Genomic DNA, 114,234 nt, shown 5'->3' on the forward strand with positions numbered 1-114,234 from the left:
GTGACGCAGGCGTCCGAGGCACGCTCGCACGACCGCTTCGGGCCTTGTCGCGCCATCGCGACAAGGGCGCCGGCGAGCCGCGCTGTGCATGCAAAAAACGACAGCTACTTGATGAACGATTTCTGGCAACACTGTTCCGCACTGCTGGAGCGCGAGCTGACGCCCCAGCAGTACGTGACGTGGATCAAACCCTTGGCCCCGGTGGCCTTCGATGCGTCGGCGAACACGCTGTCCATCGCCGCGCCGAACCGCTTCAAGCTGGACTGGGTCAAGAGCCAGTTTTCGGGCCGGATCTCCGATCTGGCCCGGGATTTCTGGAACGCGCCGATCGAAGTCCAGTTCGTCCTCGATCCGAAGGCCGGCATGCGCAGCGCCGCGACGGGCGCCACATCGGCCGCCGCCCCGCGCGCGCCGCTGCAACCGGGCGGCCCGGCCGCCGCGGTGGCTGCGATCGCCGCGAACCTGAGCGCGAATGCCGCCGCTGCGCCCGCCGCGCCGGCCGACGTGCCGATGACGCCGTCGGCGGCCGCCGCGCACCACCTGAACGCCGACGACGCCGACATCGACCTGCCGAGCCTGCCCGCGCACGAGGCGGCTGCCGGCCGCCGCACATGGCGACCGGGCCCCGGTGCGGCCCCCGCCAACGGCGAAGCCGATTCGATGTACGAGCGCTCGAAGCTGAACCCCGTGCTCACGTTCGACAACTTCGTGACCGGTAAGGCGAACCAGTTGGCGCGCGCCGCCGCGATCCAGGTCGCGGACAACCCCGGCATCTCGTACAACCCGCTGTTCCTGTACGGCGGCGTCGGCCTCGGCAAGACCCACCTGATCCACGCGATCGGCAACCAGCTGCTACTCGACAAGGCCGGCGCGCGGATCCGCTACATCCACGCCGAGCAATACGTGTCGGACGTGGTGAAGGCGTACCAGCGCAAGGCGTTCGACGACTTCAAGCGCTACTACCACTCGCTCGACCTGCTGCTGATCGACGATATCCAGTTCTTCTCCGGCAAGTCGCGCACGCAAGAGGAATTCTTCTACGCGTTCGAGGCGCTGGTCGCGAACAAGGCGCAGGTGATCATCACCAGCGACACCTATCCGAAGGAAATCTCGGGCATCGACGATCGCCTGATCTCGCGCTTCGACTCGGGCCTCACCGTCGCGATCGAGCCGCCCGAGCTGGAAATGCGCGTCGCGATCCTGATGCGCAAGGCGCAGTCGGAAGGCGTGAACCTGTCGGAAGACGTCGCGTTCTTCGTCGCGAAGCACCTGCGCTCAAACGTGCGCGAACTCGAGGGCGCGCTGCGCAAGATCCTCGCGTATTCGAAGTTCCACGGCCGCGAGATCTCGATCGAGCTGACCAAGGAAGCGCTGAAGGACCTGCTGACCGTGCAGAACCGGCAGATTTCGGTCGAGAACATCCAGAAGACCGTCGCCGACTTCTACAACATCAAGGTCGCCGACATGTATTCGAAGAAGCGCCCCGCGAACATCGCGCGGCCGCGGCAGATCGCGATGTACCTCGCGAAGGAACTCACGCAGAAGAGCTTGCCGGAAATCGGCGAGCTGTTCGGCGGGCGCGATCACACCACCGTGCTGCACGCCGTGCGCAAGATCGCCGACGAGCGCAGCAAGGACGCGCAGCTCAACCACGAGCTGCACGTGCTGGAACAGACGCTGAAGGGCTGAGCGCGCGGGCGCGCTTGATAATTCCGCCTCCGCCCCAATTTAAGGGGGGCGGTTCGGTTTTGAGGCACAATACTGGTTTGACCGCTCCGGCGGTGGCGGGCCAAGAGCCCGGCCGGCGGGGCGCTGCGTGGCTGCTGCGCTGCAGGCCGTTACTCAACGAAGGAACTCTATGCAACTGGTCAAGACCGAACGAGACACCCTCCTCAGGCCGCTGCAAACGGTCAGCGGCATCGTCGAACGCCGCCATACGTTGCCGATCCTTGCCAACCTGCTGATCACCAAGAACGGCCCGGACGTTTCATTCCTGTCGACCGACCTGGAGCTGCAGATCACCACGCGCGCCGATTTCGGCGTCGGCGGCGACCAGGTGGCCACCACCGTCGCGGCCCGCAAGCTGCTCGACATCCTGCGTGCGATGCCTGACGGCCAGGTCACGCTGTCGCTCGCCGACAAGCGCCTCACCGTTCAATCCGGCAAGAGCCGTTTCGCACTGCAGACGCTGGCGGCCGACGAGTTCCCGACCGTCGCGCAGGCGAAGGATTTCGGCGCCACCCTCACCGTCCCGCAGAAGTCGTTCCGCCAGCTGCTCGGCATGGTGCACTTCGCGATGGCGCAGCAGGACATCCGCTACTACCTGAACGGCATGCTGCTCGTCGTCGACGGCGACCAGCTGATGGCCGTGGCCACCGACGGCCACCGCCTCGCGTTCTCGTCGATGAAGCTCGAAGGCGGCACGTTCGGCCGCCAGGAAGTCATCGTGCCGCGCAAGACGATTCTCGAGCTGCAACGCCTGCTCGAAGACATCGACGACACCGTCACCATCGACATCGCGCAAACCCAGGCCAAGTTCACGTTCGGCCAGGTCGAGCTCGTGTCGAAACTCGTCGAGGGCAAGTTCCCCGACTTCCAGCGCGTGATCCCGAAGGCGCACAAGAACACGTTCGAGATCGGCCGTGAAGAACTGCAGCGTTCGCTGCAACGTGCGGCAATCCTGACCTCGGACAAATTCAAGGGCGTGCGCTGCATCATCGCACCGGGCCAGTTGAAGATCATGTCGACCAACGCCGATCAGGAAGAGGCGCAGGAAGAACTGGAAATCGCCTACCAGGGCGATACCGTCGACATCGGCTTCAACGTCACGTATCTGCTCGACGTGCTCGCGAACCTGAAGGTCGACACCGTACAGGTGAGCCTCGGCGACGCCAGCTCGAGCGCGCTGATCACCGTGCCCGAGAACGACGAGTTCAAGTATGTCGTGATGCCGATGCGCATCTGACGCGCTCGACATCGCGACACACACCAGGGGGCGGCAAGCCCCTTTGGCGTTTTTATGGCGAACCGACAACCCGTCCCTTTGGTGCCCTAACGGCACCTCGGACGGGCCAGGAAACTGGAGCGGCCCGGCGATTTCTCGCTGAAACGCACCGCGCCGCCACGAGAGTGGCCCCGCAGAACCGGAAGATATCCATGAGTGAACAGCACAATTCGCAACCCGATAACAGCAGCTACGGCGCCTCGTCGATCCAGATCCTCGAAGGTCTGGAAGCGGTGCGCAAGCGCCCCGGGATGTACATCGGCGACACGTCGGACGGCACCGGTCTGCATCACCTCGTGTTCGAGGTGCTCGACAACTCGATCGACGAAGCGCTGGCCGGGTACTGCAACGACATCCAGGTGACGATTCACGTCGACAACTCGATTACCGTGACCGACAACGGCCGCGGGATTCCGACCGACGTGAAGATGAACGACAAGCACGAACCGAAGCGCAGCGCCGCCGAGATCGTGATGACCGAGCTGCACGCCGGCGGCAAGTTCGACCAGAACAGCTACAAGGTGTCCGGCGGCCTGCACGGCGTGGGCGTGTCGTGCGTGAACGCGCTGTCGAGCTGGCTGCGCCTCACCGTGCGCCGCAACGGCAAGAAGCATTTCATGGAGTTCCATCGCGGCATCGCGCAGGAGCGCGTGCTCGAGACGGTGGACGGTGTGGAAGTGTCGCCGATGCTGGTGACCGGCGACACCGAGAACCGCGGCACCGAAGTGCACTTCATGGCTGATCCGACCATTTTCGGCACGGTCGAGTATCACTACGACATCCTCGCGAAGCGCATGCGCGAGCTTTCGTTCCTGAACAACGGCGTGCGGATTCGTCTCACCGACCTGCGCTCGGGCAAGGAAGACGATTTCGCGTTCGCCGGCGGTGTGAAGGGCTTCGTCGAGTACATCAACAAGACGAAGACCAACCTGCACCCGACGGTTTTCCACGCGATCGGCGAGAAGGACGGCGTGGGGGTGGAAGTCGCGATGCAGTGGAACGACAGCTACAACGAGAACGTGCTGTGCTTCACGAACAACATTCCGCAGCGCGACGGCGGCACGCACCTGACCGGCCTGCGGGCCGCGATGACGCGCGTCATCAACAAGTACATCACCGACAACGAAATCGCGAAGAAGGCCAAGGTCGAGACGACCGGCGACGACATGCGCGAAGGGCTGTCGTGCGTGCTTTCCGTGAAGGTGCCGGAGCCGAAGTTCAGCTCGCAGACGAAGGACAAGCTGGTTTCGTCCGAAGTGCGGGCGCCGGTTGAGGAAGTCGTGGCCAAGGCGCTGGAAGAGTTCCTGCTGGAAACGCCGATCGACGCGAAGATCATCTGCGGGAAGATCGTCGAAGCCGCGCGTGCGCGCGATGCGGCACGGAAGGCTCGCGAGATGACGCGCCGCAAGGGCGTGCTCGACGGCGTCGGCCTGCCGGGCAAGCTCGCGGACTGCCAGGAGAAAGACCCGGCGAAGTGCGAAATCTACATCGTCGAGGGCGACTCGGCAGGCGGCTCGGCCAAGCAAGGGCGCGACCGCAAGTTCCAGGCGATCCTGCCGCTGCGCGGCAAGGTGCTGAACGTCGAGAAGGCGCGCTACGACAAGCTGCTGTCGTCGGAGCAGATCGTGACGCTGGTCACGGCGCTCGGGTGCGGGATCGGCAAGGACGATTACAACCTCGACAAGCTGCGCTATCACCGCATCATCATCATGACCGACGCGGACGTCGACGGTGCGCACATCCGGACGCTGCTGCTCACGTTCCTCTATCGCCAAATGCCGGACATGATCGAGCGCGGGTACGTGTATATCGCGCAGCCGCCGCTTTACAAGATCAAGGCGGGCAAGGACGAGCGGTATCTGAAGGATGATGTGGAGCTGAACGCGCATATGCTGCGGTTGGCGCTGCAAGGGTCGGAGCTGGTGCCTGGGGAGAATGCGGCGGCGATTTCCGGCGATGCGCTCGGGGAGCTGGCGCGGTCGTATCTGCTGTCGCAGAGCGTGATCGATCGGTTGAGCCGGTTGTATGACCCGGCGGCGCTCGAGGCGATCATGGATGGCGTGTCGATCGATCTTTCCAACGAGGCTTCGACGGAGGCTTCGGCGAAGGCTCTTCACGCTGCGTTGCATGACGAGGCGTTGAAGAACGAAGTGCGCGTGGTGCCTGCGTATGACGCGGTTCGGGAACAGCGGTCGCTGCATGTCGAACGTACCCATCACGGGAATGTGCGGGTTTCGGTTATCGATCAGGAGTTCCAGCACACGGCGGATTATCAACAGCTCGTGGCTACTGCGAATACGTTTACGGGGCTTATTGGGGAAGGGGCGGTTATCAAGCGTGGTGAGCGCAGTATGGCTGTTACCGACTTCAAGAGCGCGATGAAGTGGCTGCTGGCGGATGCCGAGCGGAATGTGTCGAAGCAGCGCTATAAGGGGCTCGGGGAGATGAACCCAGGGCAGCTGTGGGAAACGACGATGGATCCGGCCGTGCGGCGACTGCTGCGCGTGCAGATCGAGGACGCGATTGCTGCGGATGGGATCTTTACTACGCTCATGGGGGATGATGTGGAGCCGCGGCGGGCGTTTATTGAGAGCAATGCGTTGCGGGCGGGGAATATTGACGTTTGATTTGCCTTGTCGACCATAGGGCGCCAGTGTAAGTGTAGCTAGCGCCACTGTCGTGCAATTGAACGGCGAAGCCTAGCGACTGACCTATCATTGAATCGAAGAAGCAACTTCGAAGCGAGACAAAAACTGAAAAAGGCCTTGATGTTCAAGGCCTTTTCCTTTTCGGCAAACACCCAACGAGCTATGTCGGGATATGTGCCGAACGCTATGCAGAGTTTTATGTTTGCATAACCTCTTATCAACGAATTCGAGCCAGAGAAAGCAACTCTTTTAGAGTTACAAGGCGCGTCTGACAGCACTCGACCGGGCTCAATCAGCCTGGAGCCCAATTGCCACATCTCGGAAGCACGCTAGCGCGGCCTCCAAATGCTCAATAATTTCCTGTTGCAGCACATCCGGAGGCGGTAGGTCATCCAGGTTGTCCAGGCTGTTGTCCCTGAGCCAGAAGATGTCCAAGCTCGCCTTGTCCCGAGCGATCAACTCGTCATACTGGTAGAACTTGAAACGCTCTGTCTCTTTCCGCTCATGACGATTATCGGGGTGGTAGCAGGTAATGAAGTCCTGTAGATCATCCCGCTTGAGCGGCCTCGTCTTCAACGTGAAGTGCTTGTTGGTACGCATGTCGTAGAACCACACTCCCTTAGTATGGATACAACCATCCTGGGGTGCATTATCGAAGAACACCACGTTCGCCTTAACGCCCTGCGCATAGAAAATGCCAGTGGGTAGGCGCAGAATTGTGTGTACATCACAGGTCTCCAACAATTTTCGACGAATCTTTTCTCCGGTACCACCCTCGAATAGCACGTTGTCGGGTAGTACCACGGCGGCCTTGCCGTCCACCTTAAGCATACTCACAATGTGCTGCAGAAAGTTGAGTTGCTTGTTCGACGTGGTTTCCCAGAAGTCCGGGCGCTCATAGGTGAGCGCATCACGGTCTTCCTCTCCTTCCTCGTTCGTGATGGTCATACTGCTCTTCTTCCCGAAGGGCGGGTTGGCGAGCACATAGTCCACCTTCATCTCGGGCCCTGCAGTCAGGGCGTCTGAACGATCAATCGAGGGCTCCCCTTCCAATTCGCCGATGTCGTGTAGAAATAAGTTCATCAGACACAAGCGACGCGTGTTAGGCACGATCTCGTTGCCGTGGAAAGTCGCAACGCGCAGGAATTCCTTCTGCCGCTTGCTTAGCTTGGCACCAGGGCGGGTCAACCAATTGTAAGCCCCCAGGAAGAAGCCACCCGTGCCACAGGCCGGGTCGGCAATGGTCTTGCCGGGCACCGGGCGCATGCATTCCACCATCGCCTGGATGACGGGGCGCGGCGTGAAATATTGACCGGCACCACTCTTGGTGTCTTCTGCATTCTTCTGCAGCAACCCCTCATATAGATCACCCTTGGTGTCGGTGTCCATGCCCACCCAGCTTTGCTCATCGATCATCTGCACCAGGCGCGAAAGCTTCGCCGGATCATGGATCTTGTGCTGAGCCTTGAAGAAGATGGCGCCCAACATACCCGTGCCCTGTCCCAGCTTGTGCAGCGTAGCCAGGTAATGCGCTTCCAGAGACTCGCCGGCTTTTTTGCGCAGGCTGGCCCAGTCGTAGCCTTTCGGGATGTGCGTGTTGCGGTTGTAAGGCTCCTGCGCATACTCGTGCGCCATCTTCAGAAACAGCAGGTAGGTGAGCTGTTCCAGGTAATCGCCGTAGCCCACGCCATCATCACGCAGCGTGTGGCAAAAATTCCAGACTTTCTGGATGAGGCCACTTGTGTTCACTTCAGGCCTCTAAAAGTTCTTGTATCCATGGGTGTGCGTCACTGCGCTGCCCGCGCAGCAAAAAGTGCATGTCGCCGCTGTAGGGCGACTCGCGGTCGATCGCGCGGCGCAACCGAGCCGCCATAGCCTTGAAGTCCGCCGCTCGGGCAGCATCATGGGTAGCCAATTCAAACATACGTTTGCCCTCATCCACATCGGCCATCAACTGGACCGCAGCCGCGTGTCGGCGCTTGCAAGTGGGCTCGTAATGAAGGTGATAAATCTCGATGGACGCTTCAGCACGCCGCTTAGCAACGGCATCTGTGCCTGCTGCACATGGTTGACCGTTTTCTTGATGGCATCCCAGCAGACGCCAATCAGAAATTTCGCAAGGGTCTAGCAGCAGCGGTTGCTCCACAGCGACCGCACCGACGGCATAAACACGCTGGGCTTCGTCGACCAAGGGAAACCGGTCAGCCTTCCCACCAGCTGTTCCGTTTTCTAGATCCTTCCTCCGACTGTTGCAGTAGGTGCACGCGTAGCGAAAGTTGCTCTCATCAAAGGCCATCCATCGATAGCCCGCGTGCGGGTTGGCGGCATCGCTGACCTTGCCCTTTGGACGGAAATGATCAACGGCGTTGTCCGAACGGTCTACCGCTGTTTCGCAATACCAGCATTTGCCGTGCAGCAGATTAGCAAGCCCATCTTTGAGTTCGCGCCAAACAGCACTGTAATCGTTCGGATCTGCTCCATTCGCTACGGCTTGCGAAGCCGTTTGTGCACGCTCAAGCCATCCGGCCGGCTTCACCAGCTTTGTACGGTCCACATACCTCAAGACGCTGTCCCCTGCGAAGAGTTTGCTTCGTCAGCCAGTAATTCCGCAATTAGCTGTTTGGCCAAATGTTCTCGCTCAGTGCGAGACATTTGCACCACGTTCTTGGCTAGCTCCTTGGGTTGCTCCGTCTTGAACTGCTGCACAAGCAACTCATTGCGCAAACGCAGATATCGGGAATACTCATCGTCAGGATGGAAGAATCGAAAGCCAAGCCTGTCAAGCTGTGCGTTGAGAACGTCCAACTCCCGCTGCTCGTCTGATGTGAGCTCATCCTTTGCGGCGAACGCTCGCTGAGTCTCCAAAAGCTCCTGGGTCGGCTGGTCGAGTGAAGATGCGATACCAAACATGTCGCTCGTCACAATTGCTGCATAGCCCATACCACGTGGCGCCATTTCTGGATAGCAAGCGACGATCTGACGGAGCCCGTCCTGCTTGTGCATGCGCAGGATCTGCACCTGCTCGCGATCTAGCTCAGCAATGGCCAACGGATTGTGTGTGGTCAGCAGAATGTGGCTTGTTTCTTGCTGCTTTGTGCTGCTGGCAATGAACTTCTTCAGATAAGAGATGTAATCCACGCTCCAACGCGGATTCAAGTGCGTATCTGGTTCATCCAGTAAGAAAAGACTCTCCTCCTCTGCGGTAAAACGCAGTAGACCCAAAACCGTAAGCAGCTGTTGCTCCCCCTCGCTAAGTTCCCGGAAAGTCACGCTACCATCGTTCTTCTTCAGGCGCACCCTAATACGCACCTCTTCGATCAACTCAGAAACGTATGTGCTTTCAAGATCACGGAAAAAATGTGCTGGCAATTGCTCCCCGACTAATCGTCGGAGAGCATCAATGTCCTTAACGAAGAGATACTGAAACTCTGTTGTTTCCTTATTCCAGAGTGTGATTTGCTTGTCTCTCTTGATCCGAATAGGGGCCAAGGCAATACTCTGAAGTCGGTCCAAGAATATTTGAACAACGCCTTTAGCACCCCAAAATCTTTCGTCACCAGCGACATCAACATTCTTTCTCCCACGTCGCTTGCTCCAGCCAGGCTGTTTTAAAACAAATAGAACCGATTCAATGCCTTCATCCGGATCAATCCCCATATCGTTCTCGAGGAGATCGCGAACTTCCGTGGATTGTTTGATCATGAAGGCCAGCAACACAAACTGACTGTGTACCGGCAAGGCATAAAACAGTCGTTTCAAGCCCGGATCTTCTCCGTTCCGGAGCTTGCTGTCGTAGGTTTCCAGGTAGGGGCGGAATACCTCGTGCATACGCGGGCTTTCGCCCGAGTAGTAGCTGAACACATACCGCGGCAGATACTCGGCATCTGAATTCAAAAAGGCCGTGAGCTTGATCGGCTCACCCTGCGGTGCCTCGCCTGCCTCGTCTCCAAAATCCAATGAGTGGCGGACCGTATTATTCTGCTCGATCTGGCGTGCATTAGCGACGTGGATCAGAAAAGCATCTTTCTCACGATCCGGATCGGCATCAATATGGACACGGCGCAAGTTTTCACCCGCCCCCATGCGATAGGCCAGTCGAAAGGCAAAGTCAGGGGTGCGCTTCTTGGCGATCAGGTCGCGGAAGATAATCGCTAACGCCTCCAGCACATTCGACTTACCGGTACCATTCCAACCAATCACTACTGTCACCCAGTGATCTTGATCGAAGTCGATAGTGACGTTCTTTAGGTTCTTGAACTGGTGCGTTGCACTGTCCTTGACACTGCCAATAGTGAGCTTGTCTAGACGCATGCTCAGTCCGCCAGCAGTTTCAGGTTGTCATAGAGCTTGCGACCTTGCGCGTCGACCACTGGCTCAATAGCCAAGCGACCAGCCTTGTCCAGCGCGCGTAGCTCGGCGAAAAGCACTTCGATCTGGTCAGTTAGCGCACCATCGGCTACACCACAGCGCCGAAATGCCTCTTGCGCAGGTAACCAGTCACCCGTTTTTGCGAGCACGTCGATCAGTCGGCTCATCACGGTGGCGATCTCCTTTTTCTGTTTGGTCTTTCGAGCCTTAGGTTGCTTGGCGCGCTCCGCCCTTTCTGCGAGAACGCGTTCCAGTAGCCCATCGACCGGCTCATCGTCTGGGTCTTGCTGCACTAGCTGACCGGTGAAGGCAGCGCGAAGGATGTTTTGGCGTTGGGCGCCCGATTGCTTCATGGCCAAGTCTGTCACCTGTTGCTGGCGGTCCAGGCTTTCCAATTGTGCCTGGATCTGGACAAGCGCCTCTTGCTGCTCCGTAGCTGGTGCAACCGGCACAGGGAACCTCCTGAGGTTGGTCATGTTGATCGACGCGAGGTTAGTGGTCTGCTTACCGGCGTTCTGGAACCACAACTTTCCGAACGTGTTTCCGTGATGCGATATCAACTCCGGCAGTAAGTCAGGCAAGTAGGGCCTCATTCGGAAAACGTGATTCTGGTGAATGCACTGTACAAGCTCGTCACGCCACACCCAGCCTCGCCCCAACTTATCTCTGTCACCACCTTCATTGAACAGGACGTCTCCGCTCTTCAAAGTTAGCTCTTCGATATCGCGCTCAGTCGCAAATATGGTTTTGACTTCGGATAGATCGAGGTAACCACGCTGCACATTCGCAACCCGCAAGTACGGTACCTCGCGAACAAGCACACTGCCACCGCGCTTAGTGCCTTTAGCAACGCCAGACACAATCTCACCTAACATGTCCAAGCTCGCCCATACCCAACCCTCAGGAAGTACCGGCAAGTTGGTGGTATCCGGCTGCACTGGCTCGGGATACTTCATTCGCCAGTCTTTGGGTGGGACTTTACCTTGCTCCTCGAACTTAGCAAGTTGTGTAGCTTCCCATCGGGCCCGACGCTCTGCTAGGACACGTTGCAGCAGTTGGAGACCGGTCTCGGTGAGGGTGCCGAGCTTGCGCTTCGCTTGACGCCAGGGAGCAGTGAGCTCACCTTCAACGGCAGCCTTGAGCAGGGACTGTCGATATTGCTGCAGTTTCTTTTGCGCAGCCTTCAGTTCTTCCACACCGGCATCGAGGTCAGATAGCAGTTCTTCGAGTTTGGCGACGATGCGGGTTTGTTCGGCGCGAGGCGCAACGGGTATAACGAATGCTTTGATGTCTCCGAGGTAGATATTTTTTTGGGTGATGCCAGTACCCAAAAGGCTGAGCTCGTAGCGCTTCGATCGCAGGTAATGAAAAAGATAAAGTGGGTCAAACGCTTGTTCGTCAGGCAACGCACATGCAATGGCCTGATTAGTTGTTGACGGTCGCTTTGTAATACCTAGCTTGCCAATGGAACCGTAAAGAGCAACGAGAACAGTACCTTCTGGCACGAGCTTGGCCGCACTGTTCAGAATACCCGCTTTAGTCAAGCTCTCTGCAGTGCGAAAGACTACACCATCATTCAAGTCGGAGATCGTTATCCACGGAAATTCACCGCCGAAATAGGACGGTTCAGAACGTCGCGGAGTCCCACCACTAATCCATTCACAAAGCTCATCAAGGCGCGCAAGCTTCCAGGCCTTCGGTAGTTCACTCACGCCGTCAACTCCTCATTCATATCATTCATCATCGTGTTCAGCTCTTTGCCGAACAAACCCATCCTTCTGCACGCCCCTTAGTCGGCGAGTTCGACACAATCAAGTCCTGGCGCAGGCACAAGCATGAACTCCCTATGCAGCCCTTCTCAAATCACCACCATTCTGTCCGCTCGTGTCCCAAGGGATACCGCACCATTCTCGGCCTAGCGCGGAGTCCGGATCTCCGTCACAGCGAAACATTCCCCCGCGTCATCCTTTTCCGCTTCGATCGCCCTACCGGATGTGCGATTGATGAACAGCACGTAGTCTTGTCTGGCTAGTATCGATGGAGCATTCGCGCGTGGCTTCACCCCGCCGGCCCGTCGAACCACACCATGTTTTGAATGATAGGGCCGACTTGTTCGCGCCCTTAGTCAATCCGTGACATGCTTCTGTTGCCGGTGGAACTATGCCCCTTTGGTCTATCTGCTCAGGTTGGCCAGTGTTTCGCCAAATCAAATGAAAGCTGTTGGTAATGATGGATCGATAGCAGATATACCGTGCCCTTAATTCGTCCATACAGCAACATGTAGCTCGCCATCATGTATTCGCGCAGTTCGCTACCATCCGCAACAGCGTTCAATTGTTCGGTCAGGCGAGCGACTCCGTTACTCGTCTCGACGGAGCGGACGGAGTGTTTGAGAAAGGGCCAACCCATACTTGAAAAGCGCTCCAGATTGGGGATGATTGTATTCGTCAACTCACCCACCAGCACCTCAAAGGCCTGCGGAACACCGGCTTCTCGCAGAAACACTTCGACTTCCTCAAGATTGCGCTCGAAGTTAGCAGTAAATTTGACTGTATGACGGGCTGTCACGGCTCGAATCAGATCGCTAGTCGGCTGCTCTAGTGGTGCGGCGCAGTCTGACGGAGGAGAGGACTCTGCGAGCCTCTTTGACATGACCTGCGGCCACGTCCGCTACCCCATTGCTGGCACCTGCAATCAACAGTAAGTGAATGCGTTCCCGCTCTAGCTGGTGGTAGTAATCCAGCCGCTGCGCATCGATGATGGCGACGTAGCTTTCGCCGTTCTTTGTAACGATCTTCTCTGCGCCGGCCTTTACCTGGTCTGCCAGTTCAGACAGATTCGCCCTCGCGTGAGACAGCGGGATCACATCACAAGCGGAGATGGACATGGCTTACTCCCTAGGCTGCTAACATGTACAGAATAGTGTACATGATACCGCAATTCTCCTGGTGCCGAGAAGATGGTGGCGATTGGGGACTTGGAGTGACCTCCCCGCGGAGCAGCTGTTCGAGCCTGCCGCGATTCCATATGCAACCACGATTTCGATATTTTTTTGTACGCAAGGAGTCATGACACCAGGTATTTCGGTGCAACGCAGGTTGCCGTAGATACGCATTAAGCTGAGCCATAAATCTCCCGCGTGCCTTCCACATATTCAGTCGGTGACGAATGAGTGTTGATGTCCGCACAGAACTGACCCACTGGGGATGCGGACCAAATCTTGGACTACCTGGAGGTAGTCCATGTATTCATACGAAGACCGCGTTCGGGCGGTCGAGCTGTACCTGAAGCTTGGCAAGCGCATCAAGGCGACAATCCGCCAGTTGGGTTACCCGACGAAGAATTCTCTCAAGGCATGGTGCGAGGAATTCGAGAACAGCGGCGATTTGCAGAAGGAGTATGTTCGCGGAAAGCAGAAGTATTCAGAAGAACAGAAGAACGTAGCACTTGAGCACTACGTCAACCACGGGCGCTGCTTCGCCTTCACCCTCAGGGAATTAGGCTATCCATGTCGCCAGATACTGACGGCGTGGGTTCGCGAGCGCTATCCGGAAACCAGGAGATGCGTGGTTGGCAAGGCAGGTCGACCGGTCGCGTCACTGGCGTCCAGGCAGGCCGCGGTGTACGAACTATGTACACGCGAAGGAAGTGCGCAGGCGTTGGCGCGAAAGCTGGACGTTGACAGGGTGACGTTGTACAACTGGAAGAACCAGTTACTCGGCCGAGAGGCCCCTGCATCCATGAAACGCGACAAGCGATCACCTGCGGAGACGGATCGGGACGAACTGGAGCGGCAGGTCGAAGGGCTCCGACGCGACATTCGCAATTTGCAGCTTGAACACGACCTGTTGAAGAAGGCGAATGAACTCCTAAAAAAAGACCTGGGCGTCGACCTGCCACTCCTGAGCAACCGGGAGAAGACAACGCTGGTTGACGCCCTGAGAGAAGAATACGGCTTGGCTGAGCTGCTTGCGCGGTTGGACCTAGCGCGCAGCTCCTATTTCTACCATCGGTCGCCCATACGGGTTGCCGACAAATATGCAGAAGTCCGTCGTACCGTTGCAGAGATCTTCGAGGACAATCACCGATCCTACGGCTATCGTCGGGTGCAGGCAGCGCTCGGCCGACAACGTGTGTTTCTATCGGAGAAGGTCGTGCGTCGGCTCATGAAACAAGGCGGCCTCCACGCAGCCAGGCCCAGGCGGCGCCGATACCGTTCTTATATCGGGGAAATCAGCCCTGCCCCAGATAACATCATCAATCGCGATTTCCGTGCTGACGCCCCCAACGAAAAGTGGGTGACCGATATCTCCGAGTTCCAGATTCCTGCGGGTAAGGTATATCTGTCGCCCATGATCGACTGCTTTGATGGCATGGTAGTCAGCTGGTCGATCGGCACAAGCCCTGACGCAGAACTCGTGAATACCATGTTAGACGCGGCTATCGAGACCGTGACTGAAGCAGATAAAACGCCGATCGTGCATTCCGATCGCGGTGGCCACTACCGTTGGCCTGGCTGGCTATCGCGGGTTGCAAAGGCTAATCTGATTCGATCCATGTCGCGTAAAGCCTGTTCCCCGGACAACGCAGCCTGTGAGGGATTCTTCGGCAGGCTGAAGACCGAGATGTTCTATCCAGGAGACTGGCGTTCGACGACCATCGCGGAGTTCATTGAGGTACTGAGCGCCTACATTCGCTGGTACAACGAGAAACGGATCAAGGGCTCGCTTGGCTATCTCAGCCCCATCGAGTACCGTGAAAGCCTGGGGCTAACGACGTAAATCAGTCCAAGAAAATAGCCGCATCCCCTTCTGGGGAAATTACGTCCGACGTTGACAAGTACGTCAGATCCGCCTCGAAAAGCTCCTCAATTGCCACCCGCTGCCGCTCGAACAGCTCTCGCGACGCACGCCGGCTCTGGTGCCAATCCATGAAGTCGCCAAACATTCTCTTCAAGTTCGACACATCAACTCCCGCCATTTGTCGACGATCTCGTATCTACCGATCGGCTAGTTCGAAGCCGTGCTGATTTATGAGATGCAATACGAACTAAACTTTCTATTGCGCCAGCGATAGGGAAGATCATTTCGCTCTGGAGCGCAAATACAAAAGGTAAACCGAAGAGAGCAGAGCAGTAAAAGCGCGGGCCGCATGGGCTGCCACCCACACGACCCGCTGACCACAACCAACTCACACCAGGAGTCGGAAGATGGCTAACGCCTATAGTAAGTCACGTCCCAAGAAGCTCAAACAGTATCCCGAGGTTGAGCTAACCCTCGGCAACAAGCCTGACCTTCCCCAGGATGGCCAACCGTACATGCCATGGATGCGCGCCATCGACGCGCATTTCGAGATGTTCGGATTCAAGCCGGGTGATCGCGTCTATCTTCGGTTCAGCTTTGCTTCCCGAAGGGTCATCATCACGCCCGACTACAGCGCGCTGAACTGGCGAGAGCAGCCCTATGGTGCAGCTGCCCAGGAAGAGGATAAGGACGAGGAAGACGCAGCGCTGGCCGCCTTGCGCGGCTCTACTGCCTGGTGATGGCTCGGCGTGAAGCACTTCGGCTCACGCGTTGACGCAAATGGTCTGCGGTGAGGCTGCAGGCAACTTCAACAATCGTCACAACAGACGAGAAGTTGCGTTCCGTCTTCTCCGCATCCTGCGGCATCGCGAGCATCAATGCGTGCAGCACGACATGCAGCCATGCCGAATACGCCGCGCGCATTTCCGCCGCTGAAATGCAAAAACCCCCGCCTTTCGGGCGGGGGTTCTTGGCTTGAGGGAGCCTGACGATTACCTACTTTCACACGGGAATCCGCACTATCATCGGCGTAGAGTCGTTTCACGGTCCTGTTCGGGATGGGAAGGGGTGGGACCGACTCGCTATGGTCATCAGGCAAAGAGGGTTGTTGTGCTGGCTTCGCAGCACAACCAATCTGGGAAGAAGCAGTAATTGAGGTTGTGTGTATCACACACGAGAATCCAACCAGTCCGACGCGCTGTAATCAGCGCGAAACAGACTTGTTATAGGATCAAGCCTTACGGGCAATTAGTATCAGTTAGCTGAACGCATTACTGCGCTTACACACCTGACCTATCAACGTCCTGGTCTCGAACGACCCTTCAAGGGGATCTAGTCCCCAGGGATATCTCATCTTAAGGCGAGTTTCCCGCTTAGATGCTTTCAGCGGTTATCTCTTCCGAACATAGCTACCCGGCGATGCCACTGGCGTGACAACCGGTACACCAGAGGTTCGTCCACTCCGGTCCTCTCGTACTAGGAGCAGCCCCCTTCAAATATCCAACGCCCACGGCAGATAGGGACCAAACTGTCTCACGACGTTTTAAACCCAGCTCACGTACCTCTTTAAATGGCGAACAGCCATACCCTTGGGACCGGCTACAGCCCCAGGATGAGATGAGCCGACATCGAGGTGCCAAACACCGCCGTCGATATGAACTCTTGGGCGGTATCAGCCTGTTATCCCCAGAGTACCTTTTATCCGTTGAGCGATGGCCCTTCCATACAGAACCACCGGATCACTATGACCTGCTTTCGCACCTGCTCGACTTGTCGGTCTCGCAGTTAAGCACGCTTATGCCATTGCACTATCAGCACGATTTCCGACCGTACCTAGCGTACCTTCGTACTCCTCCGTTACGCTTTGGGAGGAGACCGCCCCAGTCAAACTGCCTACCATGCACTGTCCCCGACCCGGATCACGGGCCAAGGTTAGAACCTCAAACAAACCAGGGTGGTATTTCAAGGACGGCTCCACCGAAACTAGCGTTCCGGTTTCATAGCCTCCCACCTATCCTACACAGATCGGTTCAAAGTCCAATGCAAAGCTACAGTAAAGGTTCATGGGGTCTTTCCGTCTAGCCGCGGGTAGATTGCATCATCACAAACACTTCAACTTCGCTGAGTCTCGGGAGGAGACAGTGTGGCCATCGTTACGCCATTCGTGCAGGTCGGAACTTACCCGACAAGGAATTTCGCTACCTTAGGACCGTTATAGTTACGGCCGCCGTTTACCGGGACTTCAATCAAGAGCTTGCACCCCATCATTTAATCTTCCGGCACCGGGCAGGCGTCACACCCTATACGTCCACTTTCGTGTTTGCAGAGTGCTGTGTTTTTATTAAACAGTCGCAGCCACCAGTTTATTGCAACCCCTTCACCCTTTGCGCGCAGGCGCATCAAGCTACAAGGGCGTACCTTATCCCGAAGTTACGGTACCAATTTGCCGAGTTCCTTCTCCCGAGTTCTCTCAAGCGCCTTAGAATACTCATCTCGCCCACCTGTGTCGGTTTGCGGTACGGTCATCGTTAGACTGAAGCTTAGAGGCTTTTCTTGGAACCACTTCCAATTGCTTCGCTCCCTAAGGAGCTCGCGCCACACCCTTGAATTACGCGCCCGGATTTGCCTAAGCGCCTTCTCCAATGCAGCGACCGGGACTTCCAACACCCGGACAACCTTCCGCGATCCGTCCCCCCATCGCATCTAACAATGGTGCAGGAATATTGACCTGCTTCCCATCAGCTACGCATTTCTGCCTCGCCTTAGGGGCCGACTCACCCTACGCCGATGAACGTTGCGTAGGAAACCTTGGGCTTACGGCGAGGGGGCCTTTCACCCCCTTTATCGCTACTCATGTCAGCATTCGCACTTCCGATACCTCCAGCACGCTTTTCAACGCACCTTCGCAGGCTTACGGAACGCTCTCCTACCATGCGTGCAAAGCACGCATCCGCAGCTTCGGTATATAGCTTAGCCCCGTTACATCTTCCGCGCAGGACGACTCGATCAGTGAGCTATTACGCTTTCTTTAAAGGGTGGCTGCTTCTAAGCCAACCTCCTGACTGTTTTAGCCTTCCCACTTCGTTTCCCACTTAGCTATATTTGGGGACCTTAGCTGGCGGTCTGGGTTGTTTCCCTCTTGACACCGGACGTTAGCACCCGATGTCTGTCTCCCGTGATTGCACTCTTCGGTATTCGGAGTTTGCTATGGCGGGGTAATCTGCAATAGACCCCCCAACCATGACAGTGCTCTACCCCCGAAGGTGAGACACGAGGCACTACCTAAATAGTTTTCGGAGAGAACCAGCTATTTCCAAGTTTGTTTAGCCTTTCACCCCTATCCACAGCTCATCCCCTAACTTTTCAACGTTAGTGGGTTCGGACCTCCAGTACGTGTTACCGCACCTTCATCCTGGCCATGGATAGATCACTTGGTTTCGGGTCTACGCCCAGCAACTGAACGCCCTATTCGGACTCGCTTTCGCTACGCCTGCCCTATACGGTTAAGCTTGCTACTGAACGTAAGTCGCTGACCCATTATACAAAAGGTACGCCGTCACCCCTTTCGAGGCTCCGACTGTTTGTATGCATGCGGTTTCAGGATCTATTTCACTCCCCTCCCGGGGTTCTTTTCGCCTTTCCCTCACGGTACTGGTTCACTATCGGTCGATCACGAGTATTTAGCCTTGGAGGATGGTCCCCCCATCTTCAGACAGGATTTCACGTGTCCCGCCCTACTTGTCGCACACCTAGTTCTTTCATACTGTTTTCGCCTACAGGGCTATCACCTGCTATGGCCGCACTTTCCAGAGCGTTCGGCTAACAATACAAATAAAGAGTGCAAGGCTCATCCCATTTCGCTCGCCACTACTTTGGGAATCTCGGTTGATTTCTTTTCCTGCGGTTACTTAGATGTTTCAGTTCACCGCGTTCGCTTCACTAGACCTATGTATTCAGTCTAGGATGACCCAAAAGGGCCGGGTTTCCCCATTCGGACATCTACGGATCAAAGCTCGTTTGCCAGCTCCCCGTAGCTTTTCGCAGGCTACCGCGTCCTTCATCGCCTGTGATCGCCAAGGCATCCACCACATGCACTTGTTCGCTTGACCCTATAACGAGTCTGTCTCGTTACAGGTTGAGTTCTCGCGTTGTGCCGTATTCCAATTGATGTCGGCTAGAGTTAGCGCTTTAGCGCTTACTCTGGCCCCACTCCCGAAGGGAGTAGTTTACGAATCATCTTGAGATACATCGATACAATCACAACCCGGATAACTTTCACGTCCATCTCAAGACGCTTCCGTTATCCAAATTACTTACTTCTTCCAGATTGTTAAAGAACGACAGCCGATACTTTTGTATCGCTCTGACTGGCTCAATCGCCAATGAAAAAGACTCGAATCGAACTTCATCCGAATATTTATCATTGAAGATTATCGAAAGCGGCCGGCATTATAACCGAGAAAACCGCTAACAGACAGTCTTTCTGTCTTTATCAACAGCCGATAAGCGTGAGCGCTCAACTTTGCGAGATAGCTCTGGAAAGGAGGTGATCCAGCCGCACCTTCCGATACGGCTACCTTGTTACGACTTCACCCCAGTCATGAATCCTACCGTGGTGACCGTCCTCCTTGCGGTTAGACTAGCCACTTCTGGTAAAACCCACTCCCATGGTGTGACGGGCGGTGTGTACAAGACCCGGGAACGTATTCACCGCGGCATGCTGATCCGCGATTACTAGCGATTCCAGCTTCATGCACTCGAGTTGCAGAGTGCAATCCGGACTACGATCGGTTTTCTGGGATTAGCTCCCCCTCGCGGGTTGGCAACCCTCTGTTCCGACCATTGTATGACGTGTGAAGCCCTACCCATAAGGGCCATGAGGACTTGACGTCATCCCCACCTTCCTCCGGTTTGTCACCGGCAGTCTCCTTAGAGTGCTCTTGCGTAGCAACTAAGGACAAGGGTTGCGCTCGTTGCGGGACTTAACCCAACATCTCACGACACGAGCTGACGACAGCCATGCAGCACCTGTGCGCCGGTTCTCTTTCGAGCACTCCCGCCTCTCAGCAGGATTCCGACCATGTCAAGGGTAGGTAAGGTTTTTCGCGTTGCATCGAATTAATCCACATCATCCACCGCTTGTGCGGGTCCCCGTCAATTCCTTTGAGTTTTAATCTTGCGACCGTACTCCCCAGGCGGTCAACTTCACGCGTTAGCTACGTTACTAAGGAAATGAATCCCCAACAACTAGTTGACATCGTTTAGGGCGTGGACTACCAGGGTATCTAATCCTGTTTGCTCCCCACGCTTTCGTGCATGAGCGTCAGTATTGGCCCAGGGGGCTGCCTTCGCCATCGGTATTCCTCCACATCTCTACGCATTTCACTGCTACACGTGGAATTCTACCCCCCTCTGCCATACTCTAGCCTGCCAGTCACCAATGCAGTTCCCAGGTTGAGCCCGGGGATTTCACATCGGTCTTAGCAAACCGCCTGCGCACGCTTTACGCCCAGTAATTCCGATTAACGCTTGCACCCTACGTATTACCGCGGCTGCTGGCACGTAGTTAGCCGGTGCTTATTCTTCCGGTACCGTCATCCCCCGACTGTATTAGAGCCAAGGATTTCTTTCCGGACAAAAGTGCTTTACAACCCGAAGGCCTTCTTCACACACGCGGCATTGCTGGATCAGGCTTTCGCCCATTGTCCAAAATTCCCCACTGCTGCCTCCCGTAGGAGTCTGGGCCGTGTCTCAGTCCCAGTGTGGCTGGTCGTCCTCTCAGACCAGCTACTGATCGTCGCCTTGGTAGGCCTTTACCCCACCAACTAGCTAATCAGCCATCGGCCAACCCTATAGCGCGAGGCCCGAAGGTCCCCCGCTTTCATCCGTAGATCGTATGCGGTATTAATCCGGCTTTCGCCGGGCTATCCCCCACTACAGGACATGTTCCGATGTATTACTCACCCGTTCGCCACTCGCCACCAGGTGCAAGCACCCGTGCTGCCGTTCGACTTGCATGTGTAAGGCATGCCGCCAGCGTTCAATCTGAGCCAGGATCAAACTCTTCAGTTTAAACCTGTTACTGTTTTCGGTTCTTTCGAACCGGTCGCTCACTCAAAGCTGACAGGAATATGAATTGCTTCATAAACCTGACTTACTTTAGTGTGAGACTCTTGATACTTTTGCTATCTGATCCGAGGATCAGCTCGCTTCCATCAAGCGCCCACACTTATCGGCTGTTAATTTTTAAAGAGCATTCTGCGAGGAACTTCGTGTTTCCCGGCAGCGCTGCGTTTTCAGCAGCAGAGAAGCGAGATTATTAACCGTTTTTTTAAATCCGTCAACAACTTTTTTAACTACTTCGTTGCGACGACTGCGGTTTAATTCCATGTGCACTGGAGTCGTTAAAACCGACATCAACAGCACCGCTTCCCTTCTTCCCCCGCGCTGCGTTTCCGTTAGCGCGAAAGAGGCGTGATTCTAAGCACCTGTCTCAGTCTCCGCAACCCCTTTTTTGAAATTATTTTGACATGTGGTAGCCGGGGCCTCTGAACCTGTCCTACGGTCAGATATATGCGACACGGCAGGAGCAGGCCCGGTTGCCCGTGAACCGCCCCGCCGCATCGAGCGCAATCCTCCGCCGCTCACCGGCCCACCATCGCCCTCACCACGCCGTCCCGTCGAATCAGCCCGTGATACAGCGCTGCGGCAAAGTGCGCGAGGAACGTCGCGAAAAACAGATACGCCAGCACCCGGTGCGCGACCCGGAGCCAGGCAAACGTCACCGGATCCGCCGCCACGATCGCCGGCAGCTGCACACCACCGCCCAGCGTCACCGGATACCCGCCCGCCGACAGCATCGCCCAGCCGATCAGCGGCATCGCGAGCATCAGCGCATACAGCACGAGATGCGACCCGTGCGCGGCAACCTTCTGCCACCACGGCAGATCCTCGGGCAACGCCGGCGGCTTCGACAGAACCCGCACCACGATACGCACGCACACGAGCACCAGCACGGCTATGCCCAGCGGCTTGTGAATCGACACCAGAAGCGCATGCCGCTCAGAGACAGACGCCACCATCCCCACCCCGATGAACAGCATCGCGATGATCATCGCGGCCATCGCCCAGTGCAGCACCCTCGCCGGCAAACCAAACGTCGCAGAAGTCTTCATCACCGTCCCCCCGAACTCAACCTGGCCACACCTGCCACCCCGGCCTCTTCACTCGTCCTGCGCAGATACGAATCCGCGTAGGCAGCCGAGCGCGCCGCCAGCAACGGATCCCCCGACACCTGAATCCCCTGCGGCAGCACCGTCGGGTCGTAATTCACGTCGCGGCACGGCCCGCTGTCCTGCGCCTCCACGCGGTCGAGCACGAGCGTGCCCGCGTCGATCGTCGTGCGCTGCGCGGGCCAGACCTTCGTCGCGTCGTCCACCGGATCGCCCGGCTCCGCCAGGGTGACCAGCAGCTTCCACTTCTGCGCACCGGCCGCGATGCGCTGCGTCACGTCCTGCTGCAGCACGTTCGGATCCGCGGCTATTGCGACGTCACCGGCGCCGGCCGTCTGCTCCGGCACGACGCGCCATCGCACCGCCTGGCGCTTGCCCGCCGCATCGACGAAATAGAACGCGTTCAACCCGTAATAGCTTTCGGTGACGTAGCTCGCGCTCGGCTTCGCACCCTTCACCCATTCGCGGAACGCGGCCGTCTCCGGGTGCGCGCCGAAAAACGCCTTCACCTTCACCGGATCGGGCTTGCCCGTCTTCGGATCGGGCCGGGTCGCCAGCAATTGCGCGTAGAACGCCTGCGGCGTCGCGACCGGAAACACCGGCATCGCGTTCATCCCGGTTCGCCATTGCTCGCCATCGGGCGCGGTGAGCTTCAGCGCGAGGCTGCGGATCGGCACGCTGCTGTCGGGCGCATACGGATTCCCGCCCGGCAACGCGAAACGCCCGACCACCGGCGTGCGCACCGCCTTGAAGAACGGCGCGACCGAATACGCGCTCGCGGCGCCGTTGCCTTCGAAGTAACCGGTCACGCACACGCCCTTCGCGTGATTGCGCCGGAAACCCGGATGAATGCCGCCGCCGGCCGCCTGCAGCGCATCGACGATCCGGTGCGGAGTCAGACGCGCCGGCGCGAGCCAGCCGCCGACATACCCGAACGCCACGGCCACGCTGGCCACCGCGCCGCCGATCGCAGCCCAGCGCCACCACCCGCGCCCGGGCTCGCGCTGCGGCGAAGAAGAGGAAGAAGATCGCTCCATATATAGGCTCCCGACCGTCAGGTCATTGTCGAACCCGCGTAGGACGCCACCCGCGCCGCTTTATTCCACGAAAAGTTTTTTCCTATGCTGGTGGAATAAGTGGCGCCGACCAGCGTCTTACGCGGTATCTCGACCCATTCGGCAACCGGCCCGGCCATGCCCTCCACCGCCCTCGACGACGACGCGCTGCGCGAACTCATCCCCAGGCTGCGACGCTTCGCGCTCTGGCTCGCGCGCGACGTCCACGCGGCCGACGATCTCGTCCAGTCGACGCTCGAGCGCGCGCTGTCGCGCTGGACGAGCCGTCGCGACGACGCGTCGCTGCGCAGCTGGCTCTTCACGATCCTGTACCGGCAGTTTCTCGACGGCAAACGCAGCGCGAAGCGCTACGCGTGGCTGCTTGGGCGCATCCGCGATGACGACGAAGCGCACTGGCCGTCCGCCGAACGCGAATTCGCGGCGCGCGCGACGCTCGAAGCATTCGGCCGGCTCTCCGACGAGCAGCGCAGCCTGCTGCTGCTCGTCGCGGTCGAGGGCTTCACCTATCAGGAAGTCGCCGACCTGCTCGACATCCCGATCGGCACCGTGATGTCGCGGCTCTCCCGCGCGCGCCAGGCGCTGCGCCAGCTCAGCGACGGCGAGCTTCCCGCTCCTTCTCTCCGCCTGATGAAGAAATGAACACGCCTCCGAACGAACACGACCTCCAGGCCTATGTCGACGGCCAGCTCGACGACGCTGCGCGCGCCGCGGTCGAGCGCTATCTCGCGCTGCATCCGGAGCGCGCGGAACAGGTGAAGCAATGGCAGCAGGATGCCCAGCGGTTGCGCGCTGCGCTCGAGAGCGTGCGGATGCCGGCGGACAACCCCGCGCTGGATCCGGCGGCGATTCGCGGACGGCGCGCGGAGCGCACGCGGATGCGGTTCGCGATGGCGGCTTCGTTCGTGTTCTGCGTCGGGCTGGGGACGTTGGGCGGGTGGCAGGCGCGCGGGTGGAACGCGCCGCCACCCATCGCGCCGATGAGCGATGCGGTCGAGGCTTACCGGATGATGGTGGTCGATCAGACGGCGAAGGTGGATTACCGGCCGACGGGTGCGGGAGATTTGCAGGGGTGGCTCACCAGGCGCGTCGGCGCGTCGGCGAAGCTGCCGGATTTGAGCGCGGCCGGGTTCAAGCCGGTCGGCGGACGGCTGTTCACGACGGACAGTGGCGCCACGGCTACGATGGTGCTCTATGAAGACGCAGCCGGGCGCACGCTGAGCTTCTATCTGCGGCCGGCGGAATCGAAACATCGACTGCTGCCGAGCGGGCAACGTGTGGATGGTGCGCTGCTCGCACGGTATGGATCGGTGAACGGGCTCAACTATGCGGTGGTCGGGCCGGCCGGAAGCCTCGCGGAGAAAGCCGTCGTGCAGGCGCTCGATCAGCAGACTTGATTTGCGGTGGTACGATGCGCGCCCGGCTGGCGGCGCTCGATGGCCGCAAGCGCCCGGAATGATGCGGCTTTGCCGGCTTGGGCGTGGTCCCGATCACCGCTGGATTGCACAGCGTTTCGACTGACTTCCCCGGTCTGTTGTCCACACCTAAACGTCTTTGGCACCCTCACCTTTTTGAGTCACAGGGTTTCGAGTCGCTGCGGAACAGGATATCCACATCGATCATGGCGGCACCTCGCGTGGCCATCGGTCGACTCGCTCACCTTGGGTTGGCACAGTGTTTCGCGTTGTTTTCGCATGCGATATCCACAACCGGTGAGATAACGCGAACATCCGCTCCGAATTCGATTACCCTCGCGCACTGAACGCACAGGCCTTCGAGTGCTTTGACTTCTCGATATCCACAAGGCAATCAATCGCAGCGGATCGTGCGAAAACTGTCCGCATCATCTGTACTATCCCGGCAGAGCCCTGCCAGACTGGGTGTTCGGGCTGATTCACGTGGCTGAATGCAAGGCGCTCACCTGTTCGATGCGCAGCGATTCGACTGGTTGGGTGTGCGGGTTGTCCACATGCAGACCGCCGGCAAGCGCACGATACGCAATGCATATTCCGCCAGCGCCCACGTCGTAGAACCGGCAACTCATACCAGTCGTGTGCTGACGCACTCGAATCGGGCTGCCACGATGCGAATTCGCCAGAATCCGCGCCCGGCTTGCGATCCGGATGCTTGCTCACCAATCGGATGCACAGCGTGACGAGTCGTTTTGCGTGCCGGTTATCCACAACCGAGGGCAGCGCCCCTTCGTCGCTCCCAACTCACTTGATCCCGTAAATCCGGAGAATCTCGCCCGTTTCCGGAGAGACGATGTACTTCAGTGAATTCCCGAGCGGACTCGCGTTACCGAGCCCTCGCATGCCCGGCGGCATCTTTGCCAGGAACGTCACGCTGATGACGTGATCCTCAGGCGTCGGATCCGCCCTCGCTTCACTTTCGTCCTCGATGTAGATCTCGAAGTTGCGCAGATCCTGCCCGGTCTTCGCAAAATCCTCATAGGCGGCCTTCAGGCCGAGCAGCGTCGCGGTATTGAGCCGGACGGAATATCGCTCGACCGCGCCGAAATTCAGCTTGCTCATGGTGTTCTCCAGATGTCACGGGTTCATGCTCGTCTGCGGCACTTGCCGCGGCTCGAGGAAATACTGCGATTCGTCGGGTACGGCGCCGTTCACGTAACGCCGGTCTTCCCACAGCAATCGCCAGCACGTCGGGACGAGCAATCCCGGGAATTCATCCGTGAGGTTCGGCGCACGAGTGCCCCGAACGAAATAATTGAAGCAACCTCCATTACGCAAACCGGGTATGACGATCGGCACGATGCCCGGCCGCCTCGACCACCCGACGACGACAGGCTCCCAGATACCGTCGCAAGGCACTTTCCGGCCGGTCCAGATCACCGGGCCCACTGCTTTCGGAACCGCGGGCAGCTCCTCCGGAAACACCGGGTACGAAAGCGTGTGGAAGTTGCGCTCATAGGCATCCGGGGACAACAGCCGTCTTGCCGAGCGCAGTTGTGCGAGGTTGCCGAATCGATCGCCCGAATCGAACGGCGCATACTCCATCTGGTATTCCGATGCGTGCAGCAGTCGGGCCAGCGCGTCGATCTTCGGCGGGTACGGGGCAATCTGCCCGCCGCGATCCCAGTAATCGGGATGAGGGTAGAAATACGCGTCCAGAAGGTGATATTGCCGGTACACGTGCTTGAACGGCCCACCGCTCCGCCAGCCGATCCGGTTCCCTCGGGCCAGCTCGGTCAGCCCTCGATCGTAAGCAGCGAGGATGTCGACGATGATCGGAAAGTGGGTGTCCTGAATGGACTCCGGATCATCAACGGGCCACGTGTTCACTGCATGCTCGTACGCGTTCGCGAATTGCGCAAATGCATCGCGCTTGCGCGTCCAGAGCGACAGACTCGTCAAGCGTTGAAGCAACCAGAAAATCTTGCGCCGGGTGGCGTCGTCCGTCATGTCGCACTGCTTGATCGTGTCCGTCACGATTGCTCCGCTACGCTCACGTCCGCGTGTCCTTGTTGCGCAGACCGCTACGTTCCAACACCTCTCGCAGGCACACCGGACACACGAGCTCACCGGCGTTCCACATCTGCATAAACATGGCCCGATCATCGATGCGTAACGTCGATTCAACGATGTCGATATCCGTCCCGAGCACCTTGTGCAAGAACGCTTCGTCAAACCAATGCTTGGCTTCGTGCTGTGCGCTGGCATTGATCACCCGCACGACGTGACAATCGCGGATCACGTCGATCGACAAGATAGCGGCCTCGATATCCGGTGAGGTCCGCGTCGGCCGGATCAAGCCGTGCAACTCGCAGCGCGCGTCGCCGCGCGACCACTTCGCATTCGCCGCGACGACGGACGTGTCGAACGCCTGCTCTTTCGTCGTCGGTTTATAGGGTGCTTCGCCGGAGCGGACGAGCAGCTCGTCCAGGCATGCCGAACACAGATGCGCGCGCAAGCGCTCCAGCGCCGCAATTTTTGGAAACGCCTTCACATGCGCAACGTTGTCGACAAAGGTCGCGTCGACCTCGTGCTCGTCGAGTTCGGCACGCAGCATCCACATTTCCCGGCTGTATTTCGGGCGATCGAGCGAAACCTTCACGAGCTCGCCGGACAAGAACTGCCCGCGCTGCCGAATGCGCGCGGCAATGCCCTTCGATGTCGTGATCCCGTTATCGCGTCCGTGCCGACCGCAGTGAATGGGTCCCATTACCCGCTCCGGTTGCGGGCAGTGGTCGTGTCGCCCGGGTCGTTCTTCGGTTTCATCGTGTCAGTCATCCTCATCGATGGCTCAGGGTTCGAACTCGACCGTCGCGCGTCGCGACGAGAAATATGCAGTGATCGCCGAAATCACGGCCTGGCGTGTGACGGCATCGATCGTCTCGCCGTCGTTGCTCGTCTCGACGTACTTCACGGAATCGACGTAGACGACGAATGCGGGCCCGTTGTCCACGCCGGGCAGCAATGCTTCGCCAAGCGCTCGCACGGTGCGGTGCCCGTCGGACAGCAAGATCTCGCCGCGCGACACCATCAGGACTGTGTACGTCATGAACTTGCCTCGCGTGATTCAGTCATGCCGCTCGATGACGCATTGCGTCGGCCCGCGCCACGCAACCGAACGGTATCCGCGCCGCACGACGCCGATCTCCCGGTAATACTCGACAAGCGCCTGCGGGCTCCAGTCGCGGCCCGCGGAGAACAGCGCATCGAGATCGACAAGCGCGGCCACGAGAGCCTGGCGGTCGGTATCGTCTGCGATCGCGCGTTCCCAGCGACCGGATCGTCGAACGAAGCCCAACCGTACCAACACATCGGCGGCAGCCATCACGTCGGTCACGACAACCGCAACGTCGCCGGCGATATCCGTCACCAGCACCTCGTCGACAGGTACCTTCATTGATCCCCTCGTCAGGTCTCGCCCGCTGCCATCACCCTGCTTCTTTCGTGAGCCATCTAACGATTTCCTCGACGTCCTCGCCGAACAGCTTCCCGACGCGATCAACGAACACCCCGTAGTCGAGATCGAACTTCACGTTGAATCGCTCGCCCTTGTAGCGGCAACACAGGACTTCGGCCTCCGGGATCGACACGCGTTGCTCGAACACGATGTCGCCCGGGCGTTGCTGCAACCGGTGTACGACGGCATCGATATCCAACGAAGCATCGGTCATGTGTCGTGAGCCTGTGCGCCAAGCCCTCTCATCCTGAATGTCGGCGATTCTACAGATCTATGGATACGGCGGCTCACACATCATCCGATGCGCCTCACAGCTTGCCGCTTCGTTTATCCGATCCCCGCACGCAGTGCATATCCTGCGCGAATCACAGTCGACGGACTGTGCTTATCCAAAGGTGTTAACAGAGTTCGTATACATACGTAGTGATAGTTAACAAACCCTGTGCCTCACAGTGGATAACGTCCCTAAGCCCATGAATTCGCGACAGGAAGCAGAATGCATAACCCTGGGTGCGCGACGTGAACAGCTTCGGGCAGCACAGAACAACTTTTCGTCGATTCACAGCCGCGGCGACATATCCTCAATCGTTCCACTGTGAATCCAGAGGCTTGCCGGAGGGTTATCCAGAGGGCAATGTGGATAACACCACAGCGCATCGACGCGTTTTGCTGTGATGCGAACAGATGAAGCCAACGTTCCCGGCATCGCCAGGCAACATCGATCGTCGCCCTCCGCGCACCCCGATTCAAAAAATTTTCACGAAGGGGCTTGTGCTCCTCAAAAACCCTCTCTATAATTCGCGGCTTCTTAGGCTCGTAGCTCAGTTGGTTAGAGCACCACCTTGACATGGTGGGGGTCGTTGGTTCGAATCCAATCGAGCCTACCAACGAACAAATGAAGGGGTCTGGCAGCACAACTTGCCTACAGGCAATGCGGCTCGCCAACATACAAACGCCACGCGGCAACTTCGCGTGGCGTTTTTCTTTTTCCGGCCGAAACAACGCATGTTGCTCCGATGCGTTGCGCGATCCACGGCGTCGCATTTCTCACCGACACTTCGTTCCGCTACACAACGGGCACTGCGCCGCGCGTAGAATCGTGTGCGCATCGAAGCGGCTGTTCCGACCGTCGCCCGATTTCCAACCCATCAAAACAACGACGCGCGATCCGCGCGACCGAGAGCACATGACCATGTCCGACGTCACGACCGCCACCTCATCTGCGAGCAACGACGAGATCGCCGCTTACGTCGGCAAGAAAGCCGCCTGGTTCGAGAAGAAGTGGGAGATCGCCGCGTCGCGAAAGAACCGGCAGTCGTGGAACTGGGCCGCCTGTTTCCTGGGCCCGGTCTGGATGGCGTATCGATGCATGTACTGGCAGGCGGCGGCCGTTCTTGGCGCGACGGTCGCGATCACGCTGATCGAACTGCTGTTCTTCTCAAAATACTTCGAATCGAGCACGTTCGACCCGGTCACCATCGGGATCGCGGTCGCGCTCGGCTGGTGCGGGAACGGTCTCTACAAGACGCACGTCGAACGCAAGATCGAGAAACTGCGCCCGAGCGCGACGTCCCGCGAATCGTTGCTCGCGCTGCTGGAAGCGCAGGGCGGCACGAACCGGCTCGCGGCAGCCGGTTTCGCGATCGCGACGCCGTTGCTCGGTTTCCTGGTGATCGCGATCGGGACCGTACTGACCGCAGGAACCGGTGGCCAGTAAAGCAGGGCGGCAGGACGGAGAAAAGGGCGCCTCGCGGCCGTGCAAGCGCACGGTACCCGACGCGCGATCCCGCCGCACTCAGTGCAAATGCCTCAACTTGTCAGGATTCCGCACGACATAGATCGCGACGATCTTCCCGTCCTCGATCTCGAGCGCGGTGGTCTGCAGCTCGCCGTCAGACTCCAGCGTGACGAAGCCCGGCAGCCCGTTGACGAAGCCCGCACGCACGAGCTTCGACGCATGCGTGGCGAACAGCCCGGCCAGGTACTCGTGCACCTTCATCACCGGCTCAAAGCCGAATACCGGCGTGCCAGTAGCCGAGCGCTTGCCGCCGCCATCCGCGTGCAGGCTCACGTCCTCGGCAAGCATCGCGCCGAGCGCGCGCATGTCGCCGCTGCGTGACGCCGCGAAGAACGCTTCCGCCAATTCGATCCCGCGCTGCTTTTCGACATGAAAACGCGGCCGCGCCTCGCGTACATGCGTACGCGCTCGCGCAGCGAGTTGCCGGCATGCGGCCGGGTCGCGCTGGATCGTCGTGGCGACTTCGTCGAACTCGAGGCCGAACACGTCGTGCAGCAGGAACGCCGCGCGTTCGAGCGGCGAGAGCCGTTCGAGCGCGAGCAGCAGCGGCAGCGTGACGTCTTCCTGCTCGTCTTCCTCGACGACCGGCTCGGGCAGCCACGGGCCGATATAGGTCTCGCGCTGGTGCCGCGCGGACTTCAGCTGGTCGAGGCACATGCGCATCACCATGCGGCGCAGGAACGCTTCAGGGACGCGCACCTCGGTGCGGTCGACGGCCATCCAGCGGATGAATGCCTCCTGCACGATGTCCTCGGCATCCGCGACGGAACCGAGCATCCGGTACGCGACGCGGATCAGCGTGCGGCGCAGCGGGTCGAAGCTCGCGGCCGCATCGGCCCGTTCTTCGGCGCAGCCCTTGGCCGGGTCGAGGTTCGGCATCAGGCCACCATCTTCGCAGCGGCGGCCTTTGCATCGGCCGGATCGATCCACAGCCCGAAGCCGACCGCGAGCCGGTTCCAGCCGTTGATCACGTTGATCATCAGCGTGAGTTTCACCTGTTCCTCCTGGCTGAAGTGGTCGTTCAGCGCAGCATAGGCCGCTTCGTGCGCCGCGTGGCCCTCCGACAGCCGCGTGAGCGCGTCGGTCCAGCCGAGCGCCGCGCGTTCGCGATCGGTGTAGCAGGGCGCTTCGCGCCACGCGGACAGCAGGTAGATGCGCTGCTCGGTCTCGCCATGCTCGCGCGCCTCGGCCGTGTGCATGTTAATGCAGTTCGCGCACGCGTTGATCTGCGACGCGCGGATCTTCACCAGCTCGATCAGCGTCGGCTCGAGGCTCTGCGCGGCGGCGACCGAGACGGTCATCCAGTTCTTCATCAGGGCGGGCGCGGCGGCAAACGGGTTGAGCTTCGCAGTCATGGTCCTTCTCCTTTCGTGTGGGTTCCGGTGATATGACGAGCGAGCGCCCCGCGTGTGTGACATCGACGCAAAATTTTTCTCGAAGCCGGCGCGCGGCTCGGCGCGGAAGGCCGCCGGGCGAGGCCGGGCAGGGTGCGCGTCGAACCCGAAAAACACGGCGGGCATGCTTCGTGCCCCGTACAGGTCAGACGATTCCCGGTTCGCGTCATCGTGACGATCACGGCCGCGGCGGGCGTCGATTACAACGGCCGATGCATGCACTGCCGCACGCACCTCGATACGCGCTGATGTCAGTAATTGGCAGGTGATCGGTTGCTTTCATTTACATTTATCAGCCGTTTCATCCGCATCTCGATCAGCAGCATTCACATTTCTGGACCATACTGTTCTGCACGGGCAGATGCAGTGACGCCGCATTCGCGGCCCGGCGCGCGCGCCGGTTGCCCGACGACGCAGCAGCAGGTCGCACGTCAGCCGCGCGCATCACGCGCAAGGCTTTCCTTTTTCCGGCAACGCAACGCAGCGAATCGCGCCGTGGACGGTAAACCGATGAGCCTCCTTGCATCACAGCTTCAGCGCCGTTACCAGGACGTGCGCGCTCATAGCGTCGCGCTGACCGCGACGCTGTCCGCCGAAGACCAGGCCGTGCAGTCGATGCCCGACGCCAGTCCGACGAAATGGCATCTCGCGCATACGACCTGGTTCTTCGAAACCGTCGTACTGATGCGACGCGTGGCCGGCTACGCGCCGTTCGACGCGGCATTCCAGTTCCTCTTCAATTCCTATTACGAAGCGCTCGGTCCACGCCATCCGCGGCCGCAACGCGGGTTGCTCACGCGCCCGTCGCTCGACGAAGTGCATGCGTACCGACAACACGTCGACGACGCGATGCTGCACGCACTGGCCGGTGCCGATGCGGCGCTGCTCGAGACGATCGCGCCCGAGATCGTGCTCGGCCTGCATCACGAGCAGCAGCACCAGGAGCTGATCGTCACCGACATGCTGCACGCGTTCTCGTGCAACCCGCTGAAGCCGGCATTCCGGCCGCGCAACGGGATGGACGCCGGCACGATGGCCGTGGGCGACGCCGGCGCGCAGCACTGGCTGCACCAGCCGGGCGGGCTCGTCGAGATCGGCCACGACGGCGACGCGTTCTCGTTCGACAACGAACGGCCGCGTCATACGGCGCTCGTGCGGCCGTACGAGATCGCGAACCGCCTGGTGACGAACGCGGAATTCGCGGCGTTCGTCGCCGATGGCGGCTATACGCGCCCGGAGTTCTGGCTGTCGGACGGCTGGGCGACGGTGCAGCGGGAAGGGTGGCAAGGGCCCGCGTACTGGATGCCCGACGATGACGATGCGGCCGCCACGCGCGTACGGCGCACGTTCGGCCTGCACGGCGTCGAACCGCTCGCTCCAGACGCACCGGTGTGCCACGTGAGCTTCTACGAAGCGGCCGCGTACGCGGACTGGGCCGGTGCGCGCCTGCCGACCGAATTCGAATGGGAAGCCGCGTTCCCCGCCGAAGGTATCCGGCAGATGCTCGGGCACGTGTGGCAATGGACACGCTCGTCCTACGAGCCGTATCCGGGCTTTCGGCCGCTTGCGGGTGTGGCTGCCGAATACAACGGCAAGTTCATGGTCGGCCAGCAGGTCCTGCGCGGCAGCAGCATCGCGACGCCGCCCGGGCACGAACGGCCGACGTACCGCAATTTCTTTCCGCCGGCCGCGCGCTGGCAATTCACGGGAGTGCGACTTGCGCGAGACGTCTGACCAGACGGCCACGAGCGGTGGCCAGCAACCCGCCCGCGATTCGCGGCCGAGCGCGTTCGCGCGCGACCTGATCGACGGACTGTCGCGTACGCCGCGCAGCATTCCGCCGAAATACTTCTACGATGCGGCCGGCTCTGTGCTGTTCGATCGCATCTGCGAACTGCCGGAGTATTACCCGACGCGTACCGAGCTCGGCATCCTGCGCGACCGCGCGGCCGAGATCGTGCGGCGCGTCGGTCCGCATGCGGAACTCGTCGAATTCGGTGCGGGCTCGCTCGAGAAGATCCGCGTGCTGCTCGACGCGTTCGCGGGCAACTATGCGAACGCGCCGGCGCGCTACGTGCCGGTGGACATCTCGGCCGACTACCTGCACGACGCCGCCGCGCGGCTGCGTGCGGCGTATCCGTGGCTCGACGTCGCGCCGATCGCGGCCGATTACACGAAGGCCGAGCAACTGGCCGCGCTGACCGCGACACCGGCGCGGCGCATCGGCTTCTTTCCCGGTTCGACGATCGGCAACTTCTCGCCGGAGGAAGCCGATGCGTTCCTGCGCGATGCTGCGCGGCTGCTGCGTGGCGGCGGCTTGCTGGTCGGCGCGGATCTCGTGAAGGACGAGCGCACGCTGCACGACGCGTACAACGATGCGCAGGGCGTGACCGCGCAGTTCAACCTGAACCTGCTGGTGCGCGCGAACGCCGAGCTCGGCGCGGATTTCAATGTCGACGCGTTCTCGCATTGCGCGTTCTACGACAGCACGCGGCAGCGCATCGAGATGCATCTCGTCAGCGATATCGCGCAGACCGTGCACGTGCGTGGCCACGCGTTCCGCTTCGACGCCGGTGAGCGCATCCACACGGAAAATTCGCACAAGTTCACGATCGACGGTTTTCATGCGATCGCGCGCCGTGCGGGATTCGAGCCCGATACCGTGTGGACCGACGCGGACAACCTGTTCAGCGTGCACTGGCTGCGCAGCGTCGACGATATCCGCGCGTGACGCGCGCTTGCGAACCGCTCGCGTACGGTGCGGGCGGTTCGCTTTCGGCGTATTCCCGTTGCGGTGCAAGCCGGCGTGCTCCGATCGCCCGGTTTCGTGCCGAACAGCCCTTTTTGCCGGCCCGATGCACCGCTGCAACGGTGCGTGGAATGCCGCCTCTTCCTTGTGCCGCAAGGCTTTACGGACGGCTGTAAACATCCGTTACCGGTCTCGCATACCCGTTTCACCTGTGTCTGCACCTCGTGCCTAGACTCCGAACCGTATTCACATGACGCACGACACGTGCAGGGAGTCGCGAGATGAACAAGAAACTCATCCTCGGTGCAGTTCTCGGTGTAGCGGCGCTGGCAGCTTCGGGCGTCGCATCGGCCCACGTCGACCTGTCGGTCGGGATCGGCGTACCCGCGTATGCGGCGCCGGCGCCCGTCTACGTGGCGCCGCCTCCGCCGGTTGCGTATGCACCGGTCGGCTATCGCTACGACGACTGGCGTGCGCGCGAATGGCGCGAACACGAGTGGCGCCGCCGTGAATGGCGCGAGCACGAATGGCACGATCGCGGCGGCTGGCGCGGCGGCCGCTGGGATTGAGCGAAGCGGCTCGACTTGATTGCTACACGAGGAGAATGAACACATGATGCCCACTCGACACATCAGGATGTGCGCGACCGCCGCCATCGTTGCGCTTGCCACCATCGGCAGCGCGCACGCGGCGGGCTGCATGAAGGGCGCGGTGGTCGGCGGTGTGGCCGGCCACTACGCGGGGCACCACGCGGTCGTCGGCGCGGTTGGCGGCTGTATCGTCGGTCACCACATGGCGAAGAAGCACGCGCAGGAAGAGGCTGCGCAGCACAAGGCCGCCGCGCAGGGCATGCAGCCGGCGCAGTAAATGCCATCGTCGTCGGGGAGGTCGCCGCGGCGGCAGCCCCGACCGGCACGCTTCATGAAATAAGGGCGGCTCATGGCCGCCCTTCGTTTTACCGCCCGGCGCCCGCCGGCGGCTCCGCAGGTTCAAACAACGCCTCCGCCTGCCTGACGCGCACGAAGCGCGCCGCGCCATCGCCCTCCACCAGCGCCCGGAAATGCGCTTCACCGCACGCGAGCTTCGCACGCTCGTGCTCGCTCGGCACGTTGCCGTCCGCATTCGGCGTATCGACGACGAAGTACAGCCGTTCGCCACCGTCCTGCTCCGCGAGCACGGCCCAGTCCGGGTGATAGCTGCCGAGCGGCGTCGACACGCGGAACCACGCGGGCAGCTTCGCGTACAGCTTCACGCCGTCGTGCGCCTCGAGCGCATCGGCGAACGCGCGCTCCGCGTCCGTCTCGCACACGACCGCTTCGTGGATCGACTTTTGCGCATCGGGCCGCAGGTTGCGCAGATAGCCGGTCAGCGCCTCGCTCTCGAACGATTCGAGCGCATGCACGTGGCGCTCGCCGAGCTTGCGGTACGCGATGCCCGCGACGAGCGCGAGCCGCTTGCAGCGGTTGATCGCATCGGCCGCGACCGCGATGAACTGCTGCGGATTCACGCGGAAATCCTCGAGCCGGCCGCTGTCGGCCAGGATCGTCGCGAGCGAACGGCGCGTGAGCTGCGTGCGGTCCTGCAGCTCGGTGAGCAGGTCGGGCAGCGGCAGCTCGCCTTCGTCGAGCAGCACTGTGCCGGCGCCGGCCACCTCGATCGCCTCGATGCCGGCCTTGCCGATGTCGATCTCCGCCTTGCGCCATTGCAGCCGGGCGCGTGCGATGTCCGGCGCGTCGTGCAGCGCGGCCGCGCAGTCACGCACGAGCTTCGCGTTGTCGAACTCGACGCTGTAGACGGTGCGATGGCGAATGCGGTCCCACAACGCGCGGAAATCCTCGCCGAACACGACGGCCTTGCCCGACGCATCGCGCCGCAGCGCGATGGCACGGCGCTCGTCCGCGTTGCGCACGGCAAAGCGGCCCGACAGCTTGCGCAGCGTCGCGACGATCGGCGCGCGCAGCATCTCGAACGCATCCGGCAGCACCAGTGCGCTCTGGCGCAGCGCATCCTTCAGCCGGTCGAGTACCTTGCCCTGCGCGTCGACGTAACCCTGCTCGTGCAGGTGGTTCCAGAGCACGCGCGACAGCTCGACGCCGAGCGCATGCGCGGGCCCGTCGCCTTCCTGCACGGGCAGCGCCGCGAACTGGTGTTCCTCGACGATCCCGAAACGGATGCCCGTATCGGCCTCGATTTCCTTCTGCAGGTTCTCCGCGAACGACTCGTAGCGCTCGGTCGCGATCACGGTGAGCGTGTTCACGCCCGCATCGCGCACGCGTTCGCCGTCCTGGTCGACGGCGAGGCGCAGCCCGCGGCCGAGCGTCTGGCGGCGCTCGCGTTCGGTCTGGATGTCGCGCAGCGTGCAGATCTGGAACACGTTCGGGTTGTCCCAGCCTTCCTTGAGCGCCGAGTGCGAGAAGATGAATTTCAGCGGCGTGTCGAACGACAGCAGCGCTTCCTTCTCGCGCATGATCAGGCCGTACGCGCGCTCCGCGTTTTCGCGCGCCGCGGCGCTGCTTTCGCTCGTGTCGGTCCAGCCGCCCTTGCGGTCGATCGAGAAGTAGCCGTTGTGCGCGCGCCCGACTTCGAGCGCGACGTCGACACCGTCGAACAGCGCACGGTAGGCCGGCACGCGCGCCGCACGCGCGTATTCCTCTTCGAAGATCAGCGCGTAGTCGCCCTTCACGGGCATGCCGTTCTCGTCGTAGCGTCGGTAGCGCTCGACCGAATCGACGAAGAACAGCGACAGCACCTTCACGCCGCGCTCCGCGAGGCGCAGCTCCTTGTCCAGATGCTCGCGGATCGTGCGGCGGATCATCTCGCGCTGCACGGCGAGCGTGTCGATGTCGCCGAACGCCTCGCCGAGCGACAGGAATGCCTCGCCTTCCGGATGGCGCAGCTCGACGTATTCGGCGCCCTTCACCGCATGCACCTCGCCGATCCGCAGCCCCGCGTACAGCGCACGCTTGGTCAGGCGTTCGAGATCGTCGCCGTCGGTGGCCGACACGATCTGGCGTTTCACGCCGGCCGCCGTCGCGACGTCGAGCTCGACGCGCGCGCTGATCGCGCCGCGCCGGTTCGACACGCCGACGAGCCGCACGTACGGCTTGTTGTGCGCATCCTCGACGATCGCCGATGCGATCTCGATCTGCTTGACCAGCTTGCGCTCGTACGCGTCGACCGCATCGAGCCGGTACACCATGTGGTGACGGTCGACGTGCGTGGCCGAATAGCGCAGCGTGCAAAGCGGCGCCATCGCGGCGAGCGCTTCGCGGCCACGGCCTTCGAGCCCGCCGTCGACGCTCTGCGGCTCGTCGACGATCACGATCGGCCGCGTCGCGCGGATCAGGTCGATCGGCTTCTCGCCGCCGGTCTTCTCGCTGTCCTTGTAGAGGTTGTTGATTTCCTTCTTGTTGATCGCGGCCACCGTCATCACCATGATCTGGATCGCCGCGCTCGCCGCGAAGTGGCGCACCTGGCCGAGCTTCGCGGAGTCGTACAGGAAGTAGTCGTACGGCACGCCCGCGTACAGCGCGCGGAAGTGATCCTCGGTGATCGAGAGCGTCTTGTGCACGCCTTCCTTGATCGCGATCGACGGCACGACGATCACGAACTTCGTGAAGCCGTAGCGGCGGTTCAGCTCGAAGATCGTGCGCAGGTACACGTAGGTCTTGCCGGTGCCGGTTTCCATCTCGACGGTGAAGTCGCGCGAGCCGGGCAGGCCGGACGGCGGCAGCCCGCCGCGCAGCTGCACGTCGGCGAGATTGCGCGCGAGCGCGTCGTCGGTCAGCGACAGCCGGTTGCCGACGCCCTGTTCCGACACCGCGAAGCCGAGCGAGCCCTGCGCGGCGGCCGTGGTGCCGGGCGCGGCGTTCGCGAGCACGCTGAAGTCGCCGCGATACGATTCCTGGCCGCGAAACAGGTCGCAGACGGCGTCGATCGCCTCGCGCTGGTAGTCGAGATCCGCTTCGAAATGCAGCCGCATCACAGGCTCCGCACGCGCTTCACGCCGTGCTGTTCGAGCAGCGCGGCGAGATTGAGCTTCGCGACGTCGTCGACGAAGCCGCTGTCGCGGAACAGGCACGTGACGTCGTGCGTCGTGCCGGTCGCATCGAGCAAGTCGACGATGCCGTCGGCCAGCGGCCCCGCGTCGTCGCGCGTGATGCGTGCATCGAAGCACGCGACGATCGAATGGCCGATCAGGTGCACGGTCTTGCCCGCCACCTGGTGATGCTCGACCGGCGTGCACAGGTCGAGGCCGAGCTTCAGCGTCAGCTCGGCGAGCAGGTCGTCCTCGGTGCGGCCGGTCTTCACGTGCTCGACGGACGCGAAGAGCGCATGGTCGAAGTCGTCGCGGCGCGGATCCCACTCGATCACGTTGGTCGTGTCGAGACGGTACACGCGAAAGCCCAGGTCGCCATAGCTTTCCGGGTAATCGCGCGCGACCTGCTGCGCGGCGCGGCGCAGGCGTTCCTTCGTGATTTCGGCGAGCGTCAGCGGCTTTTTCAGCTTCGCGCAGAAATCGGCCGCGCTCTGCTGCGTCTTGTCGCGGCGGTCGAGCGCTTCGGGCAGCTGCACGAGCACGTAGCGGCGCGCGCCGCCGTCGGTCGCGTTCACCTGCATCACCGCGTGGCCGGTCGAGCCGGAGCCCGCGAAGCAGTCGAGCACGATGTCGTCGCCGCGCGTGCACCAGCCGATCACGGCCGCCGCGAAATCGACCGGCTTCGGCAGGTCGAACGGAATCCCGAGCGTCTTCAGCAGCGCGTCGTCGGAACCGGCGAACGGCAGCACCGACGGCACGTTCTCGTACATGTTCTCGTCGAGGTAGTAGATCCGCTGCGGCTGCGTGGTTTCGTCCGCGCCGAATTCGATCTGGCCGCGCTCGATCAGCGCCTGCATCGTCGCAGGCGGGTTGCGCCAGCCGCGCGCCGGCATCGCGCACGGCTTGCCGGTGACCGGGTGGATCAGCGGCGTGAAATACTCGTCCGGCGCCTTCTTCTTGTTCGGCCAGGCCATCGACACGAGGCGGTACACGCGGCCTTCTTCCGACAGCCGGTCGTACATCACCTCGCCGCCGGACAGGTTGGTCTGCGCCTTCATCCACGCGCGGTACGCCTTCTGCGCGTCCTTCGCGTTGCCGCTGCGGTACATGGCGTCGTGCGCGGCGTCGAGCATGCGCTGCGCGTTGCGCTTCGGGCGCTTGAGCGGCGCCCGCTCGAGCAGCGTCTCGGCGTTGCGCGCGAACAGCACCAGCGATTCGTGCTGGTACGCGATGCCGCGCGCGTCGCCCTTCGGGTTGCGCTTGTCCCACACGGCGACGCCGAGCTCGTTCTCCTCGCCGAAGATCTCGCGCAGCATCAGCACCAGCGCGTGCACTTCATGCTCGTCGATGTGCACGGCGATCAGCCCTTCGTCGGACAGCAGCGCGTGCGCGAGCTTCAGGCGCGGATACATCATGTTCAGCCAGTCGGTGTGGAACCGGCCGTTCGCCTCGGTGTTGGTGCTGCGCTTCACGCCGCCCTCGGTCTGCCCGGTCATCGCCAGGTAGTGGCGGATGCTGTCGGTGAAGTCGTCCGGATAGACGAAATCGCTGCCGGTGTTGTACGGCGGGTCGATGTAGACGAGCTTCACCTTGCCTGCGTAACTCTTGTGCAGCAGCTTCATCACGTCGAGGTTGTCGCCCTCGATCACGAGATGGCGCGTATCGTCCCACGCGACGCTGTCGTCGGGGCAGGGCCGCAGCGTGCCCGTCGACGGCGTGAGCGCGGCCTGGCGCGCGCTGCGCTTGCCGTGCCAGTGGAAGCCGTAGCGCTCGTCGGCGTCGCCGACCGTGCGTTCGCCGATCAGCGCCTTCAGCACGTCGACGTCGACCGACGCGCCCTCCGGGCCTTCGGTCACGAGTTCGGGGAACAGCGCCTTCAGGCGCGCGACGTTGTCGGCGGTGAAATCCGTCGACATCGCCTGCGGGCTGGCCGCATCGAGTTTGTGCATCGTCTTTTCCATCGGAGCCCGGCCGCGCGCGCCAGGACGTCGGGCGCGCTCACGGCACCGGCGGCAATGGCCGCCCGGGCAAACCCGAAACGCTAGCGAGTCGATCGGCCGAGGTCAAGCGCCGATGTGGGGCGAGCGTGCGGACATCGGCCGCGATCGCCCGCCGGACGGGCCGCAAGCGGCTTCGGGCCGGTTGTCGGATGGCCGGCCGGCGGGCGCCTGGCGGGCGTCTGCGGCGGCACGCCGGAAAGGACGAAAAAAGGGCACGGTCGGCGCAAAGCGCCGGCGTGCCCGCATGGAGAATCCCGGACGGAGGGTGCGGCGGGGCCCGACGGGCCCCGTTTCCGGTCAGAAACGCGTGCGGATGCCCGACGTCAGTTCGAGCTGGTTCTTCGCGCCGAACGTCGACGACACCGTGTAGCCGCCGTGCAGCTTCATGTAGTCGCCGGCGAGGTAGACCTCGGTGCGCTTGCTCAGGTGATAGAACACCGACCCGTAGATCGTTTCCTTGAAGCCGTTGGCGACGCCGTTGGTCAGGCTGAACGCGCCGAGGTTCGCGTTCGGGACGAAGCCGTCCGAGTTGTACGCGGCGTTCTTGACGCGCATCTGCTGGTAGCCGAGCTCGTAGTCGAGCGCGCCCTTCGGCGCGATCTTCATCGACACCGTCCACGAATCGTCGTGGCGCTGGCCGAGCGAGCCCTGGTCGCCGTTGTAGCGGAAGTAGCCGGCATTCAGGCGCACGATGTCGAACGTGTAGTTGCCGCCGACCGAGAACGTCTGGTTCGTGAAGCCGCCGTTGTTCACGTGGTTGTAGAAGCCCGACACGTTGAACGGGCCGCCGTTGTAGCCGAGCGCGACCTGGTACGCGGAGCCGGTGGCGAACTGCGTCGAGTTGCTGAACTGGTAGCCGGCGCTCGCGAAGATGCCGTTGCTGAACAGCTTCTTCCACGCGATGCCGTTGTTGTAGCGCGTGCCGGTCGGGCCGGCCGCGTAGAAGATCATCTGCTTGAAGTTGTTCGAGTTGGTCCAGCCGCCTTCCTCGGTCGTCAACTTCGCGGTGCCGTACGGGTCGCCGTAGATCGCGGCCGCGTCGCGCGCGATCGTGTTCTGGAAGCCGGCCGTCAGCTTGCCGAAGCGCTCGTCCTCGACGCCGACCCATGCATCGCGGTCGAAGATCTGGCCGCTGTCTTCCATCTGGCCGTTCGCGACCACGAATTCGCTTTCGAGGCGGAAGATGATCTTCGTGCCGCCGCCGATGTCTTCGGCGCCGCGCAGGCCCCAGCGGCTGCCGCTGAACCACGGCTCGCCTTCGTTGCCCATGCCGATCACGTGATTGCCGTTCGCGTCGGCGTGGGTCCGGTAGGTCGGAAAGCTCAGGTCCATCAGGCCGTAGAGCTGCACGCTCGATTGCGCATGCGCCTGGGTGCCGGCGCACAGGCCAGCCGCCGCGATGGAAAGGGCAAGGGTTTTTCGTTTCAAGATCGTCTCCTCCGAGCTGCCGTATTGAAATCCGGTCGTTGGCAGTACGCAATGTATGCCGACTCTTGCCGGCCACAGCGAGAGGGCCGACGCATCGCATCGTAGAGGGTGCAATCCTTCACGACGCTTTCCCGGATGCAAGAATCGGATCGGTGAAAACACCGAACGCGCAACAATCACGGATCGGGCAGGCACGCGGGCGCGCACCCGCCGGGCGGCGGCAGGCCTGAACGACATTTCGTGCTACGAATCGAGAATCGGAGGCGGCGCAGGGCCGCCCGTCAGTCCTGCGTGCTCTTCATGCGCAGGATGTAACCGAGCCCGCGCAGCGTGATGATCTCGGCCGTGCTGCCCGAGAGATGCTTGCGCAGCCGGTGGATGTAGATGTCGATCGCGTCGGCGCTCGGCTCGTCGTCGAGCGCGAACACGCTGTCCATCAGCCGCGCCTTCGACACCGTCTTGTTCTGCTGCAGCATCAGCGTTTCGAGGATCGCGTGCTCGCGGCGGCGCAGTGCGAGCACCGTTTCGCCGCAACGGAATTCGCGCGTGCCGAACGCGTAGACGAGATCGCCGCACACGAGCTGCGTCGTGCCGACGCCGGCCTGCCGGCGGATCAGTGCGCGAATCCGGGCGACCAGCTCGCGCGATTCGAACGGCTTCACGACGTAATCGTCGGCGCCCGCGCCGAAGCAGTCGACCTTGTCGTCAATCGAGCCGTGCGCGGTCAGCATCAGCACCGGCACGTTGTCGTTGCGGCGCCGCAGCCGTGCGAGCACCTCCTTGCCGCTGATGCCGGGCAGGCGCATGTCGAGCAGCACCGCGTCGTAGCGTTCGGTCTTCAGCACCGTGTCGGCGCGCTCGCCGTCGCCGACGCAGTCGACCGCGAAATCCTCGCCGCGCAGCAGGTTCACGATCCAGTGCGCGAGTTCGGCGTTGTCTTCGACCAGCAGGAGTTTCATGACGGCTTTCTCTTCAATCGTAGGCGGGCAGCCGCACGGTCACGACGATACCGCGATTGCCGGGGCCCGGCGCGAGCGACGCGCTGCCGCCGTGCGCCTGCGCGATCTCGCGGACGATCGCAAGCCCGAGGCCCGAGCCTTCGGTGTCGGCGGACACGCGGTAGAACCGCTTGAACACGTGCGGACGCGCTTCGGCCGGGATGCCCGGGCCGTTGTCGACCACGTCGAGCACGATCGCGTCGCCGTCGCGGCGTGCGCAGACCGTCACGCAGCCGCCCGGCTGCGTGTAGCGCACCGCGTTGTCGACGAGGTTCATCACCAGCGCGGTCAGCAGGCTGTCGCTGCCCGCGACGTCGAGCCGCTCGCCGAGATCGGCGCCGAGGTCGATGTCGCGCCGCTGCGCGAGTACGATCGTCTCCTCCAGCACGCTCGACACCACGGCCGCGAGATCGACGCGATGGTTCAGCAGCGTCGACGGTGTCGCTTCCGCGTGCGCGAGCAGCAGCAGCTTGTCGGTCACGTCGGCCATCTTGCGGCTGCTGCGCTGCATGCTGTCGAGCACCGCGGCAAGCTCCGGATCGTCGTGCCCGCGCCGCTGCGCGTACTGGATCTGCGTGTCGAGCACCGCGATCGGCGTGCGCAACTGGTGCGCGGCATCCGCGATGAAGCGGCGCTGCGTGGCCGTGTGCGTGTTGAGCCGCGCGATGCACTGGTTGATCGCGTCGACGATCGGCCGCAGCTCGTTCTGCAGCCGCTCGGGGCGGATCGGCTCCAGCTCCATCGGCCCGCGGTCGGCCACGTCGTCCTTCAGCTTCATCAGCGGGCGCATCTCGAAGGTGAGGCCGAGGTACACGAGCCCCATCGCGAGCATCAGCATCAGCGACAGCCGCACGAGCTGCGGCCGCCAGATCGTCGCGACCATCGCGTGGTGCGAGCGCGTCGTCTTCGCGACGACCACCGTGGCCGTCTCGACCCGTCCCTCGTCGTACAGCTGGCGATCGTAGGCCACCGCGCGCAGCGGCACGCCGTCGAGCGACGTGTCGTACAGCGTCGGCTCGACGCCGTGCCGCGCGGGCACGTCGAGCGCCGGCGTGCCCGCGAGCAGGCGGTCGTGGCCGTCGATCACCTTGTAGAACACCGAATCGCGCGACGGCGATTCGAAAATCTCCAGCGCGGCCGGCGGTACGTCGGCGACCGGCAGCCCGTTGCGCCATTCGATGTCCTCGCCGATCGTGCGCGCGGACGCGACGAGCGCGCTGTCCTGCACGAGCGCGGCCGTGGTCCGCGCGGTGTCGTACGACATCGCGCCGGCGATCAGCACGAACACCGCGAGCGGCAGCAGCAGCCACCACAGCAGCCGTCCGCGCAGGCTGTGCGCCATCCCGTTGCGCTCCTTCTCCGAAATGCCGAACCGCGCCGGGGGCGCCGGCGCGGTCGGGGGTGTCATGTCAGGCGTCCGCCTGCGGCGTTCAGAACGCCGCGGGGCGCCACTTCAGCAGCCGCTTCTCGAGCCACGTCAGCAGGTAGTCGGCGGCCAGCGCGACCACCGCCAGCACGATCATCGCCGCGAATACGCCGCTGGCATTGAACGCGCCCTGGGCGGTGGAGATTAGCAAACCGATGCCCTGCTTGGAACCCAGGAATTCGCCGACGACCGCACCGACCAGCGCGAAGCCGAAGCTCACGTGCAGGCTCGCGAGAATCCAGCTCAGCGCGGACGGGATCACGACCGCCGTGGTGATCTGCCGGCGCGACGCGCCGAGGATCTGCGCGTTCGCGATCAGGTAGCGGTCGGCTTCGCGCACGCCCTGGAACGCGTTGCCGAACACGACGAAGAACACCATCACGACGGCCAGCGCGATCTTCGACGCCATCCCGAGGCCCAGCGCGATCACGAAGATCGAGCCGAGCACGACGCGCGGAATCGAGTTCGCGATCTGGATGTACAGGCCGAACACGTCGGCCATCAGCTTGTTGCGGCCGAGCACGATCCCGCAGATCACGCCGGCGACCGAGCCGATCACGAAGCCGATGCCGGTTTCCTCGAGCGTGACCCATACCTGCGTGAGCAGCGGGCCCTGCGACGTGCCGTTCACGAACCAGTCCTGGATCTGCGCGAAGATCAGCGACGGCATCGAGAAGAAGAACGGATCGATCCACTTGAGGCGTGCGGCGAGTTCCCACCCGCCGAGCACGATCACCAGCACGGCGATCCGCAGCGTGACGATCAGGTTGCGCCGGCGGCGCAGCCGGCGTTGCGCGGCGCGCTCGTCGTCCTCGAGCGTCGTCGCCGGAATGGCGGTGGGGGGAAGCGTCATGTCGGTCATGCTCCTGTCCTTGCTGTCTTTTGCCGGGCTGCGTGTGCGTCAGCCGATCTGCACTTCTTCGCGCAGGTCGTGCCAGATGTCCTTGGAAATTTCGATGAAGCGCGGGTCGTAGCGGATCTCCGACGTGACGCGCGGGCGCGGCAGGTCGATCTCGTACACGCGCTTGAGCGTGGCAGGCCGCGCGGTCAGCACGAACACGCGGTCGGCGAGCGCGATCGCCTCCTCGAGATCGTGCGTGACGAACACAACCGAGCCTTTGTTCGCGGACCAGAGCTGCAGCAGCTCGTCCTGCATCAGCGTGCGCGTCTGCATGTCGAGCGCGGAGAACGGCTCGTCCATCAGCAGGATTTCCGGCTGGTTGATGAAGGTCTGCGCGAGCGCGACGCGCTTCCTCATCCCGCCGGAAAGCTGGTGCGGGTAGTGCTTCGTGAACTTGTCGAGGCCGACCTTGCGGATCCATTCCTCGGCCTGCGCGTACGCGACGTCCTTCGAGCGGCCGCGGAACAGCGGGCCGGCCGCGACGTTGTCGATCACGTTGCGCCACGGGAACACGGCGTCGGCCTGGAATACGAAGCCGATGCGGGGATCGATCCCGTCGACCGGGCGGCCCATCACGCGCACCTCGCCCGACACGGGCTTGAGCAGCCCGGTGATCAGGTTCAGCGTCGTCGACTTGCCGCAGCCGGTCGGCCCGACGATCGCGATGAACTCGCCGCGCGCGACGCTCATGCTGAAGTCGCGCAGCGCGACGGTGGCCTTGCCTTCCGGCGAAATGAAGCGGCACGACACGTTGCGAAACTCGATCGCCGGTGTGCTCGGGGAGACTGCCTGGTTCATCGCATTCGTCCTGCGGGTGAAGAGGGCGTCGCATCGTGGCGCAACGCCGGGCCGGTCAACCGGGCCGGAACGGGGCACGCACGGCGCCGCGGCTTACTTCGCGTTCACGAAATCGTTCGTGAAGGTGCGCGCCAGGTCGATATGCTTGCCCTTCACCGACGGGTTGAACGCCGACAGCACCTTCAGCACGGTCGCCGGGCCGTCGGCCGGCATCTTCGCGTCGGCCGTATACATCGGCAGCGACGCCTTCAGCGCGCTCACGTACAGCGCCTTGTCCTTCTGGTAGTCGGCCGGCATCTTCGCGGCGATGTCTTCGGCGCTGTGCGTGTGGATGAACTGCATCGTCTTCGCGAATGCATGCGCGAGCTTGGTGGCTTCCGCCTTGTGCGAATCGGCCCACGCCGACTGCACGTACAGGCTCGCGGCCGGGTAGGTGCCGCCGAGCGCGGCGCGCGTGCCTTCCAGCGTGCGCAGATCGACCAGCACCTTCGCGTCGCCCATCTTCTCGAGCGCGGACACGGTCGGCTCGGTCGTCATCCCGGCGTCGATACGGCCCTGCTTGATCGCGGCGATGAAGCTCGCGTCGGCGCCGACCGGCAGCATCGTGTACTGGGTCGACGGCACGCCGTGCGCAAGCGCGAGGTATTGCGTGAGGAAGCTCGTCGACGAGCCGAGGCCGGTCACGCCGAGCGTCTTGCCCTTCGCGTCGGCCATCGACTTGAAGGTCGGCGCGGCCTTGGTCGACACCATCTCGACTTCGCCCGGCACCTGGCCGAACACGGCGATCGCCTTCACGTCCTTGCCCTTGCTCTGCAGGTCGATCGTGTGGTCGTAGAAGCCGACCACGCCCTGCACGGCGCCCGCGAGCAGCTCGTTCTCCGCGTCGACGCCGGCCGGCTGCGACAGCAGCTCGACGTCGAGCCCTTCGGCCTTGAAGTAGCCGAGTTCCTGCGTAAGCCGCGCGGGCAGGTAGATGAGCTTCGCGATCCCGCCGACCATGATCGTGATCTTGCCGCCGTCGTCGGCAAAAGCGGGGGCAGCGGCAAGCGCGCAGCTCAGGCTGGCTGCAACGGCGAGGGTGCGCAGGATGGGTCGCATCGGGTCGTCTCCGTTCGTTGTATTCGTATGGCGCGATGCTTGCTGCATCGTCACGACGAGTATAGGGAGGCGAAACCTTCTGCAACCTTTCGCGGAGGGACGGTTCGTTTAGGGGTTTTCCAGCAACGGAGGGCCGGAACAGGCGGGGTCTTCCCGAAACGGGGCGGGAGGCGCTCACCGCCACCCGATCAGCACCCGCCCCATCGCGTCGAGCCCCATGTCGAACAGGTGCGACACGAACGGCACGAGGTTCGGCACCATCAGTTGCACGAGCAGCAGCCCGACCAGCATCGTGACGGGAAAGCCGATCTGGAACACGCCGATCTGCGGCGCCGCGCGGTTCAGGATGCCGAGCGCGAGGTTCGTGATCAGCAGCGCCGCGACCACCGGCAGCGCGAGCAGCAGCCCCATCTCGAACACGGTCGCGCCGAACGCGGCGAGCGTGCGCCAGCCGGGCGCGTGCAGCAGGTCGGCCGACACCGGCAGCGACTGGAACGACGCGGCGAGCGCGGCGAACACCTGCAGGTGGCCGTCCACCGCGAGGAACGCGAGCATCGCGACGGCATTCAGGAAGCGGCCCATCACGGGCGTCGCGCCGCTCGTGTGCGGATCGAAGAAGGTCGCGAAGCCGAGCCCCATCGACAGCCCGATGAAGTCGCCGGCCGCCTCGACGGCCGCGAACACGATCTGCATCGCGAAACCCATCGCGACGCCGATCAGGAACTGCGTGACGAGGATCCAGATCCCTGGTGCGGAGAATACGGTGACGTCCGGCATCGCGCCGAGCGTGGGCGCCACGACCAGCGCCATGAACGCGGCGAGGCCGATCTTCACGCGCACGGGCACCGCCGCGTGGCCGACGACGGGCGCGGTCGCGACGAGCGCGAGCATCCGCACGAACGGCCACAGGAACGCCGTGAGCCAGCCGTTGAGCTGCGCGTAGGTAACCGAGAACATCGCCGCCGGGTGGTGCGCGCGGCTCAGCCGACGCCGAGCGTCGCGACGTGCAGCAGCGTCTGCCGCAGGTAGTCGAGCATGGTCGTCAGCATCCACGGGCCGGCGATCACGAGCGTCGCGGCGACCGCGAGCAGCTTCGGGATGAACGACAGGGTTGCCTCGTTGATCTGCGTCGCGGCCTGGAACAGGCTCACGACGAGGCCGACCGCGAGCGCGACCAGCAGCAGCGGGGCGGCCAGCAGCAGGCCGACCATCATCGCCTGGTGCGCCAGGGTCATCACTTGTTCGGGCGTCATCGCGCGTTTCCTCCGCCGCTTACGTAAAGCTCTGCGCGAGCGAGCCGATCAGCAGCTGCCAGCCGTCGACCAGCACGAACAGCATCAGCTTGAACGGCAGCGACACGGTAGATGGCGACACCATCATCATCCCCATCGACATCAGCACGCTCGCGACGACCATGTCGATGATCAGGAACGGGATGAAGACCGTGAAGCCGATCTGGAAGCCGGTCTTCAGCTCGCTCGTGACGAACGCGGGCACCAGCAGCGACAGCGGCACGTCTTCGGGGCCCTGCATCGGCGCGGCCTTCGAGATCTTCGCGAACAGCGCGAGATCGGTCTCGCGGGTCTGCTTCAGCATGAAGGTCTTGAACGGCGCGACGCCGCGCTGCACGGCCTGCTCCATCGGCATCGAGCCGTCGGAGAACGGCTTGTAGCCGTCGTTGTACGCGCGGTCGAGCACCGGCGACATCACGAAGAAGGTGAGGAACATCGCGAGGCCGACGAGCACCTGGTTCGGCGGCGTCGTCGCGGTGCCGAGCGCCTGGCGCAGCAGCGATAGCACGATGATGATGCGCGTGAAGCTCGTCATCATCAGCATCATCGCCGGCAGGAACGACAGCATCGTGAGCAGCAGCATCGTCTGCACGCTCAGCGAATACGTGGTGCCGCCGTGCGGGCCCGGGCTCGCGTTGAACGCGGGCAGGCCGTTCGCCTGCGCATGGGCGAGCGCGGGCGCGAGGCAGAGGATCAGCACGGGCGCGAAACGCGCCGCGCGATGCAGGAATGCGTGTTTCATCGGAATGCGGGGTCGGAAAGAGGGCGCGGCGCCATGTCAGCGGTCCTTGCCGCGACCGAGGCGCTTCGCGGCTTCGCCCGCGAGCGCGTCGCGAAACCGCGCGCCGAACGTGCCGGGCAGGCCGCCGTCGGACGGGGCGGCGCCGGCGGGTGCGTCGGCCGAAGCCGAAGCCGCCGTCGCGGTGGCCGCCGCCGAACCGGCCGGCAGCGTATGCAGCAATCGCACGTTGCCCGGCGCGACGCCGAGCACGAGCCAGGTGTCGCCGATCTCGACGATCGTCGCGCTTTCCTTCGCGCCGACCGCGACGCTCGACACGACCTTCAGCGGGCCGCCGCGGCGTGCGTGCTGGAAGCCGAAGCGGCGCGCGAGCCACGCACACGCGAACACGAGACCGATCACGACCACGAGCCCGACCAGCGTCTGCAGCACCGCGCCGAAGCCGAGCGACGGTGCGGCCGAACCGACCATCACGCTCGATGCGATCGAGCCGGCGTGGTTCACCGCGTTCATGTCGGCGGCGCCGGCCGGCCCGCAGGCAAGCGACGCCGCAATGGCCGCGGCGGCGGCCGCCACGCGCGCGACACGCACGCGGCGGCCGGGCGCTGCGACGTTCATCGATTCAGCTTCCGGATGCGTTCGGCCGGCGTGATGATGTCGGTCAGGCGGATGCCGAACTTGTCGTTGACGACCACGACCTCGCCCTGCGCGATCAGGCAGCCGTTCACGAGCACGTCCATCGGCTCGCCGGCCATGCCGTCCAGCTCGACCACCGAGCCCTGCGCAAGCTGCAGCAGGTTGCGGATCGCGATCTTCGTGCGGCCGAGCTCCACGGTCATCTTGACCGGGATGTCGAGAATCATCTCGATGTCGTTGTGCGTCGAGCTCGCCGCGGCCTTCGACAGCGGCTGGAACACGCCGGCGCCCGTCGCGCCCGGCTGCACCGGCTGCTGGTTCTGCTCGGCGAGTGCGGCCGCCCAGTCGTCCATGCCCGGATCTTCTTCCGCCGCGGCCGGCGCCGCCTGCGCGGCGGCGGCCGATGCCGCGAGGGCCGCGTCGGCCATCGCTTGTGCGTCGTCCTCGGGCGTCTGGTTCAGCTCACTCATATCCACCTTCCTTCATCGAATCGCCCGCGCTGATCATCTTCTGCACGCGCAACGCATATTGACCATTGAAAATTCCGTAGCCGCATTCCATCACCGGCACGCCGTCGACCTTCGCGGTGATCGTGTCCTCGATTTCCAGCGGCAGCACGTCGCCCGCGCGCAGGTTCAGGATCTTCTCGAAGGTCGACGAGATCTCGGCGAGGTTCGCGGTCAGCTCGACCTCGGCGGCCTGCACCTGCTGCGACAGCACGCGCACCCAGCGGCGGTCGACTTCGAGCGCCTCGCCCTGGATCGGCGACGCGAGCACGTCGCGGATCGGCTCGACCATCGAGTACGGCATGCAGATGTGCAGCGTGCCGCCCGTCGGCCCGAACTCGATCGAGAACTGCGTGACGATCACGATCTCGTTCGGCGTCGCGACGTTCGCGAACTGCGTGTGCATCTCCGAGCGCACGAATTCGAACTGCAGCGGCCGCACGCTCTTCCATGCGGTCGTGTAGTGCTCGAACACGAGGTTCAGCAGCTTGCCGATGATCCGCTGCTCGGTGGCCGTGAAATCGCGGCCCTCGACGCGCGTGTGGAAGCGCCCGTCGCCGCCGAACAGGTTGTCGACGACGAAGAACACGAGGTTCGGGTCGAACACGAACAGCGACGTGCCGCGCAGCGGCTTCACGTGCACGAGGTTCAGGTTCGTCGGGATCGGCAGGTTGCGGGTGAACTCGCTGTACTTCTGCACCTTCACCTGGCTGACGGAGATTTCCGCCGTGCGCCGCATGAAGTTGAAGATGCCGATCCGCAGCAGGCGCGCGAAGCGATCGTTGATGATCTCGAGGCCGGGCATCCGGCCGCGGACGATTCGCTCCTGCGTCGCGATGTTGTAGGGGCGGACGCCCGATGTGTCGCGGTGCTCGTCGACTGCATCGGCTTCGCCCGTGACGCCCTTGAGGAGGGCATCGACCTCCTCCTGGGACATGAACTCCTGGTGACCCATACGCGCTCCTTTCGCGGCCGCGTTACTGGACGACGAATTCGGTGAACAACACGTCGTCGACCTTCGCGCGCTGGTTGCCCGGCTGCGTAGGCTGCTCGATCAGTTCCCGCAGTTCCTTCGCGAGCGAACGTTTGCCGTCCGGCGTCGCGAGATCCTCGGGATGCTTGTTCGACAGCGCAAGCAGGATCCGGCTGCGGATCTCCGGCATCCGCGCGGTCAGCTGCTCCTGCGCCTTCGGGTCGGTGAGCTTCAGCGACAGGCCGACGCGCAGGTAGTGCTGCGCGCCGTCGTCGGACTGCAGGTTCACGGTCAGCGGGTCGAGCGGGAAGAACACCGGCGCGGCAAGCGGCGCCGGTTCGGCGGGCGCGCTCGCATGGCCGACGCCTTCCTTGCTCAGGAACACGTACATGCCGCCGGCTGCGGCAGCCGCCGCGCCCAGCGCGATGACGGCGATGAGCGCGATGCGCTTGAACTTGCCGGACGAAGCCGGCTTGTCGGCGGTCGGGTTTGCGGTCGTGGAGGCCATGTGAATGCGTGCGTGATGTCTCGTAGCATGCATTGTTCGGCATCCGGGCCGAGCCCGATGGGCGGAAAAGAGGGGGGATTTGCGGCTATCTCAGCCGATTGTCGGCCGGGTGTCGGGCGGATGCAGGGTAAGTGGGGGCGGAAAGGGCCGCCGGGCTGGCGGCCGACGCGTGCGTGGCCGGGAAGGGGCGCCGTTCCCGCCGCACGGAGCCTGCCACGCCGATGGCGGCAGGCGCGATCGGGCCGGGCCGGCGCCTGGCGGGCGCCGGCCGCCCGCTCAGATCGGCAGCAGCGTCAACAGCGGCGCGATCAGCACCATCGCGACGCCCGCGATCATCATCGTGAGGCTCGACACGACGCCTTCCTCGCTGCCGATCTCGCGCGCCTTCGCGGTGCCCACGCCGTGGGCGGCCGCGCCGAACAGCGCGCCGCGCGCAAGCCGCGTGCGCAGCGGCACCAGTGCGAGCACGATCTCGCCGAGCAGCATCCCGCAGATGCCGGTCGCGATCACGAACAGCGCGGTGAGATCCTTCGGCGCGTGGATCTTGTCCGACACGGCGAGCGCGAACGGCGTCGACACCGAGCGCGTCATCAGCGAGCGCTGCAGCTCCGGCGACAGGTGCAGCAGCTTCGCGAGCAGCAGCGACCCGCACACGCCCGCGCCGATCCCGACCGCGACGCCGACCGACAGCGACAGCCAGTGGCGGCGGATCAGGTCGCGATAGTCGTAGATCGGCACCGCGAACGCGATCGTGGCCGGGCCGAGCAGCCACATCAGCCAGCGCGTGTCGTGGAAGTAGACCGAATACGGGATGCCGGTCAGCAGGACGAGCAGGACCAGCACGCCCGGCACGAACACGAGCGGCGAGAACAGCAGCGTCTTCTTGAACGCGTAGAGCCGCTTCGACACGAAATACAACACGATCGTCAGCACGAAGCAGCCGAACGAGATCGCGGTGTTCGCCTCGTCGGCGGACAGGTTCGTCAATGCGGCCAGCATGGCAGGCTCCGCCTCAGTGTGCCGACGCGGCGCTCAGGCGCGTGCGGCGGCGTTCGGCGCACACGCGCTGCACGGCGAGCCGGCGCTCGAGCTTCGCGGCGAGGTCGACCGCGACGGCCACGGCGACCATCACGAACGCGGTGCCGGCGAGCATCACCAGCGCGATGCGCCAGCCATCCTCGCGGAACAGCCCGCCGTACTGCACGGCCGCGACGGCGGCCGGCACGAAGAACAGCAGCATGTCGGACAGCAGCCAGTTCGCACCGTCCTTCACCCACGCGGGCGCGACGCGGCCCGAGAACAGCAGCACGAGGAGCACCGCGAGGCCGATCACGCCGGACGGGATCGGCAGCCCGATCTTGCGCACGGCCCAGTCGACCGCCATCCACAGCGCGCCGAGCGCGGCGGCCTGCAGCGCGATCCGGCCCGTGTGCGCCAGGCTGCCCGAAGCGGCGGGGCGGGCGGCAAGTGCGGCGGTCGGCTTGGTCATGGCGGGCTCCCTACAGATATTCCGTTGATGGTGCGAGTATAGGGTTTCCCCTAACCATAAATAAAATGACTTGTCTCTATCCTTATCATTCCAATTCGGAATTCGTTTTTTGATCGCCGCACCAATTTGGGGAGTCGTCGATGGAATTGCGCGCGCTGCGGTACTTCGTCGAGGTGGTTCGCCAGCAGAGTTTCACGGCGGCCGCCGACAAGCTGTTCGTGACCCAGCCGACCATCAGCAAGATGGTGAAGGCGCTCGAGGACGAGATCGGTTCGCCGCTGCTGCTGCGCGACGGCCGGCAGATGGTGCTGACCGACGCGGGGCGGATCGTGTTCCAGCGCGGCCAGGACGTGCTCGCCGCGCAGGCGCAGCTGCAGTCGGAGCTGAACGACCTCGGCACGCTCGGGCGCGGCGAGCTGACGATCGGGGTCCCGCCGCTCGGCGGCTCGCTGTTCACGCCGATCATCGCCGCGTACAAGCAGCGCTACCCGAACATCGAGCTGAAGCTGTTCGAGCAGGGCGCACGGATGATCGAGGCCGCGCTGATGTCGGGCGAGCTCGAACTGGGCGGGCTGCTGGAGCCGGTCGATCCCGGCACCTTCGAGCGGTTGCCGATGGTGCGCGCGCCGTTATGGCTGGTCGCGCCGCGCGAATCGCGCTGGGAGGATCACGCGGCCGTGCCGCTCGCGGATCTCGCGCGCGAGTCGTTCGTGTTCTACGCGGAAAGCCTCGCGCTGCACGACGCGGTGCTCGATGCGTGCCGGCAGGTCGGCTTCACGCCGTCGATCGTGAGCCGCAGCGGCCACTGGGATTTCATGGCCGCGCTCGTGCATGCGGGGGTCGGCATCGCGCTGCTGCCCGAGCCGTATTGCCGGCGGCTCGACGCGGGCCAGTTCACGTGCCGGCCGATCGTCGAGCCGGAGATCACGTGGGCGATCGCGCTCGGCTGGCTGAAGAAGGGGTATCTGTCGCACGCGGCGCGCGCGTGGCTTGAAGTGGCGCGGGCGACGCTGCCGATCGCGCCGGGCGACGACCTCGCGTTCGGCGGGTTGCGGGCGCGGGAGTGACGCCCGCCAAGGCGGGCGGCAAAGCGGACGAGGCGGGCGCAACGGCCGCCCGCCGCGCGGTCAGTGCCCCATCGCCGGCCCGGCGCCCTTCCTCGGCTTCGTGATCCACACGAGCGCCGCGAGCGCGCCGAACATGAACGCCGACAGCAGGAAGAAGTCGTTGGTCGCCATCATGAAGCCCTGCTGCGTGACGAGCTGATTGAGCTGCGCATTGGCCGTCTGGCCGACGATGCCGAGCTGCGACAGCGCGCCCTGGTAGTCGGTCGTGCTCTGCGCATACACGCTCACCGATTCCGACAACCGCGCGTGGTGGTAGATCGCATCGTTCTCCCAGAACGTCGAACTCGCCGCGGTGCCGATCGCGCCCGACAGCGTGCGCAGGAAGTTCGACAGCCCCGACGCGCTCGCGAGCCGGTCGTCGGGGATGCTCGACAGCGTGATCGTCGTCATCGGCACGAAGAAGCACGCAACGCCGATCCCCTGCACCAGACGCGGCAGGATCACATGGCTGAACGGCACGTCGAGCGTAAACGTCGAGTTCCAGATCGACACGCCGGCGAACACGATGAACGCGAAGCTCGCGACCATCCGCAGGTCGAGCCGGTGCATGTTGCGGCCGATCAGCGGCGACAGCACGAGCGCGAGCAGCCCGACCGGCGCGGTCGCGAGGCCGGCCTTGCCCGCCGTGTAGCCCATCACGGTCTGCAGCCACAGCGGGAAGATCACGACCGAGCCGAAGAACGCCATGAAGCCGAACGAGATGATCATCGCGCCGAGCGCGAAGTTGCGGTCCTTGAAGAGCGACAGGTCGACCACCGGCTCCTTCTCGGTCGCCTCCCAGACGAGCATGAACGCGAGCGACACGACCGCGATCAGCGCGAGCGCGACGATGAACGTCGAGTTGAACCAGTCGCGGTCCTTGCCGAGGTCGAGCATCATCTGCAGGCACGACACGCCGATCACGAGCAGCGCGAGGCCGATCGCGTCGATCCGCTGCTTCGACGTCTTCGTCTCGCGGCCGCGCAGCAGGAAATACGCGCAGGTCGCCGAGAAGACGCCGATCGGCAGGTTGATGTAGAAGATCCACGGCCACGTGTAGTTGTCGCTGATCCAGCCGCCCAGCAACGGGCCGAAGATCGGTGCGACGATCACCGTCATCGCCCATAGCCCGAGCGCGAGCCCGCGCTTCGCGGGCGGGTAGCTGCGCATCAGGATCGTCTGCGACAGCGGCACCATCGGCCCCGACACGAGGCCCTGCAGCAGCCGGAACGCGATCAGCGTCTCGAAGTTGGTCGCGAGGCCGCACAGCGCCGACGCGATCGTGAACGCGAGCACCGACAGCGTGAACAGCCGCACCTCGCCGACCCGCCGCGCGAGCCAGCCGGTCAGCGGCACCGCGATCGCGGAGGCAACCGAGTACGACGAGATCACCCAGGTGCCTTCGCTCGTCGCGACGCCGAGGCTGCCCGAGATGGTCGGCACCGCGACGTTCGCGATCGACGTGTCGAGCACTTCCATGAAGGTGCCGAGCGCGAGCCCGACCGTGAGCAGCGCGAGTGCACCGCCGGACAGCGGTGCGGGTTCGGCAGCGGGGGAGGCGGCGGATGCCGTGGTGGCGGACATCGAAATCTCCTAGACGCGGCGCGCGCGACGCGCCGGCACAACGCACGGGTGTGCGCCGCAGCGCAGCCCGGCCGGGTGGAACGGATAAAGGGAAAAGGGGAGCGCGTGCCCTGTCATCTTCTGCCCAGACAGACAAATAAACGAACGCTTAACCTAGACATGGGGCCTCCGCGCACATCAGCTGTCCGCTTCGTCGTCGGGTTTCGGGCAACCGGTCGAGCCGGGCCCATTGGCGATGAAGCGCTGCAGCAGGCCGATGAGCGTCGCGAGCTCGTCGGCCGAGAAACCGTCGAGCTGCGCGTTGAGCGTGGTCGCGATCAGCGACGGCAGCGCCCGGGCTGCTTCGGCGCCGCGTTCGGTCAGCGTCAGCTCGATCATCCGGCGATCCTGCTCGCTGCGCGAGCGTGCGACCAGCCCCTTGCGTTCGAGCCGGTCGAGCAGCCGCGTCATCGAACCGCTGTCGTACGACATCCTGCGGGACAGCTCGAACGGCGTGCGCGCATAGCCACGCGACAGCAACAGGATCACGCCGATCTGCTGCGCGGTGAGGTCGAGTGGCTCGAGCGCACGATCCATCCGCTCGACGAGCGCCTGCTTCGCCTTCGACAGGTAATAGCCGAGGCTCGTTTCCAGCGCGATGTTCTCGGGATCGTAGAGGCCGCCTGTCATGCGATTGCGCACGCAGCAATAGTGCGTTTCAGATTTAAACGCGCCCAGTATCTTGAAAATTGATTGCTTAGTCAATATTATTTGAGGCAACCAGTTACGACGTGCATGTTGCACTGCCGGAGACTATGTTCTGACCGATTCGCCCGCGCTGCGGGCACCCCGAGGATGTTCGCGATGCTGTTCCTGAAAAATGCCGCCGGCGCGCTGCGCCGCAACCTGACCGATACCGCTCATCATGCGTTTTCCGGGCCGCACCGCGGCTGGAAGATCGCGCTGTACGTGACGATGCTGGTGGTGCCGGGCGGCTCGCTCGCGGCGCTCGGGTTCGCATGGTTCGATCATCGCCGGCAGCGCAATGCGAAAGACGGCGCGCGCCGCACGGGCCAGCCGGCCGCGACGGAGCCGTCGACATGGCGGCCTGCCGCCGAACCGCTCCCGCTGCCCGCGCGCTGCCACTGACATCGCGCGGCTCCCGCCTTCCCGACTGCTCCGACTGGGCGCCGGCCGCGTCACGCAACGGCCGGCGTCACGCGTCCGGCTTCCCGTCAGCGAGCCGTAATGGCCGGTAAACCAGCCGCTCGCGCCCGTAACACATTCCTGTCGCCGCGCACCGTACCCTTGGGGCTGCGCAGCTTTCCCGCCGTCAGTTACCATTTGTCCGCCAGCGGCACGACGACCGCACCGCGCGACGCCGCCCCCCGCGCCCAGACAGGAAAACCACCATGCCGTACACCTCCCTCCCGCGCGCCCTTCGCCCGCTGAGCGCCGCCGTCGCCGTCGCGACGGCCGTGCTGCTCGCCGGCTGCGCCGTCGGGCCCGACTATCACCGGCCCGACACGTCGATCCCCGCCGCGTACAAGGAAGCGCCGGCCGGCTGGAAGGTCGCGCAGCCCGCCGACCGCACCGACCGCGGCGCGTGGTGGACGGTCTACAACGATCCGCAGCTCGATGCGCTGATCGGCAAGCTCAACGCATCGAACCAGACCATCGCGCAATCGGCGGCTGCGTACCGGCAGGCGCGCGCGCTCGTCACCGAGGCGCGCGCCGCGTATTTCCCGACCGTCGGGCTGACCGCATCGGGCTCGCGCGCCCGCACGCCGCGCACGTCGGTGTCGTCGGGTTCGTCGAGTTTCAGCGGCAGCTCGTCGATCAGCAACAGCTACAGCATCGGCCTCGACGCGAGCTGGGAACCCGACCTGTGGGGCAAGGTGAGCCGCACCGTCAGCGCACAGCGCGCCGGCGAAGCGGCCGCGGCGGCCGATCTCGCGAATGCGCGCCTGTCGCAGCAGGCGCTGCTCGCGCAAACCTATTTCCAGCTGCGCACGTCCGATGCGCTGCAGAAGCTGCTCGACGACACCGTGAAGTCGTACGAACAGTCGCTGAAACTCACGCAGAACCAGTACGCGCAGGGCGTTGCCGCGCGCGCGGACGTGATCCAGGCGCAGACGCAACTGCAAAGCGCGCAGGCGGCGTCGATCGACAACGGCGTCGCACGCGCGCAGTACGAGCATGCGATCGCGACGCTGATCGGCGAACCGGCGTCGACCTTCTCGCTGCCGCCGAACCCGCTCGCGGCCGAGCCGCCGATCACGCCGGTGGACGTGCCGTCCGCGATCCTCGAACGCCGCCCCGACGTCGCGGCGGCCGAGCGCCGTGCGGCGGCCGCGAACGAGCAGATCGGCGTCGCGATCTCCGCGTTCTTCCCGACCCTCACGCTGTCGGCCACCGGCGGCTTCCAGAGTTCGGTGTGGTCGCAGCTGTTCACGCTGCCGGCGCGCTTCTGGACGGTCGGTCCGCAGCTCGCGGCCACGCTGTTCGACGCAGGGCTGCGCGCCGCGCAGACCGACGCCGCGCGCGCGACCTACGACCAGGACGTCGCCGCGTACCGCCTCGCGGTGCTCACCGCGTTCCAGGACGTCGAGGACAACCTCGCGTCGCAGCGCATCCTCGCGCAGGAAATCGACGTGCAGCGGCAGGCGGTCGACAGCGCCGAGCATTCGCTCGCGATCGTCACGAACCAGTACAAGGCCGGCACGGTCGCCTACCTGAACGTGCTGACCGCGCAGACCACCGCGTTCACCGCGCAGCAGAAGCTCGCGACGATTGCCGGGCAGCGGATGGTGTCGTCGGTCGGGCTCGTGAAGGCGCTCGGCGGCGGCTGGAACGTAGCGGAGATGGCGCGCGAGAACGGCGACATGGCGGCGCCGGCACCCGTGCCGGCGTCCGGTGCGGCCGCGCCCGCGGCCACCGCACCGTCGCTCGCCGTGCCGCTCGCACAGAAGTAGGAAGGGAAGGGCGACGCGCGCGTCAGCGCTGCGCGTCGCCGAAGATCAGCGAAACCTCGTTGTTCCCGATCGGGTGACCGAGCAGGTTCAGCAGCCCGGCGAGGTTGGCCTGTTGTTCGGGCGCCGAATGCGCGGTGCCGCGGAACGATCCCTGGCCCGGGCCGAAGTTGCCGTGGCCGTCGAGGAACAGCGGGCCCTGCGTCGTCGACAGGTCGAGATCGGCGCCGGCGCCCTTCGCCTGCAACACCGCGCGGTACGAACCGAGCGGCTTCACGCGCGATACGCGCGAACTCATCGAGTCGATCGTCACCGTCAGCTGGCCGAACGCGTTGTTGCCGATCAGCCGCCAGTCACTCCAGCCGAGCCGCACGTCGCCCTGCAGGTCGAGCGTGTTGAACGGCGTGCCGAGCCCCGCGAGCAGCGACGCGGGCACGGCCATCGTACCCGCCGACAGCACCGCGCCGCGCCACGTCGCATCGAGCGTGACCGCATCGGGCATCGCCTCGGTCTGCCGCATGCGCATCCGCACGCGCCCGGTCAGCAGCGGCCAGAAATCCGTGGTCCATTCGACCCGGCCCGGCAGCAGCGTCGCCGCGCTCTGGTCGGCCCCCGGCGCGAGCATCAGCGTGCCGGAGCCGTGCCACAGCGACCCGTCGGGATCGACGAGATTCACGTGCCCGCCGGTCGCGCGTGCGAACTGCGGCGCGATCCACGCGGCCGGCGCGAGCGCGACGAGCGTCACCGCCGTCGCCAGGCCACCCGCCAGTACCCACGGCAATGCGGTGGCGAGCCGCTTGATCCCCGGCCTCATCGGCCGACCGCCACTTGCGTCATCCACTGCGTCATTTCTGCGTAGACGGTTGCATCACGGCCGTCAGGTCGACCTGGCCGTCGTCCTTCAGCGCCGTTGCATGCGCCTCGCCGACCTGCACCTTGAACTGCCGGCGCGCATCGTCGAGCCACTGCGTCCACGCCGGGAACGACACGTTCTTCATCTGGATCTGCACGCCGTTGCCGACGATCTGCACCTGCGCGCCCTGCAGCCCGTGATCGGACAGCGACGCGGTCAGCGCGTCCTTCAGCGCGAGGCCGGTCGGCGCCACGCCCTGCGCGGCGGCCGCCAGCGACTTCGCCTCGTTCGCCTGCGCGGTCATCTGCGCGAGCTCGCCGCGCATCGTCGGCAGTTCGCGCTGGATCCGTGCGCGGCCTTCCTGCGCGGGCGACCACAGCACCGAATACGCGATCGTGACCGCCAGCACGGCGCCGCCCCAGCCGAGCAGCGTTTTTTCGCGCTGGGTGCGCTCGCCCCAGAACTGGGCCAGCGTCTGGTTCAGTTGTTCCATCTTCATGAGCGGCTCCGGATCGTCCATTTGCCCGTGTTGCTGTCGACTTCGCCGGACAGTCCGTTACGTGCGAGGCGCTGCGTGAAATCGGGATCGACCTTGACCTCCGGCTTGAAGCCGACATCCAGCCGCCGGTCGTGATAGTCGAGCGACGCGATGCCGTTCAGCGGCAGCGCGCCCATCGAACGCGACAGCCCGCTCGCCAGCGCGAGGAAATCGTTCGGCGACAGCTCGCCGGCCGCCAGGCGCAACTGGTCGAGCTGGCGCTGCATCTGCGCGGGCGGATCGAGCACCGTCGTCGTCTTCGGGAACGCGGACAGCAGCGTCTCGGTAATCTGCGCCGACAGCGCATCGCGCTCGCGCGACAGCTTCCACCAGTGCAGGTTCATCCCGATCACCGCCACGCCGAGCGTCGCCGCGACGAGGGCGAGCGGCACCCGCAGGCGCTTCACCGTCGCGCGGTCGAAGCGCCACGGCTGCGATTCGAATTCGAACTGGCACAGGTCGAACTTCTCGGTCAGCGCGCGCCGCGCGAACGCGTCGAACGACAGCGGTGCGGCGCCCGGCAGCAGCGGGCCGCCGTCGGTGCGTCCGATCGATGCCAGGCGAGGCTCCGCGCCCGGTTCGCCGAGTTCGTACAGTTCGACATCGCCGCCGCCTGCCAGCGCGGCCAGCGTGCCTGCCGCGCGCGACGCAGGCGCCGCGAAGCCTTCACCAAGCGCACCGCGTGCGACCGCGAGTTCGAGGCGCGGCGCACCGGCGGCGGCCGGTTGCGCGCCGGCCTCGACGAGCACTTGTTCAACCGATGCCGCGAGGCCGAGCACCGCGGCCACCGTCGCCGGGCGGGCCGGCGGCGCCTCGACGGCGTCCGCAGCAACCGCCGCGGCATCGACCTCGCTGTCAGCCGGCGCAGCGCTTACGTGCGGCGCCGGCAGGCAGCGGGTCGCGGGCACCGCGCTCAGGTGCCGGTGGCCGGCCGCCGTGAACGCGTCGCAGATCGTGCGGAACCACGCGCGATCGACGACGGCCAGCACGCGGCGCCCGTCGGGCAGCGCGTCCGGATCAATCGCGATATGGCAGCCGAGCGGATCCTGGATCAGCTGATCCTCGACGATGTTGGGCAGCGCCTGACGCAGCTTCGGCCCCTTCAGCGGCGGCACGGTCGCGGCCAGCAGCAGCACGTCGCGCGCGGCGACGATCAGCACCGTCGCATTCGCGCGCGGCAGCAGCGCGAGCGCGGCGCGGCCGGCGCGCTGCACATGGCCGGCCTTGTCGACGAGCGTGAACGGCAGCTCGGGCCACTGCCATTCCTGCAACGGCACGGCAGGCTCGCGCGGCGGCAAAGAAACAATCAACGTGCTCACAAGAGCTCCTCTCCCGATTGGCGTCGTTATAGCTGGTCGCGGATGCGCACGACCCGTGTCGAGTGCGTGGTCGGATCACGATACACGAGCGAGGTGCGATCGACCTCCGCGCGTTCGTGCTGGATCCGGCCATGCACGATGAAATAGCTCGAATTGACGTCGACGACGCTCGAGTCGAGCGTCACGTTCGGCGGCGCACCGGCGCCGCGCAGCGCGAGCTGCACGTCGGCGAGGTTGCGGAAAAACACGGTCTCGCGGCGCGACACGAGCGCCTGCGCGGACGACACGCTCATCCCCGGCATCAGCGCCGCAATGACCTCGGCCGGCGCGGTGTTCATGTTCACGGGCGTCGTGGTCGGCAGCACGGTGACGAACGGGCGCAGCCGCGCGACCATCTCGGGCGTCACGCCGTCGACGTCGAGCAGGCTGTCGACGCCCGTCATCATCAGCGGCGCGGGCCCGCGGTCGCCGCCCGTCATGCCGGGATCGTCGGTGAAGCCGCCGCCGCCTTGCTGATCGGTCGTCACCGGCGCGGTGACCGGCGGCGCCGTGCCGCCACCCGGCAGCGTCGGCATCTGGAAACGCGTCGCCGAATTCAGCAGGCCCGCGCGCACCTGCAGCGCGATGCGCTTCGCGAACGCGCCGTCGTAGCCGAGCGTCGCCAGCAGGCGCTGGAACGCCTGGACCTGCGTGACGTTCAGCTGCAGCACGCCGGGCGCCGGCGACGCCACGAGGTTGCGCAGGTTGAACTTCGCCTGTGCGTCCTCGATCGAGCCGGAGATATAGGTGTCTTCGCCGCCGGTGTCGTTGGGCGCGCCGATCCGGCCAAGGAAGTCCGACAGTTTCGTCTTCGCGATCGGTACGCCCCAGATCCCGCCGAGATACGTGATGCCGGGCGCCGTATCGCCTTCGGAGCGCAGGATCATCCGCGTCCAGTCGAGCGCGCCGCGCGCGACCCACTGCGCCTGCGCGATCACGCGCTGGTTCTCGATGCGGCGGATCTGCACCTGCTGGCGCCACAGCATGCCCGAGACGAGGATCGCCGACAGCGCGACGACGAGCAGCGCGGTGATGATCGCCGCGCCGCGCTGGCTGCCGCGTGCGCGTGCGCGACCGGCAGCACGGGCGGCAAACAACCGGCGGGGAGGGCGCGCGCGCATCGTCATTCCCCGACGAGGAAGATGCGCGTGACCGGCACGCGCAGCGACGTCGCGCCGATGCTGACCTGCAGCCCCGTCACCGCGCGCGCAGGCGGCGCGTTGCCGATCTGCGGCACCTTGAGCGCATCGTTGTTCTGCGCGAGCGCTTCGTCGGCCGTCTGCAGGTTGGTGGTCCAGCCCACGCGCGGCACGTACAGCTTCGCGTCGATCGCGCCGACGCCGCCCATCAGCGCGACCCAGCTCCAGCCTTCGACGCTGCTGTCCTTCAGCATGCTGCGCAGCCGGTTCGCGTCGTCGATCGGCGGCGACGCATAGCGCACGACGCGCCCGCCGGCGATCCGGTAGCGGACCACCTGCAGCCGCGGCGCGACGCCCGGCACCTCGAGTTCGCGGACGATCTGCAGCGTATTGCCGGCGACGCCGATCGCCGGCTGGCCGGCCTCGTCGTCGGTCGCGGCGAGCCGCGCGTCGATGCGCATCTGGTCGAACATCTGCGCGAACACGCGCTCGTCTTCCATTGCGGCCGCGACCTTGTCGCGGCCGCGCATGATCTGGTCGAGCCCGCGCCACGCGAGGATCGCGACCACCGCGAGGATCGCGATCGCGATCATCAGCTCGATCAGCGTGAAGCCGCGGGCGGGGCGGGCGAGCGGGCGTCGCATCGGCGCGTCAGAGCGGACGGCTGGTTTCATTCGCGACCACCGTCACCATCTGCGCGAGCACGCCGGTGTGCCCCGGCATGCTCACCGAAATCCGCACGCGCCGGAACACCGGGTTGGGCGTGGTGCTCACGCGCTGCGTGCAGACGAGCTGCACGTTGCCCTGCGAGCAGTCGAAACTCTGTTCGCCGATCTCCGGCCACGCATGCGTAAGCCGCATCTGCGCGAGCGCGTTGTCGGCGCTCCAGCCGGCGAGCAGCCGGCGATGAAGATCGGACGCGTTGGTCGCCATCGTGCCGACCGCGCGGATCGAAGCGGCGAGCGCGACCGCGATGATCGCGAGCGCGACCAGCACCTCGATCATCGTGAAACCGCGCGCCCCAGCGAGGCCGGCCGCAGGCCGGGCTCCGGAGAAAACCCGCCCGGGGTGCCCCGAAGGAAGTCCCCTTGGGGGGCGCGATGAAGAAACGGAAGAGGGCAGGCGACGACGCATCGTCATTGCACCTCGTAGCGGCCATTGCCGGTGCCGACGATCGTCGCGCTGCCGGCCGCCGAATGCAGCGTCACGCGCACCGGCGTGTCGATGCTCTCGGTGCCGAACACGACGCGATTCGCGTGCGTGTCGGACCCCGGATAGTCGATGTCGGCGCCGGTGACGCCACCATCCCAGTCGCGCGGACGCAGCAGGTCGTCGCGCAGCGTGCGCCAGCCGTCGGGCGAGCTCACGTCGAAACGGAAGCCGTGCGCGGTCGGCTGCCACGCGATCGGCCGGGCACGCACCTGCGCTTCGTCGCCGGCCGTCTCGAACAGCAGCGCGATGCGCTGCGCCTCCTCGCGCAGGTCGGTGCGCGGATTGCGCGTGAGCGACAAGGACGCGAGCGACACGAGTAACCCCGCGATCACGAGCACGACCAGCATTTCGAGCAGCGTGAAGCCGCGCGCGCGACGTCGCCGCGCCGCTTGCAACGCGCGCCCGCCGTCGGCACGCGCCGGCACGGACGAAGCCGCGCCGCGACGCACACGGCAATCGCGGCCGCAGCGGAAGGTCGTGCGAATGGCGAGCATGAAGAACGGGAGCGAAGCGTCGGGCCGGTCAGTGAGCGCTTATTGCCACGAACCGATGTCGGTGTCGTTGCCTTCGCCGCCTTCCTTGCCGTCGGCGCCGTAGCTGAACACGTCGATCTCGCCGTGCACGCCCGGGTTCAGGTACTTGTAGCTGTTACCCCACGGATCGTTCGGCAGGCGCTCGAGATAGCCGCCGTCCTTCCAGTTGTTCGGGATCGGATCGGTGGACGGCTTCTGGATCAGCGCGTTCAGGCCCTGATCCTGGGTCGGGTAGCGGCCGTTGTCGAGACGGTACAGCTTGAGCGCCTGCATGATCGTGCCGATGTCCTGCTTCGCGGCGATGCGGCGTGCCTCGTCCGGGCGGCTCATGATCTTCGGCACGATCAGCGCCGCCAGGATCCCGAGGATCGCGACCACCACCATGATCTCGATCAGCGTGAAACCGCGCTGACGACGCACGGCCGCGTTGCGGCGAGTGATCCACGTTTGCATGACTGACTACCTCTTTCCAAAAAATGTCGTTGGTTGAGTGACGCGCCCGGCGCACCGGACGATTGCCTGACGGCAACCTTCCGAACCCGCGGGCGCGGAGCACGCATTGTAAGGCGCGCATTGCCGAGGGCTTTCACCCAACGCAAATTTCATATACATCCGTACAATAGCGCGCATGAACGCGCTCTCGATCCGGATCCTCTCCCTAGCCCTCTTCGCGGGTTTGTGCGCGACGGCCACCTACTGGGTCGTCACGCTGTCCGCCCGCGAAGCGCCGCTGCCCGCCGCCGCCGCGCGGCTGCCGATCCGCACCGAGGACGCCGCGGCGCTCTTCGGCGGTCAGCTCGACAAGAATCCCGTGCAGGACATCCACCTGTTCGGCATCCTCGCGCTCGACCACGGCGGCGCCGCGATCGTCGGTGTCGGCGGTGAGCCGCCGCGCGCCGTGTCGCTCGGCGCGGACGTCACGTCCGGCGCGAAGCTCGCCGAAGTCCGCCCCCGCTCGATCATCGTCGAGCGCAACGGTGCCCGCACCGAAGTCCAGCTTCCCGCCAACACGCCGTCCCCGGCGATCTACATGCGCTGAAGCCGAAGGCGACGGCCCGACCCACGGTCAGGCCGTCACTGCACCATGTTGTTCAGCTCGATGATCGGCAGCATCACCGCCAGCACGATCACGAGCACGATGCCCCCCATCGCCAGGATCAACAGCGGCTCGAGCAGGCTCGTCAGGAACATCGTGCGGCGTTCGAGTTCGCGCGCTTCGCCTTCGGCCGCGCGATCCAGCATCGTCGTCACGTCGCCCGTCGCTTCGCCGGAACGGATCAGGTGCACGAGCACCGGCGGAAACGTCTTCACGTTGTTCAGCGCGCGCGACAGCGCGGAGCCTTCGCGCACGCGCACGATCGCGTCGTCGATGTTCGCGCGCATCGCGCGGTTCGACAGCGTCTCGCCGGCCGCCTGCAGCGCGCGCAGGATCGGCACGCCCGCCGCGGTGAGGATGCCGAGCGTGCTCGCGAAACGCACCGTGTTGTAGCCGCGTACGAGCTTGCCCGCAAGCGGCGCGGTGAGCACCCAGCGGTCGAACGCCAGGCGGGGCCCGTCGCGCGACAGCGTCGCCTTCACGAACCATACGACGAGCGCGACCGCGATCAGGATCGCCCACCACCAGTGCCGCACGAAATCCGACAGCGCCATCATCACGATCGTGAGCACGGGCAACTGCTGCTTCGTGCTCGCGAACACGTTGACGACCTGCGGCACGACATAGCTCAGCAGGAACGTGACGATGCCGAATGCGATCAGCGTGACGATGCCCGGATACGTGAACGCCAGCAGGATCTTCTGCTTCAGCGCGTTGCTCTGCTCGATGTAGTCGGCGAGGCGCGACAACACGATGCCGAGCTTGCCGGTGTGCTCGCCCGCCGCGACGAGCGCGCGATAGATCTCCGGGAAATCGCGCGGATGCTGGCCCAGCGCATTCGCGAGCGAATGGCCGCCGAGCACCTCGGCGCGAATCGCGGCCATCAGTTCGCGGATGTAGTCGCGCTCGGCCTGCTCGGTCAGCACGCCGAGCGCCTCGTCGAGCGGCAGCCCGGCGATCAGCAGGCTCGCGAGCTGGCGCGTGAGGATCGCCTGTTCGCGCTGCGACAGCTTGCGGCCGAACGCGAGCCGCTGCGACCGCGCCCCGCGCGTCGCGCTGGCGGCCGGCTCGACGACGAGCGGCGTGAGCCCCTGTGTACGCAGCTGGCCGCGCGCGGCACGGGCGCTGTCGGCATCGATGACGCCTTTCTGCGCGCGTCCCGCCGAATCGATTGCTTCGAAACGGAATGCCGGCATCGCGCTATGCGCCTCCCGTCACGCGCAACACTTCCTCGAGCGACGTCGCACCCGACGCGAGCCAGCGCTCGGCATCGTCGCGCAGCGTGCGCATGCCTTCCGCACGGCCGGCGGCGAGAATCTCCGCGTCGGCCGCGTTGCGGTGGATCAGCGAGCGGATCGAATCGTCGACCAGCAGCAGTTCGTATACGCCGCGCCGGCCCGAATAGCCCGAATGCCCGCACTTGTCGCAGCCGACCGGATGCCACACGGTGCGGCCTTCTTCCTGGCGCTCTTCCTTGCAGGCGGGACAGAGCTGCCGCACGAGCCGCTGCGCGAGCACGCCGAGCAGCGACGATGCGAGCAGGTACGGCTCGACGCCCATGTCGGTCAGACGCGTGACGGCCGAGGCCGCATCGTTCGTGTGCAGCGTCGCGAGCACGAGGTGGCCCGTCAGCGATGCCTGCACGGCGATCTGCGCGGTTTCGAGGTCGCGGATCTCGCCGATCATGATCACGTCCGGATCCTGACGCAGGATCGAGCGCAGCGCGCGGGCAAAGGTCATCCCGATCCGCTCGTTCACCTGCGTCTGGCCGATGCCGCCGAGGTCGTATTCGATCGGGTCCTCGACGGTCATGATGTTGGTCGTCGCGGTTTCGAGCCGCGACATCGACGCGTACAGCGTGGTCGTCTTGCCCGAACCCGTCGGGCCCGTGACGAGCACGATGCCGTGCGGCCGCGCGATCAGCTTGTCGAATTGCACGAGCGTGTCGCGGCCCATCCCGAGCGCTTCGAGGTTCAGCCGCTTCGCATCCTTTTCCAGCAGACGCAGCACCGCGCGCTCGCCGTGCCCGGTCGGCAGCGTCGACACCCGCACGTCGACCGGCCGGCCGCCGACGCGCAGCGTGATGCGGCCGTCCTGCGGCAGGCGCTTCTCCGCGATATCGAGCTGCGCCATGATCTTGATCCGCGAGATCAGCGCGCCGTGCAGCGCCTTCTTCGGCCGCACGACGTCGCGCAGCGTGCCGTCGACGCGAAAGCGCACGACCGAGGCGTTCTCGAACGGCTCGATGTGGATGTCCGACGCCTGTTCGCGCGCCGCTTGCGTGAGCAGCGCGTTGATCATCCGGATGATCGGCGCGTCGTCTTCCGATTCGAGCAGATCCTCGACTTCGGGGATGTCCTGCATCAGCCGCGACAGGTCGACTTCGCCTTCGACCTCGCCGACCACCTGCGCGGCACTGCCGTCCTGGCGTGCGTACGCATGGTTGATCGCCTGCGCGAGCTCGTCGGCCGGCACGCGATGCACGGAGATCGAGCCGAAGTTGCGCGCGATCTCCGCGAGCGCGGCGTCGCTCGTGCGTTCGCTGATCCACACCTCGAGCGTGTCGTCGAGCTGGTGCGCGATCAGCACCTGGCCGCTCTTCGCGAAGCCGTACGGCAACAGCCGCGCGGCGAGCGGCGACGGCGGCTGCCGTTCGCCCGGCGCGCCGTCGTGGGAAGGGGATGCGAGCACGTCGCTCACTGCGACGCTCCCGGCGTGGCCGTCAGCGGCTGTTGCGGCACCACCTGCTGCGGCACGCTCTGCGGCTGCGCGGGCGTCGCCTCCGGCAACGGCTGGGCCGGAACCACCTGGCGCTGCAGTTGCTGGCGACGCATCTTGTCGAGATCGAACAGGTTGCCCGCGGCCGTGCCTCCCTGGCTCGGGCCGATCGGCATCGGCGGAACGATCGGATCGTCCTTGTCGCGCATCACGTTGTTGTCCGACTTGTACGCACCCGTCACGCCCTGGATGTAGTCATAGCGGTTGGCCGTGACTTCCTGCGCGGTGCTGCGATCGGAGATGATCACCGGGCGCAGGAACACCATCAGGTTGGTTTTCTGGCGCTGCTTCGATTCCGAACGGAACAACTGGCCGATCCACGGAATGTCGCCAAGCAGCGGCACCTTGCTGTTCGCCACCTGGTAGTTGTCCTGCATCAAGCCGCCGAGCACGATGATCTCGCCGTTGTCCGCCAGGATCGTCGACTGGATCGAGCGCTTCGTGAAGGTCGGGCCGGTTTGCGCGCTCGTGGTACCCGCGACGACCGCCGAATCCTCGGTGTAGAGCTGCAGCTTGAGAATCCCGCCTTCGGTGATCTGCGGCTTCACGTGCAGCGTCAGGCCGACGTCGCGACGGTCGTAGGTATTGAACGCATTGCTCGTTGTACCGCTCGTCAGGTTCGAATACGAACCGGTCGCGATCGGCACGTTCTGGCCGACGACGATCTTCGCTTCCTCGTTGTCGAGCGTGATCAGGTTCGGCGTCGACAGCACGTTCGCATCGCTCACGCCCGAGAAATACTGCAGCAGTGCGCCGAGCCCCTGCACGCCGAACATGTTGTGCAGCCAGCCGATGTTGAGGCCCTGACTCAGCGCCCCGAGATTGTTGGCCAGCCCGCCGCCGGTGACCCCGCCGGCGGCGTTGGTCAAGCCGCCCGCCGTCAGGTTGACGATGCTGTTGCCCAGGCCCAGCCCGGGGTTCAGGTTCGTGCCGCCGAGAAACTGGCCGCTCGCCACCTGCCACTGGATGCCGAGGTTGCCCTGCGTCGTCGAGTTCAGCTCGACGATCAGCGCTTCGATATAGACCTGCGCACGCCGCGCGTCGAGCTGGTCGATCACCGAGCGCAGATTCCGGTACACCGGATCCGACGCGGTGATGATCAGCGAGTTGGTCGCCGCATCGGCCTGGATCATCCCGCCGGGCTGGTTGTCGTCGCCCTTGTCCTTGTCGCCGCCGAGCAGGCCGGCGCTGCCGAGCCCGCCGCCGCTGCCCGACGAGCCGCCGTACCCCGACGAGGACGACGAGCCGCCGAGGCCGCCCGACGGCAGCGGCGGGGTGCCCGACGTGCCGGTCGAGAAGTTGCCGCTCGACGACGAGCCGCCGTTCTGGTTGAAGCTGTTCGCATCGTTGGACGACGCCGACGAGCCGCTGTCGCTGCCGCTGCCCTTGCCGAGCATCCCGCGCAGCGTCTTCGCGAGCTTCACCGCGTCGGCGTTGCGCAGCGGCACGACGTGCATGTTGCCGGGCACCCCGCTCGGCGCATCGAGCTGCTGCACGAGCCGCTTGGCGGCCGCGAGGCGCGACGCGCTCGACGCGCGCAGCAGCAGCGAGTTGGTGCGCGGGTCGGCCGTGACCGACACCTTCAGCGTCGCGTCGCTGTTGCCGATCGCGCCCGGGTCGAGCATTTTCTGCAGCTGCGCGGCGAGATCGATCGCGTTCGCGTTGCGCAGCGGAACGACCTGTACCTGCGCGCCCGCGGCGCTGTCCACGCCGGCGATGATCTGCGCGATGCGCCGCACGTTGTCCGCGTAGTCGGTCACGACGATCGTGTTGTTCGCCGGATAGGCAGTGACCGTGTTGTTCGGCGAGATCAGCGGCCGCAGCACGGGCAGCAGGTTGTTCGCCGATTCGTTGTGCAGCTCGAACACCTGCGTGATCACCTGGTCGCCGCGGGCCTGCGGCGCATTGCCAACATAGGTCGGCACGCCCTGCAGTTTCGCATCGGCCTCGGGTACGACCTTCAGCACGCCGTGATCCTGCACGAGCGAGAAGCCCTGCATGCGCAGCGCCGACTGCAGCGTCTTCAGCGCCTGGTCTTCCGGCACTGGCCGTTCGGCCACGAGGTTGAGCTGCCCCTTCACACGAGGGTCGACGATGATGGTCTTGCCGGTTGCGGCGCCGATCGCCTTGGCGACCTGGTCGATATCCGCATTCACGAAGTTGAGCGTGACCTGAGCGTAGGCGGCCTGCGAGACGATGATGCCGGCGACGATCAGAGTCGTGGCGACGCGCCGCATTACGAAGCGATTTCTTGTCATGGATGAATGGGTCGATGCCGGCTCAGGCCACTTCCGGCGGTAGTGCTGGGATCCAAGTCCGAAAGAGGCGACATTAGCAGTTTTTCATGTCCGAAATATCACATTGATCCGAGGACTGTCTCACATACGACATGTATCCGGCGAGCCGTATGCAATATGTAAGATTCGGCCTATTCCCGGCATGCCGGCCATCGCCCCCGTTTCACGATGAATCGACACGGAAATGCGGTATAACCGGGCTGCCGTATTCCTGTATGTCTCAAGCTGACGGACTGTCGGTATGATACGGGCGGCATGATTCTTGTCGCACGAATAACAGGCGCGGGTTTTCCCGACCCTCACGCATTTTCTTGTCGATTTCGCACCATGAACAGACGGTTCGTTTCGATCGCGTTGATCGTCGCCGGCGCTTGTTTCGCCAGCGCGAACGCTCGCGCGGACTGTTTCGACGAAGCGGCCAAATATCAGCAGGTCAATCCGCTGATCCTGCGCGCGATCGCGTGGCAGGAATCGCGCAACCGGCCCGGCGCGCTGAACAAGAACGCCAACGGCTCGGTCGACTACGGCCTGATGCAGATCAATTCGATCCACCTGCCGACGCTGTCGCGCTACGGGATCGGCCGCGATACGCTGATGGAGCCGTGCAAGAACGTGTACATCGCCGCGTGGCATCTCAAGCAGAAGATGAACCGCTACGGCAACACGTGGCAGGCCGTCGGCGCCTATCATTCGGAAACCCCGTCGCTGCGCGACAAGTACGCGCGGCAGATCGCCGGCATCCTGACCCAGTGGAAGCTGCTGCCGCCCGTGCAATGACGCGGCGCCGCAGCGCGGCCTGACGCCGTACCGGCCGGCCGGCGCGCGTTTGATGCACAATGCGGATCTCACGCCGCAATTTCGCCCGTCCGCGGGACGATCGCGCCCCGGAAGGGCGTCGCGGCCGCTTTTTCAATCTTTCCGTTGGTGCATATCGCTATGAATCCGGCAATGAACCAGCCGTTGCCCGTCACCGTGCTGTCCGGCTTCCTCGGCGCCGGCAAGACCACGCTGCTCAATCACATCCTCGCGAACCGCGCGGGCCTGAAAGTCGCCGTGATCGTCAACGATCTCGCGGCGGTCAACATCGACGCATCGCTCGTGCGCGACGCGCAGGCGCTGTCGCACGTCGAGGAACGGCTCGTCGAGATGTCGAACGGCTGCATCTGCTGCACGCTGCGCGACGACCTGCTCGTCGAGATCCGCACGCTCGCGTCCGAAGGCCGCTTCGACGCGATCTTGATCGAATCGACCGGAATCGCGGAGCCGATGCCGATCGCCGAAACCTTCACGTTCGTCGACGACGACGGCACGTCGCTGTCGAAGGTCGCGCAACTTGACACGCTCGTCACCGTGGTCGACGCGTACAACTTCCTGCGCGACTACGGCTCGGACGATGCGCTCGCGGCGCGCGGCATCGCCGCATCGGAAGAGGACGACCGCACGCTCGTCGAGCTGCTGATCGAGCAGATCGAGTTCTGCGACGTGCTGGTGATCAACAAGGCCGACCTCGTCGACGCGAACGACCTTGCACGCCTGCAGCACATTCTGGCGCGACTCAATCCGCGCGCGCACCAGGTCGTGTCGACGTTCGGCAACGTGCCGCTCGACGAAGTGCTGAACACGGGCCGCTTCGATTTCGACGAGGCCGCGAACGCACCGGGCTGGCTCGCGTCGCTCGATCACGATCACGCGCATCGCGACGACCCGGACGGCCATGACGAACATCATGCGCACGTGCACAGCGAAGCCGACGAATTCGGCATCGGCAATTTTGTTTACCGTGCGCGCCGGCCGTTTCATCCGGCTCGACTCTGGGCGCTGCTGCACCAGGAGTGGCCGGGCGTGCTGCGCAGCAAGGGCTTCTTCTGGCTCGCGACGCGAAACGACATCGCGGGTTCGCTGTCGCAGGCGGGCGGCGTATGCCGGCATGGCCCGGCGGGGCTCTGGTGGGCGGCGCAGGATCGCGCGGAATGGCCGGACGACGATGAGCTGCTCGGCGAAATCCGCGCCGAATGGCACGGCGATCTCGACGATCACTCAGTGGGCGACCGCCGGCAGGAACTCGTGCTGATCGGCATCGCGCTCGACGCGAATGCATGGCGCACGAAGCTCGACGCGTGCCTGCTGACCGATGCGGAATTCGCGCTTGGCGCGGCCGGATGGCATGCGTTCGACGATCCGTTCCCGGCGTGGGATGTCGATTCGCACGACGACGACGATCACGGCGACACGCAGATCGTGCATGCGTAACGCGTTGTAAAAACAACCGTTAAATCTTGCAAGAGGGGCGCGGACTGTGGCAAAAATGCTGCGCGCGCCCAACAAAAAACCCGCCGAAAGGCGGGTTTTTCTTGGAACAGGCGCTGGTTTAACGCTTGTTGACGGCGTCCTTGAACGCCTTGCCAGCCGTGAACTTGACCGTCTTGGCTGCCGGGATCTTGATGGTTTCGCCGGTCTTCGGGTTGCGGCCCGTACGTGCTGCGCGCTTGCCCGAACCGAAGCTGCCGAAGCCGATCAGCTGAACCGCATCACCCTTCGACACGGCCTTCTTGATGACTTCGAGCAGCGTGTCCAGCGTTTCGCCGGTTTGAGCCTTGCTGGCGCCCGTTTGGGCGGCGACGGCGTCGATCAGTTCCTGTTTGTTCATTAAGGTTCCTTTATCAGGTTAGGTTGACACGAACAGCGCGAACGCGCCGATTATACGTGCGCGAACCGTGCCGTCGAGAGTCAGACTCCGACGACACAGCGCCGAATCCTGGCCCGCGCGACGCGCCCTCCGGTTAGCCGGCGGCCACCCCGCGGTACGGCGTTGCTATGATAGCGCAGCGCAAACCCAATAACGACAAGGGTTTCAAAGATTTTCATCGGTATTTCGCCGAATGAATCACCGGCTGCCCGTTTTTTGACCCGCGCCAACCGGACAGGATACGCAGCGCGGTCCGCCCGTGCGCCGCGCCGTTGGCTTTTTCCAACGACCGGTCGGACGGCCCCGCGCAATCCCTTGCCAGGCTTGGCTGCCACGTTTTTTGTTTCGCATGACCGACCGACTTGTTCCCGCCACGCTCGCGCTTCGCGACGACGGCACGCTCGTCTCGCCCGAGTTCGGCGATCTCCAGCGCAGCGCATCAGGCGCACTTGCGCATCGCGTGTTCGTCGCGGGCAACGGGCTGCCGGCGCGCTGGCAGGGCCGCCGCACGTTCACGATCGTGGCGACCGGATTCGGCGCGGGCGGCAGCTTCCTCGCGGCCTGGGCCGCGTGGCGCGACGATCCCGCGCGCTGCGAGCGGCTGCATTTTGTCGCAGTCGAGCCGCATCCGTTTGCGCGCGACGACCTGCGCCGTGCAGCTTCGCATATCGTTGCTGACACAACCATATCGACTGAAGTCGATGCACTTGCCGACGCGTGGCCGATGCTTGTACCAGGGCTGCACCGGCTCGAATTCGACGAAGGGCGCGTGGTGCTCACGCTCGCGTTCGGCGATGCGATCGACATGCTGGGCAGGATCGTTGCGCGCGCCGACGCGTTCTGTCTCGACGGCCTCGCGTCATCGAGCGACGCGGATCTCCAGTCGACCGGCGTGGTCCGTGCGCTCTCGAAAATCGCCGGCGAACACGCAACGTTTGCAGCGTATGCGCATTCGGACGCGTTGAAACACGCACTCGACACATCGGGTTTCACGTCTCGCGAGGTCGACGATCTGCTCGTCGGCGAATATGCGCCGCGCTGGCGCGCGCGCCGGCACGAGCCGCCGCTCGCCTTGCCTGTTGCGACGCGTCGCGCGATCGTGATCGGCGCAGGCCTGGCGGGGTGCGCGGTCGTCGAACGCCTGGCCGCGCGCGGCTGGGAAGTCACGCTGATCGAGCGGCACGACCGCATCGCGAGCGAAGCATCGGGCAATCCGGCCGGCGTATTCCATCCATTGATGACACGCGACGACAACGTCGCGAGCCGGCTCACGCGCAGCGGCTTCCTGCATGCGATCGCGCGCTGGCGCGCACTCGAACGTGCAGGCCATGCATTCGCGCGCAGCACGCACGGGATGATCCATCTCGCCGAATCGGCCGACGACTTCGAACGGATGCGCGATGCCTTCGATGCGTTCGGTGCGCCGTCCGACTACGTGTCGTTGCTCGACGTCGATGCCGCGCGCGCTCATCTGAACCTGCCGGTCGCGCAGGGCGGCCTGCTGTTTCCGCACGGCGGCGCCGTCTGGCCGGCCGGCCTTTGCGCGGCCCAATATGCGGCGGCCGGCGAGCGCGTGCGCTTGCTCGCATCCACCCGCGTTGCAAAACTCGAACGTCGGGGCGACGCATGGCATGCGCTCGACGATACGGGCGGCACGCTGGCCGACGCGCCCGTCGTCGTGCTCGCGAATGCCGGCGACGCCGCGCGTCTCGCCGGGCTGCAGCATGTCGCGCTGCAGCCGGTGCGCGGCCAGCTCACGTTGCTGCCGGCCGGCAGCACGGCACCGCTGCCGTGCCCGACGATCGGCGACGGTTACGCGGTACCGCTCGACGACGGCACGCTGCTGATCGGCGCGACGTTCGAGCCCGACGACATCGATCCCGCGATGCGCGCGGCCGGCCACCTCGAAAACCTCGAGCGCGTGCGGCATCTGCTGCCCGGCCTGATCGGCGAGCTGCCGGATACCGACACACTGCCCGGCCGCGTCGCGTTCCGCTGGGTCGTCGGCGACCGCCTGCCGCTGCTCGGCCCGCTCGCGGACGAAGCGGGCGCCGTCGCCCATGCACGCGCACTGAGCGGTGCGCAGGCGCGCGACCTGCCGCGCATGCCCGGGCTCTACGGCGCATTCGGCTTCGGCTCGCGCGGCCTCGTCTGGGCCGCGCTCGGCGCCGAACTGATTGCCTCGCAACTCGAAGGCGAGCCGTGGCCGCTCGAGCGCGAACTCGCCGATGCCGTCGACCCCGCACGCTTCCTGATCCGCGCGTTGCGCGCACGCCGCGTCGGCCAGGCCGGCTGATCGCTCACTCGATCTGCTCACAGTTTCCCGACTTTTTTGCGCCAGGTTATCCACGCGACGCTGTGGATAACCGCGCGAAATCCGCGCGCACTTCGTGTGTAATCACAGTGGACGTAAACTGGGCAACTCGGCACAGCTGTGAGGCGGCCCGAAAGTTGCTCAACTCAAACTACTGTGCACGAACAGTCTGTGCAACGGGTTATCGGCTCTGCAACACCTTGATCCGTCAACGTAAACCGAAGTTATCCACAGAACTGTGCGTCCTTTGTTAACTTCTACTACGTATATATACAGGTAAACCTTTGAAACCAAAGACCTGTGGTGCCGCACAGCGCCGCGAGTCGATTCAATGGGTTCCAGACCGAAAAAGCTGTGGCACAATCGGTTTCCTTCGCGTTCATCCGGCCAGGCGCCGGACATGCATCAATGGAACGGTCGGCACGATTTCGAATCTGAATCTTCGAGACTGCGCAGTCCGTTCACACACCAGGCCGACAATCCAGATCGGCAACCTGAACGACTTTCCGCCCTGTGGCGGAAAAGGCGGATCCCATGTCCCGCCGTCGTCGACACAACAATCACATTCGGGGCGATACCCGGCCGGCGCGCATCCATTTCTGACGCTTGACCCCGCGTCGCTGGCGGTCGCTTCCAAAGGAGAAGTCACCACGATGAAGTCGGCGTTCTCATTCCTGCCCAACTGGCCGCTTACGCCGGATGCCGTGTTCTGGGCCGGGCTCGCGCTGTTCGCGGCCGGCCTGTGTGGCGAGCTTTGCTATCGCGCATGGCGTCTGCCTCGCATCACCGGTTATGCGGTGATCGGTCTCGTCGCCGGATCGTTCGGATTCGGCGTGATCGATGCAAGCACCGACGAAACTTCCCGGTTGCTGATCGACGTCGCGCTGGGCCTCTTGCTGTTCGAGCTCGGCAGCCGCCTCGACCTGCGCTGGATCCGGCGCAACCCGTGGCTCATCGCGTCGAGCCTCGCGGAAGCCACGCTGACGTTCGTGCTCGTGCTGTTCGTGATGCTTGCGCTCGGTGTGTCGGGGATGGTCGCGGTGGTGCTGGCGGCGATCGCGATCGCCACGTCGCCGTCGATGGTGATCCAGCTGAAGACCGAACTGCGCGCGGAAGGGCAGGTGTCGCAGCGCCTCATCACGCTCACCGCGCTGAACAGCGTGTACGCGATCGTGCTGACCAAGCTCGTGACGAGCTGGCTCCACCAGGAAGCGTACGGCAACGTTTTCGCGACGATCCTGCAGCCGCTCTACCTGATCGCCGGCTCGTTCATCGTCGCGTACCTCGTCGCGCGGTCGTGCAATTTCCTGTTCCGCCACATGACGTCGACGATGCGCGACGAGCATTCGTTCGTTGCGTTGTTCGGGCTCGTGATGCTGGCGATCGCGGTGGCCCAGGCGCTGAAGCTGTCGACGCTGCTCACGCTGCTGCTCGCTGGCATCATCGTGAAGAACCTCGAAGCGCGCCCGCAGCTGTGGCCCGAGCACTTCGGCACGGCCGGCTGGTTGCTGACGGTGGTTCTGTTCGTGCTCACGCTCACGTCGTTCACGTGGGGCGACATCGCGCTCGGCGGGCTGCTCGCGATCGTGCTGATCGTCACGCGGCTCGTCGCGAAGCTGGCCGGTGTCGTCGCGTTCGCGAAGCCGAGCGGCATCGGCATGAAACAGGGCATCGCGCTCGGCATCGCGCTCACGCCGATGTCCGCGCTGTCGTACCTGCTCGTCGACGACACCTACCAGCTCTATCCGAATTTCGACCCGCACCTGCGCGCGATCGTGATGTGCTCGATCGTGATCCTGCAGCTCGTCAGCCCGTTCATCGTGTACCGCTGCCTGTCGGCGGTCGGTGAACGCAGCGACAGCAACTGATTCCGGAACCTGCCATGGCACTCGAAACCTTCGTCAATTCCGAACCGTTTACGTTCGGCGTCGAACTGGAGATCCAGGTCGTCAACACCCACAACTACGACCTGACCAAAGCGGCCTCCGACCTGATGCGCCTGATCCAGGGCGAGACCTTTCCGGGCAACATCACGCCCGAAATCACCGAGAGCATGATCGAGCTGTCGACCGGCATCTGCCATACGCACGAGCAAGCGGTGAGCGAGCTGCACGCGATCCGCGACGTGCTCGTGAAGGCGGCCGACCAGCTCAACGTCGGGCTGGCCGGTGGCGGCACGCATGCGTTCCAGCAATGGAGCGACCGGCAGATCTACGATGCGCCGCGCTTCCAGTACATCTCCGAGCTGTATGGCTATCTCGCCAAGCAGTTCACCGTGTTCGGCCAGCACGTGCACATCGGCTGCCCCGATCCCGACAGCGCGCTGTTCCTGCTGCACTCGATGTCGCGCTTCATCCCGCACTTCATCGCGCTGTCCGCGTCGTCGCCGTTCGTGCAGAACGTTGACACCGGCTTCCATTCGGCACGCCTGAATTCGGTGTTCGCGTTCCCGCTGTCGGGCCGCGCGCCGTTCGTGCTGACCTGGGACAGCTTCGAGGAGTACTTCACGAAGATGGTGAACACCGGCGTCGTCAACTCGATGAAGGATTTCTACTGGGACATCCGGCCGAAACCCGGCTACGGGACGATCGAGGTGCGCGTGATGGACACGCCGCTGTCGGTCGACCGCGCGGCGGCGATCGCCTGCTACATCCAGACGCTTGCGCGCTACCTGCTGACCGACCGGCCGCTGAAGCTGTCCGAGGACGACTACCTCGTCTACACGTTCAACCGTTTCGAGGCGTGCCGCTTCGGGCTCGAGGGCACCTGCGTGAATCCTCAGACGGGTGAGCGCCGCACGATTGCCGAAGACATCCTCGACACGCTCGACCGGATTGCGCCGCATGCGGCCGCGCTCGGTTCGCGCGCGGCGCTCGACGAGATCGGCGCGCTCGCTCAGGCGCGCGTGAACGACGCATCGTGGTTGAGAACCGTTTTCAAACAGGAAAAATCGCTCAATGAGACGGTCCGCCAGCAGTGCTTACGTTGGCGCGAGTGAAAAAATGTTTTGCAGATTACGGGCTCGACCGAGTCGCGATTCACTGAACGACCGGCGGCCCCGATTGCGGCCGAAATCGTTGCCGGTTGTCCTGAAAATCTGTGGATAACCTGATATTCCGCTGCAAAGTCAACGATCTGTGCACGGGATAACCCGGTGGATCATTGTGCTTGGCCCGATGGCCGATCCGAACAGGAAAATGCTCGCATGCACCGTTCGGCGGGTGTCCGGCATTGCAGGCACAACGAAAAATTTTGGTTATCCAGTGATTTTCCACAGAATGAAGGGGATAACTTAGCTGTGCGATTTTCCGCTCTCGCTTAGAATGTCGGCTTTGCGGACACCGGAACGATGCGTGTCTTACCGGTCGCCGCGAACGCGACCGCCGCGTGTGCCCTCGCGACGGCCGTGCTGACGCACTCGCAAGAGCGTGTCTGTTTTGAGATAGACATTCGATCTCCACACTACGGCCGCTCGGCAAACCGGGCGGCGGCAAAGCGAAAAGACTATGAGCGAAGGCGTTTACGGGAATCAGGCTTCGGGACGTGTGACCCACAGCCTGCTGCGGTTGAGTACGGCCATGCGAAGCCAGGCATGGGATTGGGCGGAAGGCGCGGGCCTCACGCCGACGCAGGGCGAGATTCTCGTGCTGCTGCTGCAGCGCAAGGGCCCGATGCGGCTCGGCGAGATCGCGCGCGAGACGCAGCTGACCGCAGCGACCACGAGCGATGCGGTGAGCACGCTCGAGACCAAGGGTCTCGTCGAGAAGCGCCGTGCGCTGGACGACGGCCGCGCCCTGGCCGTGCGCCTGTCGGCCCGCGGCCGGACGGCCGCGAAGAAGGCGCTGCAATGGCCTGAATTCCTGACGAAAGCGGTCGGCAAGCTCGGCGCGGACGAGCAGGGCGCGCTGTATCGCGCGTTGCTGAAGACGCTGCGCGAACTGCAGGTGGCCGGTGCGACGCCGCCGCAGCGTATGTGCGTGACGTGCGCCCACTTCCAGCCGGGCAAGCTGTCGAAGAAGACCGTGCATCACTGCGCGGCGCTCGATATCTCGATGTCCGACAGCGATTTGCGTCTCGACTGCTCGGTGCAGGAAGAAGCCAACGCGGCGACGCAGAAGAAGACCTGGAAGATTTTCGCAGGCTGACGTCCGTCGATCGACCGGGAGGCCGATGATGAACGCTGAAGTCGTGGCGATCCGCCACGTGCATTTCGAGGATCTCGGGAGCTTCGAGCAGGTGCTCGGCGAACGGGGCCGGCGGGTGCGCTACGTCGACGTCGGGTCGTCGCGGGTCGAGGTGCTCGACGTGCTCGAGCCGTCGCTCCTCGTCGTGCTCGGCGGGCCGCTCAGCGTGTACGACGATGCGCAGTATCCGACGATCGCGCCGCTCGCGGCGCTCGTGCGCAAGCGCATCGACGCCGGGCTGCCGATCCTCGGGATCTGCCTCGGCGCGCAGTTCATCGCCCGGGCGCTCGGTGCGCGTGTCTATCCGGCCGCGCAGCACGAACTCGGCTGGGCGCCGCTGACGCTCACCGATGCCGGCCGCGCCTCGCCGCTGCGCCATCTCGATGGCGCGGCGACGTCGATGCTGCACTGGCACGGCGACACGTTCGACCTGCCGGGCGGGGCGATTCATCTCGCGTCGACGCCGGCCTGCCGTCACCAGGCATTCGCATGGGGCCGGCACGTGCTGGCGCTGCAATGCCATCCGGAAATTCGCACCGACCGCTTCGAACCGTGGCTGATCGCGAACGCCGGCGAAATCGCGGCGACGCCCGGTATCGACGCGCGCCAGTTGCGCGCCGATACCGCTCAGTACGGCCCCGGGCTCGAAGCGGCCGCGCGACGCATGTTCGCGGAGTGGCTCGACAGCGTCGGACTCTGACGCCGCCAGCGGCGCTGCCGTTCGCCGCGAACGGGTTGCCCGGTCCGCATCCGATGCAGGCCGGCGCGTCGCCGTATGCGCGCTGTTTGCCACCTTTCCCGCATCGCCGGCAACCCACTGCCGGCCGCACCTGACCATCCGCTTACTGCCGGGTGCATCGTCAGCACGCTTGCGGCCTGCGTGCTACGCTCGTTCGCTCTTTCCCTTCCTGGCGAGCGGCCTCCATGACTGCGCTGTTTTCCCCGTTCACGCTGCGCGGCGTGACCCTTCCGAACCGGATCGTGATCTCCCCGATGTGCCAGTATTCGGCCGAACGCGGCGAGGCGACCGACTGGCACATGATTCACCTCGGCCATCTCGCATTGTCGGGCGCGGGGCTGCTCTGCATCGAGGCGACCGCCGTGGAACCCGACGGGCGCATCACGCATGGCGACCTCGGGCTCTGGGACGACGTGACCGAAGCCGCGCTCAAGCCCGTGCTGGCCGCGATCCGCAAGCATTCGCCGGTCCGCGTCGCGATGCAGTTGTCGCATGCGGGGCGCAAGGCGTCGAGCAACGTGCCGTGGCAGGGCGGTCAGCTCGTGTCCGTCGCCGACGGCGGCTGGTTGCCGCATGCGCCGTCGGCCGTGCCGCACAAGGATGGCGAGACGCCGCCGCTCGCACTCGATGCCGCGGGCCTCAACCGGATCCGCGAAGCGTTCGCGGCTTCGGCGAAGCGAGCGGCGCGGCTCGGCATCGATGCGATCGAGGTGCACGCGGCACACGGCTACCTGCTGCACCAGTTCCTGTCGCCGCTCGCGAACCGGCGCACGGACGAATACGGCGGCTCGCGCGAAAATCGCATGCGCTTTCCGCTGGAGATCTTCGAGGTCGTGCGCGCGGCGTTTCCCGAAGACCGGCCGGTCGGCGTGCGCGTGTCCGCGACCGACTGGGTCGAAGGCGGCTGGGAGCTCGACGATACGATCGCGTTCGCGCACGAACTGAAGCGCCGCGGCTGTGACTGGATCGACGTGTCGTCCGGCGGTGTGTCGCCGTTGCAGAAGATTCCGCTGTCGCCCGGCTACCAGGTACCGTTCGCGCAGGCCGTGAAGCGCGCGGTCGGCATGCCGACGATCGCCGTCGGCCTGATCAACGAGCCCGCGCATGCGAACCGGCTCATCGAGGCCGGCGATGCCGATTTCGTCGCGATGGCGCGTGCGATGCTGTACGACCCGCGCTGGCCGTGGCATGCGGCGGCCGAGCTCGGCGCGCAGGTGACGGCGCCGCCGCAATACTGGCGCTCGCAGCCGCGCGAGCACAAGGCGTTGTTCGGCGACATCGCATTCGGCCAGCGTTGAGCGCCGCGCGCGCAATATTGAGCGTGATGTTGAACGAAGCAATCGTGAACGTGTAGGATGCGGGTAATCCGCCGCATGCCCCGACGCGGCACCGACCGGTGCCGCGTTTTCGTTTGGCGCGACGCCAGGCCGCGATCGCGGCCGCATTCCATTCAAGTCGTCTTCACAAGGATTCGTTCGATGAGTTCACGCAGGATCGCGGTGCGCCGCTCGGGAGTACACGGCAAGGGCGTGTTCGCCGTGGCGCCGATCAAGGCCGGCGAGCGCGTAGTGGAATACAAGGGCGAACGAATTTCGTGGAAGGAAGCGCTGCGCCGCCACCCGCACGACCCGAGTGAACCGAACCATACGTTCTACTTCGCACTGGACGAGGGTGGGGTGATCGACGGCAAGATCGACGGCAACAGCGCGCGCTGGATCAACCACTCGTGCGCGCCGAACTGCGAAGCCGAGGAAGTCAAAGGCCGCGTGTACATCCACGCACTGCGCGACATCGGGCCGGAAGAGGAGTTGTTCTACGACTACGGCCTCGTGATCGATGCGAAGCTGACGAAGTCGCTCAAGCGCGAATACGCGTGCCATTGCGGCGCGGCGTCGTGCCGCGGCACGCTGCTCGCCACATCCGACGACGGCGGCAAGAAGAAAAAGAAGAAGGACAAGAAGGACGGCAAGTCCGAGTCCCGGTCGAAGGACAAGAAAAGCAAGAAGTGACGCAAGCGGCAGCGCACGATGCGCTGCCGCCAGCCATTTCAGCAGGCGGCTGCCGCATCGCGCGGCCGTGCCTTCCGCCTTCCTCATCCGGCGCGCGGCCCGAACAGCGGCCGTCCGCCGCGAGGCCCTCAGTGCGTCGACGCGGCGGCCGGTGTTTCGCTGGCCGGCTTCTCGGTGCGCGCGGTCAGCGGCACCCTCACCACGAAGCGCGAGCCGCCTTCCGACGCATCCTCGTACGAGACGGTGCCGCCGTGCATCGCGATGATGTCGTGCACGATCGCGAGGCCGAGCCCAGCGCCCGTCTCGACACCGTTGCCGCTTTGCGCGTCGCCGCGGAAGAAGCGCTTGAACAGGTCGGCCTGCTGGTTGGCGGGCACGCCGGGGCCGTTGTCCTCGACGACGATCTCGGCGGCCGGCTGGCCGTCCTCGAGTGCGCCGCGCGCAACGTTCACCGTGATCCGTGCGCCGTCCGGCCGCGCGAGCGGTACGTACTTCAGTGCATTGTCCAGCAGGTTCGCAATCACCTCGCGCAACAGCACGGGATTCCCGCGCACGATCAGCTTCTCGTCGTCACCGGGATCGTCGGTGCGCTGGAAGCCGAGGTCGACGTGCGACGCAAGGGCGCGCGGTACCCATTCGGCACCCGTCTCGAATGCCATCGCCGCGAGGTCGACGTCGACGAACCGCGCGGCCTGTTCGCCCGGTTCCGCACGGGCGAGCGACAGCAACTGATTCGACAGCCGCACCGCGCGGTCGGCCGCCGCGCGCAACTCGCGCACCGCGGCGTAGGTCTGGTGCGGGTCGCGCGCGACGGCCGCCTGCTCGGCATGCAGCTTCACGGCCGTGAGCGGCGTGCGCAACTGATGCGCGGCATCGGCGATGAACTTGCGCTGCGCGTCGAGCGCGGTCTTCAGGCGGCCGAGCAGCGCGTTCATCGCGCTCGTCAGCGGCCGGATTTCCAGCGGCACCTCGGTTTCGTCGACCGGTTCCAGCGACGTGTGGGTCTGCCGGTTCAGCGAATCGGCCAGGTGCGTGAGCGGGCCGAGCTGCTGGTTCACGACGCGCCACACGATGCCCCAGCCCGCGAGCAGCAGCAGCAGCAGCGGCATCATGATCGCGACGAGGAATTCGGCCGCGATCCGGTAGCGGTGCCGCACCGGCTGCGCGACCTCCACGACCATCGGCTTGCCGCCGTCGACGTCGTCGACGCGCACCTGCGCGACCCGCACGGCACGGTTGTCGTATTCGGCCTCGAACACGTATGCGTGATGCATGCGGCGCACGTTGATGCCCTGCAGCGGCAGCTTCGGATCGCCGGCGAGTTCCTGCTCGCCGTCGCTGATCCGGTAGATCAGCGCCTCGGCGGGATCGGAGAACATCGCCTGCGCGAGCGGGGGCACCGTGAACGGCGCGTCGGGGCCGGCAATCTGGATCTGTTTGGAGATGGCGGTCGCGAGATCGGCGAGCGAGCGGTCGATCACGTGCTGCGTGTATTGCCACGCGAGCCAGTAGGCGATCAGGCCGCTCATCAGCGCGAGCATCGACAGCGGGGCGGCGAGGCGCCGAAGCAGCGAGCGGCGCAGGCTGGTGGTCACAGCCGGATCAGGAGACATTTCGACGGGCAAATGGATAAGCGCCGCTCACGGGGAGCGGCGCGGTCTTGCGCCGGGCGGCGACGCGGAGCAGCGCGCACACGCGGCCGGCGCGTGGCCGCCCGGCGTGCGGTGCCGCTCAGACGCTCGCCGTCTGGCGGATTTCCTGCAGCAGGTAGCCGAAGCCGCGCACCGTGACGATTTCGACACGGCACTGCTCGAGTTTCTTGCGCACGCGGTGCACGTAGACTTCGATCGCGGTGTCGCCGAGATCGCCGCCGAAGTGCGTGAGGTGATCCTGCAGCTGGGCCTTGCTGACGACGCGGCCGTGGCGCAGCAGCAGCATCTCGAGCACCGCGAATTCGCGCGGCGACAGTTCGAGCGGCTTGTCGTCGTTGAAGATGCGGCGGTCGACGCCCGACAGGCGGACGCCACCGAGCGACACTTCCGGACGCGGCATGTCGCTGTGCGGGCCGCTGCGGCGCATCACCGCGCGGATGCGCGCTTCGAGCTCGGCCGGCTCGAACGGCTTGAGCATGTAGTCGTCGGCGCCCGAGTTCAGGCCCTGGATCCGGTCGTTCAGCTCGTCGCGCGCGGTCAGCACGATGACGGGCGTGTGGCGGTTGGTCTGGCGGAAGCGCGTGAGCAGCGTCATCCCGTCGATGCCCGGCAGGCCGAGGTCGAGGATCACGAGTTCGTGGCGGTTCTGTGCCAGCGCCTGTTCGGCAAAGATGCCGTCATGCACCATGTCGACGGTGAAGCCAGCCTGCTCGAGGCTGCTCTGGATACCGCGTGCGATGGGGCGGTCGTCTTCAATCAGAAGGAGTCGCATGAAGTTCGCTCAAGTACAATGGGTTGGCGGTTCAGGCACGCGGACAGCACGACGCCGTTTCCACAGGGGCGCCGCTACACCTGACATCAAGCATGGCGGCCAGCGAACGATTAAATCCAAACATGTCCGATATTTCGATCAACGACCTAGAAGCCGCGATCAATTTCTGGCGCGCCCGCTCGCCGTCGAGCGGCGACGAACTCAAACTCTGCGAAGAGGCCAGCGCGCTTTCCAAGCCGTATGCGCTGCTGATTGTACAGCGCCAAAGCGCGCTGCAACTGGAAGGTTTGGACCCCAAGGCACGGAATGCATACGAGACTTACGTGCGCCTTAAGGATGGCTTGGAAAGCTGAAGGCTTTCGCTGACTACATCCTAGAAAACGTTCATCGAAATGAAAAGTTGACGCGCCGCGCATCGAAAGACGCGCGGCGGTAGAGGAAGGCCTCAGGCGGCGGGTTTCGCGTGTGCGCCGGCGCGGTCGATGAACAGCGCGAGTTCGATGTCGCGTTCGGTCAGGCCGTCGGCGTCGTGGGTCGACAGCGTGATGTCGACGCGGTTGTACACGTTGAACCATTCCGGATGGTGGTTCATTTCCTGCGCCTTGATCGCGACGCGCGTCATGAAGCCGAACGCTTCGTTGAAATCGGCGAAGCGCAGGCTGCGCTGGATCGCGTCGCGGCCCGGCACGGCCGTCCAGAGCGGCAGGCCTTCGAGTCGGGTCTTGCGTTCTTCTGATGTGAGCTTGTGGATCATCTTGCACCTCTCGTTCGGTAACGGCGCCCGCGCGCGGCTGCGCCGCGCGGCGAAGCCGGCACCGGTCATTGTTTCATAGTTGCGGGAAGGCGATCGGAAGGCCGCCAGGGGCGCGTTCCTGCGCCCTCGACCGTCATGCGTCGGCGTCGTCGGGCCAGCCTTCGCCGGTGCCGCGGTGCAGCACGCGATCGGTATCGAGCACCGCGCCGGCCGCGAACTCGGGCAGCGCCGCCAGCCGGTCGGCCAGCGCACGGCCGTCGACGTCGGCGAGCGCGAACAGCTGGGCGAAATCGTCGATCACGAAATAGGTCTTCTGGAACGTGTCGATCCGGTACTTCGTGCGCATCACGCGCTCGAGGTCGAAGCCGAGCCGGTTCGGCGCCGCGCTTTCGAGGCTGTACAGGCTTTCACCCTTGCTCGACACGATTCCGGCCCCGTAGATCGACAGCCCGTTCGTGCCGCGCGGATCGCGGATCAGCCCGAATTCCACCGTATACCAGTAGAGCCGCGCGAGGCGCGCCAGCGCCGCTTCGTCGTCGGCGACCGCAAGTGCGGTACGGCCGTACGCCTGCATGTAGTCCGCGAACACCGGATTGATCAGCAGCGGCACGTGGCCGAACAGGTCGTGGAAGCAGTCGGGTTCCTGCAGGTAATCGAGCTGGTCGGGGCGGCGCATCCACCAGGTGACGGGGAAGCGCCGGTTCGCGAGATGCGCGAAGAACACCCGGTCGGGCACGAGGCCCGGCACCGCGACGATCTCCCAATCCGTTGCCGGCTTCAACTGACGGTTCACGTCGGCGAACGACGGCACGCGATCGGCCGGCAGGTCGATCTTCCCGAGCCCCGCGACGAACGCGTCGCACGCGCGCCCGCGCAACAATGCCGACTGGCGTGCATAGAGCTGCTTCCACACCGCGTGGTCAACCTGGCCGTAATGCGCGAGCGGCTGGTCGATGGTGAAATCGGCGCGGGTTTCGAGGCCCGCATCGAACTGCTCCTGCAGTTTCGCGGTGACGACGGTGGACATGATCTGGCTCTGCACGTGGCGGTTGGGAACCGTGCAAGTGTAGAGCGGGATGCACGCGGAATGGGCGCAATATTGGCGTTGATTTGCATGATGATGCGATAATCGCGCATCAAATCATGAATCAATGCGGAGAATGCTCATGCTGGAACTCGATCACTTCGATCTCGCGCTGCTGGACGTGCTGCAGCGCTTCGGCCGCGCGACGCACCAGCAGCTCGGCGAGGAGGTGCCGCTGTCGCCGTCGCAGATCGGCCGGAGGCTGCAGCGGCTCGAGGCGGCCGGCGTGATCGAAGGCTATCGCGTGATGCTGCGGCCCGAAAAGCTCGGGCTCGGCGTCACCGCGTTCACGAGCCTGAAGCTCAAGCACCACGGCGATTCGATCATCGAGCAGTTCCAGCAGCAGATCGACGTGCTGCCCGAAGTGCTCGAATGCCATGCGGTGGTGGGCGATGCGGACTACCTACTGCGGATCGTCGCGCCCGACCTGAACGCGCTGTCGCAGTTCGTGATGAAGAAGCTGATGCGCGTGCCGGGCGTGGACAGCGTGCGCTCGAACATCGTGCTGACGACCTTCAAGCGCAACGGCGCACTGCCGCTCGCGCACCTGGCGCCTGGCGCCGCCTGACGCGGCGACCGGGCGGCGGCAGGGGCGAGGGCGGCGCGGGTGGCACTGCGGTAGAGCAGGGCCGGATCAGGTCGCCTCGTGCTGCGTGTCGGCGTTCAGCAGGTCGACGTACGCGACCGCGACGAGATCGTCCTGCGGCACGCCGAGCTTCGCGAACACGTCGTGCGCTTCCGCTTCGCCGCCGGCTTCGTCGTCATCGGGGCCAAGTACGACTTCCAGTTCGATGAAATCGCCGAGGCCGTCGACGCGGTCGAGGTGGATGCGGGTGCGGCCCGCGAGGTACACGTGCCGTTCCTTCGTCACGATTCCGCGCGTGGTCAGCGCGGTGGCGAGCAGCGCGTGCATCGCGTCGGGGTTCGTCACCGGGCTGCGCGTGTAGTACGACGCCTTCGGGCCGTCGCGGTCGTCGCGCTGGTAGAAGATCAGTTCGGCCGGCGTGCCGTCCTCGAAGCGGCGCAGCTTCAGCCTGCCGCGCGGCACGTCGTAGAAGAAATCCTGCTGGCGATAGAACAGCGGCGCCTCGGTCGCGAGCCTGGCCGCCTGTTCGCGCAGCTGGTCGAATTCGCGGGCGCGGGCTTTGATCTCGATGTTGCGGGCCATGCGGGTCTCCTTCAATCGGGGTCTCGCGGTGTGCGAACGCACAATCTAGCAAAAACGCGGAGACGGTGGCGTGACGCGATGACGCGCCCAGGCCCGGCCGCGTCGTCATCAGCCCCGCTCATATCGACCACTGCGCCTCGATCAGCCGCAGCGCGGCTGCGGTCGCCGGTTCGTCGCGCCGCTCGGCGAGCGTCACGAACGTCAGTTCGGTGGGCACCGTCACGGGCTCGACGATCGTCAGCGCATGCGCGTGCGCTTCGGCCAGCGCGGTCGAGTCGCGCGCGAGCGTCAACCCGATTCCCGATTTGACGAGATCGAGCATCGACTGCTCCTGGTCGACCTCGGCAACCTTGAGCGGCTGCGCGCCGGCATCGGCGAAGCGCCGCGACAGCAGCCGGTGGTGCGCCGACGCCGGCGGCGTCCAGATCCACGGAAGCGTCGCGAGCGAACGCCAGTCATGGGCGCGCTGCACGCGCTCCTTCCAGCCGGCCGGCGCGAGCACGCGGTACTGGAAATGCGTGAGCGTGACGGTGTGGAACAGCGCGCCGTCGAGCGGATCGTCCTCACCCGGCCGGCCGATGTAGTAGCCGACGTCGAGCGCCTGCGCGCGCACCTGTTCGATCACCCAGCCCGACATGCCGTGCCGCAGCGCCGTCTCGATCTGCGGATGGGTTTCGACGAGCGCGCGCAGGAAGCCGCCGAGCCGCAGGAAGCCCGGATCGAGGATCGTGCCGATCCGCAGCCGGCCGCGCACCTCGTGTTGCAGCGCAGCAGCGGCGCGCTCCACGTCGGCCGCCGCGGCGAGCGCGCGTTCCGCATGCGGCAGCAGCGTCTGCCCGTCGCGCGTCAGTGCGAGACCGCGCGACGTGCGCGTAAACAGCGTGACGCCGAGTGTTTCCTGCAGATGCTTGATCTGCAGGCTGACCGCTGGCTGCGTCAGGTGCAGTTGCACGGCGGCGCGCGTCAGGTTGCCTTCGCGCGCGACCGTCGCGAACGCGCGGAGCAGGGTGAGATCCATCGTCGTGATATGAGCGCGGCTTATAACGCAGTTCAGCATAACTCATTGGATCGGCGGCCGGCGGCCGGAGTACGCTTCATCGGCGCGGGGCGCGCGGGGCCGCAAGCGTGGCTCGCGACACACTATGCTGGAAATGACGCGCGGCGTTGCACCGCGTGACAGGAGACAAACCGTGACGACACAACGCACGCTAGAAGGCGAATTCGATTACGTGATCGTCGGCGCGGGCACCGCGGGCTGCGTGCTCGCGAACCGCCTGACCGAAGATCCCGACATCCGCGTGCTGCTGCTCGAAGCGGGCGGCAAGGACGACTATCACTGGATCCACATCCCGGTCGGCTATCTGTATTGCATCGGCAACCCGCGCACCGACTGGCTGTACAAGACGCAGCCGGAAGCGGCGCTCAACGGCCGTGCGCTCTCGTATCCGCGCGGCCGCGTGCTCGGCGGCTGCTCGTCGATCAACGGGATGATCTACATGCGTGGCCAGCGCGAGGATTACGACGGCTGGGCGCAGGAAACCGGCGACGCCGGCTGGTCGTGGGACAGCGTGCTGCCGATCTTCAAGCGCAGCGAGGATCACCACGCGGGCGCGAGCGATGCGCACGGCGCGGGCGGCTACTGGCGCGTCGAGAAGCAGCGGCTGCGCTGGGAGATCCTCGAATCGTTCGCGCAGGCCGCGCAGCAGACGGGGATCCCGGCAACCGACGATTTCAATCGTGGCGACAATACCGGGGTCGGCTATTTCGAGGTGAACCAGAAGCGCGGCGTGCGCTGGAATACCTCGAAAGCGTTCCTGCGGCCCGCGATGGCACGCCCGAACCTGACCGTCATCACCGGCGCGCACGCGCAGCGCGTGATCTTCGACGGGCGGCGCGCGGTCGGCGTCGAATATCGCGGCGGCGGCACCGATTACGTTGCACGGGCGCGTTCGGAGGTGCTGCTGACGTCCGGCGCCGTGAATTCGCCGCAGCTGCTCGAGCTGTCGGGTATCGGCGATGGCCGGCGGCTGCAGGCGCTCGGCATCGACGTCGTGCAGGATCTGCCGGGCGTCGGCGAAAACCTGCAGGATCACCTGCAATTGCGGATGGCGTTTCGCGTCGAAGGCGTACGCACGCTCAACACGCTGTCCGCGCACTGGTGGGGCAAGCTGATGATTGGCGCCGAATATGCGTTGCTGCAGCGCGGGCCGATGTCGATGGCGCCGTCGCAGCTCGGCGCGTTCGCGAAATCCGATCCCGACGATCCCGCGCTCACGCGTCCCGATCTCGAATACCATGTGCAGCCGCTGTCGCTCGAACGCTTCGGCGAGCCGCTGCACAGCTTCAATGCGTTCACCGCCTCCGTGTGCCATCTGCGGCCGACGTCGCGCGGCAGCGTGCATATCGCGAGTGCCGATCCGGGTGTGGCCCCCGCGATCGCGCCGAACTATCTGTCGACCGACCACGATCGCCACGTCGCCGCGAACGCGCTGCGACTCACGCGCCGGATCGCGTCCGCGCCGGCGCTCGCACGCTATCGTCCCGAGGAAATCCTGCCGGGCGCGCAGTACCGGAGCGAAGCCGAGCTGATCGAGGCGGCCGGCGCCGTCGGCACGACGATTTTCCATCCGGTCGGCACCTGCCGGATGGGGCGTGCCGACGATGAGCGCGCGGTGGTCGACAGCCGGCTGCGCGTGCGCGGCATCGCCGGGCTGCGGATCGTCGATGCATCGGTGATGCCGTTCATTACATCGGGCAACACCAATTCGCCGACGCTGATGATCGCCGAGCGCGCGAGCGACATGATCCGTGCCGATCGCCGCGCGGCGCGCGAAGCGACGCCGGTGCGCACGGAGGCCGCTGCGACACCCGTGTGACGGGACGCTGACACGCACGACAGCGGGCTGTCATGATGACGCCCGCTGATTCGCTATGCGAAACAAGCTGCTGTTGCAGCGCCGGTGCCGATTGTGCCGATCGTGCCGGTTCGCCGGCAAGATCCATGCAAGCCGTGCAGCCGCACGGCTTTTTTGTTGCGTGCGTGCCGGGCCGTGCGGATGGTCAACCAACGATGATGCACGTATCAAAAAAACGCGGTGAAAATCCGTGCACAGCCGGGCGCGACATGGCGGCCAGCCCTATAAGTGCAAATCCCGATGATTGCACTGCACCAACGGCGAGACAATGTGGCGCAGCGTGCGTACGCGTCGGCGCGGGAGACCACCCTCGAGGCGTAACACGGCGCCCGGGGCAGCCCGCTCATCCGCTGACCTGTTTCGCGGACGCTTCTCGCGAATCTTCCCGGTGCTTCGCCTGACTTCGTACGGAAGGGAACATGATTCTCGGCGACACGATTCTGGAAACACGCGGACTGACCAAGGAGTTCAGGGGTTTCACGGCCGTCAACGGCGTGAACCTGCGTGTGCGTCGCGGTGCGATCCACGCGCTGATCGGACCGAACGGCGCGGGCAAGACCACCTGCTTCAACCTCCTCACCAAATTCCTGACGCCGACGGCCGGCCAGATCGTCTTCAACGGCATCGACATCACCGACGAGCGGCCCGCGCAGGTGGCACGCCGCGGCATCATCCGCTCGTTCCAGATCTCGGCCGTCTTCCCGCACCTGACCGCACTGCAGAACGTGCGCATCGGCCTGCAGCGCGCGCTCGGCACCGAATTCCATTTCTGGCGCAGCGAACGCACGCTGAAGCGGCTTGACGACCGCGCGATGGACCTGCTCACGCAGGTCGGCCTCACCGATTTCGCGCAGGTGCCGACCGTCGAACTCGCTTACGGCCGCAAGCGCGCGCTGGAGATCGCGACCACGCTCGCGATGGAGCCGGAACTGATGCTGCTCGACGAGCCCACGCAGGGAATGGGCCACGAGGACGTCGATCGCGTGACCGCGCTGATCAAGAAGGTCGCGAGCGGCCGTACGATCCTGATGGTCGAGCACAACATGAACGTGATCGCGGGCATCTCCGACACGATCACCGTCCTGCAACGCGGCGAGGTGCTGGCCGAAGGCTCGTATGCGGAAGTGTCGAAGAATCCGCTCGTCATCGAGGCCTACATGGGCAGCGCCGACGCGGCGCTCGCGGGGGCGCACGCATGAAGCACAGCGAACGGGAGGAACGCGAATTGAGCGGCGTCGAAAGCGGTACGCCCGCGCTGGAGATCACGGGCCTCGAGGCCTGGTACGGGGAATCCCACATATTGCACGGTGTCGACCTGACGGTGCATCGCGGCGAGGTGGTCACGCTGCTCGGCCGCAACGGCGCGGGCCGCACGACGACGCTGCGCGCGATCATGGGCCTCACGGGCCGCCGCAGCGGGTCGATCAAGGTCGCGGGCAACGAGACGATCGGCCTCGCGACGCACCGCATCGCGCATTTCGGTATCGGCTACTGCCCGGAGGAGCGCGGGATCTTCTCGAGCCTGTCGTGCGAGGAGAACCTGATGCTGCCGCCGCCGATCGGACCGCGCGACCACGCGATGTCGATCGACGAGATCTACGCGATGTTCCCGAATCTCGCGTCGCGCCGGCAGAGCCAGGGCACGCGGCTGTCCGGCGGCGAGCAGCAGATGCTCGCGGTCGCGCGGATCCTGCGCACCGGCGCGAACCTGCTGCTGCTCGACGAGATTTCCGAAGGCCTCGCACCGGTGATCGTGCAGGCGCTGGCGCGGATGATCGTCGCGCTGAAGGCGCGCGGCTACACGATCGTGATGGTCGAACAGAATTTCCGCTTCGCGGCACCGCTCGCCGACCGGTTCTACGTGATGGAGCACGGCAGCATCGTCGAACATTTCCAGGCGGCCGAACTGGAAAGCAAGATGCCGACCCTGCACGACCTGCTCGGGGTGTGACGCCGGCCCGTCTCTTTCGCCGCTAGCCGTGGCGGCTTCGAACAACCACAACGCATCAGAACAACAGGAGACGTCAATGAAAATGAAGACCCTCGCACACGCCTGTCTCGCGCTCGCGACCGCCGCGCTCACCGCTGGCGCCGCGCAGGCCGCGGATACCGTGAAGATCGGCTTCATCACCGACATGTCGGGGCTTTACGCGGATATCGACGGGCAGGGCGGCCTCGAGGCGATCCGCATGGCGGTCGCCGATTTCGGCGGCAAGGTGCTCGGCAAGCCGATCGAGGTGGTCTATGCCGATCACCAGAACAAGGCCGACATCGCCGCGTCGAAGGCGCGCGAATGGATGGACCGCGGCGGGCTCGACCTGTTGGTCGGCGGCACGAACTCGGCCACCGCGCTGTCGATGAACCAGGTCGCGGCCGAGAAGAAGAAGGTCTACATCAACATCGGCGCGGGTGCCGACACGCTGACCAACGAGCAGTGCACCCCGTACACGGTCCACTACGCCTACGACACGATGGCGCTCGCGAAGGGCACCGGTTCGGCGGTGGTGAAGCAGGGCGGCAAGACGTGGTTCTTCCTGACCGCCGATTACGCGTTCGGCAAGGCGCTCGAGAAGAACACGTCGGATGTCGTGAAGGCGAACGGCGGCCAGGTGCTCGGTGCGGTACGCCACCCGCTGTCCGCGTCGGATTTCTCGTCGTTCCTGCTGCAGGCGCAGGCGTCGAAGGCGCAGATCCTCGGCCTCGCGAACGCGGGCGGCGACACGATCAACGCGATCAAGGCCGCGAAGGAATTCGGCATCACGAAGACGATGAAGCTCGCCGCGCTGCTGATGTTCATCGACGACGTGCACAGCCTCGGCCTCGAGACGACGCAGGGCCTGGTGCTGACCGACAGCTGGTACTGGAACCGCGACGCGGCGTCGCGCCAGTGGGCGCAGCGCTACTTCGGCAAGATGAAGAAGATGCCGTCGAGCCTGCAGGCGGCCGACTACTCGTCGGTGACGACCTACCTGAAGGCCGTACAGGCCGCAGGCACGACCGACTCCGACAAGGTGATGGCCGAGCTGAAGAAGATCAAGATCAACGACTTCTACGCGAAGGGCTACATCCGCACGGACGGCAGCATGATCCACGACATGTACCTGATGGAAGTGAAGAAGCCGTCGGAGTCGAAGGAGCCGTGGGATTACTACAAGGTGCTCGCGACGATTCCGGGCGAACAGGCGTTCGGAACCAAGCAGGAATCGCGCTGCGCGTTGTGGAAGTAAGCAGGGCGTAGCGGCGCGCGCGGGCGCGCCGCTCGGTGGCGGCTGCAGCGATGTGCCCGCTGCGCTGCCCGCGTGCGCGACGCATGAAGGTTGCGCGCGCAACGAAACTCATTCTGACGGCTAAGTCGATGGAAATCTTTGGCATTCCGTTGCCGGCGATGCTGAGCCAGTTGCTGCTCGGGCTCGTCAACGGCTCGTTCTACGCGATCCTGAGCCTCGGGCTTGCGGTGATCTTCGGGCTGCTCAACGTGATCAACTTCGCGCACGGCGCGCTGTTCATGCTGGGTGCGATGCTCGCGTGGATGGGCCTGTCGTATTTCGGGCTGCCGTACTGGGCGATGCTGGTGATCGCGCCGCTGGTCGTCGGTGCGTTCGGGATCCTGATCGAGCGCTCGATGCTGCGCTGGCTGTACAAGCTCGATCACTTGTACGGACTGCTGCTCACGTTCGGGCTCACGCTGGTCGTCGAAGGCGTGTTCCGGTCGATCTACGGCTCGTCCGGCCAGCCGTACGACGTGCCGTCGCAGCTGTCCGGCGCCACCAACCTCGGTTTCATGTTCCTGCCGAACTACCGCGCGTGGGTCGTCGTCGCGTCGCTCGCGGTGTGCCTCGCGACGTGGTTCGTGATCGAGAAGACGCGCCTCGGCGCCTACCTGCGCGCGGGCACCGAGAACCCGAAGCTCGTCGAGGCATTCGGCGTGAACGTGCCGATGATGATCACGCTCACCTACGGCTTCGGCGTCGCGCTCGCCGCGTTCGCGGGCGTGCTGGCCGCGCCGGTGATCCAGGTGTCGCCGCTGATGGGCCAGCCGATGATCATCACCGTGTTCGCGGTGGTCGTGATCGGCGGGATGGGCTCGATCCTCGGCTCGATCGTCACGGGCCTGCTGCTCGGCGTGATCGAGGGTTTCACGCGCGTGTTCTACCCCGAAGCGTCGGCCACCGTCGTGTTCGTGATCATGGCGATCGTGCTGCTGTTCCGCCCGGCGGGCCTCTTCGGCAAGGAAAAATGATGCAGAGAAAAGTGCTCTACGGCGTGCTGCTCGCCGCACTGCTCGCCGCGCCGTTCATCGGCGCGTACCCGGTGTTCGTGATGAAGGTGCTCACGTTCGCGCTGTTCGCGGCCGCGTTCAACCTGCTGATCGGCTATACGGGGCTGCTGTCGTTCGGCCATGCGATGTTTCTCGCGACCGCCGGCTATGCGACCGGTTATTCGATGCAGACGCTCGGTTTCACGCCGGAGCTCGGCGTGCTGGCCGGTACCGTGGCCGCGACGCTGCTCGGGCTCGTCGTCGGGCTGTTCGCGATCCGGCGGCAGGGCATCTACTTCGCGATGATCACGCTCGCGTTTGCGCAGATGGTCTACTTCATCTACCTGCAGGCGCCGTTTACGCATGGCGAGGACGGGCTGCAGGGCGTGCCGCGCGGCCACCTGTTCGGGCTGCTCGACCTGTCGAACGACGTCGCGCTGTACTACGTCGTGCTGGCGGTGGTCGTCGCCGCGTGCGCGTTCATCGTGCGGGTCGTGCATTCGCCGTTCGGCCAGGTGCTCGTCGCGATCAAGGAGAACGAAGCGCGCGCGATCTCGCTCGGCTACGACACCGACCGCTTCAAGCTGCTGGCGTTCATCCTGTCGGCGGGCATCGCGGGGCTCGCCGGCTCGCTGAAGGTGCTCGTGCTCGGCTTCGAGACGCTGTCGGACGCGTACTGGACGATGTCGGGCCTCGTCGTGCTGATGACGCTCGTCGGCGGGATGGGCACGCTGTTCGGGCCGCTGCTGGGTGCAGCGCTGATCGTCGCGCTGGAAGACCGGCTCGGCGACATCGGCGAATGGCTCGCATCGGCGACGGGCGTCGCGTGGTTCCATTCGCTCGGCGAATCGGCGACGATCGTCACGGGGCTGATCTTCATCGCATGCGTGCTCGCATTCCGGCGCGGCATCGTCGGCGAAATAGTCGCGCGGATCAAGCCGCTCAGGGCGTCCTGAGCGCGTGCCGCGCGCGTCGCGGCGCGTTGATGCGAAGCACCATCCGATGCGCTGCGAAAGGGCGTCGCAGCGGGCTCAAGTCGGTGCCGCGCGGCACACTGGTGCCCCATTTTCGTGCGGCGATGCACCATAGGGGTAAATGCTAAGTTGCCGTGGTGCTTAAGCCTCTTTAAGATTCGTTTTAGTTCTGATGCACCGCGAAACGAATTTGCAGGTGGAGAACGAGGAGACAATCGAGGCACAAAGTGCCCGGACCCCAAAGCGCTGTTGGACGGAATCCAACAGCGCTTTTTCATTTGCGTGCACGGATTTCCGCTGATGGTGCATCGGCCTGCGCAGTGACCTCATTCCGCGTTTGTGTTCGCACCGCGCTTCTTCCGCGCTTCGCCGCGTCCTCCCGTTTTCCGCTTTCCCGCGATTCCTTCGCAAACGATGCGCAGCCGTGCGCCGGCCGTTCGGGCTAACCCGGTTGGCGTGCGCAAAACGCGTCCGTTACACTCAGCTTTCGCCGACCGTGCGGTCGGGAAAATCGGTCGGCAGTTCTCCTACAAGCAGAATGCAGAAGAGGGAGTACGGTTGGATGAGCAGCGCGGGACGATGGATCGGGGCAGGAAGGGCGGCTGGCGCCGTTCGTTCGTCGTGGGGTTGGCCAGATGTCGCGAAGGCCTTCCCGAGCCGTTCTGCGGCCTGTAGGCGCGTTCCGGCGCCATCGCCGGTCGTTGCGTGCGCATCCGTATCGATATCCGCATCTGCATTCGCATGAGCGGCCAGCTTCCCGATCATGTGCCGCTCGCGCGCCAGGCCGTATCAGGCCAGATCGATGTGCCTTTCCTTGATCGTTGCACGCACATCGATTGCCCGCGCGATTGCGCATTTCTCCGCGTTCTTCATCCAGACGACACCGCTGCTGCGCATCGTGACGGTCGAACGACCGTTTCGACCGCCGGCCGGTGCGCCCGCGCGCGGTGTCGTCCGGGCGCAGTTGAAGGTGAGGTGTTTCACGGGAAAACGAGCGTAGGCGCGCCAAGGCGAGATAGTTAAATTATTAACTTGTTTTGGGGACCGGGAGCCGCCCGAGCGACCCGTGGCTTTTTCGAGCAGCGTTTGGAGACAACGTAAATGAAAATGAATCGATGGATGGAGGCCGTGCTCGCCGCGGGCCTCGTATGCGCGGCGGCAACGGCGTCGGCGCAGGTGAAGATCGGCGTGACGCTGTCGGCCACCGGGCCGGCCGCGTCGCTCGGGATTCCGGAAAAGAACACGATCGCGCTGCTGCCGAAGGAAATCGCCGGCAAGAGCGTGCAGTACATCGTGCTCGACGACGCATCCGACACGAGCCGCGCGGTGCAGAACGTGCGCAAGCTGATCGATGAAGATCACGTCGACGCGATCATCGGCTCGTCCGTCACGCCGAACTCGCTCGCGATGCTCGATCCCGTGTCGCAGGGCAAGACGCCGACGATTTCGCTCGCGGCGAGCGCCCAGATCATCTCGCCGATGGACGCGAAACGCGCATGGATGTTCAAGGTGCCGCAGAACGACCAGCTGATGGCCGACGCGATCGCCGGCTACATGGCGAAACACGGTGTGAAGACGGTCGGCTTCATCGGCTTCGCCGATGCGTACGGCGACAGCTGGTACAACACGTTCAACGCGGCGGCCGCGAAGAACGGCCTGAAGGTCGTATCGAACGAGCGCTACAACCGCACCGACGCGTCGGTGATGGGGCAGGTGCTGAAGCTGATGGGCCCGAATCCGGATGCGGTGCTGATCGCCGGCTCGGGCACGCCGGCGGCGCTGCCGGCGAAGACGCTGAAGGAGCGCGGCTACAAGGGCAAGGTGTACCAGACGCACGGCGTCGCGAACAACGACTTCCTGCGCGTGTGCGGCAAGGATTGCGAAGGCGAGATCCTGCCCGCCGGCCCGGTGCTCGTGACCGACCAACTGCCCGATTCGAACCCGGTGAAGAAGCCGGCGCTCGGCTATAAGGCCGCGTACGAGAAGGCGTACGGCCCGGGCTCGCTGGCGACGTTCGGCGGCCATGCGTGGGACGCGGGGCTGCTGCTGCAACGTGCGATTCCGGAAGCGCTGAAGAAGGGCCAGCCGGGCACCGAGGCGTTCCGCGAGGCGCTGCGCGCATCGATCGAGAACGTGAAAGACCTGCCCGTGTCGCATGGCGTAATCAACATGACGCCGACCGACCACAACGGCTTCGACACGCGTGCGCGCGTGATGGTGCAGATCGTCGACGGCAAGTGGAAGCTGCAGGCCGAGTAAGCATCACGTCAAACCGGCGTGCGCGGCGCGAGTGGCGCCGTGCATGCCGTCGGCAGGGCGCCGGGCCTGACGGGCCGCGCCTGTGCCGCCTGGAACCGCTGGGGCCGCCTGCCTGGCGCCCGACGCGCTGACCCGGCCGTCCGCGCCTCGGCCGTCCCGTCTTTCGTTTCTCCGCAGCATTCTCGATACACGAAACGTATGGATCTCTCGATTGCAGCGATCCTCGCGCAAGACGGCATCACGACCGGCGCCATATATGCATTGCTGTCGCTGGCGCTCGTGCTGGTGTTTTCCGTCACGCGGGTGATCTTCGTTCCCCAGGGCGAATTCGTCGCCTACGGTGCACTGACGCTTGCCGCGTTGCAGGCGCAGAAATTTCCCGCCACCTGCTGGCTGCTGTTCGTGATGGGCATCGCGTGTTTCCTGCTCGAAGTCGGCGGCCTGATCCGGCATCGCGAACGGCGCCATCAGCTCGGCCGCACGCTCGCGACGCTCGGCAGCCGCTACATCTTGCTGCCGCTCGCGGTGTTCGCGATCACACGCAGCTTCGCCGTGCAGCCGCTGCCGATGCTTGCGCAAATCGCACTGACGCTCGCGATCGTCGTGCCGATGGGGCCATTCGTCTATCGGCTCGTGTACCAGCCGATCGCCGAAGGCACGACGTTGCTGCTGCTGATCGTGTCGGTCGCCGTCCACTTTGCGATGGTCGGCCTCGGGCTCGTGATGTTCGGCGCGGAAGGCTCGCGCACCAACGGCTTCTCGGATGCGTCGCTGTCGATCGGCAGCATGACCGTGTCGGTGCAGAGCATCCTGGTCGTCGTGACCGCGCTCGTGCTGATCGGCGCGCTCTACGTGTACTTCGGCCGCACGATCGCCGGCAAGGCGCTGCGCGCGACGTCGGTGAACCGGCTCGGCGCGCGGCTCGTCGGCATCGGCACGACCGAGGCAGGGCGGCTCGCGTTCACGTTCGCGGCGGGGCTCGGCGTGCTGTCCGGGATCCTCGTTGGTCCGCTGACGACGATCTACTACGACTCGGGCTTTCTGATCGGCCTGAAGGGTTTCGTCGGCGCGATCATCGGCGGGCTCGTCAGCTACCCGCTCGCGGCCGCCGGCTCGCTGCTCGTTGGCGTGCTCGAATCGTATTCGTCGTTCTGGGCGAGCGCCTACAAGGAGGTGATCGTGTTCACGCTGATCATTCCGGTGCTGCTGTGGCGGAGCTTCGCCACGCCGCATGCGGAAGAGGAAGAGGAGTGACACGATGAAGACGATGGGACGCAACAAGACCTTCTGGGTGTTTCTCGTGGTGCTGTTCGCGTTGCCGGTGCTGCCCGGCGCGCTGCAGGTGCCTGAATACTGGATCACGCTGCTGAACTACATCGGCCTGTACGCGATCGTCGCGATCGGGCTCGTGCTGCTCACGGGCGTCGGCGGGATGACGAGCTTCGGGCAGGCCGCGTTCGTCGGCATCGGCGCCTATGCGACCGCGCTCCTGACGACGCGCTACGGTGTATCGCCGTGGCTCGCACTGATCGTCGGCGTCGTGCTGACGGCGCTCGTCGCGCTCGTGCTCGGCGCGGTCACGATGCGGCTGTCCGGCCACTTCCTGCCCCTCGGCACGATCGCGTGGGGCCTCGCGCTGTTCTACCTGTTCGGCAACCTCGAACTGCTCGGCAAGTACGACGGGATCAACGGGATTCCGGCGCTGAACCTGTTCGGCATCGAGCTCGAAAGCGGCCGCAGCCTGTACTTCCTGATCTGGGCCGTCGTGCTGGCCGCGATCGTGTCGGTGCAGAACCTGCTGAATAGCCGCCCGGGCCGTGCGATCCGCGCGCTGCGCGGCGGTGGCGTGATGGCCGAGGCGATGGGCGTGAACACCGCGTGGATGCGCGTCGTGATCTTCGTCTACGCGGCCGTGCTCGCGGCGGTATCGGGATTCCTGTACGCACACCTGCAACGCGCGGTGAACCCGACGCCGTTCGGGCTGAACCACGGGATCGAGTTCCTGTTCATGGCCGTGGTGGGGGGTGTGTCGCACGTGTGGGGCGCGGTGCTCGGTGCGGCGATCCTGACCGTGCTGCAGGACTACCTGCAGACGCTGCTGCCGAAGCTGCTCGGCTCGGAAGGCAACTTCGAGATCATCGTGTTCGGCGTGCTGATGGTGCTGCTGCTGCAGTACGCGCGCCAGGGCGTGTGGCCGTTCGTCGCCAGGCTGTTCCCGCGCGGGCCCCGTGCGCATGTACCCGAGCACGCCGAGCCGTTGCCGCAACGCGCGAAGCCGATGGCCGGCGAGCCGTTGCTCGTCGTCGACAACGCGCGCAAGCAGTTCGGCGGGCTCGTGGCCGTCAACGACGTCAGCTTCGACGTGAAAGCGGGGCAGATCATCGGGCTGATTGGCCCGAACGGCGCCGGCAAGTCGACCACGTTCAACCTCGTGACCGGTGTGCTGAAGCCTACGGGCGGCACGATCACGTTCCGTGGCGAGCGCATCGACGGGCTCACATCGCGCCAGATCGTCCGCCGCGGCATCGGCCGGACGTTCCAGCACGTGAAGCTGTTGCCGGCGATGACGGTGCTCGAGAACGTCGCGATCGGTGCGCACCTTCGCGGCCATACCGGCGTGTGGCGCAGTGTCGCGCGGCTCAATGCCCGTGAGGAAGCGCAGTTGCTGGCCGAGGCCGCACAGCAGATCCGCCGCGTCGGGCTCGAAAAGCACATGTACGACGAAGCGGGCAGCCTCGCGCTGGGCCAGCAGCGGATTCTCGAAATCGCGCGCGCGCTGTGTTGCGACCCGACGCTGTTGCTGCTCGATGAGCCGGCCGCCGGGCTGCGTTACCAGGAGAAGCAGCAACTCGCTGACTTGCTGCGGCGGCTGAAGGCGGAAGGAATGAGCGTGTTGCTCGTGGAACACGACATGGATTTCGTGATGAATCTCACCGACCGGCTGGTGGTGATGGAATTCGGCACACGGATCGCGGAAGGGCTGCCACAGGACGTGCAGCAGGATCCGGCGGTGCTCGAAGCGTATCTGGGCGGGGTGGAGTGATGACGGACACGACGATACCGATTCTCGACGTGCGCGGGCTGGCGGTCCGGTACGGAAAGGTGGAGGCGCTACACGGCGCGGCGATCAAGGTTGGTGCAGGGCAGATCGTCAGCGTGATCGGCCCGAACGGGGCCGGCAAATCGACGCTGTTGAACGCGATCATGGGCGCGCTACCGGTGACCGGGCATGCGTCGGGTGCGGTCGTGTATCGCGGTCACGATGTCGGTGCGCTGCCGGTCGAGCAGCGCGTCGCACGCGGGATGTGCCTCGTGCCAGAGAAGCGTGAGCTGTTCAGCACGATGACGGTCGAAGACAACCTCGTACTGGGTGCGTATCGGCGCAAGCAGGCGGGTGAAGCGAACTTCCTCGACCAGCTCGATCACGTCTTTGAGCTGTTTCCGCGGCTGAAGGAGCGGCGTAAGCAGGCAGCGGGCACGCTGTCCGGTGGCGAGCGGCAGATGCTCGCGGTTGGCCGCGCGCTGATGGGTAAGCCCGACCTGCTGATGCTCGACGAGCCGAGCCTCGGGCTGGCGCCGCTGATCGTGAAGGAGATCTTTCATATCATCAGCGCGTTGCGCGGTACGGGGGTGGCGACGCTGCTGATCGAGCAGAATGCGCGTGCGGCGCTGCAGATCTCGGACTACGGCTACGTGCTGGAGACGGGCGAGTTTGCGCTGGAAGGGCCGGCGGCGGAACTCGCGCAGAATCCGCGTGTGATCGAAACCTACCTTGGGTTGGCGAAGAAAACGGCTTGATCGGACGTGCGGTTGGCGGGAAACGGGCGGCGTGTTTCACGTGAAACACGCCGTTTTTGTTTTTGGGGCGAGATGTGATGCCGGTACATCGGCGGTTAGCAACCAGGGGATAAGTTCCGAAGGAACAGTCAAAAGCTCTGTGCAGCGGCGGTGGATGGAGTTATCCACAGTGCAGATGGCGATCCGATTTGCCGTTCGGAGCTGGCCACTCGTTTCACAGGCCGACGATGTGCGGCGTCACAGGGGATAAGTGTCGAACGAGCCGACGAAAATTCTGTGAGGAAGAGGGTGGGTGTGGTTGCACAGGGTATTTCGTCCGAGGTGTTGGGTGAGGCACAGGCCTCGAGCGGGTTGTATGTTCAACGTGAAATTTCCGGACAAATGGCTCTCTGTACAGGCGCATCGATGTGCGGCGGCCGGGCCGGAAGCTTTGCAGAAGGGGCTTTGAACCACGGATTCATCGGGCCGCCGCCAAAAAATCGACGAAATGCTCAGACCCTACCATTCGGATAGCCTTCGGGTGAAAAGCGAACCCGCTATAATTCGGCCCATACATTTCTCAGATAGGTTCGTGCGCAGTCCTGCGTACGGAATCCACCATGCTTTTTCCCACAGAATTTGACGTCATCGTCGTCGGTGGCGGCCATGCCGGCACCGAAGCGGCGCTGGCGTCCGCCCGCATGGGCGCAAAGACACTGCTGCTGACCCACAACATCGAAACACTTGGGCAGATGAGCTGCAATCCGTCGATCGGCGGCATTGGCAAGGGCCATCTGGTCAAGGAGGTCGATGCGCTGGGCGGCGCGATGGCGGCCGCGACGGACGAGAGCGGCATTCAGTTCCGGATCCTCAATTCGTCGAAGGGCCCGGCTGTGCGTGCGACGCGTGCGCAGGCCGATCGCATCCTGTACAAGGCTGCGATCCGCCACCGGCTCGAGAACCAGCCGAACCTCTGGCTGTTCCAGCAGGCCGTCGACGACCTGATGGTCGAAGGCGACCGCGTGGTGGGCGCCGTTACGCAGATCGGCATCCGCTTCCGCGCCCGCGCGGTCGTGCTGACCGCCGGTACGTTCCTTGACGGCAAGATCCACGTCGGCCTGAACAACTACACGGGCGGTCGCGCGGGCGATCCGGCGGCCGTGTCGCTGTCGTCGCACCTGAAGGAGCTGAAGCTGCCGCAGGGCCGCTTGAAGACCGGTACGCCGCCGCGTATCGATGGCCGTTCGATCGATTTCTCGCAGCTGACCGAACAGCCGGGCGATCTCGATCCGGTCCCCGTGTTCTCGTTTCTGGGCCGCGCGGAGCAGCATCCGCAACAGCTGCCGTGCTGGGTCACGCACACGAACGAACGCACGCACGACATCATTCGTGGCGGTCTCGACCGCTCGCCTATGTATACAGGCGTGATCGAAGGCGTCGGGCCGCGCTATTGCCCGTCGATCGAGGACAAGATTCACCGGTTCGCATCGAAGGAATCGCACCAGATCTTCCTGGAGCCGGAAGGGCTGACGACCAACGAGTTCTACCCGAACGGGATCTCGACGAGCCTGCCGTTCGACGTCCAGCTTGAGCTCGTGCACTCGATGCGCGGCCTCGAGAACGCGCATATCCTGCGCCCTGGCTACGCGATCGAGTACGACTACTTCGACCCGCGCGCGCTGAAGGCGTCGCTCGAGACGAAGGCGATCAACGGGCTGTTCTTTGCGGGTCAGATCAACGGGACGACCGGCTATGAAGAGGCGGCCGCGCAGGGTCTGCTGGCCGGCCTCAATGCGGGCCGCTACGTGCAGGAGAAGGACGCATGGTGCCCGCGCCGCGACCAGGCCTACCTTGGCGTACTGGTCGATGATCTCGTGACGCGTGGCGTGGCAGAGCCGTACCGAATGTTCACAAGCCGCGCCGAGTATCGTCTCAGCCTGCGTGAAGACAATGCCGACATGCGCCTGACCGAGATCGGCCGTGAACTTGGGCTCGTCGACGACGCGCGCTGGGATGCATTCAACCGGAAGCGCGACGCTGTTTCACGTGAAACCGAACGCCTGAAGTCGACGTGGGTCACGCCGAAGACGTTGCCGCCGGAAGAGGCGACCGCGCTCCTCGGCAAGGCGATCGATCACGAATACAGCCTCGCCGAGCTGCTGCGCCGTCCGGGTATCAGCTACGACGGCGTGTGCGGGCTGAAGGGCGGCGAATGTGGCCCCGCAGAGCCGCTGACCGACGATCCGGTGCTGCTCGAGCAGATCAAGGAGCAGGTCGAGATCGGCATCAAGTATCAGGGCTATATCGAGCGCCAGGCCTCCGAGATCGAGCGCAACGATGCGAACGAGAATACGCGCCTGCCGGACGGTATCGATTACCGCGAAGTCCGCGGCCTGTCGTTCGAGGTGAGCCAGAAGCTCAACGAGTTCCGGCCGGAGACGATCGGGCAGGCGTCGCGCATCTCGGGCGTCACGCCGGCGGCGATTTCGCTGCTGATGGTGCACCTGAAGCGCCGTGGCCTGGGCCGCCGTAAGGGCACTGCCGAAGCGGCAACGGAGCAGGGGGACGGCGTCGTCCCGACGCAACAATGACGGCGCGTCGCGCGCCGGCGGTTAATCGGGACGTACTGGAACAGATGCTCGTCGAAGGCGCGACGGCGCTCGACCTCGCACTGACGGATGCACAACGTAACCAGCTGCTCGACTACGTCGCGCTGCTCGGCAAGTGGAACGCGGTCTACAACCTGACGGCGATTCGCGACCCGAAGCAGATGCTGATCCAGCACATTCTCGATTCGCTCTCCATCGTCTCGCATCTGCGTGGCCGGGCATCGGCCCGCGTGCTCGACGTCGGCTCGGGCGGCGGTTTGCCCGGTATCGTGCTGGCGATCATCGAGCCGGACTGGCAAATCACGCTGAACGATATCGTACAGAAGAAGTCTGCATTCCAGACTCAGATGCGCGCGGAGTTGAAGCTCGCGAACCTGTCGGTGGTCACCGGGCGGGTCGAATCGCTGCAGCCGGGTGTCGAAGTGCCGGAAAAATTCGACATGATCGTATCCCGCGCTTTCGCGGATCTGTCCGACTTCGTTAAACTTGCCCGACATCTGGTCGCGCCGGGCGGATCGATCTGGGCAATGAAGGGGGTCCATCCGGACGACGAGATTGCGCGATTGCCGGAAGGTAGCCGCGTGAAGCAGACGATACGGCTGGCGGTGCCGATGCTCGATGCCGAACGGCATCTGATCGAAGTGGCCGTCGACGAAGCGAATTGAAGGGCAGGCGCGCAGTAGCGCGCCGTTTGTTTGAAGGTAAAGGGAACACACCAACGATGGCAAAGATCTTCTGCGTTGCAAACCAGAAGGGGGGCGTCGGCAAGACGACGACATCGGTCAATCTCGCCGCAAGCCTTGCAGCGCAGGAGCAACGAGTCCTGCTGATCGATCTCGACCCGCAGGGCAACGCGACGATGGGCAGCGGGATCGACAAGGCTGCTTGCGAAGCGACCGTGTACGAGGTGCTGGTTGACGGCGTCTCGGTGACCGACGCGCGCATCCGCCCGGACGGCGTCACCTACGATGTGCTGCCCGCGAACCGCGAGCTGTCCGGTGCCGAGATCGAGCTGATCAACATCGACAACCGCGAGCGCCGGCTGAAGGCAGCACTCGAGCACGTGGCCGACGAATACGACTTCGTGCTGATCGATTGCCCGCCGACGCTGTCGCTGCTGACGCTGAACGGGCTGTGCGCGGCGCACGGCGTCGTGATCCCGATGCAGTGCGAATACTTCGCGCTGGAAGGCTTGTCGGATCTCGTCAACACGATCAAGCAGGTTCACGCGAACATGAACCGCGACCTGAAGATCATCGGCTTGCTGCGCGTGATGTTCGATCCGCGCATCACGTTGCAGCAGCAAGTCTCCGATCAACTGAAAGCGCACTTCGGCGACAAGGTGTTCGACGCGGTGATTCCGCGTAACGTGCGCCTGGCGGAAGCGCCGAGTTACGGGCTGCCGGGCGTCGTGTTCGACCGCAACTCGCGTGGTGCGCAAGCGTATCTCCAGTTCGGTGCCGAGATGATCGACCGCGTTCGCGCGTTCGAGGTGTCGTGATCCGGACATGAGCGAAGCGAGGAAGAAAGACATGAACGCGGTACCAAAGAAGAAGGGCTTGGGACGTGGCCTCGAAGCGCTGCTCGGCGGCAGTGCCGATATCACCGAAGCGGTGAAGATCGAAGGTGCACCGAACACGCTCGCGCTCGGCAAGCTGCAGGCCGGCAAGTACCAGCCGCGGACGCGGATGGACGAGGGCAGTCTGCAGGAGCTCGCGGCGAGCATTCGCGCGCAGGGCGTGATGCAGCCGATCCTGGTACGGCCCATTTCATCAGACAAATACGAGATCATCGCAGGCGAGCGCCGTTTCCGTGCGGCGCGCCTGGCGGGCCTCGATGAAGTGCCGGTGCTCGTGAAGGACGTGTCGGATCAGGCCGCCGCGGCGATGGCGCTGATCGAGAACATCCAGCGCGAGGATCTGAACCCGCTTGAAGAAGCGCACGGTATCCAGCGCCTGCTCGACGAGTTCGGTTTCACGCACGAACAGGCGGCCGAATCGGTTGGCCGTTCGCGCAGCGCGGTGTCGAACCTGCTGCGCCTGCTGAACCTGGCCTCGCCGGTGCAGACGATGCTGCTGGCCGGTGATCTCGACATGGGGCATGCGCGCGCACTGCTCGCCGTCGATGCTGCCACGCAGATCACGCTCGCCCATCAGGTCGTCAACAAGCGCATGTCGGTACGCGAGACGGAGAAGCTCGTCTCGCACACAACGAAGGAAGCGCCGGCCGTGAAGGCGCGCGCGAAGGACGACGGCGGCCGCGATACGCGCCGTCTCGAGGAGGAGTTGTCCGACCTGCTCGCGTCGACGGTGAAGATCAAGCTCGGCCGCCGCGGGCGAGGGCAGGTGCTGATCGACTTCGGTAACCTCGATGCGCTCGAAGGCATTCTCGCGCGGCTGCGCGGCAACGTTGCAACCGAAGAGTAACGGGCGGCCAATGGAGGAGACGGGCGCACCGGCGCCGCGCAGGTGGCTCGGATGGCTTGCGCAGGAGCCCGTGCTATCGGTGCTCGCGCTGGGCCTGATCCTGCTGCAATGGGTGCGTCCGCAACCATTGTCCGTGTTGGCCGATCGCGTCGACTGGCAGACGGTCGCGACGCTTGCGGGCCTGTTGATGCTGACCAAGGCGCTCGAGCTGTCCGGCTGCCTGATGTGGCTCGCACACCGCATCGTGCATCACGTGCACTCCGAACGCGGCCTGGCGATGCTGCTGGTCGGATTCGCCGCGTTGCTGTCGATGTGGCTCACCAACGACGTCGCGCTGTTCGTCGTCGTGCCGTTGATGGTGTCGCTGCGTGCGCTGACACCGCTGCCGTTCCGGCGGCTCGTGATCGTCGTCGCGCTGGCCGTCAATGCGGGGTCCGTCGCGACGCCGCTCGGCAATCCCCAGAATCTTTTCCTGTGGCAATTGAGCGGCGTGTCGTTCGGCCGTTTCGTGGTCACGCTCGGGCCGCTCGCGATCGCGCTGATGGCGCTGCTGTTCGTGCTGACTGCATGCGCATTTCGCGCGAAGCCGCTCGACCTATCCGGCGACGTCGTCGCCATTCCCGTACAACGCATGCACGCGCTGATCGCGGCGGTGCTGTTCGCGGCATTCGTGCTGCTCGCCGATGCACACCATCCGCTGCCGGGCCTGGTTGCCGTCGCGATCATGCTGCTTGTCGTAAAACGTGACGCAGTCCTTAAGATCGACTGGCTGCTGCTCCTGATTTTCGTGCTGATGTTCGTCGTGTTGCGCAGCGCGGCTGCGCTGCCCGTCATCCATGACGCGATTGCGCATGCGCGCCTCGATTCGTCGCTGCGCATCTTTGCGGCCGGTGCCGTGCTGTCGCAAGGCATCAGCAACGTGCCGGCCGCGATCCTGCTGTCCGAGTTCACGCATGACTGGCGCGCGCTCGCGTTCGGCGTATCGGTCGGCGGATTCGGTTTCGCGATCGGCTCGCTTGCGAACCTGATCGCGGTGCGTCTCGCGAAGGAGCCGCGCATGTGGCTGCCGTTCCACCTGGTCTCGATTCCGTTCGCGCTCGCAAGCGCGGCACTCGGTGCATGGCTGCTCGTTCACGGTTGAGCGATGCGGGTGTGCATGGCACAGGCGTGCCATTCGGGTGGCGGGGAGGGTGCGCAGCATTCGCGCGGGTGTGTGGGCTGTTGATAAGTGCGGCAATCCACAGTCGATCGACTGTGGTGGCATGACAACTGATTGGATGGTTCGGTGCGTCAGCGTCGGTCCCAATTTCGCGCAACCGGTGCGGCCGGGCGACCACAGTGTTTCGTCTGCTTGGCGTATCGAGCGGGGCCCGGGGCCGGAGCTGCGTCACAGCGTGGATCTTGGATGGTGATCGTGCCGCTCCGCCTGCGCCCGCACCGGGCATCGTTTCCTCGCCATTTCCTCGTCGCCGGATTTTTTCGAGCAAGAAATACCGGCGCCAAAAAGCGACCTTACAACTGTCATCGTACGTCGTCGAATCGCGTGTTTTTTCACATGATGAGGCGTCGTTTTACGCAGGTTTTTGTCGCGTCTAAAGCCTTGAATCACTTGCAACTATCGCTTACAATCGCCCGGATTTGTTAGCTAGGCACCCCTGAAAGCTTTCAGAAAGCTTGGGGCCGGGTTCAAGGATTTTGCGGAAGATTGCGATGGCGGGTCAGGCGCCGCACGACAGGCACGATGATCAGCGCACGCAACGCACCGCTTCAGCGGCCGGCGAGCGGCGCGAATTCGATGATGACTGGGATGCCGAGCAGCAAGATAACAACATCGTTCCGCTCACTCGGGCAGAAGCCGAAAAGCTGTTCGGCCCGAACGTGAGCAAGCCCTCGCGCGTGACTCCCTATAAGGTGGTATTCGCGCAAGTGGTTCTGTCCCTGGTTGCAACGCTGGCGTGGTGGCTGTTTTCGAAGTCGCCGGGTGCCGCTGCGCAATCCGCGTTTCTGGGCGGAGCGATTGGCTGGGTGCCCAGTGCGTTGTTCGTGGCACGACTGAAGGCAGGTGGCTCGGCCACCGTGATGGGCTGGGTGATGGGCGAAGCCCTGAAGCTCGGCCTGACGATCGGGATGTTCGCAGCAGTGGCGTTCGGCTGGGCCGGCGTGCGCTGGGTGCCGTTCCTCGTCACGTACCTCGTCGTGCTGAAGACGTACTGGATCGCGCTGGCCTGGCGGTAAGGAACAAGCAGCGTGCGGTTTCGACAAGAACCGCACCGGCCCGTTCCCGCAATAGCGTGTTGCGGAACTGGCAAAACGATTTTCGACAATTTGGGTGGCATTAACGATATGGCAGCTAGCGAAGGCACGCGCGGTCCGGATCCGTCCGAGTACATTGCGCACCACTTGCAGAATTTCTCCACCTCGCATCAGACGTCGATTTTCGACATCCACGTCTGGAATCTCGACACGCTGTTCTGGTCGATCGTTTGCGGCATCGTGACGATCCTCGTGCTGCGTCTGGCTGCCCGCAAGGCGACGTCGGGCGTGCCGGGCCGTTTCCAGTGCGCGATCGAGATGCTCGTCGAGATGGTCGAAGACCAATCGAAGGCCATCGTTCACGGCAATCGTACCTTCATCGCTCCGCTCGCGCTCACGGTGTTCGTGTGGGTCGCGCTGATGAACTCCCTCGACTTCCTCCCCGTCGACCTGCCGGGCCGCGTGATCGGCTGGCTCGGTCTGTCGGACGTGATTTCCCACCATCGCATCGTCCCGACGGCCGACCTGAACGGCACGCTCGGCATCGCGCTCGGCGTGTTCGTCCTGATGATCTACTACAGCATCAAGATCAAGGGCGCGGGCGGCTTTGTGCATGAGCTGCTGTCGGCACCGTTTGGCGCCCACCCGCTGCTGTGGATCCCGAACCTCGCGCTCAACATCGTCGAATATCTCGCGAAGACCGTCTCCCTCGGTATGCGGCTGTTCGGCAACATGTACGCGGGTGAGCTGTTGTTCCTGTTGATCGCCCTGCTCGGCAGCATGTGGAGCTTCGGTGGCGACGCAACGTTCCTCGGCTTCATTGGTCATGTGATCGCGGGTAGCGTCTGGGCAATCTTCCACATTCTGATTGTTCTGTTGCAGGCATTCATTTTCATGATGCTGACGCTGGTGTATCTCGGCCAGGCGCACGACAAGCACTAAGCGCGGCGTGCAAGAAAGAGTTTCCGTTTTAGTTTTTTAAATCTCAGTTCCAAGTCTTTTCACAAAGGAGTGATCATGCAAGCTTACATCGCCAACATCCAGGGTCTGACCGCCATCGGTATCGGCATCATCATCGGCCTGGGTGCAATCGGCGCCTGTATCGGTATCGCGCTGATGGGTGGTAAGTACATCGAAGCCTGCGCACGTCAGCCGGAACTCATCAACCCGCTGCAAACGAAGATGTTCCTGCTGGCTGGTCTGATCGACGCGGCATTCCTGATCGGCGTGGGTGTTGCAATGCTGTTCGCGTTCGCGAACCCGCTCCTGTCGAAGCTCGCAGGCTAAGGTTCCTCGGAAATATGCGTCCGGCGCAAGCCGGCGCAGGGCGGAACGGAGACTTGGGGCGCTGATCGAATGCAACTCGATGAGCGCCTTACCGTTTCATTTTTCCGGAATAGCAGATAAGGAAACACCGTGAATCTCAACGCAACTCTGTTTGCGCAAATGGTCGTGTTCCTGGTCCTCGCGTGGTTCACGATGAAATTCGTGTGGCCGCCGTTGATCAACGCCCTCGACGAACGTTCGAAGAAGATCGCCGACGGCCTCGCCGCCGCCGAAAAGGGCAAGGCAGAACTCGACGCAGCGCACAAGCGCGTGGACCAGGAACTCGCGCAGGCCCGCAATGACGGCCAGCAGCGCATCGCCGACGCCGAAAAGCGTGCCCAGGCGGTCGCCGAGGAAATCAAGGCCAACGCCCAGGCTGAAGCCGCCCGCATCATCGCCCAGGCGAAGGCGGAAGCAGAACAGCAAATCGTGAAGGCGCGCGAAGCGCTGCGTGGCGAAGTCGCTACGCTGGCCGTGAAGGGCGCCGAGCAGATCCTGAAGCGCGAAGTCGATCAAACGGCCCACGCCCAACTGCTGAATCAACTGAAAGCCGAGCTCTGATCATGGCCGAACTTGCAACCATCGCCCGCCCTTACGCAGAAGCGCTGTTCCGCGTGGCCGAGGGCGGTGACATCGCCGCCTGGTCCACGCTCGTGCAAGAGCTGGCCCAGGTTGCGCGTCTGCCGGAAGTCCTGTCGGTCGCGTCGAGCCCGAAGGTGACGCGCACGCAAGTAGCCGAGTTGCTGCTTGTTGCGGTGAAGTCGCCGCTCGCGGCTGGCGCTGAAGCGAAGAACTTCGTGCAGATGCTGGTCGACAATCATCGCATCGCGCTGCTGCCGGAAATCGCCGAGCAGTTCGAGGCGCTCAAGAACGAACGTGAAGGTGCAGCCGACGCCGAGATCGTGAGCGCGTTCCCGCTGAACGGCGCGGATCTCGAGAGTCTCGTCTCGGGCCTCGAGCGCAAGTTCAAGCGCAAGCTGAAACCGACGGTCGAAGTCGATTCGTCGCTGATCGGCGGCGTGCGCGTGACGGTCGGCGACGAAGTGCTCGACACCTCGGTTCGCGCGCGCCTCGCATCGATGCAGGCAGCCTTGACCGCCTGAGCGCCACGCCGGCACGCAACAGAATTGACTATCAGGAGCGAATAATGCAACTCAATCCCTCTGAGATCAGCGAGCTGATCAAGAGCCGGATCCAGGGCCTTGAAGCGAGCGCAGACGTTCGCAACCAGGGCACCGTGATCTCCGTGACCGACGGTATCGTGCGTATCCACGGCCTGTCGGACGTGATGCAGGGCGAAATGCTCGAGTTTCCGGGCAACACGTTCGGCCTCGCGCTGAACCTCGAGCGCGACTCGGTCGGCGCGGTGATTCTCGGCGAATACGAACACATCTCGGAAGGCGACATCGTCAAGACGACGGGCCGCATTCTCGAAGTGCCGGTTGGTCCGGAACTCGTCGGCCGTGTGGTCGATGCGCTCGGCAACCCGATCGACGGCAAGGGCCCGGTCAACGCGAAGCTGACCGACGCGATCGAAAAGATCGCCCCGGGCGTGATCTGGCGTAAGTCGGTGTCGCAGCCGGTGCAGACGGGCATCAAGTCGATCGACGCAATGGTGCCGATCGGCCGTGGCCAGCGTGAGCTGATCATCGGCGACCGTCAGTGCGGCAAGACCGCGGTGGCGCTCGACGCGATCATCAACCAGAAGGGCAAGGACCTGATCTGTATCTACGTCGCGATCGGCCAGAAGGCTTCGTCGATCATGAACGTGGTTCGCAAGCTCGAAGAAACGGGCGCGATGGAATACACGATCGTCGTCGCCGCTTCGGCTTCGGATTCGGCAGCGATGCAGTACCTCGCACCGTACGCCGGCTGCACGATGGGCGAATACTTCCGCGACCGTGGCCAAGACGCGCTGATCATTTACGACGACTTGACCAAGCAAGCCTGGGCATACCGTCAGATCTCGCTGCTGCTGCGCCGCCCGCCGGGCCGTGAAGCATACCCGGGTGACGTGTTCTATCTCCACTCGCGTCTGCTCGAGCGCGCGGCTCGCGTGTCGGAAGAGTACGTCGAGAAGTTCACGAACGGCGAAGTGAAGGGCAAGAGCGGTTCGCTGACGGCACTGCCGGTCATCGAAACGCAGGCTGGCGACGTGACCGCGTTCGTTCCGACGAACGTGATCTCGATTACCGACGGCCAGATCTTCCTGGAAACCGACCTGTTCAACGCAGGCATCCGCCCGGCAATCAACGCCGGCGTGTCGGTGTCGCGCGTCGGTGGCGCCGCTCAGACGAAGGTCGTGAAGAAGCTGTCGGGCGGTATCCGTACCGACCTCGCGCAGTATCGTGAACTGGCCGCATTCGCGCAGTTCGCGTCGGACCTCGACGAAGCGACCCGCAAGCAGCTCGAGCGCGGCCGCCGCGTGACGGAACTGCTGAAGCAGCCGCAGTACCAGCCGCTGCAGGTGTGGGAACTGGCCGTGTCGCTGTACGCCGCGAACAACGGCTACCTCGACGACCTCGACGTCAAGCAAGTGCTGTCGTTCGAGAAGGGCCTGCGCGAAAGCCTGAAGACCAGCAACGCTGACCTCATCAAGCGCATCGAAGACACCAAGGATCTCTCGAAGGACGACGAAGGCGCACTGCGCTCGGCGATCGAATCCTTCAAGAAGTCCGGTGCCTATTGATCCGCGAGTGACACACTGAGGCCGCGCGGGTGCTGATGCGCCCGCGCCGCTTCGGTCAAGGAGCAAGCTATGGCTGGAATGAAGGAAATTCGCGGCAAGATCAAGAGCGTGCAGAACACGCGCAAGATCACGAAGGCGATGGAGATGGTGGCCGCATCGAAGATGCGCCGCGCGCAGGAACGCATGCGCGCCGCTCGTCCGTATGCGGACAAGGTCCGTGCCATCGCCGCGCACATGAGCCGCGCGAACCCGGAGTACCGCCACCCGTTCATGGTGGCGAACGACGGCGCGCAGACGGCCGGCATCATCCTCGTCACGACGGACAAGGGTCTGTGCGGCGGACTGAACACCAACGTGCTGCGTGCGACGGTGCAGAAGTTCAAGGAGCTGGAAGAGAAGGGCCAGAAGGTCGAAGCTACCGCAATCGGTAGCAAGGGCCTCGGGTTCCTGAACCGCTTCGGCGCGAAGGTGATGTCGCAGGTCGTGCACCTCGGCGACACCCCGCATCTGGACAAGCTGATCGGCGCGGTGAAGACGCAGCTCGACCTGTACTCGGAAGGCAAGCTGTCGGCCGTTTATATCGCGTACACGCGCTTCGTCAACACGATGAAGCAGGAAGCCGTGATCGAGCAGCTGCTGCCGCTGTCGTCGGAGCACTTCGAAGCCGATGACGGTACGCCGGCCACGTCGTGGGACTACATCTACGAGCCGGACGCGCAGGCAGTCGTCGACGAACTGCTCGTGCGTTACGTCGAGGCGCTGGTGTACCAGGCCGTCGCGGAAAACATGGCGTCCGAGCAATCGGCGCGCATGGTCGCGATGAAGGCCGCGTCCGACAACGCGAAGACGGTGATCAGCGAACTGCAGCTCGTGTACAACAAGAGCCGTCAGGCCGCGATTACGAAAGAACTGTCGGAGATCGTCGGCGGCGCAGCTGCTGTTTAAGCGCGCGCCACGGACGACAACTGCGCCTTTGCGCGAGTAAAGAATCAGGTATTTAAAGGAAAAGCGATGAGTACTGCTGCTTTGGTAGAAGGCAAGATCGTACAGTGCATCGGCGCCGTTATCGACGTGGAATTCCCGCGCGACAGCATGCCGAAGATCTACGACGCG

The 114,234-nt window shown here is 64.4% G+C and carries 104 protein-coding genes, 1 tRNA gene and 3 rRNA genes (1 of these 108 only partly in view); 51 read left to right on the top strand and 57 right to left on the bottom strand.

Annotated features, from left to right (window positions below; genetic code table 11):
• Positions 1-111: 111 nt before the first annotated feature.
• The 3 genes from dnaA (at position 112) to gyrB (ending at position 5,631) form a co-directional block, all read left to right on the top strand.
• Entirely contained in the window at positions 112-1,689 is a 1,578-nt protein-coding gene (dnaA, locus tag ACPTTC_RS00005) for a chromosomal replication initiator protein DnaA (protein ID WP_423391210.1), read from the top strand.
• Between the two features lie 169 nt (positions 1,690-1,858).
• Positions 1,859-2,965, top strand: coding sequence for a DNA polymerase III subunit beta (gene dnaN / locus ACPTTC_RS00010; RefSeq protein WP_006756934.1), 1,107 nt, complete (start codon positions 1,859-1,861; stop codon positions 2,963-2,965).
• Between the two features lie 191 nt (positions 2,966-3,156).
• Positions 3,157-5,631, top strand: a complete 2,475-nt coding sequence (gene gyrB, locus ACPTTC_RS00015; protein ID WP_423391211.1) for a DNA topoisomerase (ATP-hydrolyzing) subunit B — start codon at positions 3,157-3,159, stop codon at positions 5,629-5,631.
• Positions 5,632-5,940: 309 nt separating this feature from the next.
• Here gyrB and ACPTTC_RS00020 read toward each other — a convergent pair whose 3' ends face one another.
• The 6 genes from ACPTTC_RS00020 to ACPTTC_RS00045 all read right to left on the bottom strand — a co-directional run bounded on the left by ACPTTC_RS00020 (position 5,941) and on the right by ACPTTC_RS00045 (position 12,907).
• Positions 5,941-7,401 (bottom strand): N-6 DNA methylase, encoded by a 1,461-nt coding sequence (locus tag ACPTTC_RS00020; protein WP_226201527.1) that lies wholly within the window; start codon positions 7,399-7,401, stop codon positions 5,941-5,943.
• 1 nt (position 7,402) lies between these two features.
• Entirely contained in the window at positions 7,403-8,215 is an 813-nt protein-coding gene (locus ACPTTC_RS00025; RefSeq protein WP_423391212.1) for a hypothetical protein, read from the bottom strand.
• Positions 8,212-9,963, bottom strand: a complete 1,752-nt coding sequence (locus tag ACPTTC_RS00030; protein WP_423391213.1) for an AAA family ATPase — start codon at positions 9,961-9,963, stop codon at positions 8,212-8,214. The genes ACPTTC_RS00025 and ACPTTC_RS00030 overlap by 4 nt, the downstream gene beginning before the upstream one ends.
• Positions 9,964-9,965: 2 nt before the next feature.
• Positions 9,966-11,732, bottom strand: coding sequence for a restriction endonuclease subunit S (locus ACPTTC_RS00035; RefSeq protein WP_226201524.1), 1,767 nt, complete (start codon positions 11,730-11,732; stop codon positions 9,966-9,968).
• 469 nt (positions 11,733-12,201) lie between these two features.
• Positions 12,202-12,588 carry a type II toxin-antitoxin system RelE/ParE family toxin gene (locus ACPTTC_RS00040; protein ID WP_423391214.1) on the bottom strand — a complete coding sequence of 129 codons (387 nt, stop codon included), beginning with the start codon at positions 12,586-12,588 and terminating at the stop codon, positions 12,202-12,204.
• Positions 12,589-12,604: 16 nt separating this feature from the next.
• Positions 12,605-12,907, bottom strand: coding sequence for a type II toxin-antitoxin system Phd/YefM family antitoxin (locus ACPTTC_RS00045; RefSeq protein WP_226201522.1), 303 nt, complete (start codon positions 12,905-12,907; stop codon positions 12,605-12,607).
• A gap of 355 nt (positions 12,908-13,262) precedes the next feature.
• Between ACPTTC_RS00045 and ACPTTC_RS00050 the strand changes: the two genes are divergently transcribed.
• Together ACPTTC_RS00050 and ACPTTC_RS00055 are read left to right on the top strand one after the other, a co-directional pair.
• Complete coding sequence (locus ACPTTC_RS00050; protein WP_423391215.1) at positions 13,263-14,801, top strand: IS3 family transposase; 1,539 nt, start codon at positions 13,263-13,265, stop codon at positions 14,799-14,801.
• Between the two features lie 428 nt (positions 14,802-15,229).
• Positions 15,230-15,562, top strand: a complete 333-nt coding sequence (locus ACPTTC_RS00055; protein WP_226201518.1) for a hypothetical protein — start codon at positions 15,230-15,232, stop codon at positions 15,560-15,562.
• Between the two features lie 243 nt (positions 15,563-15,805).
• On the opposite strand, the gene rrf is transcribed toward ACPTTC_RS00055, so the two are convergent.
• The 5 genes from rrf to ACPTTC_RS00080 all read right to left on the bottom strand — a co-directional run bounded on the left by rrf (position 15,806) and on the right by ACPTTC_RS00080 (position 23,091).
• Positions 15,806-15,918 (bottom strand): 5S ribosomal RNA (gene rrf, locus ACPTTC_RS00060).
• 131 nt (positions 15,919-16,049) lie between these two features.
• Positions 16,050-18,931 (bottom strand): 23S ribosomal RNA (locus ACPTTC_RS00065).
• Between the two features lie 430 nt (positions 18,932-19,361).
• Positions 19,362-20,894: ribosomal RNA gene (locus tag ACPTTC_RS00070) — 16S ribosomal RNA — on the bottom strand.
• Together the 16S, 23S and 5S rRNA genes form the textbook arrangement of a ribosomal RNA operon.
• 572 nt (positions 20,895-21,466) lie before the next feature.
• On the bottom strand, positions 21,467-21,997 hold the full coding sequence (locus tag ACPTTC_RS00075; RefSeq protein WP_423391216.1) for a cytochrome b: 531 nt from the start codon (positions 21,995-21,997) through the stop codon (positions 21,467-21,469).
• Entirely contained in the window at positions 21,997-23,091 is a 1,095-nt protein-coding gene (locus ACPTTC_RS00080) for a catalase family peroxidase (RefSeq protein WP_423391217.1), read from the bottom strand. The genes ACPTTC_RS00075 and ACPTTC_RS00080 overlap by 1 nt, the downstream gene beginning before the upstream one ends.
• A 156-nt stretch (positions 23,092-23,247) precedes the next feature.
• Between ACPTTC_RS00080 and ACPTTC_RS00085 the strand changes: the two genes are divergently transcribed.
• Both ACPTTC_RS00085 and ACPTTC_RS00090 read left to right on the top strand, forming a co-directional pair.
• Entirely contained in the window at positions 23,248-23,769 is a 522-nt protein-coding gene (locus tag ACPTTC_RS00085) for a sigma-70 family RNA polymerase sigma factor (protein ID WP_175956534.1), read from the top strand.
• Positions 23,766-24,524: an anti-sigma factor family protein gene (locus ACPTTC_RS00090; RefSeq protein ID WP_423391218.1), complete on the top strand. Its 759-nt coding sequence runs from the start codon at positions 23,766-23,768 to the stop codon at positions 24,522-24,524. Before ACPTTC_RS00085 ends, ACPTTC_RS00090 begins: the two co-directional genes overlap by 4 nt.
• Before the next feature lie 819 nt (positions 24,525-25,343).
• On the opposite strand, the gene ACPTTC_RS00095 is transcribed toward ACPTTC_RS00090, so the two are convergent.
• From ACPTTC_RS00095 to ACPTTC_RS00120, 6 genes are all read right to left on the bottom strand, one after another.
• On the bottom strand, positions 25,344-25,661 hold the full coding sequence (locus tag ACPTTC_RS00095) for a hypothetical protein (RefSeq protein WP_226199155.1): 318 nt from the start codon (positions 25,659-25,661) through the stop codon (positions 25,344-25,346).
• Between the two features lie 15 nt (positions 25,662-25,676).
• Positions 25,677-26,576 carry an Imm72 family immunity protein gene (locus ACPTTC_RS00100; protein ID WP_226199156.1) on the bottom strand — a complete coding sequence of 300 codons (900 nt, stop codon included), beginning with the start codon at positions 26,574-26,576 and terminating at the stop codon, positions 25,677-25,679.
• Between the two features lie 16 nt (positions 26,577-26,592).
• Positions 26,593-27,309 (bottom strand): hypothetical protein, encoded by a 717-nt coding sequence (locus ACPTTC_RS00105; RefSeq protein WP_423391219.1) that lies wholly within the window; start codon positions 27,307-27,309, stop codon positions 26,593-26,595.
• 81 nt (positions 27,310-27,390) lie between these two features.
• Entirely contained in the window at positions 27,391-27,648 is a 258-nt protein-coding gene (locus ACPTTC_RS00110; protein WP_423391220.1) for an Imm74 family immunity protein, read from the bottom strand.
• 18 nt (positions 27,649-27,666) lie between these two features.
• Positions 27,667-27,996: a hypothetical protein gene (locus ACPTTC_RS00115; RefSeq protein ID WP_423391221.1), complete on the bottom strand. Its 330-nt coding sequence runs from the start codon at positions 27,994-27,996 to the stop codon at positions 27,667-27,669.
• A gap of 31 nt (positions 27,997-28,027) precedes the next feature.
• Positions 28,028-28,270: a hypothetical protein gene (locus tag ACPTTC_RS00120; protein WP_423391222.1), complete on the bottom strand. Its 243-nt coding sequence runs from the start codon at positions 28,268-28,270 to the stop codon at positions 28,028-28,030.
• Between the two features lie 596 nt (positions 28,271-28,866).
• On the opposite strand from ACPTTC_RS00120, the gene ACPTTC_RS00125 reads away from it, so the two are divergent.
• Both ACPTTC_RS00125 and ACPTTC_RS00130 read left to right on the top strand, forming a co-directional pair.
• A tRNA-Val gene (locus ACPTTC_RS00125) sits at positions 28,867-28,943 on the top strand.
• Positions 28,944-29,248: 305 nt separating this feature from the next.
• The gene (locus ACPTTC_RS00130; RefSeq protein WP_423393296.1) at positions 29,249-29,773 is read left to right on the top strand and encodes a DUF2628 domain-containing protein; all 525 of its coding nucleotides are present in this window, start codon (positions 29,249-29,251) and stop codon (positions 29,771-29,773) included.
• 78 nt (positions 29,774-29,851) lie between these two features.
• Here ACPTTC_RS00130 and ACPTTC_RS00135 read toward each other — a convergent pair whose 3' ends face one another.
• Positions 29,852-30,733 (bottom strand): sigma-70 family RNA polymerase sigma factor, encoded by an 882-nt coding sequence (locus ACPTTC_RS00135; RefSeq protein WP_423391223.1) that lies wholly within the window; start codon positions 30,731-30,733, stop codon positions 29,852-29,854.
• A complete protein-coding gene (locus ACPTTC_RS00140) occupies positions 30,733-31,209 on the bottom strand; it encodes a carboxymuconolactone decarboxylase family protein (RefSeq protein WP_423391224.1) in 477 nt (158 codons plus the stop codon). Before ACPTTC_RS00140 ends, ACPTTC_RS00135 begins: the two co-directional genes overlap by 1 nt.
• Before the next feature lie 549 nt (positions 31,210-31,758).
• Here ACPTTC_RS00140 and egtB point away from each other — a divergent pair.
• The 4 genes from egtB to ACPTTC_RS00160 all read left to right on the top strand — a co-directional run bounded on the left by egtB (position 31,759) and on the right by ACPTTC_RS00160 (position 34,864).
• Positions 31,759-32,982, top strand: a complete 1,224-nt coding sequence (egtB, locus tag ACPTTC_RS00145) for an ergothioneine biosynthesis protein EgtB (RefSeq protein WP_423391225.1) — start codon at positions 31,759-31,761, stop codon at positions 32,980-32,982.
• Positions 32,966-33,979 carry an L-histidine N(alpha)-methyltransferase gene (gene egtD, locus ACPTTC_RS00150; protein ID WP_423391226.1) on the top strand — a complete coding sequence of 338 codons (1,014 nt, stop codon included), beginning with the start codon at positions 32,966-32,968 and terminating at the stop codon, positions 33,977-33,979. The genes egtB and egtD overlap by 17 nt, the downstream gene beginning before the upstream one ends.
• Positions 33,980-34,278: 299 nt before the next feature.
• The gene (locus tag ACPTTC_RS00155; RefSeq protein WP_174953224.1) at positions 34,279-34,566 is read left to right on the top strand and encodes a hypothetical protein; all 288 of its coding nucleotides are present in this window, start codon (positions 34,279-34,281) and stop codon (positions 34,564-34,566) included.
• A 43-nt stretch (positions 34,567-34,609) separates the two neighbouring features.
• Positions 34,610-34,864: a hypothetical protein gene (locus ACPTTC_RS00160; RefSeq protein WP_423391227.1), complete on the top strand. Its 255-nt coding sequence runs from the start codon at positions 34,610-34,612 to the stop codon at positions 34,862-34,864.
• Positions 34,865-34,952: 88 nt separating this feature from the next.
• Here ACPTTC_RS00160 and ACPTTC_RS00165 read toward each other — a convergent pair whose 3' ends face one another.
• From ACPTTC_RS00165 to ACPTTC_RS00245, 17 genes are all read right to left on the bottom strand, one after another.
• Entirely contained in the window at positions 34,953-37,979 is a 3,027-nt protein-coding gene (locus ACPTTC_RS00165; protein ID WP_423391228.1) for a type III restriction-modification system endonuclease, read from the bottom strand.
• Positions 37,979-39,997: a site-specific DNA-methyltransferase gene (locus tag ACPTTC_RS00170; protein WP_423391229.1), complete on the bottom strand. Its 2,019-nt coding sequence runs from the start codon at positions 39,995-39,997 to the stop codon at positions 37,979-37,981. The genes ACPTTC_RS00165 and ACPTTC_RS00170 overlap by 1 nt, the downstream gene beginning before the upstream one ends.
• A gap of 336 nt (positions 39,998-40,333) precedes the next feature.
• Positions 40,334-41,464 (bottom strand): porin, encoded by a 1,131-nt coding sequence (locus tag ACPTTC_RS00175; protein WP_423391230.1) that lies wholly within the window; start codon positions 41,462-41,464, stop codon positions 40,334-40,336.
• A 281-nt stretch (positions 41,465-41,745) separates the two neighbouring features.
• Positions 41,746-42,423, bottom strand: a complete 678-nt coding sequence (locus ACPTTC_RS00180) for a response regulator (protein ID WP_423391231.1) — start codon at positions 42,421-42,423, stop codon at positions 41,746-41,748.
• 13 nt (positions 42,424-42,436) lie between these two features.
• Entirely contained in the window at positions 42,437-43,804 is a 1,368-nt protein-coding gene (locus ACPTTC_RS00185) for a sensor histidine kinase (protein ID WP_423393297.1), read from the bottom strand.
• Positions 43,805-43,892: 88 nt separating this feature from the next.
• Complete coding sequence (locus tag ACPTTC_RS00190) at positions 43,893-44,750, bottom strand: ABC transporter permease (RefSeq protein ID WP_423391232.1); 858 nt, start codon at positions 44,748-44,750, stop codon at positions 43,893-43,895.
• Between the two features lie 39 nt (positions 44,751-44,789).
• Positions 44,790-45,587 carry an ABC transporter ATP-binding protein gene (locus ACPTTC_RS00195; protein WP_048247995.1) on the bottom strand — a complete coding sequence of 266 codons (798 nt, stop codon included), beginning with the start codon at positions 45,585-45,587 and terminating at the stop codon, positions 44,790-44,792.
• Positions 45,588-45,680: 93 nt separating this feature from the next.
• Complete coding sequence (locus tag ACPTTC_RS00200; protein WP_423391233.1) at positions 45,681-46,685, bottom strand: ABC transporter substrate-binding protein; 1,005 nt, start codon at positions 46,683-46,685, stop codon at positions 45,681-45,683.
• Between the two features lie 174 nt (positions 46,686-46,859).
• On the bottom strand, positions 46,860-47,642 hold the full coding sequence (gene fliR, locus ACPTTC_RS00205) for a flagellar biosynthetic protein FliR (protein WP_423391234.1): 783 nt from the start codon (positions 47,640-47,642) through the stop codon (positions 46,860-46,862).
• A 23-nt stretch (positions 47,643-47,665) separates the two neighbouring features.
• Positions 47,666-47,938 carry a flagellar biosynthesis protein FliQ gene (fliQ, locus tag ACPTTC_RS00210; protein ID WP_006491272.1) on the bottom strand — a complete coding sequence of 91 codons (273 nt, stop codon included), beginning with the start codon at positions 47,936-47,938 and terminating at the stop codon, positions 47,666-47,668.
• A 19-nt stretch (positions 47,939-47,957) separates the two neighbouring features.
• On the bottom strand, positions 47,958-48,719 hold the full coding sequence (fliP, locus tag ACPTTC_RS00215) for a flagellar type III secretion system pore protein FliP (protein WP_226199171.1): 762 nt from the start codon (positions 48,717-48,719) through the stop codon (positions 47,958-47,960).
• 36 nt (positions 48,720-48,755) lie between these two features.
• On the bottom strand, positions 48,756-49,334 hold the full coding sequence (fliO, locus tag ACPTTC_RS00220; protein ID WP_423391235.1) for a flagellar biosynthetic protein FliO: 579 nt from the start codon (positions 49,332-49,334) through the stop codon (positions 48,756-48,758).
• Positions 49,331-49,822, bottom strand: coding sequence for a flagellar motor switch protein FliN (gene fliN, locus ACPTTC_RS00225; RefSeq protein ID WP_021162235.1), 492 nt, complete (start codon positions 49,820-49,822; stop codon positions 49,331-49,333). Before fliN ends, fliO begins: the two co-directional genes overlap by 4 nt.
• Entirely contained in the window at positions 49,815-50,813 is a 999-nt protein-coding gene (fliM, locus tag ACPTTC_RS00230; RefSeq protein ID WP_175969783.1) for a flagellar motor switch protein FliM, read from the bottom strand. Before fliM ends, fliN begins: the two co-directional genes overlap by 8 nt.
• Positions 50,814-50,835: 22 nt before the next feature.
• On the bottom strand, positions 50,836-51,372 hold the full coding sequence (fliL, locus tag ACPTTC_RS00235) for a flagellar basal body-associated protein FliL (protein ID WP_049097223.1): 537 nt from the start codon (positions 51,370-51,372) through the stop codon (positions 50,836-50,838).
• A gap of 243 nt (positions 51,373-51,615) precedes the next feature.
• Positions 51,616-52,338, bottom strand: coding sequence for an LrgB family protein (locus tag ACPTTC_RS00240; protein WP_226199173.1), 723 nt, complete (start codon positions 52,336-52,338; stop codon positions 51,616-51,618).
• Positions 52,339-52,351: 13 nt separating this feature from the next.
• Positions 52,352-52,828 (bottom strand): CidA/LrgA family protein, encoded by a 477-nt coding sequence (locus ACPTTC_RS00245; protein WP_423391236.1) that lies wholly within the window; start codon positions 52,826-52,828, stop codon positions 52,352-52,354.
• Between the two features lie 140 nt (positions 52,829-52,968).
• Here ACPTTC_RS00245 and ACPTTC_RS00250 point away from each other — a divergent pair, with 140 nt between their 5' ends.
• Complete coding sequence (locus ACPTTC_RS00250; protein ID WP_226199176.1) at positions 52,969-53,895, top strand: LysR family transcriptional regulator; 927 nt, start codon at positions 52,969-52,971, stop codon at positions 53,893-53,895.
• Positions 53,896-53,955: 60 nt separating this feature from the next.
• On the opposite strand, the gene ACPTTC_RS00255 is transcribed toward ACPTTC_RS00250, so the two are convergent.
• Positions 53,956-55,518: a DHA2 family efflux MFS transporter permease subunit gene (locus ACPTTC_RS00255; RefSeq protein WP_175969788.1), complete on the bottom strand. Its 1,563-nt coding sequence runs from the start codon at positions 55,516-55,518 to the stop codon at positions 53,956-53,958.
• Positions 55,519-55,695: 177 nt separating this feature from the next.
• On the bottom strand, positions 55,696-56,187 hold the full coding sequence (locus ACPTTC_RS00260) for a MarR family winged helix-turn-helix transcriptional regulator (protein WP_175969789.1): 492 nt from the start codon (positions 56,185-56,187) through the stop codon (positions 55,696-55,698).
• Positions 56,188-56,361: 174 nt separating this feature from the next.
• Here ACPTTC_RS00260 and ACPTTC_RS00265 point away from each other — a divergent pair, with 174 nt between their 5' ends.
• Both ACPTTC_RS00265 and ACPTTC_RS00270 read left to right on the top strand, forming a co-directional pair.
• Entirely contained in the window at positions 56,362-56,646 is a 285-nt protein-coding gene (locus ACPTTC_RS00265) for a multidrug ABC transporter ATPase (RefSeq protein ID WP_423391237.1), read from the top strand.
• A gap of 263 nt (positions 56,647-56,909) precedes the next feature.
• Positions 56,910-58,472, top strand: a complete 1,563-nt coding sequence (locus tag ACPTTC_RS00270; RefSeq protein ID WP_423391238.1) for an efflux transporter outer membrane subunit — start codon at positions 56,910-56,912, stop codon at positions 58,470-58,472.
• Between the two features lie 22 nt (positions 58,473-58,494).
• Here ACPTTC_RS00270 and ACPTTC_RS00275 read toward each other — a convergent pair whose 3' ends face one another.
• The 8 genes from ACPTTC_RS00275 to gspG are packed head-to-tail and all read right to left on the bottom strand — an operon-like array spanning position 58,495 to position 64,555.
• On the bottom strand, positions 58,495-59,283 hold the full coding sequence (locus ACPTTC_RS00275) for a type II secretion system protein N (protein WP_423391239.1): 789 nt from the start codon (positions 59,281-59,283) through the stop codon (positions 58,495-58,497).
• A 31-nt stretch (positions 59,284-59,314) separates the two neighbouring features.
• Positions 59,315-59,821 carry a type II secretion system protein GspM gene (gene gspM, locus ACPTTC_RS00280; protein WP_175956588.1) on the bottom strand — a complete coding sequence of 169 codons (507 nt, stop codon included), beginning with the start codon at positions 59,819-59,821 and terminating at the stop codon, positions 59,315-59,317.
• Positions 59,818-61,179, bottom strand: a complete 1,362-nt coding sequence (gene gspL / locus ACPTTC_RS00285; RefSeq protein ID WP_423391240.1) for a type II secretion system protein GspL — start codon at positions 61,177-61,179, stop codon at positions 59,818-59,820. The genes gspM and gspL overlap by 4 nt, the downstream gene beginning before the upstream one ends.
• Positions 61,180-61,205: 26 nt before the next feature.
• Entirely contained in the window at positions 61,206-62,339 is a 1,134-nt protein-coding gene (gene gspK, locus ACPTTC_RS00290) for a type II secretion system minor pseudopilin GspK (protein ID WP_423391241.1), read from the bottom strand.
• Positions 62,340-62,341: 2 nt separating this feature from the next.
• Complete coding sequence (locus tag ACPTTC_RS00295) at positions 62,342-63,001, bottom strand: PulJ/GspJ family protein (protein ID WP_413227050.1); 660 nt, start codon at positions 62,999-63,001, stop codon at positions 62,342-62,344.
• Between the two features lie 7 nt (positions 63,002-63,008).
• Entirely contained in the window at positions 63,009-63,497 is a 489-nt protein-coding gene (gspI, locus tag ACPTTC_RS00300) for a type II secretion system minor pseudopilin GspI (RefSeq protein WP_423391242.1), read from the bottom strand.
• The gene (locus ACPTTC_RS00305; protein WP_423391243.1) at positions 63,494-64,063 is read right to left on the bottom strand and encodes a GspH/FimT family pseudopilin; all 570 of its coding nucleotides are present in this window, start codon (positions 64,061-64,063) and stop codon (positions 63,494-63,496) included. The genes gspI and ACPTTC_RS00305 overlap by 4 nt, the downstream gene beginning before the upstream one ends.
• 39 nt (positions 64,064-64,102) lie before the next feature.
• Entirely contained in the window at positions 64,103-64,555 is a 453-nt protein-coding gene (gene gspG, locus ACPTTC_RS00310) for a type II secretion system major pseudopilin GspG (RefSeq protein ID WP_166891651.1), read from the bottom strand.
• A gap of 175 nt (positions 64,556-64,730) precedes the next feature.
• Between gspG and ACPTTC_RS00315 the strand changes: the two genes are divergently transcribed.
• Positions 64,731-65,141 carry a type II secretion system protein N gene (locus ACPTTC_RS00315; RefSeq protein ID WP_043184833.1) on the top strand — a complete coding sequence of 137 codons (411 nt, stop codon included), beginning with the start codon at positions 64,731-64,733 and terminating at the stop codon, positions 65,139-65,141.
• A gap of 35 nt (positions 65,142-65,176) precedes the next feature.
• Here ACPTTC_RS00315 and gspF read toward each other — a convergent pair whose 3' ends face one another.
• The 3 genes from gspF to gspD are packed head-to-tail and all read right to left on the bottom strand — an operon-like array spanning position 65,177 to position 70,234.
• Positions 65,177-66,394, bottom strand: a complete 1,218-nt coding sequence (gene gspF / locus ACPTTC_RS00320) for a type II secretion system inner membrane protein GspF (protein ID WP_226199184.1) — start codon at positions 66,392-66,394, stop codon at positions 65,177-65,179.
• Positions 66,395-66,398: 4 nt separating this feature from the next.
• Entirely contained in the window at positions 66,399-67,889 is a 1,491-nt protein-coding gene (gspE, locus tag ACPTTC_RS00325) for a type II secretion system ATPase GspE (RefSeq protein ID WP_423393298.1), read from the bottom strand.
• Between the two features lie 5 nt (positions 67,890-67,894).
• Positions 67,895-70,234 (bottom strand): type II secretion system secretin GspD, encoded by a 2,340-nt coding sequence (gene gspD, locus ACPTTC_RS00330; RefSeq protein WP_423391244.1) that lies wholly within the window; start codon positions 70,232-70,234, stop codon positions 67,895-67,897.
• Between the two features lie 366 nt (positions 70,235-70,600).
• Between gspD and ACPTTC_RS00335 the strand changes: the two genes are divergently transcribed.
• Together ACPTTC_RS00335 and ACPTTC_RS00340 are read left to right on the top strand one after the other, a co-directional pair.
• A complete protein-coding gene (locus tag ACPTTC_RS00335; protein ID WP_226199186.1) occupies positions 70,601-71,050 on the top strand; it encodes a lytic transglycosylase domain-containing protein in 450 nt (149 codons plus the stop codon).
• 159 nt (positions 71,051-71,209) lie between these two features.
• The gene (locus tag ACPTTC_RS00340) at positions 71,210-72,523 is read left to right on the top strand and encodes a GTP-binding protein (RefSeq protein WP_423391245.1); all 1,314 of its coding nucleotides are present in this window, start codon (positions 71,210-71,212) and stop codon (positions 72,521-72,523) included.
• 118 nt (positions 72,524-72,641) lie between these two features.
• Here the strand turns inward: ACPTTC_RS00340 and ACPTTC_RS00345 are convergent, their stop codons facing one another.
• Positions 72,642-72,920 carry an HU family DNA-binding protein gene (locus ACPTTC_RS00345; RefSeq protein ID WP_006401505.1) on the bottom strand — a complete coding sequence of 93 codons (279 nt, stop codon included), beginning with the start codon at positions 72,918-72,920 and terminating at the stop codon, positions 72,642-72,644.
• Between the two features lie 388 nt (positions 72,921-73,308).
• Between ACPTTC_RS00345 and mnmC the strand changes: the two genes are divergently transcribed.
• The 7 genes from mnmC (at position 73,309) to ACPTTC_RS00380 (ending at position 82,205) form a co-directional block, all read left to right on the top strand.
• The gene (mnmC, locus tag ACPTTC_RS00350) at positions 73,309-75,255 is read left to right on the top strand and encodes a bifunctional tRNA (5-methylaminomethyl-2-thiouridine)(34)-methyltransferase MnmD/FAD-dependent 5-carboxymethylaminomethyl-2-thiouridine(34) oxidoreductase MnmC (RefSeq protein ID WP_423391246.1); all 1,947 of its coding nucleotides are present in this window, start codon (positions 73,309-73,311) and stop codon (positions 75,253-75,255) included.
• A 671-nt stretch (positions 75,256-75,926) separates the two neighbouring features.
• Positions 75,927-77,141 carry a cation:proton antiporter gene (locus ACPTTC_RS00355; protein ID WP_423391247.1) on the top strand — a complete coding sequence of 405 codons (1,215 nt, stop codon included), beginning with the start codon at positions 75,927-75,929 and terminating at the stop codon, positions 77,139-77,141.
• 14 nt (positions 77,142-77,155) lie between these two features.
• Entirely contained in the window at positions 77,156-78,271 is a 1,116-nt protein-coding gene (locus ACPTTC_RS00360) for a YbdK family carboxylate-amine ligase (protein ID WP_226199191.1), read from the top strand.
• Between the two features lie 508 nt (positions 78,272-78,779).
• Entirely contained in the window at positions 78,780-79,418 is a 639-nt protein-coding gene (locus tag ACPTTC_RS00365; protein ID WP_423391248.1) for a MarR family winged helix-turn-helix transcriptional regulator, read from the top strand.
• A 28-nt stretch (positions 79,419-79,446) separates the two neighbouring features.
• A complete protein-coding gene (locus ACPTTC_RS00370; protein ID WP_423391249.1) occupies positions 79,447-80,157 on the top strand; it encodes a glutamine amidotransferase in 711 nt (236 codons plus the stop codon).
• A 224-nt stretch (positions 80,158-80,381) separates the two neighbouring features.
• Positions 80,382-81,494, top strand: a complete 1,113-nt coding sequence (locus ACPTTC_RS00375) for an NADH:flavin oxidoreductase/NADH oxidase (RefSeq protein WP_423391250.1) — start codon at positions 80,382-80,384, stop codon at positions 81,492-81,494.
• 180 nt (positions 81,495-81,674) lie between these two features.
• A complete protein-coding gene (locus ACPTTC_RS00380; protein ID WP_175969805.1) occupies positions 81,675-82,205 on the top strand; it encodes an SET domain-containing protein in 531 nt (176 codons plus the stop codon).
• Between the two features lie 128 nt (positions 82,206-82,333).
• Here ACPTTC_RS00380 and ACPTTC_RS00385 read toward each other — a convergent pair whose 3' ends face one another.
• Positions 82,334-83,818, bottom strand: coding sequence for a sensor histidine kinase (locus tag ACPTTC_RS00385; protein WP_423391251.1), 1,485 nt, complete (start codon positions 83,816-83,818; stop codon positions 82,334-82,336).
• Positions 83,819-83,936: 118 nt separating this feature from the next.
• A complete protein-coding gene (locus tag ACPTTC_RS00390) occupies positions 83,937-84,629 on the bottom strand; it encodes a response regulator (protein WP_006401494.1) in 693 nt (230 codons plus the stop codon).
• Between the two features lie 122 nt (positions 84,630-84,751).
• On the opposite strand from ACPTTC_RS00390, the gene ACPTTC_RS00395 reads away from it, so the two are divergent.
• Positions 84,752-84,982, top strand: coding sequence for a DUF3717 domain-containing protein (locus ACPTTC_RS00395; RefSeq protein ID WP_089438903.1), 231 nt, complete (start codon positions 84,752-84,754; stop codon positions 84,980-84,982).
• A 92-nt stretch (positions 84,983-85,074) separates the two neighbouring features.
• Here ACPTTC_RS00395 and ACPTTC_RS00400 read toward each other — a convergent pair whose 3' ends face one another.
• Together ACPTTC_RS00400 and phhA are read right to left on the bottom strand one after the other, a co-directional pair.
• The gene (locus ACPTTC_RS00400) at positions 85,075-85,452 is read right to left on the bottom strand and encodes a 4a-hydroxytetrahydrobiopterin dehydratase (RefSeq protein WP_264166058.1); all 378 of its coding nucleotides are present in this window, start codon (positions 85,450-85,452) and stop codon (positions 85,075-85,077) included.
• A gap of 64 nt (positions 85,453-85,516) precedes the next feature.
• On the bottom strand, positions 85,517-86,410 hold the full coding sequence (gene phhA, locus ACPTTC_RS00405) for a phenylalanine 4-monooxygenase (protein WP_423391252.1): 894 nt from the start codon (positions 86,408-86,410) through the stop codon (positions 85,517-85,519).
• Between the two features lie 139 nt (positions 86,411-86,549).
• On the opposite strand from phhA, the gene ACPTTC_RS00410 reads away from it, so the two are divergent.
• Positions 86,550-87,035 (top strand): Lrp/AsnC family transcriptional regulator, encoded by a 486-nt coding sequence (locus ACPTTC_RS00410; RefSeq protein ID WP_006408082.1) that lies wholly within the window; start codon positions 86,550-86,552, stop codon positions 87,033-87,035.
• Positions 87,036-87,101: 66 nt separating this feature from the next.
• Here the strand turns inward: ACPTTC_RS00410 and ACPTTC_RS00415 are convergent, their stop codons facing one another.
• The gene (locus tag ACPTTC_RS00415) at positions 87,102-87,635 is read right to left on the bottom strand and encodes a class IV adenylate cyclase (RefSeq protein WP_175969809.1); all 534 of its coding nucleotides are present in this window, start codon (positions 87,633-87,635) and stop codon (positions 87,102-87,104) included.
• 118 nt (positions 87,636-87,753) lie between these two features.
• Positions 87,754-88,653, bottom strand: a complete 900-nt coding sequence (locus tag ACPTTC_RS00420; RefSeq protein ID WP_423391253.1) for a LysR family transcriptional regulator — start codon at positions 88,651-88,653, stop codon at positions 87,754-87,756.
• Between the two features lie 172 nt (positions 88,654-88,825).
• On the opposite strand from ACPTTC_RS00420, the gene ACPTTC_RS00425 reads away from it, so the two are divergent.
• From ACPTTC_RS00425 to ACPTTC_RS00450, 6 genes are all read left to right on the top strand, one after another.
• Positions 88,826-90,511 carry a GMC family oxidoreductase gene (locus ACPTTC_RS00425; protein WP_423391254.1) on the top strand — a complete coding sequence of 562 codons (1,686 nt, stop codon included), beginning with the start codon at positions 88,826-88,828 and terminating at the stop codon, positions 90,509-90,511.
• Between the two features lie 458 nt (positions 90,512-90,969).
• Positions 90,970-91,749, top strand: a complete 780-nt coding sequence (locus tag ACPTTC_RS00430; RefSeq protein WP_021160426.1) for an ABC transporter ATP-binding protein — start codon at positions 90,970-90,972, stop codon at positions 91,747-91,749.
• Entirely contained in the window at positions 91,746-92,501 is a 756-nt protein-coding gene (locus ACPTTC_RS00435) for an ABC transporter ATP-binding protein (protein ID WP_059682652.1), read from the top strand. The genes ACPTTC_RS00430 and ACPTTC_RS00435 overlap by 4 nt, the downstream gene beginning before the upstream one ends.
• A 76-nt stretch (positions 92,502-92,577) precedes the next feature.
• The gene (locus ACPTTC_RS00440; RefSeq protein ID WP_175956632.1) at positions 92,578-93,777 is read left to right on the top strand and encodes an ABC transporter substrate-binding protein; all 1,200 of its coding nucleotides are present in this window, start codon (positions 92,578-92,580) and stop codon (positions 93,775-93,777) included.
• A 128-nt stretch (positions 93,778-93,905) separates the two neighbouring features.
• Positions 93,906-94,790, top strand: a complete 885-nt coding sequence (locus tag ACPTTC_RS00445; protein ID WP_011350508.1) for a branched-chain amino acid ABC transporter permease — start codon at positions 93,906-93,908, stop codon at positions 94,788-94,790.
• Positions 94,790-95,764 carry a branched-chain amino acid ABC transporter permease gene (locus ACPTTC_RS00450; protein WP_175956633.1) on the top strand — a complete coding sequence of 325 codons (975 nt, stop codon included), beginning with the start codon at positions 94,790-94,792 and terminating at the stop codon, positions 95,762-95,764. Before ACPTTC_RS00445 ends, ACPTTC_RS00450 begins: the two co-directional genes overlap by 1 nt.
• Positions 95,765-96,262: 498 nt before the next feature.
• Here the strand turns inward: ACPTTC_RS00450 and ACPTTC_RS00455 are convergent, their stop codons facing one another.
• A complete protein-coding gene (locus tag ACPTTC_RS00455) occupies positions 96,263-96,547 on the bottom strand; it encodes a hypothetical protein (RefSeq protein ID WP_423391255.1) in 285 nt (94 codons plus the stop codon).
• Positions 96,548-96,883: 336 nt separating this feature from the next.
• Between ACPTTC_RS00455 and ACPTTC_RS00460 the strand changes: the two genes are divergently transcribed.
• The 17 genes from ACPTTC_RS00460 to atpD all read left to right on the top strand — a co-directional run.
• The gene (locus tag ACPTTC_RS00460) at positions 96,884-98,041 is read left to right on the top strand and encodes an ABC transporter substrate-binding protein (protein ID WP_423391256.1); all 1,158 of its coding nucleotides are present in this window, start codon (positions 96,884-96,886) and stop codon (positions 98,039-98,041) included.
• 198 nt (positions 98,042-98,239) lie between these two features.
• The gene (locus ACPTTC_RS00465) at positions 98,240-99,295 is read left to right on the top strand and encodes a branched-chain amino acid ABC transporter permease (RefSeq protein ID WP_423391257.1); all 1,056 of its coding nucleotides are present in this window, start codon (positions 98,240-98,242) and stop codon (positions 99,293-99,295) included.
• 4 nt (positions 99,296-99,299) lie between these two features.
• A complete protein-coding gene (locus tag ACPTTC_RS00470) occupies positions 99,300-101,084 on the top strand; it encodes an ABC transporter permease subunit (protein ID WP_226199212.1) in 1,785 nt (594 codons plus the stop codon).
• Positions 101,084-101,839: an ABC transporter ATP-binding protein gene (locus ACPTTC_RS00475; RefSeq protein WP_423391258.1), complete on the top strand. Its 756-nt coding sequence runs from the start codon at positions 101,084-101,086 to the stop codon at positions 101,837-101,839. Before ACPTTC_RS00470 ends, ACPTTC_RS00475 begins: the two co-directional genes overlap by 1 nt.
• A gap of 599 nt (positions 101,840-102,438) precedes the next feature.
• Positions 102,439-104,409, top strand: a complete 1,971-nt coding sequence (gene mnmG / locus ACPTTC_RS00480; RefSeq protein ID WP_423391259.1) for a tRNA uridine-5-carboxymethylaminomethyl(34) synthesis enzyme MnmG — start codon at positions 102,439-102,441, stop codon at positions 104,407-104,409.
• Complete coding sequence (gene rsmG, locus ACPTTC_RS00485) at positions 104,406-105,092, top strand: 16S rRNA (guanine(527)-N(7))-methyltransferase RsmG (RefSeq protein WP_423391260.1); 687 nt, start codon at positions 104,406-104,408, stop codon at positions 105,090-105,092. The genes mnmG and rsmG overlap by 4 nt, the downstream gene beginning before the upstream one ends.
• A gap of 56 nt (positions 105,093-105,148) precedes the next feature.
• Positions 105,149-105,928, top strand: a complete 780-nt coding sequence (locus ACPTTC_RS00490) for a ParA family protein (protein WP_175969819.1) — start codon at positions 105,149-105,151, stop codon at positions 105,926-105,928.
• Positions 105,929-105,959: 31 nt separating this feature from the next.
• A complete protein-coding gene (locus tag ACPTTC_RS00495) occupies positions 105,960-106,853 on the top strand; it encodes a ParB/RepB/Spo0J family partition protein (protein WP_011546803.1) in 894 nt (297 codons plus the stop codon).
• Positions 106,854-106,863: 10 nt separating this feature from the next.
• Positions 106,864-107,994 carry an SLC13 family permease gene (locus ACPTTC_RS00500; protein ID WP_226199215.1) on the top strand — a complete coding sequence of 377 codons (1,131 nt, stop codon included), beginning with the start codon at positions 106,864-106,866 and terminating at the stop codon, positions 107,992-107,994.
• 569 nt (positions 107,995-108,563) lie between these two features.
• On the top strand, positions 108,564-109,088 hold the full coding sequence (locus ACPTTC_RS00505) for an ATP synthase subunit I (RefSeq protein ID WP_423391261.1): 525 nt from the start codon (positions 108,564-108,566) through the stop codon (positions 109,086-109,088).
• Between the two features lie 108 nt (positions 109,089-109,196).
• Positions 109,197-110,048: a F0F1 ATP synthase subunit A gene (atpB, locus tag ACPTTC_RS00510; RefSeq protein ID WP_175969823.1), complete on the top strand. Its 852-nt coding sequence runs from the start codon at positions 109,197-109,199 to the stop codon at positions 110,046-110,048.
• 75 nt (positions 110,049-110,123) lie between these two features.
• Entirely contained in the window at positions 110,124-110,393 is a 270-nt protein-coding gene (gene atpE, locus ACPTTC_RS00515; RefSeq protein WP_006482730.1) for a F0F1 ATP synthase subunit C, read from the top strand.
• A gap of 129 nt (positions 110,394-110,522) precedes the next feature.
• Positions 110,523-110,993, top strand: coding sequence for a F0F1 ATP synthase subunit B (locus ACPTTC_RS00520; protein ID WP_039351436.1), 471 nt, complete (start codon positions 110,523-110,525; stop codon positions 110,991-110,993).
• A 2-nt stretch (positions 110,994-110,995) separates the two neighbouring features.
• The gene (locus ACPTTC_RS00525; RefSeq protein ID WP_175969824.1) at positions 110,996-111,535 is read left to right on the top strand and encodes a F0F1 ATP synthase subunit delta; all 540 of its coding nucleotides are present in this window, start codon (positions 110,996-110,998) and stop codon (positions 111,533-111,535) included.
• A 44-nt stretch (positions 111,536-111,579) separates the two neighbouring features.
• Complete coding sequence (atpA, locus tag ACPTTC_RS00530) at positions 111,580-113,121, top strand: F0F1 ATP synthase subunit alpha (protein ID WP_011350525.1); 1,542 nt, start codon at positions 111,580-111,582, stop codon at positions 113,119-113,121.
• A gap of 69 nt (positions 113,122-113,190) precedes the next feature.
• Positions 113,191-114,066, top strand: a complete 876-nt coding sequence (atpG, locus tag ACPTTC_RS00535) for a F0F1 ATP synthase subunit gamma (protein ID WP_057927954.1) — start codon at positions 113,191-113,193, stop codon at positions 114,064-114,066.
• 66 nt (positions 114,067-114,132) lie between these two features.
• On the top strand, positions 114,133-114,234 hold the start of the coding sequence (atpD, locus tag ACPTTC_RS00540) for a F0F1 ATP synthase subunit beta (protein ID WP_014895501.1). 1,293 nt of this gene lie beyond the right edge of the window; 102 of the gene's 1,395 nt are visible here — the first part of the coding sequence; the start codon lies at positions 114,133-114,135; its stop codon lies beyond the right edge, outside the window.

This window comes from Burkholderia mycopellens, assembly GCF_964265025.1.
Classification (GTDB): domain Bacteria; phylum Pseudomonadota; class Gammaproteobacteria; order Burkholderiales; family Burkholderiaceae; genus Burkholderia.

Bases quoted from the DNA above. Each gene is read 5' to 3' on its own strand.
- atpE (WP_006482730.1), top strand. From the start codon at position 110,124: ATGCAAGCTTACATCGCCAACATCCAGGGTCTGACCGCCATCGGTATC.
- ACPTTC_RS00245 (WP_423391236.1), bottom strand. From the start codon at position 52,828: ATGACCAAGCCGACCGCCGCACTTGCCGCCCGCCCCGCCGCTTCGGGC.
- ACPTTC_RS00415 (WP_175969809.1), bottom strand. From the start codon at position 87,635: ATGGCCCGCAACATCGAGATCAAAGCCCGCGCCCGCGAATTCGACCAG.
- gspM (WP_175956588.1), bottom strand. From the start codon at position 59,821: ATGAAGATGGAACAACTGAACCAGACGCTGGCCCAGTTCTGGGGCGAG.
- gspG (WP_166891651.1), bottom strand. From the start codon at position 64,555: ATGCAAACGTGGATCACTCGCCGCAACGCGGCCGTGCGTCGTCAGCGC.
- ACPTTC_RS00335 (WP_226199186.1), top strand. From the start codon at position 70,601: ATGAACAGACGGTTCGTTTCGATCGCGTTGATCGTCGCCGGCGCTTGT.
- ACPTTC_RS00380 (WP_175969805.1), top strand. From the start codon at position 81,675: ATGAGTTCACGCAGGATCGCGGTGCGCCGCTCGGGAGTACACGGCAAG.
- ACPTTC_RS00275 (WP_423391239.1), bottom strand. From the start codon at position 59,283: ATGAGGCCGGGGATCAAGCGGCTCGCCACCGCATTGCCGTGGGTACTG.
- egtB (WP_423391225.1), top strand. From the start codon at position 31,759: ATGAGCCTCCTTGCATCACAGCTTCAGCGCCGTTACCAGGACGTGCGC.
- ACPTTC_RS00500 (WP_226199215.1), top strand. From the start codon at position 106,864: ATGGAGGAGACGGGCGCACCGGCGCCGCGCAGGTGGCTCGGATGGCTT.
- gyrB (WP_423391211.1), top strand. From the start codon at position 3,157: ATGAGTGAACAGCACAATTCGCAACCCGATAACAGCAGCTACGGCGCC.
- dnaN (WP_006756934.1), top strand. From the start codon at position 1,859: ATGCAACTGGTCAAGACCGAACGAGACACCCTCCTCAGGCCGCTGCAA.
- ACPTTC_RS00455 (WP_423391255.1), bottom strand. From the start codon at position 96,547: ATGATCGGGAAGCTGGCCGCTCATGCGAATGCAGATGCGGATATCGAT.
- ACPTTC_RS00165 (WP_423391228.1), bottom strand. From the start codon at position 37,979: ATGCGGCTGCATTTCGAAGCGGATCTCGACTACCAGCGCGAGGCGATC.
- rsmG (WP_423391260.1), top strand. From the start codon at position 104,406: ATGACGGCGCGTCGCGCGCCGGCGGTTAATCGGGACGTACTGGAACAG.
- ACPTTC_RS00385 (WP_423391251.1), bottom strand. From the start codon at position 83,818: ATGTCTCCTGATCCGGCTGTGACCACCAGCCTGCGCCGCTCGCTGCTT.
- mnmG (WP_423391259.1), top strand. From the start codon at position 102,439: ATGCTTTTTCCCACAGAATTTGACGTCATCGTCGTCGGTGGCGGCCAT.
- ACPTTC_RS00240 (WP_226199173.1), bottom strand. From the start codon at position 52,338: ATGCTGGCCGCATTGACGAACCTGTCCGCCGACGAGGCGAACACCGCG.
- fliP (WP_226199171.1), bottom strand. From the start codon at position 48,719: ATGAAACACGCATTCCTGCATCGCGCGGCGCGTTTCGCGCCCGTGCTG.
- ACPTTC_RS00130 (WP_423393296.1), top strand. From the start codon at position 29,249: ATGTCCGACGTCACGACCGCCACCTCATCTGCGAGCAACGACGAGATC.
- gspI (WP_423391242.1), bottom strand. From the start codon at position 63,497: ATGACGATGCGTCGTCGCCTGCCCTCTTCCGTTTCTTCATCGCGCCCC.
- ACPTTC_RS00260 (WP_175969789.1), bottom strand. From the start codon at position 56,187: ATGACAGGCGGCCTCTACGATCCCGAGAACATCGCGCTGGAAACGAGC.
- ACPTTC_RS00445 (WP_011350508.1), top strand. From the start codon at position 93,906: ATGGAAATCTTTGGCATTCCGTTGCCGGCGATGCTGAGCCAGTTGCTG.
- ACPTTC_RS00395 (WP_089438903.1), top strand. From the start codon at position 84,752: ATGTCCGATATTTCGATCAACGACCTAGAAGCCGCGATCAATTTCTGG.
- ACPTTC_RS00305 (WP_423391243.1), bottom strand. From the start codon at position 64,063: ATGCTCGCCATTCGCACGACCTTCCGCTGCGGCCGCGATTGCCGTGTG.
- ACPTTC_RS00190 (WP_423391232.1), bottom strand. From the start codon at position 44,750: ATGACCGACATGACGCTTCCCCCCACCGCCATTCCGGCGACGACGCTC.
- ACPTTC_RS00155 (WP_174953224.1), top strand. From the start codon at position 34,279: ATGAACAAGAAACTCATCCTCGGTGCAGTTCTCGGTGTAGCGGCGCTG.
- atpB (WP_175969823.1), top strand. From the start codon at position 109,197: ATGGCAGCTAGCGAAGGCACGCGCGGTCCGGATCCGTCCGAGTACATT.
- ACPTTC_RS00345 (WP_006401505.1), bottom strand. From the start codon at position 72,920: ATGAACAAACAGGAACTGATCGACGCCGTCGCCGCCCAAACGGGCGCC.
- ACPTTC_RS00315 (WP_043184833.1), top strand. From the start codon at position 64,731: ATGAACGCGCTCTCGATCCGGATCCTCTCCCTAGCCCTCTTCGCGGGT.
- ACPTTC_RS00265 (WP_423391237.1), top strand. From the start codon at position 56,362: ATGCTGTTCCTGAAAAATGCCGCCGGCGCGCTGCGCCGCAACCTGACC.
- ACPTTC_RS00365 (WP_423391248.1), top strand. From the start codon at position 78,780: ATGAGCGAAGGCGTTTACGGGAATCAGGCTTCGGGACGTGTGACCCAC.
- ACPTTC_RS00140 (WP_423391224.1), bottom strand. From the start codon at position 31,209: ATGACTGCGAAGCTCAACCCGTTTGCCGCCGCGCCCGCCCTGATGAAG.
- ACPTTC_RS00470 (WP_226199212.1), top strand. From the start codon at position 99,300: ATGAAGACGATGGGACGCAACAAGACCTTCTGGGTGTTTCTCGTGGTG.
- gspF (WP_226199184.1), bottom strand. From the start codon at position 66,394: ATGCCGGCATTCCGTTTCGAAGCAATCGATTCGGCGGGACGCGCGCAG.
- mnmC (WP_423391246.1), top strand. From the start codon at position 73,309: ATGACCGACCGACTTGTTCCCGCCACGCTCGCGCTTCGCGACGACGGC.
- fliM (WP_175969783.1), bottom strand. From the start codon at position 50,813: ATGGGTCACCAGGAGTTCATGTCCCAGGAGGAGGTCGATGCCCTCCTC.
- ACPTTC_RS00450 (WP_175956633.1), top strand. From the start codon at position 94,790: ATGCAGAGAAAAGTGCTCTACGGCGTGCTGCTCGCCGCACTGCTCGCC.
- fliR (WP_423391234.1), bottom strand. From the start codon at position 47,642: ATGTTCTCGGTTACCTACGCGCAGCTCAACGGCTGGCTCACGGCGTTC.
- ACPTTC_RS00505 (WP_423391261.1), top strand. From the start codon at position 108,564: ATGGCGGGTCAGGCGCCGCACGACAGGCACGATGATCAGCGCACGCAA.
- ACPTTC_RS00120 (WP_423391222.1), bottom strand. From the start codon at position 28,270: ATGACCGATGCTTCGTTGGATATCGATGCCGTCGTACACCGGTTGCAG.
- ACPTTC_RS00460 (WP_423391256.1), top strand. From the start codon at position 96,884: ATGAAAATGAATCGATGGATGGAGGCCGTGCTCGCCGCGGGCCTCGTA.
- ACPTTC_RS00045 (WP_226201522.1), bottom strand. From the start codon at position 12,907: ATGTCCATCTCCGCTTGTGATGTGATCCCGCTGTCTCACGCGAGGGCG.
- ACPTTC_RS00075 (WP_423391216.1), bottom strand. From the start codon at position 21,997: ATGAAGACTTCTGCGACGTTTGGTTTGCCGGCGAGGGTGCTGCACTGG.
- ACPTTC_RS00080 (WP_423391217.1), bottom strand. From the start codon at position 23,091: ATGGAGCGATCTTCTTCCTCTTCTTCGCCGCAGCGCGAGCCCGGGCGC.
- fliO (WP_423391235.1), bottom strand. From the start codon at position 49,334: ATGAACGTCGCAGCGCCCGGCCGCCGCGTGCGTGTCGCGCGCGTGGCG.
- phhA (WP_423391252.1), bottom strand. From the start codon at position 86,410: ATGTCCACCGTCGTCACCGCGAAACTGCAGGAGCAGTTCGATGCGGGC.
- ACPTTC_RS00475 (WP_423391258.1), top strand. From the start codon at position 101,084: ATGACGGACACGACGATACCGATTCTCGACGTGCGCGGGCTGGCGGTC.
- ACPTTC_RS00115 (WP_423391221.1), bottom strand. From the start codon at position 27,996: ATGAAGGTACCTGTCGACGAGGTGCTGGTGACGGATATCGCCGGCGAC.
- dnaA (WP_423391210.1), top strand. From the start codon at position 112: ATGAACGATTTCTGGCAACACTGTTCCGCACTGCTGGAGCGCGAGCTG.
- ACPTTC_RS00255 (WP_175969788.1), bottom strand. From the start codon at position 55,518: ATGTCCGCCACCACGGCATCCGCCGCCTCCCCCGCTGCCGAACCCGCA.
- ACPTTC_RS00170 (WP_423391229.1), bottom strand. From the start codon at position 39,997: ATGGAAAAGACGATGCACAAACTCGATGCGGCCAGCCCGCAGGCGATG.
- ACPTTC_RS00185 (WP_423393297.1), bottom strand. From the start codon at position 43,804: ATGGCGCACAGCCTGCGCGGACGGCTGCTGTGGTGGCTGCTGCTGCCG.
- ACPTTC_RS00375 (WP_423391250.1), top strand. From the start codon at position 80,382: ATGACTGCGCTGTTTTCCCCGTTCACGCTGCGCGGCGTGACCCTTCCG.
- ACPTTC_RS00430 (WP_021160426.1), top strand. From the start codon at position 90,970: ATGATTCTCGGCGACACGATTCTGGAAACACGCGGACTGACCAAGGAG.
- ACPTTC_RS00420 (WP_423391253.1), bottom strand. From the start codon at position 88,653: ATGGATCTCACCCTGCTCCGCGCGTTCGCGACGGTCGCGCGCGAAGGC.
- ACPTTC_RS00160 (WP_423391227.1), top strand. From the start codon at position 34,610: ATGATGCCCACTCGACACATCAGGATGTGCGCGACCGCCGCCATCGTT.
- atpA (WP_011350525.1), top strand. From the start codon at position 111,580: ATGCAACTCAATCCCTCTGAGATCAGCGAGCTGATCAAGAGCCGGATC.
- atpG (WP_057927954.1), top strand. From the start codon at position 113,191: ATGGCTGGAATGAAGGAAATTCGCGGCAAGATCAAGAGCGTGCAGAAC.
- ACPTTC_RS00200 (WP_423391233.1), bottom strand. From the start codon at position 46,685: ATGCGACCCATCCTGCGCACCCTCGCCGTTGCAGCCAGCCTGAGCTGC.
- ACPTTC_RS00360 (WP_226199191.1), top strand. From the start codon at position 77,156: ATGGCACTCGAAACCTTCGTCAATTCCGAACCGTTTACGTTCGGCGTC.
- ACPTTC_RS00095 (WP_226199155.1), bottom strand. From the start codon at position 25,661: ATGAGCAAGCTGAATTTCGGCGCGGTCGAGCGATATTCCGTCCGGCTC.
- gspK (WP_423391241.1), bottom strand. From the start codon at position 62,339: ATGCGCGCGCGCCCTCCCCGCCGGTTGTTTGCCGCCCGTGCTGCCGGT.
- ACPTTC_RS00390 (WP_006401494.1), bottom strand. From the start codon at position 84,629: ATGCGACTCCTTCTGATTGAAGACGACCGCCCCATCGCACGCGGTATC.
- ACPTTC_RS00340 (WP_423391245.1), top strand. From the start codon at position 71,210: ATGAATCCGGCAATGAACCAGCCGTTGCCCGTCACCGTGCTGTCCGGC.
- ACPTTC_RS00030 (WP_423391213.1), bottom strand. From the start codon at position 9,963: ATGCGTCTAGACAAGCTCACTATTGGCAGTGTCAAGGACAGTGCAACG.
- fliQ (WP_006491272.1), bottom strand. From the start codon at position 47,938: ATGACGCCCGAACAAGTGATGACCCTGGCGCACCAGGCGATGATGGTC.
- ACPTTC_RS00435 (WP_059682652.1), top strand. From the start codon at position 91,746: ATGAAGCACAGCGAACGGGAGGAACGCGAATTGAGCGGCGTCGAAAGC.
- fliL (WP_049097223.1), bottom strand. From the start codon at position 51,372: ATGCATGCTACGAGACATCACGCACGCATTCACATGGCCTCCACGACC.
- ACPTTC_RS00400 (WP_264166058.1), bottom strand. From the start codon at position 85,452: ATGACCGGTGCCGGCTTCGCCGCGCGGCGCAGCCGCGCGCGGGCGCCG.
- ACPTTC_RS00105 (WP_423391219.1), bottom strand. From the start codon at position 27,309: ATGGGACCCATTCACTGCGGTCGGCACGGACGCGATAACGGGATCACG.
- ACPTTC_RS00180 (WP_423391231.1), bottom strand. From the start codon at position 42,423: ATGAAACTCCTGCTGGTCGAAGACAACGCCGAACTCGCGCACTGGATC.
- ACPTTC_RS00295 (WP_413227050.1), bottom strand. From the start codon at position 63,001: ATGCGACGCCCGCTCGCCCGCCCCGCCCGCGGCTTCACGCTGATCGAG.
- ACPTTC_RS00465 (WP_423391257.1), top strand. From the start codon at position 98,240: ATGGATCTCTCGATTGCAGCGATCCTCGCGCAAGACGGCATCACGACC.
- ACPTTC_RS00050 (WP_423391215.1), top strand. From the start codon at position 13,263: ATGTATTCATACGAAGACCGCGTTCGGGCGGTCGAGCTGTACCTGAAG.
- ACPTTC_RS00055 (WP_226201518.1), top strand. From the start codon at position 15,230: ATGGCTAACGCCTATAGTAAGTCACGTCCCAAGAAGCTCAAACAGTAT.
- ACPTTC_RS00110 (WP_423391220.1), bottom strand. From the start codon at position 27,648: ATGACGTACACAGTCCTGATGGTGTCGCGCGGCGAGATCTTGCTGTCC.
- ACPTTC_RS00355 (WP_423391247.1), top strand. From the start codon at position 75,927: ATGAAGTCGGCGTTCTCATTCCTGCCCAACTGGCCGCTTACGCCGGAT.
- ACPTTC_RS00250 (WP_226199176.1), top strand. From the start codon at position 52,969: ATGGAATTGCGCGCGCTGCGGTACTTCGTCGAGGTGGTTCGCCAGCAG.
- ACPTTC_RS00270 (WP_423391238.1), top strand. From the start codon at position 56,910: ATGCCGTACACCTCCCTCCCGCGCGCCCTTCGCCCGCTGAGCGCCGCC.
- fliN (WP_021162235.1), bottom strand. From the start codon at position 49,822: ATGAGTGAGCTGAACCAGACGCCCGAGGACGACGCACAAGCGATGGCC.
- ACPTTC_RS00490 (WP_175969819.1), top strand. From the start codon at position 105,149: ATGGCAAAGATCTTCTGCGTTGCAAACCAGAAGGGGGGCGTCGGCAAG.
- ACPTTC_RS00495 (WP_011546803.1), top strand. From the start codon at position 105,960: ATGAACGCGGTACCAAAGAAGAAGGGCTTGGGACGTGGCCTCGAAGCG.
- ACPTTC_RS00135 (WP_423391223.1), bottom strand. From the start codon at position 30,733: ATGCCGAACCTCGACCCGGCCAAGGGCTGCGCCGAAGAACGGGCCGAT.
- ACPTTC_RS00090 (WP_423391218.1), top strand. From the start codon at position 23,766: ATGAACACGCCTCCGAACGAACACGACCTCCAGGCCTATGTCGACGGC.
- gspD (WP_423391244.1), bottom strand. From the start codon at position 70,234: ATGACAAGAAATCGCTTCGTAATGCGGCGCGTCGCCACGACTCTGATC.
- ACPTTC_RS00440 (WP_175956632.1), top strand. From the start codon at position 92,578: ATGAAAATGAAGACCCTCGCACACGCCTGTCTCGCGCTCGCGACCGCC.
- ACPTTC_RS00085 (WP_175956534.1), top strand. From the start codon at position 23,248: ATGCCCTCCACCGCCCTCGACGACGACGCGCTGCGCGAACTCATCCCC.
- ACPTTC_RS00410 (WP_006408082.1), top strand. From the start codon at position 86,550: ATGCTGGAACTCGATCACTTCGATCTCGCGCTGCTGGACGTGCTGCAG.
- ACPTTC_RS00525 (WP_175969824.1), top strand. From the start codon at position 110,996: ATGGCCGAACTTGCAACCATCGCCCGCCCTTACGCAGAAGCGCTGTTC.
- ACPTTC_RS00370 (WP_423391249.1), top strand. From the start codon at position 79,447: ATGAACGCTGAAGTCGTGGCGATCCGCCACGTGCATTTCGAGGATCTC.
- ACPTTC_RS00195 (WP_048247995.1), bottom strand. From the start codon at position 45,587: ATGAACCAGGCAGTCTCCCCGAGCACACCGGCGATCGAGTTTCGCAAC.